We start from the raw sequence: 87,856 nt of genomic DNA, 5'->3' as shown, positions 1-87,856 counted from the left end.
ATACCTCTTCAATTCGGGCACTAGTTGCACAAACTAGTGACGCAAATCCACGATACCTCTTCAATTCGGGCACTAGTTGCACAAACTAGTGACGCAAATCCACGATACCTCTTCAATTCGGGCACTAGTTGCACAAACTAGTGACGCAAATCCACGATGCCTCTTCAATTTGGGCACTAGTTGCGCAAACTAATGACGCAAATCCACGATGCCTCTTCAATTTGGGCACTAGTTGCGCAAACTAGTGACGCAAATCCACGATGCCTCTTCAATTTGGTTACTAGTTACCCAAACTAAAGCATTAGCACCAAAACAGGCACCAGTTATCATACCGCGCCAAATCCTTCAAAGCTAAAAAGCCTTTTAGTCATGATCGGCATCTTCAATTACGTCGGCCAGCCGGCTGTTGAATTGCTCGGCGGCGTTGACGCCCATTCTTTTTAGACGATAGTTCATCGCGGCCACCTCGATAATGACAGCAAGGTTTCGTCCAGGACGGACAGGGATGGTCAGCTTCGTTAGCTCCACATCAATAATTTTCACTTTTTCCTCATCAAGCCCCAGTCTATCATATTGTTTTTCCTGATCCCAAAGCTCAAGATCCATAACAATAGATATTCTTTTATGAGGTCGAACCGCGCCCGCGCCAAACAAGGTCATGACGTTAATGATGCCTAGGCCGCGAATCTCCAATAAATGCTCAATCAATTCAGGGGAAGTACCGATAAGGGTCCCTTCATCCACCTGTCTGATTTCCACACAGTCATCCGCAACCAGGCGATGGCCGCGCTTAACAAGTTCTAACGCTGTTTCACTTTTACCGACACCGCTTTTACCCGTAATCAGTACGCCAATGCCGTATACATCAACTAGTACGCCATGTACAGCTGTGGACGGTGCAAGCTTGCTCTCAAGATAATTGGTTAACAAACCAGAGAAGCGAGTAGTCTTCAGATTTGTTCTTAAAACAGGAACAGCCTCCCGCTCGGAAACCTCAATTAATTCCTCTGGCACCTCTAGCCCTCTGGAGATAATAATCGCAGGGGTGATATCCGTGCACAAACGCTCAAATCGGTATTCCCTTTCATTGGAATTTAATCTTTCCGTAAAAGTAAGCTCGGTTTTACCAATTAATTGAATTCGCTCAGCCGGATAAAAATCAAAATATCCCGACACTTCAATTCCAGGCCTGGAGATATCGCTTGTTGAAATCGGGCGGTTAATTCCCTCTTCACCGCTAATCAGCTCCAGCCCGAATTTTTCAAGGATATCCTTTGTACGAACTTTAACCACTTCATTCTCCTCCTCATGCGGGATACGAATTTCTCAATTTCCTTTTATTTTAGCATTTTTTAATAAATATCCAAATGTAAATGGATAGCACAGATTGGAAAAATACTTTTATAGACAGCATTCTGTAAAAATCCTTATAATAAGGTTGTGGTATCCAGAACTGGTAATGAGATGTAAATCAAACACACAGCGTATAATAATTATAGAATCGTAATTTTATAAAATGAGAAAATCACAAGCAGGGGGAATCTAATGAAAATAATTAGAACAGCCAATTATGAGGAATTGAGCAAGCAGGCAGCAAAAATGATTATCACTCGGATTAAAAATAACCCTAATATAATTCTTGGCTTAGCGACAGGGAGCACACCTATCGGCACCTATCAGCTGCTGATTGATGACCACTTAAAGAATGGGACATCCTATGAAAATATCACAACTGTAAATCTAGACGAATATGCCGGTTTAAATCCTGCTGATCCAAACAGCTACCATTTCTTCATGCAGGACAAACTTTTCAAACATATCAATATCCCTGCATCCCATACCCACCTTCCTGAAGGAACGGCGGAAAATCTGTTGGAAGAATGCAGACAATATGAGGAACTAATCAAGAAAAAAGGCGGAATTGATCTTCAATTGCTAGGCATTGGCGGAAACGGCCATATTGGATTTAATGAACCAGGAACCTCATTTGACAGCCGGACTCATGTAGTTATCCTGGATGAACAAACACGTCAGGCAAATGCAAGATTTTTCAGATCCATAGAGGAAGTTCCAACGCACGCGCTCACAATGGGCATTGCCACCATTATGGAAAGTAAGGAAATTCTCCTGCTTGCTTCAGGGAAGTCAAAAGCAGAGGCAGTAAAACAGCTCATCCATGGAGATATCACAGAAGAACTGCCTGCATCCATTCTTAAAAATCATAAAAGCTTCACGCTGATTGCGGATGAAGAAGCTTTATCCTTAAGCTAAAAAAAGAGGCTGACACATAAAGCCGTTTTTTAACGTCTTTTGTATCAGCCTCTTGCTTTGCTTTTAATAACTATTGAATTTTTTCAATCTTAAAGCCTTTCTTTTCGAGCAGGTTAATGATGCTCATGTCACCAAAGTAGTGTCCTGCCCCTACGACAACAAAATAAGTTTCTTTTGTATTTCCTGTCAGGTATTTTGCAATCTTATCCGCCATGCCAATATTTCTATTATCCAGCAGTTCAGTCATATATTCTTTGTATTCTGGACTATTGTCTGGAACGTCGAATAGCAATTTTGCAATGGCGTCATCATCGCTAGTTTGCCAAGCCTTGATCATGGCTGCCAATTGACCGTCAGCGCTTTCTGATTTTAGCGTTTCCTCAAGCAGCTTTAACTGTACCGCTTCAGAGAAGCTATCCATCATATTGATTTGGAACTCTGCTCCCTCAAGCTCAATAATCTTCTTGTTTCCTGCCTTTGATAATAAATAATAGTCAATTCCTAATTCAGCTTTGTACTCAGGGCTAATTGATTTGATATTTTCAAGCAGCATTTGTAAATACCAAGGTTCGAATTGCTTAATCTGGTTAAAGTCCACACCGTAACTAGCAAAAGCTTCTTTTAATTTTGCAAGAATCTCCTCTGAAACGTGATCTTCAATAGATGAACCATCTGCATAGATTGCTTTTTCAGCGACTAGCTGCTGGAATGCAAGTACATTCATATTCACAATATCAGCTTCAACAACTAAATTCTTTGATTGATCAAACGCCTTCTGGATTTTTGAATTTAAAGGATAGAATTCTTCAATGCCTAAATGAATGGAACCTAGCATATAAACGGTGTTGCCATTTTTCTCCGCTTTCCAGAAAAATCCGCCTTCATTCTCTTTAACAGCCTGTCCCTTGTCACAGCCATTTTCCTTAACTAAAGCGAGCTTTCGCTTGGAAGGCGTCTCATATTTTATTAAACTATCCTTTTTTACATAGTATCCGCCGCCAACACCATAAACATCACCGCTGGCATGGTTTTTAAAAGTATAGACCCTATACTCGCCCTTTACAGGCAATGTTTTATGTACCTCTAGCTTGTTCTCTTTTAATGCGTAAAGTTTTGTTTCTTTTAGCACGGTCACCTTACCTAGCTGCCCGCTCTTAAGCTCAGTTTTCCCCCACATCACTTTCTTTGGAACACAATCTTTAGCGTTTTCCGATGCCGCAGATGCCGAGTTAGCTGAAACAGATGAAACCAGCAGCAAGGCAGCTAGGAATAGTCCTGTAAAACTCTTAAAAATCTTTTTCAACATCTCTTCCCCTCTCTTATAAAAATTCCAATTGCAAGGAAAATAGTAAACTATTTACAATTACTATCGTACCTGATACTCGCTAACCTCCACAAATATAATAAGTTGCTTTTTACAAAATTGTAACAAATGACCTATATCTATATGTCGAATATATTCAGGTCAATGCATTTTTCAAACATAAAAAAACTGCAGGCAAGCCCGGTTAGGCTTTACTGCAGTCTAATTTCTGTTAAACACTGTTTTCTATTTTTCCCGCGATTCGAAAACTGCTTTTTGAATAATGATGTTTGCCAACGACATAACAATAGCCATTAGAAGTGCCGTTCCGAAGCTTGCAATCTCAAAGGAGGACCCCATAATTTTGTCTGTCAGCACCAATGTAATCGCATTAATGACAAATAGGAAAAGACCTAAGGAAAATATAGTTACTGGCAGTGTAAAAATAATGAGAATGGGCCTCACAAAAATATTTAAAATAGATAGTATCACACTTGCTGCAACCGCTGCTCCAAAGCTTGATACATAAAAGGATTCATCTAAAAATCCGGCAATGCTTATAAACAGAACAGCATTTATTAGTATTCCAATGAACCATCTCATGACTGGTGCACCTCAATTTTAACTTAAAATGTTACTGATTTTGTTTTTCTAATATGGATGGATCCTGTCTTCGTTTCCGTTTCGAGCCTTAGCGTACCTCCAGGATGGTTTATTGACTCAAAACGAAGTACCTTTTGAATCACATCGCTCTTATCCTCAAGAATTTGAATTCCGTCAAGATTGACATGGAAGCTGCCTAAATTCGTTTTAAGATTTCCGTGAACGGCCGTCTGTGAAGGCAGTTCTAACTCAATTTTCCCAGTAACTGCTTTGGCTTCAATAAATTCACACGCCTCTTCATTTACTGTGCAGAGAATATCGCCATTAAAGGAATGGAGATCAAGCTTTTTAAAATAACCATCCATTTGAATGGCGCCATTGAGCGTTTCTGCTTCAACCTGGTCCACCTTGCTCTTTTGAATGAGAATTTGCCCGTTTCCAGTTTCCACTTCTGCAAAATGGCTATTGATGTTCTTCATAATAATTTTGCCATTAGCCGTTTTTGCTTTATAGCTTTGTGCATTGATGTTGCCGCCTTCTATCGAACCATTAAACAGTCTTATTCTAATTTTATCATACTCTGTTTGTGGGACATATATGACAGCCTCTAGCTTCATCCACTTAGACTGGGTGCCGAATCGAAGCTTTCCGCCATCTGCAGCAAATAGGACATTGCTGAGGAAGTTTGTTCTCGCTTCCTCCTGACTTTCTGCGCGATATACCTTCACTTTACATTCAATCCGCACGTCCTTTTGATTCCATGGAACCACTTCCACGTTGCCATTAGCAATGTCAATATCCATATTTGACAGCACGACATCGCTTTGCTGAAAAATATGGGTAAGTTCAACGGATTGCCCAAAGTTAAAATCAAGATCAAAGTCTTTAATTTTTTTAAAGGCCGTGTCAACAAAGTCGATAATTTTGTCCTTTGCGGATTGGAATTTATAGTTGATTGGATCTTCCTTTTTGGCTTCTTCAAACTTCACAGTTGTCGATAACTCCTGAACAAGTGATTCTTTTTTCTTCTCAGCAGTTTGACTAGTCTTTTCCAGCTCCTCCAAAAGAAATATGGCCTCGTCAACGGACAGCTTTCCATCCTCAACCATTTTTAAAATGCGCTTGCGTTCCTCTTGCATAATCGCATACCTCCTGCTGGTTTTTTCTAAAAATGTTCGCTTGTAAATACTTTTATCCCTTTAATTATATTCCATACTGTCACAATTAAAGATGTCAAAATAGTTAAAATGATACTGATTATAAATAGGACTGGGAATTCTGCATTGTTTGAGGCCTCTATAATAAATGTGACAAATGTTATACACACAGGAATGAGCACGATTAGGTGGGAAAGCAAAGCCTTCTTAGCATGTTCTTTAGCCCGTTTATCTTCAGCAACAAAGTAAACGATAAGCGGAAAAATAATTCCGGCAAAGAAAACACTCAAATAGCTTAAACCCGATAACACCTTACCTGTCTCCATCATCTTCAGCTCCTTTACCAATATTACGGTAAAAGCTAAAAAAGGTTTCATCAATTAAAAACAAAAACAGCACATTTTACATGGATACGGGAATGTACAGTCTTTCGCACTTTAAAGCACCGGGGGCCTGTCCCCCAGAGCTTTAAAGCGTTAATCCATGGGGGGCCTGTCCCCCAATGGAGCAGTGCGTTAAAGGGTTACGGCATTTACATTAATAATTTCGGACACACATGAAAAGGCAGCGCCTTGGGCGCTGCCTTCAAATTTAGTTGTTATGCATTTGTGACGCTGGCTTCTTTGTCTTCGATTTGCTGTTTCATTCGTTGGCGATCCCGCTCGAGGATTGGCTTTAGGTATTTTCCAGTATAAGATTCAGGCACTTCAGCGACTTGTTCAGGGGTACCAGTCGCAACGATAGTTCCGCCTTTGTCGCCGCCTTCTGGACCAAGGTCGATGAGATAATCGGCAGCCTTAATGACATCCAAATTATGCTCGATGACTAATACGGTGTCGCCATTTTCAACAAGACGCTGCAGAACGACCAGCAATCTTGAGATATCGTCTACATGAAGACCCGTTGTCGGCTCGTCCAATATATAGAGTGAACGGCCCGTGGATCGGCGATGAAGCTCTGAAGCTAATTTAACCCGCTGCGCTTCCCCTCCAGAAAGAGTGGTTGCCGGCTGGCCAAGCTTTACATAGCCTAATCCAACATCATATATCGTTTGCAGTTTCCGGTGAATTTTAGGAATATTTTCGAAAAACTTCACCGCATCCTCTACAGTCATATCAAGGACATCGGAAATATTCTTCCCTTTGTACTTCACTTCAAGGGTTTCCCGGTTATAGCGTTTCCCATGACAAACCTCACAAGGCACATAAACATCAGGAAGGAAGTGCATCTCGATTTTAATGATTCCGTCCCCGCGGCAGGCTTCGCAGCGGCCACCTTTAATATTAAAGCTGAATCTTCCCTTTTTATAACCGCGCACCTTTGCTTCATTTGTTGCAGCAAACACATCGCGAATATCATCAAACACACCTGTGTACGTTGCTGGGTTTGAACGGGGTGTTCTGCCAATCGGAGACTGGTCAATATCAATGACCTTATCCAGATGTTCAATCCCCTTGATTTCCTTATGCTCACCGGGCTTGGTTTTGGCACGGTTCAGCTTTTGCGCTAAGGATTTATGCAGAATTTCATTGACTAGTGTACTTTTTCCCGAGCCAGACACACCCGTAACAGACACAAACATCCCAAGTGGAATTTTCACATTAACATTCTGCAGGTTATTTTCTTTTGCGCCCTTGATTTCGAGGAATCGTCCATCACTTTTACGCCGTTCTAGCGGCAGTGTGATGAACCTTTTCCCTGACAGGTACTGTCCTGTCAATGAATCGGGGTCGGCCATGACCTCTTGCGGGGTTCCCGCAGATATCACTTCTCCACCGTGCACACCGGCACCTGGGCCGATATCTATTAGGTAATCTGCCGCAATCATCGTATCCTCATCATGCTCAACAACAATCAGCGTATTTCCGATGTCCCGCATGTTTTTCATTGTATCGATTAATTTATCATTATCCCGCTGGTGCAGACCGATCGACGGTTCATCAAGAATATAGAGCACACCAGTCAGACGGGAGCCGATCTGAGTAGCCAGGCGAATCCGCTGGGCCTCTCCCCCGGAAAGTGTCCCGGCAGCACGGCTTAATGTTAAATAATCAAGGCCAACGTTTACCAGGAATCCTAATCGCTCTTTAATCTCTCTAAAAATTAAATTAGCAATTTGCATTTCTTTTTCGGTCAGGGATAGCCCTTCAAAAAATTGATAAGCTTCCTCAATGGATAGCTCGGTTACCTTTCCGATATGCTGCCCATCAATAAGAACAGCGAGCGTTTCTTTTTTCAAACGATAACCCTTACAGGTAGGACAAGGCTGCTGGGCCATATACTTTTCCATTTGTTCACGAATGTAGTCGGAACTGGTTTCTTTAAAACGGCGTTCCACATTTCTTAAAACGCCCTCAAATTGAATAAAGCCCTCTCTTACCTGCCCAAAATCATTTTCATAATGGAAAAAGATCTCCTCACCATTCGATCCATTTAACACTTTTTCCATTAAATGCTCCGGAATATCCCTGACAGGGATGTCCATGTCAATGCCATAATGATGACAAACCGCCTCAAGCAGCTGCGGGTAATATTGCGAGCTCGTTGGCTCCCATGGGGCAATCGCATGCTGCTTTAAGGATAGATCGGGATTCGGTATCACCAGATCCACATCAACTTCAAGCTTCGATCCCAGCCCATCACAATCCGGACAGGCACCGAAAGGGCTGTTAAAAGAAAACATGCGCGGTTCAAGCTCACCAATGGAAAAACCGCAGTGTGGACAAGCATGATTTTCGCTAAAAAGAAGTTCTTCCTGCCCCATGATATCAACTAGCACTTTTCCGTTTCCGAGCTGCAGTGCTGATTCTAAAGAATCGCTCAAGCGAGCAGATATTCCATCTTTAACGACAATACGGTCAATAACAACCTCAATCGAATGCTTCTTATTTTTATCAAGCTCAATGTCTTCTCCAAGATCGAACATCTCGCCATCAATGCGGACACGGACATAGCCTTCTTTTTTGATTCCCTCAAGAACTTTGACATGCATACCCTTTTTCCCTGAAACTAGCGGAGCAAGCACCTGAATTTTTGTCCGCTCAGGAAATTCCATAATGCGGTCCACCATCTGCTCAATCGTTTGCGAAGAAATCTCGATATGATGATTTGGACAAGTAGGATGCCCGACTCTTGCATACAGCAAACGCAGATAGTCATAAATCTCCGTCACAGTTCCAACCGTTGAACGAGGGTTGCGGCTCGTGGTCTTTTGGTCAATCGAAATGGCCGGGGACAGGCCCTCAATGGAATCGACATCCGGCTTATCCATTTGACCTAAGAATTGGCGTGCATACGCAGACAATGATTCCACATACCTGCGCTGCCCTTCCGCATATATGGTATCGAAAGCAAGCGAGGACTTTCCGGAACCAGAAAGCCCTGTCAGCACAACAAGCTTATCTCTCGGAATGGTGACATCAATATTTTTTAAATTATTCGCTCTGGCGCCTTTGATTACCAGATTTTCCATCGCCATCTATACGTCATCCTTCCGCTTTCAACTCTAGTATTAAATCACGAAGCTCGGCAGCTCTTTCAAAATTAAGCGCTTTGGCTTCTTCCTTCATCTCTTTTTCCATTGTTGCAATCAGCTTTTCGCGTTCTTTCTTATTTAGCTTGCTAAGCTTGGTTTGCGGTTTATATTCCTCCTGCCCTTGGGCAGCATGCGTTGCACGGATGACATCACGGATTGCTTTTTGAATGGTCTTCGGTGTGATGCCATGCTTTGTATTATATTCTTCTTGTATGGAACGGCGGCGCTTCGTCTCACTGATTGCTAATTCCATTGAATTTGTGATACGGTCGGCATACATGATGACATGACCATGCTCATTACGTGCCGCACGGCCAATCGTCTGGATTAGCGAGCGTTCAGAACGAAGGAACCCTTCCTTATCTGCATCAAGAATAGCCACAAGCGACACTTCAGGGATATCCAATCCTTCCCTTAAAAGGTTAATTCCGACTAAAACATCATAAGTACCAAGGCGAAGCTCACGAATAATCTCAATCCGCTCAAGCGTTTTAATTTCAGAATGCAAATATTGCACCTTAATGCCGATTTCCTTTAAATAGTCGGTCAGGTCCTCGGACATTTTTTTCGTTAAAGTGGTAATAAGAACCCGTTCATTTCGCTTGACCCGCTCCTGGATTTCACCAATTAAGTCATCGATTTGCCCTTCAATTGGCCGCACATCTATCGTTGGATCGAGAAGCCCTGTCGGACGGATAATTTGCTCAATCATTTCAGGGGAATGCTCGTTTTCATATGGTCCTGGAGTAGCGGATACATAGACAATTTGATTAATATGCTTCTCAAATTCCTCAAATCGTAACGGCCTGTTATCAAGCGCCGACGGCAGACGGAACCCATGATTAATGAGAACTTCTTTTCTCGCCTTGTCGCCGTTATACATACCGCGGATCTGCGGCAATGTTACATGTGACTCGTCAATGACAATAAGGAAATCATCCGGAAAGAAGTCTAGGAGGGTGTACGGAGTTGAGCCCGCTTCCCTGAAAGTGATATGTCTGGAATAGTTCTCAATACCAGAACAAAAGCCCATTTCTCTCATCATTTCCAAATCATAGCGTGTGCGCTGTTCCAGACGCTGCGCTTCCAGGAGCTTATCATTTTCCCGCAATTCCTTAAGGGTCTCTTCTAATTCTTGCTCAATGCCCTGAATTGCAACCCTCAATTTCTCTTCGCGTGTAACGAAGTGGGTTCTTGGAAAAATGGCCACATGATCGCGGTCGCCAAGAATCTCGCCGGTTAAGGAGTCAACCTCGCGAATGCGGTCAATCTCATCACCGAAAAATTCCACACGGATGCATTTTTCATCCTTAGATGCTTGGATAATCTCAACAACATCGCCGCGCACCCGGAAGGTACCGCGCTGAAACTCAATATCATTGCGTTCAAACTGAATATCAACCAATTTGCGCAGCAGCTGATTTCTTTCTATTTCCATTCCTGTACGTAATGACAGAACATTTTCCTTATATTCCTCCGGAGAACCCAAGCCAAAGATACAGGAGACACTGGCAATAATAATGACATCTCTCCGTTCAAATAATGAAGAAGTCGCAGAGTGGCGGAGCTTATCAATCTCATCATTAATGCTGGCATCTTTTTCAATAAATGTATCTGTTTGCGGAACATAAGCTTCCGGCTGATAGTAATCGTAGTAACTGACAAAATACTCAACGGCATTGTCAGGGAAAAACTCCTTAAATTCACTGTAAAGCTGGCCGGCCAGTGTTTTATTATGGGCAATGATCAGCGTCGGGCGATTGACCTCTTTGATGACATTTGAAATCGTAAAGGTTTTCCCTGTACCTGTCGCCCCTAATAGCGTTTGATGTTTCTTGCCTTCACTAAGCCCTTCAACAAGCTTTCGAATGGCCCAAGGCTGATCCCCTTGAGGCGAATATTTTGACACTAGTTTAAACTGGTCCTTCATCAAAAAGCCCCCGTTCCATTTACTCTATCGTTCAAATCAGCTTATGAATGCAAAAACAGGACCGATGTATACTGATTTGTTTCCATTAGATTCTATAAAAACATTCTACCACAAACAAAGAAAAACAAACCACTAATATGCGAACGAATATTCGTCTCAAAGGCCGGTCTTGCCCTATCGCTTTACCGCACCACCTCATCGGGGGTCAGGCCCCCATTGCTTTAACGCTTCACTCCATCGGGGGGCAGGCCCCCAATGCTTTAACGCTTCACTCCATCGGGGGTCAGGCCCCCACCGCTTTAACGCATCACTCCATCGGGGGGCAGGCCCCCAATGCTTTAACGCAAAAAAGCCTGCTAATAATTCTATCAGCAGGTTTTTTCTTGATTACTCTTGGCTGTTTTGTTTTTGATAGTATAAATCGATAGCCATGGTTATGTTAATTTTGGCCAGGCGTGCGGCTTCTGCTTTGTCTTTCTTTTCGAATGCCTTCAGGATGGCCTCATGCTCATCACTAGATTTTGAGGTCAAAATGATGGAGTTATGAAAGTAAAGACGAAAGACGTGTGACTGAAGGGTTGAAACTGTGCTGGCAATATAGGAATTATCTGCAATCTCGACAATTTTCCGATGGAACGCCTCATCGAGCTTTAAACCCTTAAAGGAATTACCTGTCTTTACCGCATGAGCAAATTCCTGGTTCAGTTCGCGGAGCGAGTCAATCGTTTCCTGATCGATTTTTTCTGCAGCAATCTCTGTTGCCAAAGCCTGAAGCGCCCCGAGCGGCGGAAGAATTTCACAAACATCCTCTTCCTTAACAGATGTAACCAGTGTCCCAACACCAGGAAACATCTCGACAAATCCCTGAAAGCTCAGCATCTGCAGTGCTTCGCGAATTGGCGTCCGGCTTACACCTAACGCCTGGGCCAGATCGGCATCATTCAATTTTTCTTTGGGATGCAAAGTCCCGTCAATAATCCATTCTAATATTTGAGAATATGCCCGATTCTTTGCTGTCGTTCGTGTAGGAGCAGAAAAGTTGTTAGGTATCGGCATCATATCTCCCCCTCGCTTCTTATGATAACAGTTACATGTACTATAACTAATTAGGGCTGATACTCGTTCAAATACTGTTTTTATTATATTGAACTAATTGTAAAAATACAATATTTTGGATATCTGATGACAACACAACGTTAATAGAATAACAAATTAATATTTTTATATAATTTTATTTTCAGAAATATATTGCATACCTATTATTCATATGGTATATTTCGACTATAAGGTAATCAAGATTCTTTTTCTATTAATTGAATCTAAATAATACTAGGGACACTAAATAACTTTTTACGGATAGCTAACTTGTAACCAGAATAGTAAGAACATTATAACAATTTAGCCAAAAAGTTATTTAAATATAAAACAAATAGGAGGAAACATTATGTCTGGCAAAGGATCATCTACTTTCATCTTAGCGGTCGGCTTTATGCTATTCGCATTATTCTTTGGAGCAGGAAACCTGATTTTCCCAGTGCTTCTTGGGCAAATGGCAGGCGAGCATGTATGGGCAGCAAATGCAGGATTTGTCGTAACAGGGGTCGGACTTCCGCTATTAAGTATTTTAGCATTTGCATTCTCTGGCAAAAGTGACCTGCAAGCACTAGCAAGCCGCGTTAATCCAGTTTTCGGAGTAATCTTTACAGTTGCACTTTATTTATCAATCGGAGCCGCTTTTGCGATTCCTAGAACTGGCACCGTTTCTTTTGAAATAGGAATTAAGCCGTTCTTAGGTGATGGAAGCACGACTTTACCATTAATTATTTTTTCCATTATCTTTTTCGGGGTTACCTTATTTTTCTCTCTAAAATCTTCAAAGCTTGTTGATGTCGTCGGAAAAGTTTTAACGCCATTATTACTAATCTTTATCGCTATTCTTATCGTAACTGTTTTTGCAAACCCTATCGGTGACATTCAAGCACCAGCAGAAGCTTATCAGTCTAATGCATTCTTTAAAGGATTCCAAGAGGGTTATTTAACAATGGATGCTCTTGCAGCCTTTGTATTCGGAATTATCATTGTTAATACAATGAAGACCCGCGGAGCAAAAACAAAGAAAGAAATCATGATATCCACTGCAAAAGCAGCATTAATCGCTGCTGCTCTGCTAGCAATTATCTATTCTTCCCTTGCATATCTTGGTGCAACAAGTGTTGCAGGTGTCGGCCTTTTAGATAACGGCGGTGCTGTATTAGCAGCAGTTTCTGAATATTATTTTGGATCTTTCGGAAATGTGATTTTAGCTGTTATCGTTATTGCAGCATGTTTAACAACAAGCATCGGCCTAGTAACTGCTAATGCAGCCTATTTCAGCCAGTTAGTTCCAAGCATTTCATATACAAAATGGGCAGTTATTTTCACCATCATCAGTGCAGCTCTTGCAAACTTTGGCTTAACAACATTAATTTCAATCTCTGTTCCAGTGTTAGTAGCGCTTTATCCAATAGCTATTGTTTTAATGGCTTTAACATTCCTAAATCCTCTATTCAAAGGGAGAAAAGAAGTATACCAAGGAGCAATTGGATTAACAGTTATTATCAGCATTGTTGACGGACTAAACGCTGCTGGAATTCCAATCCAAGCGGTAAACGACCTATTTACAGCGATTCTTCCAGGGTTCTCAGTGGGTGTCGGCTTCGCCGTTCCTGCTATCATCGGAGGAATTATCGGATATGTCATCAGCTTAGGCAAAAAAGAAAGCATCCAAGCAGCTGATAAAGCAGCTTAAGAAATATAAAAAGCGTTCCTTCAATCAAGAGAAGGAACGCTTTTTTCATGTGCTAATTATTTAGATTAGGGCCACTTTCATCAGAATTTTTCCGCGCACGCTCTTTCATTCGGTTCGAATACCAAAACCCAGCTGTCAATGAAAACGCATCTACAACAATTAGCCATAATGAATCTGTATACCCTTTATAAACGGAAGCTGCAATTAAAGCTACTGTCAAAACAAGTGCGATTACTTGGTTATAAGCCACTCTTGTAAACAGCACAACCAGTAAACCTGGCAAAAACAGTGCTGATAAAAACTTCAATAACAATGATTACACCTTCTTTATTTTTTTGCCTAACACAAGGATAGCGATAAACCATTGATTACACAATATTTTTCACAAATAAATCCCGCTCCAGAGATGCAAACTAATTCTATAACAAGTTCTAATGGAGGCTGAATATATGGCTAGAAGAAAACGGCGCCCGCTGGTTCCAGAATCAAGAGGAGCACTTGATCAATTCAAAAATCAAGTCATGGCGAATAAAGGATATCAGACAGATGCCGAGAATCCTGACAGCGTAAAGTTTGAAGTCGCTGAAGAGGTTGGCGTACCGCTAAAAGAGGGCTACAATGGCCAGCTAACCTCTAAACAGGCCGGAAAGGTCGGCGGACAAATTGGCGGCAGCATGGTTAAAGAGATGATTCGCATGGCACAGGAACGTTTGAAAAAATAAAGGGAGACGGCTTGGCCGTCTCCCCTTTCTCCTTATGCTGGATAAAAAATTATCTTACAGTGAATAAAGCTTTTGACCAAAGAACTACTTGATCTAGCATTTGATTAACTGAATCCTCTTGCACTTCCTTTGGTTTAAAGTCAGTGCCGTTTTCGAAATCTGTGAATAGTGATAGTGCTGGATGAACACGAACATCAGCAACTAATAATTCTCCTAGGATGCCGCGTAGGTGTTCCGCTGCACGGGCACCGCCAACCGAACCGTAAGATACGATTCCGGCTGCCTTGTTGTTCCACTCTTCACGAAGGTAGTCTAAGGCATTCTTAAGTGCTCCTGTAATCGAGTGATTGTACTCTTGAACAATAAATACAAATCCATCTTGGGCTGCAATTGCTTCTGACCATGCCGCTGCACCTGATGCATCTCCACCTGCTTCACCTAATAGTGGCAGTTTGTAATCTGCAATATCAATGATTGTATAGTTAGCGTCACCGCGTTTGTCAGCTATCTCTTTTACCCACTCACCTACTTGCGGACTTACGCGCCCTTCACGGGTAGAACCTAAAATAATACCGATGTTTAATTTAGTCATTGTTTCTTCCTCCTCATGTTTTGCTCCAAATAGTTTAGTTAAAAATCCCATCAACTGAATTCACTTCCCTGAAATATTTTTTGGTAATATATTCAATTCAAATATCTCGAATTAAAGATTTATACCCAAAAAAATTAAATGCTTTTAGCTCTGCATCCAACACGTTTGACCAAGGCAATGGTCTGCTTAAGCTCCTCAGTACTTAAATCATCAAAAACTTCACTAATTTTCAATACATGCTGCGGGAAAATATTATCCATTAATTTTTTTCCCTCCTCTGTTAACACGGCATGTATAACACGCCGGTCTTCCGGACAGCCTTGACGCCTGACATAGTTTTTTTGCTCTAACTTATCAATGACATAAGTGATACTGCTGCTTGAAATTAGAACCATCTTCCCAATCATTTGAATAGGCTGATGACCTTTATGATACAACAGCTCTAAAACGGAGAATTCCGTAGAATTTAACCCATAATTGGCTGCATCTTTTCGAATGACTTCTTGAATGGCTTGGGAGGCACGGAGCATTACTGTTACGGCCTTCAACTCATCACTAGCCAGTTCCATTCATATCACTCCTTATCAAGAGGAGGATGATGCCGAAGTCAGCATCACCCTCGACTTCCTAACCTGCCTTATGCTGCTGGGTTTACTTCTAATTCAACTTTGATTTTGATATCTTTTCCTACAAGTACGCCGCCTGTTTCTAGTGCTGCGTTCCAAGTAAGACCAAATTCCTCACGGTTGATTTTTGCTTCTGCTTCGAAACCGTAAACTTCAACACCCCATGGGTTTGTTCCTTTACCGCCGAATTCAACATCAAATGTTACTGGTTTTGTTACCCCTTTAATTGTTAAGTCACCAGTTACTTTGTAGTCATCGCCATCTTTTATAATGCTTGTTGATTTAAAATCAATGGATGGGTTGTTTTCTACATCAAAGAAGTCTGCTGATCTTAAGTGATTATCGCGATCTTCACTGCGTGTGTTAATGCTTGCTACATCAAATTTGAATGCGATTGTAGCTGTTGTTAAATCTGTTAGATCTTCTGCTTCAACATCTGCAGTATAAGATTCAAATTGACCTTTTACTTTTGATACCATCATGTGTTTTACTTCAAAGCCTACTGCTGAGTGAGATTGATCTACTGTCCATTTTGCCATTTTCATTTCCCCCATATTCGTTATTATTATTTTCATCTCGAATTCGAGATATATTCTCAAAAAAAATGATAAGAGTGTTTCGATGTTTATTTCGAAATCAATTATCTCTAACCCGAGATAAATTTATCACATATTCAAGATGATTGTCAACACTTCCTAAGAAACTTTTTTTGTAAACAGCTTAATACATCCTATCTCTTATAAATTTGTCTAGTATAAATTAAATGTTTTATCAAGCAGCAAGCAAAAAAGTCTTTTTCACCAAAATGACTAAAATAAAAAGGAGCACTTATCGTTTCTGATATGCTCCCCTTAATGAAATAATTATAGTTAGTTCAAAACTTCATATTCATTCTAATTACGAGAAGCACCATCATACAGTCAACTAACTTCATTTTTTGGTTCACTTTTTTTTAGGATTTTCGTTCAAAATGGAACGTAATTCTCTAATATCTTCTTCCGACAAGGAATCTTCCTGGATGAATTGAACTAGCATCGACCTTAACGCTCCACCATAAATTCGCTTAATAAAAGACTGTGTTTCGGCGCGCTGACATTCATATTGAGAATAAAGCGGAAAAAAAGTATAGACCCTTTGATCTTTATTGACACCTACTACTTTTTTATGAACGAGACGATCCAAAAGAGTGCGTACGGTTTTCGGCTTCCAATCTGTTTGCTCCTGCAAGGAGGATATAACGTCATTGGCCGTTTGTGGAGACTTTTTCCAAAGAATATTCATAACTTCCCATTCTGATTCTGATATATTGGGGATTTCCTTCGTCAACCTAACTCCCCTCCTTCTTTTGGATGACGTGATAAATGCTTCAACTTATTTTCCTGTTTCCCTCATAAATTCCTTTATCTTTCAAAATGGATAACGTGATTTCCGCAGCCTTGCTTCCATAACTATTATCTTCATTTTGTATATTTGTTGCAAAGAAATAAGTATTATCCTTGGTCTCTACATATCCAATAAACCAACCGTTTATATTTCTGCCATTAACGTTGCCAGTACCCGTTTTCCCGGAGAGCCGGGAACCGTCGTATATCTCTAAAGCAAGGGAATCCTTTACAATTTGGATATTCTTGTCTTCGAATCCAAATTGATTGGTATAAAACGCTGATAGTAATTGAACCTGTTCAACTGGAGAAACCTTCAATGAAGATTCCAGCCAATAGTTTGCCCCACCAGAAAGATCATCATTTCCATAGTCCATCTGTTTCAGATAAGCTTTGATGGTGTCTTGAGGAATTCTTTGGTCTAATTTCTGAAAATACCAGGTTACTGAATTTTTCATGGCTGTTGACAGATTTTGATCCGTATTCCAAGATTCAAAAGGATATCTCGTTCCATTCCATTTCATAGTGGAATGGTCACTTGTTATTGCATCTGACTCTAATCCAATTAATGCGCTATAAATTTTGTAAGTAGAGTTCGGGGAAACTCTCTGCGTGCTTTTATCTTTATTATAAATGCTGTATTGACCAGCTTTCATATCATATAATACAAAGCTTCCATCGTAGCCAGCAAAATAATCGCTTAAATCCTCATAAATCGTACGTTCATTATTAAAATCGTAACGCTCATTATTCGTGGCCATTGCAGAAACAAATGGAACCTGACTTACTACAAATACACCTATAACGGCAAAGATTGAAATACTCTTCAACTTCATCCACTTCGACTCCATTGTAAAGGATGAAATTTTTTCAATTCGTTTTTTCATTTGCTCCTTGGGGCCGTTAAACTGATTGACCCAAGTAAACTCTTTTGAATTTGATGCTAGATCTGCGAAATTAATAATGGCATTTCCATAATCTGCATAACAATGCTCACCTAAAGATTTTAAAACAGCCATATCACAAGCTAGTTCACGATCCGTCCTCATTATTTTAAAAGCTATCCATACAAGCGGATTAAACCAATACAAAATTTGAAAAATGATCATGAGGTAATTCGTTACTATATCTTTATATTTATAGTGATGCAGTTCATGCAGAAAAATGTACTTGATATCGTTTATAGACATTGATTCCTCAAGATGTATTGGCAGCACAACATAGGTTTTAATCAGACCGAATGTCATTGGAGATTTGGCAAGCGGTGATTCTCCAACGATTAAAGGTTTCGATATATTAAGCTGATGTTTGCATTGTTCGAATACATGTAAAATGTCTTTGTTGTTCAAGTCTGTAGTCGTCTTTTTAATTTTATTTAATCTAAACCACGCATTCAGGAATAAATAAGCCATAACGAACATTCCTGCAATCCAAATACTAGTTATTGTGACATTCAAGAAATTCAGATTAAGATGATGGACAGATACCGCAAAGTCCTGCATCCAATTAACGTTATCAAGTCTAGAAACTTCTGCGGTGCTGAGTGACGAGCCACTAGCACTATTGATTTGATTTACATTGAATAAATTAATTTTATTTTCAAAATGAATTAACTGTTCCGGTATAAATGGTAGCGTCAATGCAATTAACAATAAAAACCATAGATTGTATTGCCATTTTGCTGAAAGCTGCTCAGAAAACAATCTCCTAATAAGCAAAATAACCATTATAGTAATAGAGGATACAATAAAACTTGTGACTATATGAGTGAAGAACATACTTCCTTACCTCCATTTTCCGAAGTATTTCTATCATACTTTACATACCGCGGATTCCTTTCAAGAAATTCCAACAACACTTTTTTTGGGATTTATTCCATATTAGTAATCATCAATTTATTTTCTATTTTTCCTAATGATTTATAGTTTTATAACATTTAACTTTAACACTTCATTATCAGTTTATCAATTTATCGAATTTTGTTAAAAAGAGATAAACAAATAGCATTATTGCATGATGGACTTTATGAGCTTTTCCTGAAAGAAAGAATGATAAATTTTCTAGGTTAAAGTGATTGACTTTTTATAGACTACGATTGTAATATTGGACTACGGTTGTAGTCTAATACTGAATAAAGGGGGAAAGATTGGGGATTACGTGGCTACATCGGTGAGTCTCTATTAATGCTTAAAATAAAGATACAGCAAACAGTGAATAATTAATCAGTAAAAACAGTACACGCTTCATCATTGCCAGGTTAAAGAAGCTAGTTATATTTTGAAAGGTTAAAACTAGAAAGAGGTTATACATTTGATAAAAACATATAAATACAAATTCAACATACATCATCTTACACTACTTATGTTATTGGCCACAGTGATGATACTCTCGGCATGTGCGGAAAAAGACAGTTCGATTAACGCTCTGTCTAAAGAGGAAAATGAACTGGAACAAAGGACAAATACAGATGAAAAATTCGCCAAACTTGAGAATCAGTTTGACGCTCGGATTGGTGTCTATGCTATTGATACAGGAACGAATCAGACGATCGAATATCGGCCAGAAGAGCGATTCGCTTTTGCATCAACTTACAAAGCTTTAGCCGCATCCACCTTGCTGCAGCAGAACTCATTGGAAGAGCTTAAGGAAGTTATTACCTACACTGAGGATGATTTAGTTCCCTATTCTCCGATTACAGAGAAACACACAGATACCGGAATGACCATGTTGGAATTAAGTGAGGCAGCAGTTCGGTTCAGTGACAACACCGCGGGAAACCTCCTATTTGAGGCATTGGGAGGTCCTGAAGGATTTAACCAAGCCTTAAATCAAATAGGTGATAACGTGACCCAGGCGGTTCGCTTTGAACCAGATTTAAATGCATTTACCCCAGGAGATACTCGAGACACTAGCACACCGAAAGCTCTGGCCACCAGCCTTAAGGCTTTCGCACTCAGCGACTTACTTTCGGATGACAAACGTGAATTGTTTATCGATTGGCTAAAAGGTAATGCTACAGGAGATACACTCATTCGTGCTGGCGCACCAGAAGGATGGGTGGTCGGTGATAAGAGTGGTGCTGCAAGTTACGGAACGAGAAATGATATTGCAGTTGTTTGGCCGCCAAATGAAGAACCCATTGTTATTGCCATTATGTCCCGCCATGATACAGAGGATGCCAAATATGACGATAAACTGATTGCCGAGGCTGCCAAGGTTGTTCTTAACGTTTTAAAGTGAAGATAGGATAAATTCTTTATTTAGGACATTAAGATCCTAGGAGTCTTTAACGAACGGGCGCTTAATATCCTTGAACCATGATATTAAGCGCTCTTTTTTTCGTTTAAAGTGCTTCGCCGAAGCTTATTGCTGGAAAGAACAGTGTGGGTTGAATTATTGTGGAGACGGATAGAAAAAAGGTAGAAGGGGGAATTGGAAAATGAAAAGAAAAAGAAAAAAGGCTTCCCGAAATAAACTGCGTATTTTTACGATTCTCCTTTTAATGTTTGCTTTAATCATTGGAGTTTATTATGCAATCAAAGGAAATAATAGCGAACAGGCACCAGTTAAAGAACGCCCAATTGCAACTAAGCCATCAGATACTAACCCTTCCGGTAAAAATACAGTGGATTCGAAGAACGAGCAGAAATTAGTAGAAGAAATATTTTCTTTATCTAAGGAAGGTAAGGTTCCAAACATTCCCTTTGTCTCCGGTAAAACAGAATGGAAGGAAGTAAACAAAGAGTGGGGAAATTCAAACAATATTTCGGAAACTGCTAAAGGCAGGTATGAGGATTACGAAACTCATCGTTCTACAATCGGCTATGCCGATCAGACTGTAAATGATATACGATCATATGACTCTGAACTACTAAATATTTCTTTAAATGAAATTAAGAGAACTGGCGGTGAACCCGACGCCATTCGATATTATAAAGATTCAATATATGACCAAATGATTCTTGTCTATCATGTAACCACTGCCACTGATTTATTATGGGTTTTGCCGATAACAACAGAGCAGGAACCAAATCCTAAAGTTGACCATATCTCACTCTATACACAGGTTGAAAAAGCACCGGATCAACAAGAAAATCAAACCATTTCAGAAGTAATTTTAAAAATGAGTTTAGAAGATAAAATAGGCCAGATGATTCTTGCTGGGGTATCCGGGACTTCAATGGACGCAAATGCAAATAAGTTAATAAACCAATTTCATGTCGGAGGAATTATTTTTTACAAATATAATTTTGAAACCCCTACACAAGTCATTCAACTTGTGAATCAACTGAAAGCCGGAAATAGTTCGAGTCTACCGCTTTTACTAGGTGTTGATCAAGAGGGTGGACGTGTGACAAGATTGCCGGGTGGACTTACTAACATTCCTCGAAATAAACAGATTGGACAGATTAATAATCCAGACTTCTCTTATAAAGTCGGGACACTTTTAGGCCGCGAATTAAAAGAATTTGGTTTAAATCTCGATTTTGCCCCTGTTCTCGATATTAACAGCAATCCAAATAACCCGGTAATCGGGGATCGATCGTTTGGGGACAATGCGGAAATTGTAAGTAAACTTGGAAATCAAACGATGAGAGGGATACAATCTCAAAACGTCATCACGACAATTAAACATTTTCCTGGTCATGGAGATACATCGGTTGATTCCCATCTGAACCTTCCGATTGTAAATAAAAGCCTTAAGCAACTTAAAGAACTAGAGTTAATACCGTTTGAACGTGCGATTAATCAAGGTGCAGATGTTATGATGGTCGCCCATATCTTATTGCCTCAATTAGATAAAACGAATCCAGGGACCATGTCAAAAGCTGTCATGACGGATCTTCTTAGAAAACAACTTGGTTTTACAGGAGTAATCATAACGGACGATATGAAAATGGGAGCCATAACAGAACATTTTGATATTGGTAAAGTAGCGGTAGAATCAGTTAAAGCAGGAAGCGATATTATTTTGGTAGGGCATGACTATAATAATGTTGTAAAGATTATCTCCTCTTTAAAAGTTGCTGTTCAAAATGGGGCAATTTCCGAACAAAGATTAAATGAAAGTATAGAAAGAATTATTCAACTAAAAAGGAAATACAGCATTAACGATACGAAAGTGGAAAATCCTAACATAAACGAAATAAATTACTCAATCAATAGTCTTCTGAATAATTATTTACATTAATTATTCATATAGGTATGGGGATAATTAATAGGATTACTTCTTTCACAATCGGGCCCGTATACGGAGATTCGAAAGTTTATGAAATCACATTGCTTAAGGATTTTAAACCTTGTTCTGCCATTTAAGGCAAGATGTAATATAGGGTTCTTTTTATAGGCGCCAATATCCTTCAAGGGAGTTGGCGTTTTTTTTGGCTTCATCCTTAGATATCCCAAGTTTTATAAGGTTTTCGTATTTTGTTTTAACCTTTTTCCGCTCTTTCCATCTGCAATTTGAGGAAGTTGTTTTGATAATTTTTGATTTAATTCTTTTATCTTCTTCTGATTATTTAAATGATTACTAACACAAAGTATGCATCGTTATCCCCTTAAAAAAATAGAGAAACGACTTCGTCGCTCCTCTTTGAATTTATTTAGTATAGACTATTCTGTTTTCATTTCTTATTCTTTATCATGAAAATTTACATCTAGAGGCATTAAGTGAATTCTCACCAATCACGAAAAAATTCTCACGAATTATGAAAAATCACCATATTATACGGCTTCATGCCCCTTTTTAACTCCATCCTGAATAAAAAGAATCCCAAGCTCGTGATGGTCACCTTCAAATAAAGCCCGCTGGGCAAATCTTATTTGCCCGTTCACATCAATGACTTCAAGCTTGCAGTGCGCGCGATTAATCAATAGCGCTTCATAGAGACTCTCCTTATCATGCACCGCCATTCCATTCACCTTGGTAATTAGCTCACCCACCTGCAAAGCCATATTGTTTGCCGGTGAACCCGGAATGATGCCAAGAACCATAACCCCTTTATTTCTTTTTGAAAAATAAAACGGTCGATTCTCATCCGACATTCTTTGTCTAACGGTAATAAGCTCCCGTCCGATAATCGCCAGTGCCGTTACAGCAATCGCAGCCAGCGGATACCAGTAGCCCGCTATCGATAAGATTCCGGTCAGAGTCCCTAAAGCGATAACCCGTTTCCCAAGAATTTTCACAGCCTCACTTGGCAGATTCCCTTGAACCTGCTGGAAAAAGCCAACAGCAAACGGAACAAGCATGAGGGAATAAGTGTGGCCAGCAAGCGAGAAGACGGGCCACCAATCAAAGGAATCTTGCAATCCTGCTCCTGGTACAACCAAACATACCGGTAGCATCCACAAACGCTTGACCTCATGAGCACCAATGCTTTGACCACGTTTGCTCTTAATCAGCTTTGGCGAGGTTCCCTTATGTCCATTTTTAAAAATAAGAATTCCCTCACCGATTATAAGCAGCGCCAGCAAAACTGCAACGGCCGGATAAACAGTCTGTTCCTGATCTGCCACAGAAGTCATGAAAGAGGGCAACGGCCATTTCTGTCCAATGGCAAAGATGGTGGAAAAAAATGCAAACCCCAACGTGTACGCGGGCGCCATCCAGCGCACCTTTGTCGTAAAGCTCCATAGGACAGTAAATGCCGCTGTGAACAAGATTGTTTCTATCGGGATCACAAGACCGACTGCAACGGCAACAACCGATAAGGCAAGTCCGATCAAAATCCCAAGAGGAAGCAGCTGCTTCAATTCAAAATAAGCATTCTCCGCCCGAACATGAAAGTTCCTTCTTTCCCGTTTCACCCGGGACACACCTAGTACAGCAGCTATAAAGAAAAGATAGTAGAAAACAGGATGAAGAAAAAGCTTCCCAATTCCTTTTAATAATTCAATTAGCCATTCCTGCATCAAAATAGCCACCAGCCTCTATCAATTTATTGCCATGAATTTGTACGAGTCACAAAAATATCTCTATTACTCTATATTCTACCAAATTGTCTGGATAAAACCTATTGCTATATTTCTCCAAAAAGAAAAGCATGGAGATTTCTCCATGCCAAGCTTTCCTATTCCATTATTGCCGTGCAAGATAACGCAGAGCCGTTTGCAGCTGCAGGTCGTTTTTCTCTTTCTTTATTTCTTTTAAAGCGGCCTGCTCAAGGGCAGAAGCCGTCTTTTTGTCAATCATTCCACTTACCTCGAGGTCGTTTTGCTGCTGGAATGCCCGGACAGCCACCTTTGTTGTCTCACTGAAATAGCCATCCATTCGTCCAGGCGCGTAGCCAATACCTTCTAAAATCTCCTGGGCATGTTTCACCTGTTCATTATTCATATCTTTCACCAAAGCCTCTTCGATCTGCAGCGGATGGGTACGGAAGATATCCGGCTGCTTTACCTCAAGGGTTGGCTCAATTCCCTTTTTATGAATCCAGTTACCATCTGGAGTCAGCCATTTAAAAAGAGTCAATTTAATATTGCTTCCATCACCCATTGGAATCGGCTGCTGAACCGTACCTTTTCCAAATGTATTCTCACCGATTATTGCATATCCTTGTGCCTCTTTTAATGCTCCGGCTAAGATCTCTGCTGCTGATGCACTTCCATCGTTAACTAGTACCGCAATCGGATATTCCTTCGGCTCCTTTAATGACGAAAAATACCTTTGCTTCTCGCCATTTCGCTTGGCTATTTGAATATAGGGCTTGTCATCTGTCACAAGTTCTTTCAAAATCTCCTCAACAGACACTAAATACCCGCCAGGATTACCGCGTACATCAATCACAAGGCCTTCCAGCCCTTTTTTCTCTAGCGCTTTTAACTGTTTTTTAAATTCACTAGCTGTATCCTCAGAGAAAGACGTAATTTCAATATAGCCAATTGACTTTCCGTCCTGCTTCTTCATGTCCGAATACACAGTGATTTGTGGAATTTCATCACGCTTTACCTCTATCTCCAGCGGCTTATTAACTCCCTTTCTAGCAATTAGAAGCTTCACCTTTGTTCCTTTTTCCCCGCGGATCTTTTTTGTAGCCTCATTTAAATCAAGTCCTTCTACACTTTCCCCATCTACCTTCAAAATTTGATCCCGCGGTTTCAGCCCAGCTTTTTCCGCTGGTGAATCCTTAAAAGGCGAAACAATGATGACCTTCCCATCCTCCATGCTGACTTCAGCACCGATTCCTTCAAAAGAGGAATCAAGCGTTTCATTAAACTGCCTGACCGTTTCCTTGTCCATATAGACAGAATACGGATCCTCCAAAGTAGCAAGCATACCCTGAATCGCTCCTTCTACGAGCTGGTCCTTATTCACTTCCTCTACATAGCTATTAAATATTAAACTATACGCCTGCTCTACCTTTCCTAAATCCTCCAAGCTAATGCTAGCCTGATTTTCTGAATCCTGCACATTGCTATATTTTTCTGAAGCACTCGGATCCAGCAGCTGCATTCCAGCATAGGTGCCCCCCGCGCCTGTCAGCAGCGAACCTGTCATCAAAAGTGCCATCCACTTTTTATTCATCCCCATCTTCCTTTCCTAAACTTATTCGCCATACCTGTTTTTGCGTTAGGGATGCCATATATTACTCCAATATATGAAAAAAATGGACGGGTTATGACAAGTCTAACGGACAAGGTGCCTGTGTCCTCTGGGACATGGGGACAGGCACCTTGTCCTTCCATGCAAAAAAAAGAAGAGGTCGCCGCCTCTTCTTTTTTTAATAGATTACACTTTAAGGAATTTTCGGATGGACATTAAGCTTCCCCAAATGCCGATGATGGCGCCCATGAGGATGAGAAGTCCTGAGACCTGGTAGATAAACGGGCTAAAATGCAGAATTTCTATGAAGTTTCCGCTCAGTTTTGGCTCCAAGAAATCATAAGCATAATAGTAGGAAGTGGAGATTAGCACGATTGGCACAATAGCACCCAGCAAGCCAAGCCATAACCCCTCAAGGAAGAATGGCCATCTGATAAAGGAATTGGTTGCTCCTACCAATCTCATAATCTCAATTTCCCGTTTTCTCGCAACGATTGTAATTTTGATTGTATTGGAAATGAGGAACATCGCTGTAAACAGCAAACCGACAATCAATACTAGTCCAACATTCCGGCTCATATTTATAAATGAGAAAAGTTTTTCGACCTTTCCCTGTCCATATTTAACTTTTGCTGCATAATCCATTTTTTCAATTTTCTTAGCGACCTTTGCCGTATCGCCTGGATTCTTTGTTTTGATAACAAATACATCGTTCAGCGGGTTATCCTGTTCAAAAAGCTTATAGGCTTCCCCTTCTTCACCAAAGCTGTCGATCAGATTTTCTAATTCCTCTTCTTTTGGTGAAAAACGAATGGATTTGATTTCAGGCATTTGTTCGATCTGCTTCTTTAACGCTGCCTGATCCTCCTGTGTGGCTGCCAAATCGATATGCACACGGATTTCGACCTGTTCCTCAAGGTCTGTTGCTACTTTATTAAGATTCATCATAATAACAAAAAATACGCCAACCAAAATCAGCGTCACTGTAACGGCACTGGCAGAGGCAAACGTCATCCAGCCATTTCTGGCCAAACTTTTTAGACTTTCCCGCAAATGACGATTTAGGGTCCTAGCTTTCATAGCCATAATCCCCCCTCTGCTGGTCGCGGACAATTTTCCCGCCATCTATCGCGATAACCCGGTGCTTAATCGTATTAACGATTTCCTTGTTATGGGTTGCCATGACCACTGTTGTTCCTCTAGTATTAATTTCATCAAATATGTCCATGATTTCCCAAGATGTTTCTGGGTCAAGGTTTCCTGTCGGCTCGTCAGCAATCACCACTTTTGGCGAAGTGACGATGGAACGGGCAATGGATACACGCTGCTGCTCTCCTCCAGAAAGTTCTGTCGGCAGCATCCGTGCCTTATGCTTTAAATTGACAAGGTCTAACGTTTCCATGACCTGTTTCTTAATATATTTCGGATTCTCTTCAGTTACTTCAAGCGCAAAAGCAACATTCTCATATACAGTAAGATTAGGAAGCAGCTTAAAGTCCTGGAAAACGACGCCGATATTGCGGCGAAGCAATGGCACCTTATTGGCCTTCAGCTTTCCCAGGTTCACCCCGTTAATCATGATTGTCCCGCTTGTCGGCTTTTCTTCACGATACATCATTTTGATGAAGGTTGACTTTCCTGCACCTGATGGCCCTACGACATATACAAACTCGCCAGCCTTAATTTTCACATCAATCCCGTTAACAGCCACTACGCCATTCGGGTACTTCTTGTACACATCTTCCATTTCTATCATTAACATCACCTAAATCCGTAGTTTAAAAAAGTTTAATTTCCCCAAATTCAGTTATGGCCTAATTTTCTATTAGCGCCTTTCGTCAAAAAACGACAGCAATCAAGCACAAAATATCTCAATTCATGTCACATCCCCCATTATAACATCATAATTTGTCTCAAAACCTTGAAAAAATATTACATTTTCTTTTCATATGAAATTTTTTTAATCTATTGCACAAAAAACGTCCTGCATAATGCAGAACGTTTTTTGTATGGTATCTATTATTTTTTAGCTGCTAGCCATTCAGCTACTTGTGCAGCTTCATCGCCTTGAAGTAGTCCTGGTGGCATTGCACCTTGTCCATTAGCGATAATTCCTTCGATGTCTTCCTTAGAGTACTTGCTGCCAACCTTAGTAAGGTTAGGTCCTACAGCACCTTCTAAGTTTGCACCGTGGCAGCTGGAACATTTTTGATCAAACAGCTTTTGTGCATCCCCCGCGCTAGCTGTTGAAGTATCCCCAGCATTCTCCTCTGTAGTTGTTGTACCAGTGTCTGTCTTGTCTGTGTTGTCAGCAGCTTCGTCTCCGCCGCCGCCACACGCAGCCAGTACTAGAGAAGTACCCATAAGTAATGCTAGAAGTTTCTTTTTCACTGCTATATCCCCCTTGGAAAAATTTACATACTAACAGTTATTATTATACCAATATTTACACCCTTTTGAAACCCCTGCCAAGTACCTCTGAGGCATCGGTAACGACGATGAACGCAGTCGGATCAATGGTTTTCACTAATTGTTTCAAATTTGTGAACTCCGTCGGATCTACTACGCACATCAATATTGGGCGTTCATAATCGGTATAACCACCGTATGCTTTTAGTTTTGTCACACCTCTATCAATTTTATGCAAAATTCCTTCTCTAACTTCATTTTGTTTTTCTGAAATAATTAGTGTCATCTTTGAACGTCCAAAACCTATTTGAACAATATCGATCATTTTGCTTGTGACATAGAGAGCAATTAGGGCGTACAGCCCTTGCTCAATATCAAATACAAAGGCTGCAGTCAGCACAATTAGCCCGTCAATAATGGCAACACAAGTGCCCAAGGTTAGACCGGTATATTTATTTATGATTTGTGCAGCCAAATCCGTACCGCCTGTCGAAGCCTTTCCCCTAAAGACAATACCAATACCGAGCCCGACTCCGATTCCGCCAAATATAGATGCCAGCAGTGGATCTGTCGTCCATGGAGCAAAATCCTTTGTTAGATATACAACAAACGGTAAAAAAACCGTGCCAAGCAAAGTCTTGATTCCAAACTGCTTTCCGAGAAAAATAACACCTGCAATAAAAAGCGGGATATTGAATGCCCACTGAACATAGGCAGGTTCCCAGCCGGCAACAGCGTCCAATATCGTACTAATTCCACTCACTCCGCCAGATGCTATCCGATTCGGCAGCAAAAAAACATTAAAAGTGAAAGCGACAATGGCCGCACCTAGAATTACATTAATGTATTCTTGAATTTTTTCTGCCCGCGAATCATATGTAAGATCTCTATTTCTTTTTCCCATATCCTTCTCCTTTTTTTAAAAAAATGCCGAATTTTATCACTTATTAAATTGGAAATTTCATCAATCATTTCCAAGGAAATTCAAAATTCGACATGAGTATAGCATGAGGATATTTTTTTGTGAATGGCATTAGACTGATGTATTAAAGCAGTAAAAGGCAGTTTTATGGTAAACGATTGTTCTATTAGGTTGCGAAAGATGGACGGTTTCTATGTCCTTTTATTAGAACAAAAAGGCCTTTACTGAAATCAGTAAAGGCCTTTTCAATATTAGCTTAGTTTAGAACGCAAATAGGCATCAATAAAAATATCAATATCTCCGTCCATCACAGATTGGGTATTCCCAACCTCTGTATTCGTTCTGTGATCTTTAACCATGGAGTACGGATGGAACACATAAGAGCGAATTTGGCTGCCCCAGCCGATTTCTTTTTGTTCGCCGCGGATATCAGCAAGCTGCTGTTCCTGTTCTTCAATTTTCTTTTGGTACAGCTTAGCTTTTAGCATCTTCATCGCATGTTCACGGTTTTGAATTTGCGAGCGCTCGGTTTGGCAGGACGCAACAATTCCCGTTGGAATGTGGGTAATCCTGACAGCTGAATCGGTTGTATTGACGTGCTGTCCGCCAGCGCCGCTGGAACGGTAAGTATCTATTCTTAAATCCTCAGTTCGGATTTCAATTTCAATTTCATCGTTAAACTCAGGCATCACATCACAGGACACAAACGAAGTATGACGGCGGCCTGATGAATCGAATGGTGAGATTCGAACAAGACGGTGTACGCCCTTTTCGGCCTTTAAATAGCCGTACGCATTATGGCCTTTGATACCAAGTGTAACGCTTTTTATTCCCGCTTCATCACCAGGGAGATAATCAAGTGTTTCCACTTTGAAGCCTCTTTTCTCTGCCCATCTTGTGTACATGCGCAAGAGCATCGATCCCCAGTCCTGGGATTCCGTTCCGCCCGCACCTGGGTGCAGCTCGAGAATGGCATTATTTTTATCATATGGCTCGCTCAGAAGCAGCTGAAGCTCAAACTCGTTAAGACGCTTTGTGATACCCTGCAATTCCGTCTCAAGTTCTTCCCGAAGCTCCGGATCGTCTTCCTCCTTAACAAGCTCGTAGGTGATCTCCAAATTTTCATATGTTTCATTTAAGTCGTGCAGCTCATTGACCTGATCCTTCAGCCCATTTAATTCGCCGATGACCGACTGTGCCTTTTGCTGGTCGTCCCAGAAGCCAGGCTGCAGCATCGTATCATCAAGCTCTGCAATACGCGCCTCTTTGTTATCTAAGTCAAAGAGACCCCCTAAAGTCCGCTAATCGCTTAGCTGTTTTTTCAAGTTCGTGCCGAATATCTGCTAATTCCATATTGTCACCTCTTCAATTTTTTCAAACTGTTATTTATTATACTGTTTCTAAAATAAATTTTCATTAAGGATAACCAAAAAAAGAAAGCCGGCATAAGCTTTTCCGGCCTTTCTTTTGCAGTTGTTGATTTCCGCTCCGGGTGCTTCGCTTTCCGCGGGCGGTCCGGGAGTCTTCGCACCCACCGCTTCAATCAACTTATTTTATATTCAAAATTAATTTTTATGATCCTAACAGTTACGCTCCACAGCAGTTTTTATATTTTTTACCGCTACCGCAGATGCATGGGTCGTTGCGGCCGACGTCAATGGCTTTGACAGCTGGCTTTTTCTTTACCTTTTCCCCATCTTCTTTCGGATTTACCGCTTGACCTTTTGCGACTTCCTCACGCTGCAGGTTGTTGCGGATCTCAGCTTTCATCATATATTTCGCTACATCGTCTTCAACAGCAATAATCATATTCTCGAACATCGCAAACCCTTCATGCTGGTATTCACGAAGAGGATCGTTTTGCCCGTAGGCACGAAGGTGAATTCCCTGGCGAAGCTGATCCATCGCATCAATATGGTCCATCCACTTCGAGTCAACGGCACGAAGCACAATAACCTTTTCAAATTCGCGCATTTGCTCTGATTGAAGCATTTCTTCTTTTTCGTTATATCTCTCTTTAACCTTGGCAAAAATTGTTTCAACCATTTCTTCTGAATCCTTGCCGCGCAGGTCATTGACTGTAATATCACCTTCAAATAGAAGGTTTCCATTAATATAGTCAAGCAGGCCAGTCAGGTTCCATTCTTCCTCGTCGCTCATGTTCGGCGCATATGCCTGCACATTTCGCTCAAGTGAAGTTAAAATCATTTTTTCAACGATATCTCGAAGATTTTCTGACTCTAATACTTCATTGCGCTGAGAATAGATGATTTCACGCTGCTGGCGGAGGACATCGTCATACGATAACAGCTGTTTACGGGCATCAAAGTTATTGCCCTCAACCCGCTTCTGAGCAGATTCAACGGCTTTTGAGACCATTTTGCTTTGAATTGGCTGGGTATCGTCCATGCCAAGTTTTTGCATCATGTTTTTCATGTTATCAGAGCCGAAACGGCGCATCAGTTCATCTTCCATTGAAAGATAGAACTGGGTAACCCCCGGATCCCCTTGACGGCCAGAACGTCCGCGGAGCTGGTTATCAATCCGGCGGCTTTCATGGCGTTCGGTGCCGATGACCGCTAATCCGCCTACTTCTTTGACGCCTTCGCCAAGCTTAATGTCTGTACCGCGTCCAGCCATGTTCGTTGCAATGGTAACAGATCCCGCTTTACCGGCATCAGCAATAATCTCCGCCTCGCGTCCATGATTTTTCGCGTTCAAGACATTATGCGGAACACCTTTTTTTGATAGGTAGTTAGAAATAATTTCAGATGTTTCAATCGCCACGGTCCCGACAAGCACCGGCTGCCCTTTTTTATGGCGCTCAGCAATATCCTCAACAACAGCGCGGAATTTCCCATCCATGGATGCATAGATCAAATCCGCCCGGTCATCACGGGCAATTGGCTTGTTTGTCGGAATAACGACTACGTTCATATTATAGATGTTGCGGAATTCCTCTTCCTCTGTTTTTGCCGTACCAGTCATACCCGCAAGCTTTTCATACATACGGAAATAGTTCTGGAAGGTGATCGTTGCAAGTGTCATGCTCTCGTTTTGAATCTCGAGGCCTTCCTTCGCTTCAATTGCCTGGTGCAACCCATCGCTGTAACGGCGGCCCTTCATCAGACGGCCAGTAAATTGGTCAACAATGACAATTTCGCCATCCTGTACAACGTAATCCACGTCAAGATGCATGCTGGCATGGGCTTTCAATGCCTGGGTAATATGGTGGTTCATAGCCACATGAGTAATATCGAATAGGTTCTCAATGCCAAAAGCACGCTCTGCTTTTGTCATCCCTTGTTCGGTCAGCTGCACACCTTTTGTTTTTTCATCATACGTATAGTCTTCATCTTTTTTCAAATTACGGACAAACGCATTAGCTTGAATATAGAGCTGTGCAGACTTTTGCGCTGTGCCGGAAATGATCAGCGGTGTCCGCGCTTCATCAATCAAAATCGAGTCAACCTCGTCAATGACGGCATAGAATAGCGGACGCTGAACCTTTTGTTCCTTATAAAGGACCATGTTATCGCGCAAATAGTCAAATCCGAGCTCATTGTTTGTACTGTATGTGATATCCGCGGCATAAGCAGCCTGTTTTTCTTCTTTTGAAAGACCGTTAAGATTCAAGCCGACAGTCAGTCCGAGAAACTCATAAAGCTGGCCCATCTCAGTGGCGTCACGGCTGGCCAGGTATTCATTGACTGTCACAACATGAACGCCTTTTCCTGCTAGGGCATTTAGATATACTGGCATCGTTGCCGTTAACGTTTTACCTTCACCGGTTTTCATCTCAGAGATGTTCCCCTCATGAAGAGAAGCACCACCCATGATCTGTACAGGATAAGGGAACATGCCAAGGACACGCTTGGCTCCTTCACGAACAACTGCAAATGCTTCAACAAGCAAATCATCCAGTGACTCACCCTTGGCAACGCGGTCTTTAAATTCCTGCGTTTTCCCGCGAAGCTGTTCATCGGTAAGCTTGGCTATATCAGAAGCAAGTGAATCCACCTGTTCAGCAACCCTTGTGAGCCTTTTTAGTTCGCGTTTATTCTGATCGAATACTTTATTTAAAATTCCAAGCATGTAAAAAACGCTCCTTTATCTTAAAATGGAGGATCTATTTTGCAGCATTTAATTAGCGCCATTTCACGAGTTCAAGGGGCGCAAACGTACATATTTCAGTAGAATAACGATTTTTTTATAAAAAAAGGATTCGCTTCCATATAGGCAGAATCCTCCCAAAAAGCTGATTTATACCTATTAATATTACCACTTTCATTATTGAGTGACAACTTTGGAGGGGGGGTGGGAGGGAGAGACTAAAAGCCATTCACTCCAGAATTTAGGCTTTTTTCCCCGGATAGCTTTGTTGGCATGTGCCCTAAGCGGAAAAAATCCAGCGGAGATAGGCTCCGCTAGATAGATTGATGTTTCATATATTCAAGAATGTCTAAATCGATCCTTCCGTCTCTCTGCTCACGCGCTTCAAAGTTCTCCGTGTGAATGTAGGCGGTCAGCGCTTCAAGAAGCTTCACATCATCATTTTGCGAATCAAGATACCTGAGCCGGATTAATTCTGATGTGAGCTCTTCTTTTACCCTGCCGTCAATTTCTGCGATATTTTCAGGCTTAGATGGAGCAAAGTAGAGCTGCTGAAGGCGGTAGATTCGAATGAGTTCTTTAATAGGTTCAGGGTGATCGTCCACGCGAAGATCAATATAGCGGTCATTAAATCCGCCATACCCGCCCTTATCTTTCACGACTAAAAGCGCAGCCGATTGCTGTCCGCGGCTGTCGCCTCCAGCTTCCTGTCCGGCATTCAATGCTGCAAGCAGCCTATCTGCCAAGGAGCCCTCCGCCATTTGAAAGGTTTCTGCCATGGCTTTCACTGTCTTTTCATCAACCAAAATATTCCCTTGTGCAGCAAAGTTTGTGCCGGTAATTCCTCCAGCCCAGCTGTAGCAGCCTTCTCCGGTAAAAGTGGCTCCATTTCCCAGTGCGTCTATAAGACCGACCTGACGAAGCCCCTTTTGCGGGTCATCTTTGGTTATGAGAGCCAGCGCTTCCTCAGCCGTTTTTCCTTCAGCCATCCATTCGAGCACCCTTGGACCATAGGAAGTGTTTGCAAAAGACTGGGTTGCCACTGCTCCAACCCCTGCTTTAGCAAAAGGAACAACTGCCCCTACAGCTAGGAACTTCGACTGAACAGCAATTCCCCATTCTTTTTCCTTTGGATCATACCCAACAATGGAAAATGTCATCGCGTAAGACCCTCCTTTTAAAAATGGTTAATACGCTGCAACAGATCCGTCCGTTCTTGGCTCTGTTCCGCCGAATAGAACTCCGGTTTCCGGATCACGCCAGATGATCTGTCCGCGACCAAATCCGGTTGAATCAAGGCTAACTTCAATCTCATGCCCTTTTCTAGCCAGTGCTTGGGCTAGGTGATTTGGAAAATTCGGCTCGACCTTGACCTTTTTATCATTCACCCACTGCCATCTTGGAGCATCCAAGGATGCCTGAGGATTCAAGCCAAAATCAATTGTATTCATGACCACTTGCACATGTCCCTGCGGCTGCATGTAAGCTCCCATCACACCAAATGGTCCAACAGGCTGGTCGCCCTTTGTTAAAAATCCAGGAATAATGGTATGATACGTCTTCTTCCCAGGCTTTAATGCGTTCTGGTGGGAAGGATCCATTGAAAAATCATGTCCCCTATTTTGCAATGCGATACCCGCTCCTGGAACTACAAGACCTGAACCAAATCCCATATAATTGCTTTGGATAAAGGAAACCATATTCCCTTCCCCATCAGCAGCAGCCAAATAAACCGTTCCACCAACTTTTTCTTTATATGGTTCTGGTACGATAGCGGTATCGCCAATCTCGGATCTTCTAGCAGCCCCGTACTCCTCAGATAGAAGCTCATCAACCCTCACTGTCATTTCTCTTGGATCAGTGATAAAAGTCTTTCCATCGGTAAAAGCAAGCTTCATGGCTTCAATTTGTTTATGCAAGGTATCAGCAGAGTCTCTGTTCGTAAATTCAAAGCCTTTGGCAATATTAAGCGCAAGCAACGCAACAAGGCCTTGTCCATTCGGCGGAATTTCCCAAACATCATACCCGCGGTAATTAACTTTAATTGGGTCGACCCACTCAGCCTTATATGCGGCCAAATCCTCTTTTGAAAGAAATGCGCCATATTGTTTCGCATAAGCATCAATTTTTTCAGCAATTTCCCCGCGATAGAAGCTTTCTGCATTTGTTTCAGCGATCGATCTTAACGATTCAGCATGACCCTTTGATTTCCAGACCTCGCCTGCCTTAGGCGCTCTGCCATCCGGAGCAAATGTATCAAACCAGCTTTGGAATTCCTCTCCCGTTAACACTTGTTTAAATTTCTTATAAGCGGCCTCCCAATACTTGGCCAAGGTTGGTGTTAAAGGATAGCCGTTTTCTGCGTAATCAATCGCCGGCTGAAGCACCTCTGTTAATGGAAGTTTGCCAAATCGTTTGGATAACTCCGCCCAGCCTGATGGAGCACCCGGGACTGTTACCGGCTCCCAGCCTAAAACAGGAATCTTTTCGTAACCTCTTTCTTTAAGTGCTTCAATGGAAATAGACTTTGGCGCTGGACCGCTGGCATTTAGTCCATAGAGGCTATTGTTTGTCCAAACAAGCGCAAAGGCATCGCCGCCGATTCCGTTAGAGGTAGGCTCTAGCACCGTTAAAGCAGCCGCAGTTGCAATCGCAGCATCAATGGCATTACCGCCCTTTTTTAAAATATCAAGCCCCGCCTGAGCAGCAAGCGGCTGTGAAGTGGCAACCATGCCATTCTTAGCCATGACCGTATTTCTTTGTGAAGGATATGGATGGTAGTGGAAATCAAGATTCATATGGATCACCCTTTGAGTTTATTTATTTCGATTATAGCAAATTATCGGAATACAGGGTGCAGAATATTTCTAGTTGCGAAATTTTTGGTGGGTTTTTGGGGAGAGGGGAGGCTGGTTAGTTCCCGAAAAATTGTTTGGGTGTTCATTTGGGAAGTAACTTGCTGTGTTAGTGACGCTAATTTTGTTTGGGCGGCTCGAACGGGCACTAACATACCATGTTAGTGACGGTAATTTTGATTGAGCTGCCTAAACGGGAACTAACCTGCCATGTTAGTGACGCTAATTTTGTTCGGGCGGCTCGAACGGGAACTAACTAGTGACGAAGAAACACATACCATTAGCAAAACGGGTACTAGTTAGGGCATCTGGTTACTAAAATATCAATAAGGAAGCACAAAAGGGAACTAGTTTGGCCAACTACTCACCAGGAAGTCGCGGCAATCCCAAAAATAGTCACTAGTCAATTACCCCATATATAAAAACCCCGCCAAATCCGGCGGGGTCTGCTAATCCATTCATTATTGAGCTTCAATTAAGCCATAGCGGCCATCTTTACGCTTGTACACAACATTGGTTTTGCTTGTGTCAGCATTTGTGAATACGTAGAAGTTGTGTCCGAGCATGTTCATTTGCAGGATCGCCTCTTCGCTGTCCATTGGCTTTAGGTCAAAGCTTTTCTTACGGACTAATTCAAGATCGTTATCATCCTCAGGAGTCTTTTCAGATTCAGGCAAAGTAACGAATACAGCATCGGCATTGCCTTTTTCACGGAATTTACGATTTACTTTTGTTTTATGTTTGCGGATTTGACGCTCTAATTTATCAGAAATTAAATCAATCGCTGCATACATATCATCATGAACTTCCTCTGCACGAAGCACTAGGTTCTGCATTGGGATCGTTACTTCCACTTTAGAAGATTTACCTTGGTATGTTTTCAAGTTGACATGAACTGTCGCATTTGGAGACTCAGTAAAGTACCGCTCCAATTTTGTAATTTTTTTCTCAACGTATTCTCTAATTGCTGGAGTTACCTCAATGTTCTCACCACGAATGTTAAAATTCATAGATGAACTCCTCCTTTTCATTGTACAAATGCTGTCGCGTCTTTTGGGGTAAACCCTTTCAAAAAAACGCTAAGTCTTTTATTTAAGACTATATGTTTACATTTCTATTTTACCCCATAAAACTCCTGCTAGTACGTGAAAAAACTTTGAGAATTTTGTCGGTTTTGTGAAAGATTCAACAATCGCCAAGGGCCTGTCATCCACTTCTTTTTACTTAATCATATGACATAAAAAAATAAGCATGACAATTAGCCACGCTTAATTTCTCTTATCATAGAACATCCCGTCTGTTTGAACAGATGCATAGGGATTAGTATATTTATTAGTTGACTCTTTTTTCTTGCTGAGCTCTTTCAGATCCTTTTGAATCTCGAGCTTTTCCTTTTTTAAAAGCTGGGAAAGAACAGGCTCAAGCTTCAGCAGCTGGGCCCCCATTTCATTTTCCGAGTCATTGTAAGGGGGCTTAATAGAATTCATCAGCACCTCACGCTGGTTGAGAAGCTCATCGGTTTGCTGAATTTTTTTATCACGGTCTGTCTCGTTTTGCAAAAGACGAATTAAATCTAAGGTGACTTGATAATAAGATTGCAGGGCACTCACTAGATGTGCCCGCCTCCTGCATACTGCTTTTGCCGGTTTAATTTAATGACTTCCTTCCATGTGTCGCGGAATTCGGTTACTAGTTCCTCCACCTCATCAAGGATAGACGAGTCATTTTTAATATTTGCTTCAATAAGACGGCGATTCATAAAATCGTAGAGAGACATCATGTTTTTTGAAACCTGCACATCCATATTTAACGTAACCATGAGCTCTTGGATAATGTTCTGCGCCTTCTGAATATTGGTATTTTTTGCTTCGATATTTTGATCCCCAATCGCTTTTTTCGCGAGATGAATAAACTTTATACATCCGTTGTACAGCATGAGCGTCAGTTCACCCGGTGATGCGGTGTTGACTGAGTTTTGCTGATAGGATTGGTATGGATTATTGATGGCCATCATTTACACTCCTTTGAAAAATTACATGCCGCCGCCAAACTGGTTCATAAGAAACCCCATTTGCTCGTTTGAACGCTGAATCGCTTTTTCCATAGCTGTGAATTGCCGCCAATAGCGGTCCTCTACCTTGATCATTTTATCCTCAAATCGGTCGATTTGTTTATTCACATTGTTCAAAAGCTTCCCGATATCGAAATTAGCATTGGTGGTATTGCTGTTCCCAGCCTTCTCTTTTAGCTGATCAAAGCTAGCACTGACCGTGTCGTACAGCCGCTGGACAATTCCTTTTTGACTGTCGGTTTCACCGCTGCCATTAAATAGCTTTTCGACAGATGATGGATCGGCTTCAATTGCCGCCTTTAGCTCGGCCTCATTAATTTCCAGCTTTCCGCCCTCCAAGTAATTGGCGGTGGTTTTGATTCCGATTGAGGCAAGCTGACTATAAATCGGGTTCACATCGTCGTTTTGCACGGGGTTAGAAAAATTAAGGCGCATTTTTGTTAAAACCGACGATAAAATCGGATCCCGTCTTAACAAGCCGCTCTTCGCCTTTTCTTCCCACTGTTCCTGCTGCTTATCGGACAGGCTCTCGCGCTGGTCATCAGTCAGCGGCTGATAGGAGCGATAGACTTCCTCGTTGACTTTCTTTTGGATTTTATCAATGAGTTCATTGTACTTTGTGACAAATTCTTTTATATTATCTACTACTTTTGATGAGTCATTGCTGATGGACAAGCTAACTGGCGCATCTTCGAAAGTTTGCTTTAATGTGAAAGTAACACCATTGATGTCGAAAGTGTTGCTGTTTCTTTCGGTTTCTAGGCCGTTGATTTCAAAAATAGCGTTTTCTCCCCCGGTTTCTTTGGCATCAGTGAATTTTAAAAGATTATTTAGAAAATCTCCGCCAGTAATAATTTCGCTATCTGCGGCATCACTATATGTATATTTATCATTACCAAACTCATCTTTTGTTGGAGTCGGATCATTCCCCCTAAAATTTCCAGTCTCTGTTCTTGTCATAGAGATTCGATCGGAAAAAGAATCATAGAACATGGATACACCTACATTAGAGCTATTTACCTTGTTAATAACCTGATTAAGCGAATCTGTTCCTTTGACCAGGAAATTTTCCTTGATTTCCCCTTTGGAAGTATGGGTTGTTAGGTTAAAGGTTGTGTAATGCTGTCTATAATTTACTTCCAATTTTGTACCCTTAGCCTGTTCGCTGTTAAAGATGATTTTACCGGTATCAAGATTGATTTTTCCAACGGAATTGGAATTATTTACATTGTCAACTAAAGTTACAAATCCATCGTTATCCGGAGTTTCCCCTTCTATTACCTTATAAATAGTTGAACTATTATCCGGATTTGTAAGCCTTAATGTGAAAGCATAATTATCATCTGGATTAGATGACTTTGACACAAGCGCACCATTCGCCAATTGCCATTCTTTAATGGGTGTTTCAACTTTTTTAGATTCTGTTTTTTCTTTAAGAACATAATCCACTTTTATGACGCTGTCCTTTTTAGGGGACAAATTAAATTTGATAGTACCATCAGATCCTAAATAAACTTGGTTATCCTGTTTTAGGTCTGTTTCTGCAAGGACAATATTATAGGAAGTTCCGTTAACTTTAACAGACATGTTTTCAATATCATTATTTAATGTAATCCCTGAACCAAGATTTAAAGGATCCACGCCAACCTTAATGGTCTTGCTTTCTACAACACCTTCAGACCAAGTAAAAGGGTCTAACTTTCCATTTACATTTTCATAGTACAAGCTTTTACTTGGATCAAATTTCTCTCCATTAACCTCTTTAGATATTTTTTCCGCATTTATCCTAGTAGCCGCAGAAGCCAGCTGCGTAACCTTCCCAATCGAATAAGACGACAACGAAGCCGCACTGCTGGCTGTAGCCGTCACCCGCTCATCATTGGTAGTCGAAACATTCCGCACACGGTATTTAGTCGTTAACTTCATTTGTGTCAAATCAGAACGGAAATCAAGGAGCAGAGTATTGATGGCACGATAATCGTCGCGCTGCCATTCTAATTTTTGCTTTTGCTGCTTGTATTTATCTAACGGAATCCGTTCTGCTTTCATTAAATCCTTAACCATGGTATCAATGTCCATACCGCTGGCTAAACCGCCAATCCTCATGATTGTACCTCGCTTTCTTAAATTTTGCGGTCAATCAATAAACCAATTCTTTCTGTCATTGCCGCGTAGAAATCAAGTAGCTTTCTTGGAGGAATCTCCCTGACTACTTCTTTCGTTTTATCATCAACTAATGTTACGTAATATTCGTTCAGCTTTTCATGAAACTCAAACTTCAAGGAAGTATGAGTCGGGTTAAGAAAATCATTCAGTCCTTGAACAATTTCTTGTAATGTTTTTTCAGCAAGGGTAAACTCTTGAACTTCTTCCTTTGGTTCAGGCTGCTTTTTTTCTTTAATTTCAATAGTCGTTTCCCTTCTAGGTGGTGTTCTAAGCTGCAGGGAAGGCTGATTCGATGAAACGCGCTCAATCATCTCTTAGTCCCCCAAACTTAAACGATTCTTCTAATAATATCGGATAGAATAAAAGAACTTTTAGAAAAAAAGAAAAAAAGACCTTACTCATCTAAATGAGTAAGGTCCCAACCAACATAAAAAGAAACACAGCGAATTCAAACGGGTGGTGATATCCCTATCAGGTATATATATTAATCAGCAGCCCTTCAATTTCCCCAACAAGGCTTAGGATAGAGAGGCCCTTGTGCTCTTTATCGAGGACGGTATCAGTAAGCTCGACTAGTTTTTTATCCACTTGCTTTACTAACGTATATACTTTAGTGGAGCCCCTCTGGCTGAAGCCTCTGTGCTGATCAAGCTGCAGACCATTTTTAATCGATTCATCCATGAAGTCTTTAATCATCTTTTTATATTTGCGTAAGTTTTCAACGGTTTGATTGTTTACGAGCTTTTTTCCTTGATCCTCAATTTCCTTCATTCTTTGATTAAGGCGGTCAAAGGTAATGCTTGTCCGCTGTTTTTTCATCATTTCCTGAAAGGCAATTGAATCCTTAGCTACCTCTTCTTTTGCCTGTAATTTATTCATAGAGGCCTTTCCGACACGTTGAACTTCCATTTTCACACCTCATTTTAAAAGCACCTAAGATACGACTATTCTATCAAATAAAGAAGGGAGAAGAAATTCTCCTCCCCCTAAAATTATTTTAGTAACTGCAGGACACCCTGCGGCAATTGGTTTGCCTGTGACAGCATAGCCTGAGCAGCTTGGTTTAGAATATTATTCTTCGTGAAGTTGGTCATCTCTAAAGCCATATCCAAATCGCGGATTCGTGATTCGGAGGAAGTTACATTTTCATTCATAATCTTCAAGTTATCAACTGTATGTTCTAAACGGTTTTGAATGGAACCAAGACGTGCTCTTTCAGAAGAAACTCGCTGAATCGTATCATCTAGGACAGTAATAGCTGCTTGTGCCTTTTCACTAGTTGAAACATCCAATGCATACAATGTCTCGTCATTAGATACCCCATCTGTTGCCCCTGGGATTTCCGTAAACCAAACTTTTTGAAAGCTTCCGTCAACCAAAGTTATAGTTGCTTCTCCGGCAGTATCTGAAGAGATGTTCAGTGCACTTCCGCGCATATCATTAATTTGCAGAGATACCATTTGGCCGGCATTAGCACCAATCTGCAGTTTTAAGGAATTATCCTGCAGTGAACCTTCCTGAAGTTCAAATTCAAATTCGCCTTCCTTTAGCCCGGTAAGACTATTTATTTCTAATCCAGGAATTCCATCAAACGCGAAAACAAATGGATCTTCCCCGCTGACTGCTTTTGTTCCAATATCAACTGGTTGGCCACCATCTAAGGACACCTGGTACTGATACAATGTTGCAGGTGTTGAAGTTGAGAAACTTACACTTTCCCCATCACTCAATGTTCCAGGAGCATCAACCAGGAACTGCAAACCATAATCATCAAAAGGCTGGCCTTCTTCAATGGCTGCTGTTTTTGTTCCATCAGCATTTGATAAAAGATATTTATTCGGAGTTGGCGGATTAATGGTAAAGGAGAATGAGCCTTCCTTCAGATCATCAGCATTTAATAATAACCCCTCAAATTCGGATACATTAGACAGAGTGACGGAATCGCCTTTTTTCACCCCAGGAATTTCGTAAGGCTGATTGTTAATAGAAACTGTATAATCTAAATATTCATCAGCAGCCTTAGTTGAGAAGGTTATACTGTCTCCTTCAGCCAGCGCTGTTGCGGTACTAAACTGAAAAGAGATGCCATGATTATTATCATACATATCCGCATAAGGTACCTGATCAATAATCGTATTAACTCCTGCTTCATCAACGAATTTTACTTGCCAGCCTGCAGCCAGCTTAGTGATAGTCCAATCCCCTGATTCCACATTACTATGCACAGTTATTGGTTTTTCAAACTCAACATTACCTGTGCCTTGAACAGTATAATTTTTCAGTGGATCTGCAATAATTTCTTCAGCAGATTGTCCAACATCAAACTGTATAGACTGACTTGAGCCTAACTTTTCTAAAGTGAAATTAAGACCATGCTTTTGATAGCTTTCGCCAAATTTATGTCTCTCACTTCTGATGGTGTCCCCACTGCTAGAAATTTCAAACTCCTCATCATTAATATACTTAATCGTGATGGTTTCAGAGGCAGGGTACGGTTCACCGCCTGGAGCAGAAAAATCGTAAGAAATGGTACCGCCGTTAAAGGAATAATCTCCTGAACCATTCACGGTTAGTTTCATTGGCTGGAGTGTATATTCTGTACTTCCGCCCTCGAAATATTTATCTGCTACAACGCTAGTAACCTCAACATTATAATCTCCAGGCAAAGCTTTTTCCTGATCAGTAATCTCGTAAGTCAATCCTGTTGAATTATCCGTTTGAATCATTGATCCATCTTGAAAGAGGACACCATCACCTTTTTCAAGAGTCAATGTCCATGCGTCTTCTGCAGCTTCACTAGTTACACCAATTTCACCTGATCGCGCATCGCCTGAAGCACCAAATACAGGTCCATTTTCAAGTGTCACATTTTCTGGATTGACTGATTCTGCTTCTATCTTGGAAATCTCAATTTTATGAGTACCAGTGGTTAGTTCATCTGGATTTGTAATCGTCATAGCCATTTGGTTTTGATCGTTAAATAATACCACGTTTCCATCTGGAAAACTTTTTCCGTCTTCTGTGAATTTAATTGTCCTGCTGCCATCTAATAGCTTAGCCGTATTAAATTCAGTTGAATTTCCAATACGGTTCACTTCAGAAGTAAGCTGATTAAGCTCTTTCTGAATTTCCGCGCGGTCAGTCTTTGTATAGGAGTCATTTGCCGCCTGGACGGATAGTTCCCTCATACGCTGAAGGATTTCATGAACAGATGAAAGCGCACCCTCGCCTGTTTGAATAAGGGAGATGCCATCTAGGGCATTTCTCTCTGCCATTTCAAGACCGCGAATCTGCGAGCGCATTTTTTCAGAAATTGCCAGGCCTGCTGCATCATCAGCCGCCTTATTAATTCGAAGACCAGAAGATAGTCTTTCTAAACTTTTAGCCGTATTCGCGTTATTTACTGATAGATTGCGGTAAGCATTTAATGCCGATATATTATGATTAATTCTCATTTACGTTCACCCCTGGTCTGAAATTAGTTATTTGTCCTCATAATGCTATTTTCATAGGCAGAAACTTTTCTGGACAAATTTGTTTGTAAAGAGGTGGGCTTCAATTTCATTGCATCATTCCAAGCCTTGGAAAGAACCTCTGTGATTTCTGCTGCCTTTTTTATAATCTCTATATCTTTCTTTATATTAGCCAAAATCAACTGATCAGCTAAAAAGTTATATAATGTGTCAAGTTGCTCAGCAATAGAACCCGCTTCATACTTAAGTCCAATTCCTAAGCGATGAAGAATATCATTTGCCCTTTGCAGCTTCTTATTTGCTGAAATGTAATCTTTTTGTTCGATATCAACTATGGAACCCTCCAGGTTTTCAAGCATTCCTTCATATAAAAGGGATGTCAACTCCTGCGGTGACTTCTGATAAAGAATTTCATTTGTTAGAGCTTCCATATGTACCTCCTGCAACTTTCTTCCTCATTTAATATCGGCAAAATTTTGTAGTTTTTTAGTACCTTTTGTCAACTTCCTCTAGTAAAACAAGGATTTCAGCAATAGCGGCATAAAGCTGAGGCGGGATTGAATCACCAAGGTCAATGTCCAGTAAATTACTTAGAAGAGTTGGATCTTCTTGAAGATGCACATGATTTTTCTTTGCAATATTAATGATCTTTTGCGCAACCTGGCCTGACCCTTGAGCAACAACGGTGGGCGTGCCACCCTGGTGCTCATTGTAGCGGATAACAGCTGCCGTTGGCCCATTTGTCTCTCTGCGTTTCTTTTGATTGATATAATATTGATTCATCAAATCGAAAAGTCATATCCTTTCTCTGTAAAAGCTGAAGTTTGTCCTAAAACAGCCGAGTCTTCATGTTTATTTTCAAAAGAGTCCTGATTTAATTTCTTAAATTGAACGCCCCCGACATTAAAACCGATTTCTTTAAACTTTTCCTTAGAAACTTCAGCTAACGGTTCCATTTTCTCTTGAAAATCGTCTTTATTGCTTTTAAAAGTTAACGAGAGATTTCGGTTCGCAGCAGTTAGCAGTATACCAATTTCGCCCATTTTTTTTGTTTCTAGGACAAAATATAAACTGCAATTCTCCCAATCAATTTTTTCGCCATTTTTCTTCGAATTGACAAAGACCTTGACATTCTCAACCTGCTTATTAAACATAAAGGGCAGCTGCAATAGCATGCTTTGCATTCCAGAGGCGTCAGGCTTACTTAACAGCTGCTGTCCGGTAAAGTTATTAATGGCCTGATCGATTTGAGAGGCCACTTTAGGCTGCTGTCCCTCTTCAGTTTGCAAGAATTTTAATAAAGATGCCTTGACATTTTCCGGCAGTTCTGACGCATTTCGATTAACCATAGCCTGGACGGTTTCCCTTTCATTCATAAAGCCAAGCCTTTTAACCGATTCAAATACATGACGCGCAGACAAATCGTCACGATTAAGGTTTTGCAGAACAGCTTCATATTGCTTAGCTACCTGCTTATCCGGCAGTAATTCTTTCAAACCTTGTTCACTGACAAAATGCTTCACTTTAACATCAGAAGGCTTGAAGATAATGCTATCTAAGGTTGCCTTGACTTCTTTAACAATTTTATTAGCATCGCTGATTTGCCCATTTTGCAAAAGTGTTTTCGCCTCAGCAAGACTGCTGCTTGCTTTCATTAAATTTTTTTCCATGGACATGTCTGTATAAAGCATGTAATCGCCTTTTAAAATGGCATTATCGAGCTTACGGATAGTAGTTTCAAGAAGTTGTGACATTTGCAGCCGATTGGCTGGGAGATTTAACTTATTTGTAAGATAATCAAGATTTTTCGTTATTCCTTGTTTTACCTGTTTGAAATCAATCGCCATTTGCGACAGCCTTTTGGAAATCATCGTAACGATAATGTCCTTTGTTTCGCCCCTCATCCCCTGAAGCACATTGGTTATCATCGCTTGTTCAGCATCAGAAAGAATCACTTCTGCATTTGGCTGAAGAACGCTGTTTTCCTGCTGAAGCTTGGTCAGGCCATTGGCCAATTCCTTTCTCGAAGCAAGTTCTCTGCCCTTTTCCTGAAGATGGACTGCCTTCTGATGGGCTTCTTTTAGTGATGACAAATTTATCTCGCTATGGCCTGCGGCTTCTGTTAAAAACGGCGGGATCTTCTCCAGCAAGGCAGGTAGAGAGGGTTCATGCTGAACAGCCTTCACTAGTTCCAGAAATGCCTTGGTTAAAGGACTTTGGCCCACTCCGGTTTCTTTTGGGAGGGCAGTCTCTGAACTTTGTGATGCAATTTGTATACTGTTTTCCAGCTTAGCAGCTCCCGTTTGTTCCTTTACAAATTTGGCCGGATCCAATTCATAGCCTATAGCTTTTAAGATTTTTTCCAAAGAGGCAGTTAACGGCTCGCCATGTAATGCGGAGTGCACGGCTTTTATATGTATAGGTGTTAATTCTATATTTTTATTCATTAATGCTTGGATGGAGTTTAACTTCTGCTCAATGGTCCCAGCTTCATTTTTCAAAAAGTGGCTTAAAACGGCTATCACTTCTTTTGTAAGTGAATATCCTTTTGCCTCCCACAGAGCTGCAGCTTGCCGCAAGTCTGGACTAGCAATATTCTTCAAAAGAGACTCAGCTGTTTGCCCCATTGCAGGTTTTATATTGTCCTGCTTGCTGATAGCCTTAACTACAATTTGATCGCTATTAGCGTTAGATACCTCAACCATTGCCCGATTCTGTGCAGGAACCTCCCCTTCAAACTTAACGGTCAGTTCCGTCCCCTTCATTAGCACGACCGCTTCGTTATTCGGTTTTCTTTCCTTGATAACAATAGAAGTAATATCATTCTTGTTAATTGATAAAGTAGAATCTGCTATTTTATTTTGCGGAAACATATTACCTCTAATTTCCATATTCACGTCCACCACACTCCAAATCAAATACCTATTGGTAATATCGGCTATATGCTAAGGAATTCAAGGCGTTGCAGGCAGGACAAATTTACCAATCTATGTATAAAAAAAGAGAAGTGATGGAACACCTCTCTGTTTATTATTTATCCAATTTTCACTGCTAAGCTTTCGCCTTTTTCTTCAAAATACTGATTCATAAGCAAATCTAATTTTATCGAAAGCGTAATATATTCAGTATTCCCGGGGCCCTTTGCCTTGTATATCTCTTTTAATTTTTTTCTAAGCTCCAGGATTTCGGCTAAAAGTTCGACATCTTCCAATTGTTCATGGTCCTTCAATTTCATCATACACACACCTTTAATTAATTTTTATTGAAAAATGATTGAGGAATGTAGAATGAATAATCATAATCCATGGTGTTAAACCTCGTATTTCCAAAACCTATAAGATACTATCACATGGTCATTACCCTTGAAAATACTAAATAGGATACTTGGAAAATTCTCAAAACTTCATTGAAATGCTAATATAATAATTTTGTCGAAAAACGTCGTGAAAACGCTTAATTGTTCATCTTTACAATGAAGTAAGATTTTTTTTAATATATTAAAATAAAACAAAGTAATAATTTTCTAACAATAGATTGGAGGACCAAATGGAGATTAGACTGTTAACACCCTCAGATGCGGATTATTATTTTCATATAAGATTAGAAGCCTTGAAAAATAACCCTGAGGCATTTGCCGTAAGCTACGAAGAGGAAAAAAGCCAGACAGCAAAAAAGTATAAAGAAAGATTTCAAGCAGAAGGTTCATTTACCTTTGGTGCTTATGAAAACAATCAGCTAGTTGGAACGATCACCTTGGTAAAAGAAACATTGTATAAACTTAGACACCGGGCAAATATTTTTGCCATGTATGTAGCACAGGATAGACGCGGATTAGGGATTGGAAAAAAACTTTTAGAAGCAGCAATTAATAAAGCCAGGGAACTAGACGGGGTTGAACAAATTTACCTTACTGTAGTAGCCACAAATCTGCCGGCCAAACGGCTGTATATCTCCTTTGGCTTTGAGGTCTTTAGTATGGAAAAGAGGGCAATGAAATTAGATGATGTGTATTTAGATGAAGAGCATATGGTTCTTTTTATAAAATAGGCAGTGGTCTTAATGGTGATTTAATGAATTAGTTGATTGGAGCGGAAATCAACGGCGATATCTAACCGACCCTTTTGGGTCATTAAATCTAAATTTTTCCTCAGTATGGGGTAAAATATAATTAATAAACTCAGGATCTACCCCAATATCTTTGCCGTGTTTTTAGGAGGAAAATTTAATGCCATCCATAAATGACGTTATCCTGCGCATTCAAAATATTAAATATTCATCAACTGCGATATATTCTGGCTTGGAAATTCTCCTTGTATTAGATGGGGAATTAGCGGTTGAAACGGATCGATCTGTCCACCAGTTGGGTGAGGACCATTTATTTGTCATTAATCGCAACCAGCCTTATGAAATTCGCGGCATCCGAAAAAACACGGTGCTGAAAATGAGTATTCCTGATTCTTTTCTGGCCCACTTTTATCCTGAATATCGCTTCCATACCTTCGATTTATTTTCTCCTGACATTGACAGAGGAAAGGAAAATACGATTACAGAATTGCGAAAGCTTCTTGCTGAAATGATGGTGATCCATTTCCGGCAAGAAGAAGGATATAAACTAGAGATGAGTGAACGGATTGCGAAAATTTTGCTTATCTTAATTCGGAGATTTAAAGCAGATGAAACAATTGAATCCGATGTCTATGTGGAAGATGACCGATTAAAGGGAATCCTAGCCTTCATTGAACAGCATTATACAGAGCCCCTTACATTAGATGAGGTCGCAGATAGATTTTATTTATCATCCAGCTATTTTTCGCGTTATTTTAAAAAGCAGTTAGGGACTGGATTTACCCGCTATATGATGAATATTCGCTTAAAACATAGCTTGAAGGATTTATTATACACAAAGGATTCCATCACAAATATCGCCTTAAAGCATGGATTCCCTAACGCTAAAGCATTTACGAATTTATTTAAAGAGGTCTATGGAGAAACGCCTGTCTCCTATCGTGAAAAAAATGCTAAAGAACCAGTAAATGCTGTGCAAAATTATGATATGGAAGATAAAGAAACGCTGCTAAACTCGCCTGAAATGATGATCAAACTAAGACTCTTAATTTCAGAAGGAGAAGATACAAAAACGATTAGTGATTTAGAAACCAATTTCGAATCGGTAACAATTGATATCGAATCTCCTTCAAAACAGAAGTTACATCATCCAGACAATCTATTGATGATTGGCGAACTGAAAGAATTGCAGAAAGAAAGTGTACGAAAGCAAGTGTTGTTAGCGAAAGATGGTTTGAAAATTAAATATGTCGGGATCCATAGGCTTTTAACAGGAAGGACGATTGCTCCTGAAGTAGAAACGGATGAATTAATTCCAACGACATCCCCTTATTACAATTCAGATGAGGCCATTGAGTTTTTAAAAGCCAATCAATTATCTTTATATATTCATGTCAAATATAACCGGATTGCATCCGAGCAGGAGGCTTATTTAGAAAAACTGCAAAGATTCTTTAAACATTGTGTCACATTGTTTGGAAACAGCTATGTTGAATCGTGGTGCATCATGATTACGGACGCTGCAGATCACCATCGAAATCAAAAAGAACTGGAAACCTTTTATATAAAAATTTACGGATTGCTAAAATCCATCATCCCTAATCTTAGAATCGGCGTTCTTTTACCCTTTTCCTATAACCAAGGTGTGATAGATCGGCATGATCAATGGGTTCTCCAGCAAAGTGAATATGTTGATTTTATTGCCTTCCAAGCAAATACACATGAAATCATTGATTATCAAAAACTAGATGATACCAATTTTGATTTGGCTAAAGACTTTATTAAAGAAAAAACGGAGAAATTAAAACGATATTTAAAACAATACGCGATTGAGAAACCGCTTCACTTAATAACTTGGAATACGATTTCGGGTAATACCCGCTATACCAATGGCACCTTTTTTCGCGGGGCTCTAGTTTTTAATAATGCGATCAGTGTTTCAGATAAGGTGGAAATACTCGGTTTCTGGATCAACACGGAGACGCATGAAAAAAGTTTGGATGTGAACAGTATTCCTTTAGAAGGCATGGAAATGTTCCATTATTTTAACGGCAAACGGCCAGTGTTTTTCGCGATGTCCTTTTTCAACCGATTACGCGGACATATCATCGCTAGAGGGCCATTATTTGTAATGACGGAAAATGAGCTGGGTTATCAGCTTGTTCTCATGAACTCGACGATCATTAATCCGTTTTTATCCATCGAGGATTCGTTTCTTCAGAAATTAATGAAGGAAATGCGAGTGACGATTAACGGGATTCCTAGCGGGAAGTACCAAATTCGCAAGTTTATTTTTGATAAAGATCATGGCGCCTTGTACAAGCTTTGGTGGGAAAATAACAGTGAGTTTGGGATTGACCATGAAATTATTGACTACATAACACGTTCCAGTCACCCATCACTAGAAGTATTTGATGAAACCATTGATGGGGAATGGACCATGTATTCCTACCTCACTGTCAATGCCATTCACTTTTTTGAAATACGAAAGGTCTTGTTCTAGGTAAAAAAAGTACCGTACATTTTCGTCCCATATTTGCTAGTGTTAATAATTTCACGCAGGAATAAAAAGAATACGACAAAAAAAGCCTCTTTTTAAAAGGGGCTTTTTTTTATAATAATCTACGAAAAGAAAAAACACCGGTAGTTTCACAATCTTTTCATGTTATAAAAGCTACTCGAAATTTGCAGCAGCACTACTTAGGAGGTAGTAAACATGGAAAATAGTTATAAAGGTACAAACAAATTACTTACAGGGATTGTCTTTGGGGTTCTCACCTTCTGGCTATTTGCTCAATCATTGGTCAATGTGGTCCCTGCCGTCCAAAAAGACTTGGGCGTTTCCCTTGGAACATTAAATATTGGTATTAGTTTAACAGCCTTATTCTCAGGTTTGTTTATTGTCGCCATGGGTGGTTTAGCGGATAAAATCGGCCGGAAGAAGATTACTAATATCGGACTGATTTTAAGCATTATTGGTTCACTTTGTTTAGTTTTTGCTAATGGACCTGTTCTTCTTGTGATCGGCCGGATTATTCAAGGCTTGTCCGCTGCCTGTATCATGCCTGCTACGATTGCTTTAGTTAAATCTTATTATGAAGGTGCCGAGCGTCAGCGTGCACTTAGCTACTGGTCTATCGGTTCTTGGGGTGGATCTGGTGTATGTTCATTTGCCGGCGGTTTAATTGCCACTTACTTAGGCTGGAGATGGATCTTCATTTTCTCCATTGTAATTGCCGCACTTGCTTTATTACTAATCAAAGATGCGCCTGAAAGCAAAACAGAAACTTCAGGAAAGTTCAAGTTCGATTTCGCTGGCTTAATGATCTTTATTGTTGTCATGCTTGCTTTAAACGTGTTGATTACCTTTGGTGCTGATTTAGGCTGGACAAGTCCTATGTCCTTGATCATGGCAGCAGTGACCATTGTTGGTGCGATTCTCTTCATAAAAGTAGAAAAAAGCAAAAAAGTCGTCCTTATTGACTTCAGCTTATTTAAAAACAAACCATATACAGGGGCAACATTCTCAAACTTTTTGTTAAATGCCATTGCCGGGACAATGGTTGTTGCCAATACGTATGTCCAAGTCGGCCGCGGTTTCAGCGCCTTCCAATCCGGTATGTTATCACTTGGTTACTTAGTGGCTGTGTTAGCGATGATTCGCGTCGGTGAGAAAATTTTACAAAGAGTTGGTGCTAAGAAGCCAATGCTTTGGGGTTCAGTGATTACAACAGCAGGTGTTGCGATTATGGGCTTAACCTTCTTGCCTGATTTAGCTTATACCGTTGTCGTATTTATTGGTTACGCCTTATTCGGTCTTGGCCTAGGGATCTATGCAACTCCATCAACAGATACTTCTGTATCCAACGCTCCATCGAATAAAGTCGGTGAAGCTGCAGGGATTTATAAAATGGCAAGCTCACTTGGAAGCTCTTTCGGGGTCGCGATTTCTGCCACTGTATATAGCGTCATGTCTGCTAGCAACCTGGAGGCAGGGGCAACTTGGGGCATTATTACGAACGTGATCTTTGGTGTATTAGCCCTTCTTTCCATCATCTTTATGGTGCCAAAAAATGCAGGTAAAGAAGATCAAGAGGCAAACGCAGGTCAGGCTGCCTAAAGAAAACTTATTTTGAGCGGAGGAACAGACAATGAAAAGTAAATTAATGACCATGCTTGAAGAACGCAAAGACGAAATCATTCAAATCCGCCGGACTTTGCATGAAAATCCTGAGCTTTCCTTCCAAGAGGAAAGAACCAGCCAGTTCATTGAGGATTTTTATAAAGGCAAAGATGTACATGTAGATACAAATGTTGGCGGAGGACATGGAGTCATTGTGACCATCAAAGGCGGAAAACCAGGTAAGACCATTGGGCTGAGAGCCGATTTTGACGCACTGCCAATCGAAGAGGAAACTGATGTGCCGTTTAAATCAAAAAATCCAGGTGTCATGCATGCCTGTGGCCATGATGGCCATACAGCTTACTTGCTTGTTCTGGCAGATTGCTTGATTCAATTAAAGGATGAAATCCCTGGTACAATCAAAATTATTCACCAGCCTGCAGAGGAAGTACCGCCAGGCGGTGCGATCGGCATGATTGAATCTGGTTTATTAGATGATCTAGACAATATCTTCGGCATTCATTTACTGCCGCTTGGCCCCTCTGGTTTAGTAGGGTATAACAGCGGATATGTATTCCCTGGCCGTGCGTACTTTAAATTGAAAGTCCAAGGTGTCGGCGGGCATGGATCTTCTCCACACTTGGCCAATGATTCAATTGTGGCCGGTGCCCATTTTGTCACAGCGATTCAAACAGTGGTTAGCCGCAGGTTAAATCCATTTGATATGGGGGTTGTCACCATCGGTTCATTTGATGGAAAAGGTACCTTTAATGTCATTAAAGATAGCGTGGAAATTGAAGGTGATGTTCGCGCTATGACGGAAGAAACGAGGGAAACAATCGAACGGGAAATTCGCCGCATCGCTAACGGAATCCAAGAGGAATTCAATGTGACTTGCGAATTAACCTATACACCAGACTATCCGCCGCTTTACAATGACCCGGAAGTGACGGAACTGGTTGCTTCTTACTTAAAAAATGCAAATGATAAAGACATTACAGAGGTTCAGGAATTTGCACCAATGGCTCCTTCTGAGGACTTTGCCCATTATGCAAAAAAATTCCCAGCCTGCTTCTTCTACATTTGCTGCACACCAAAAGGGGTTGAAAAGCCATACTTTAACCATCATCCTAAATTTGATATCGATGAAGATGCCCTTTTAGTAGCAGCAAAAGCAGTTGGAACAGTGGTTTGTGGGTATTACAATATGTAGTTGTGAAAAAATGAGGACGGTTTTCCTTATACAGGGGGACCGTCCCCATTTTTTAATTTGGACGTGAACAAGCACGAAAACTCTGTTCGATAATTTAAGAAAGCGTATTGACTTCCAATAGGTTAGCAGATATCATTATTATTAATTTCATAATTGTCAATCTTCTTATCAAGAGAGGTGGAGGGACTGACCCTGAGAAACCTCGGCAACCAGCATTCCTTTGCACGGTGCCAATTTCAGAGGAATATTTTTTTCCGAAGATGGGAAGGCGGAAACGGATCGCTCTTTATTAAGTTCCTCATCCCCTTCTGTCTTGATTCGCGGAAGGGGATTTTACTATTTGTAGCTTTGTTTTATCGCAGTTGTGTATTGGGCTTAGTTAGGGCATTGCGTAACTCACAAAGGAAAGGTAAGGGGGAACTTATAAATGTCGGCGATTCATATAGCCTTGTTAGGACACGGTACAGTTGGAAAAGGCGTCTATGCCACCATTCAATCTCATCAGGAAAAGCTTCAAGCCCTTTTTGGAAAAGAAGTAAAAATTGTTGGCGTACTAGTAAAGAACTTATATAAACATCACTTAGAGGATCCAAGTGTACTACTAACTGATGATTTTGAAAAAATCATCTCATTGGAAAAATTAGATGTAGTCATCGATGCCATTTCAGGGAAAGAACCATGTTATTCTTACTTGAAGCAGGCCATCCAGCGTGGCTGCCATGTTATCACAGCGAATAAAGAAATGTTTGCCCATCATGGGACTGATTTGAAGCAATTAGCGATCGAAAATAATGTATCATTGGGATTCGAAGCAACAGTTGCAGGCGGAATCCCTGTCATTCAAACACTTAGACAGCTGCTGAACGTCAATAACATTCAAAAAATCCAAGGCATTCTTAATGGAACCTCAAACTTTATTTTGACAAAAATGAGAGAAGAAAACCTCAGCTTTGAGTCTGCGCTCAAGCTAGCACAGGATAATGGATTTGCTGAAGCCGATCCAACCAATGATATCGAAGGCTTTGATGCTTTCTATAAAGCAATGATTTTAAGCGAAGTCGCATTTGGGAAATCGCCGGACTGGAAACAGGTCGTTCGCCAAGGGATTCGCAGAATATCCTATGAGCAAATTGAACTCTTTTCCTCATTAGGATTGCGATTTAAGCATGTCGCCTCCATCGAACAAACGGCCAATGGCATTCAATGCTCCGTTAAACCTGTCCTTGTCAATGAACAGCATCCTTTTTATCATGTAGAAGGCGTGCAAAATGCCGTTTCCATTGATGGGGATATTGTTGGGAATATCAGCCTTCAAGGTCCTGGTGCTGGAATGTTCCCTACTGCTAGTGCTATTGTTGAAGATTTAGTGCATATTGATAGAAAAATTACAGCCCCTTCACATTCAGAACAAAAATTTGCAAAAAGTGAGGCAGCTGTTGTATCTTATTGGGCAATCTGCGGGGATCTAAATACGTCCCTTCTGCCTCCCGCAACGGAAGTAATCGAAAGAGTTCGTCACAATGTATTCATTGTAAAATCATCTGAAGAGGACTTAAATGCTATTAAAATCCCACAAGTACAGATTTATCAAGTACTGGGTGAAGTAAACAAAGAAAAAGTCGTGGCAACTTATTAAATAATGGTGTTTCAAGTTGGGGGCATGCGATTAGCTAGAAGTATTGGCTGATCGCATGCCCTCTCTCTGTGCCTCGCCTGGCAAGTTCTTCAATTTTTTGGTAAACTATTACTCACTTTGAGGGAGTCTTGCAGATGACCCTTTTACCCAATGAGGTGAAGGAATGGAACAAACAGCATTGATTAGTATAACCGTCATTCTTGGCCTTGGGATCTTTTCACAATGGCTGGCCTGGCGGATCCAATGGCCGTCGATTGTCATTATGTCCATTGCTGGTTTGCTTATTGGACCTATTTTTGGATTCATTAATCCGAAAGAGGCATTGGATGAGCTTTATAGCCCGCTGATTTCTTTGGCGGTCGCGATTATTTTGTTTGAAGGAAGCTCAAGCCTGGATATTCGAGAAATCAAGGGCATTTCGAAATCTGTATTCCGAATTGTTACGGTGGGAGCTTTTCTAGCGTGGATCGGCGGTTCGCTTGCGGCGCATTTCATTGCTGGATTAAACCTGGAAATTTCGTTCATCATTGGCGGATTATTTGTTGTCACCGGGCCAACCGTCATCATTCCATTGCTAAGGCAAGCGAAACTAAAGCCGCGTACAGCTGCTGTTCTCAAATGGGAAGGCATTATAGTTGATCCTGCAGGTCCATTGCTGGCTCTGTTTGCCTACCAGGTGATCAAGGTGCTGACCAATGAAATGCTTCATTTCCCCTATTTGTGGAACTTCTTTTTAGGTGCCCTGCTTGCGATATTACTAGGATATGTCATTGGACTGGCTATCAGCATCATGGTCAGCAAGGGCTTTCTCCCGGAATATTTGAAGTCCCCCATCATCTTATCCTTTGTACTGATCTGCTTTACGATTGGCGAAGTGATTATGCATGAAACTGGGATGCTGGCAGTAACGGTCATGGGACTCACTTTAGGACGGACAAAGAAGTACGTATCGTCTCTTGGCAGTATCAGTCACTTTGTGGAAAACATCTCTGTTCTCTTAACATCGACGATTTTTATTTTGCTGACATCATCGCTAACAAGAGAAACAATTGCAGAAGTCTTCACACTGCCCATTATCGGATTCGTTCTTGTGATGCTATTCATTGTCCGTCCGTTATCTATTTGGCTCTCGACGATTCGGACAGAACTGACATTTGCTGAAAAAACGCTGATTGGCTGGATTGCTCCAAGGGGAATCGTTGCCTTAACCGTTTCCGGATATTTCGCAGCGATTCTGCTCGAGGATGGCTATCAAGGGGCTGGCATTCTTACAGCTTTGACCTTTGCACTTGTGTTTATCACGGTTTGTGCTCATGGGTTTACGATCGGTCCATTGGCGAAGAAACTGGGACTTGCCAGTACAGACCCGCCCGGCGTTCTAATCGTTGGCGCAAGCAGCTTTTCTGTTGCGTTTGCCAATCAATTAAAAGAAACGGGCATTCCGGTAATCATATTCGATTCCTCCGGTGACAGGCTGCGCCCAGCACAATTGAAAGGGATCGCTACACATCAAGGGGAAATTCTATCTGAACATACACAATACGAGGTTGACCTTACCCCTTATGAAACCATCCTGGCGATGACTGGCGATGCCGCTTATAATGCACTCGTTTGCCAGTCCCATATTCCGGAATTCGGTTATCAAAACACCTTTGCCCTGCCGGTGAAGCCAAATAACCATGCAGATCACAATGAATTGTCAACGGCTCTTAAGGCGCACTTACTTTTTGGAGAGGACGCCATCTTTACCGAACTGAACCGGAAAATCAATATTGGTTACACGTTAAAAACAATTGAAATGAATCAGAAAAATAAAATTCAAAAAGAGGATATTCCAGCTGGAGTTACCCCGCTCTTTATCATGAAAAAGAATCATACACTAACCTTTGTAACACTGAAAAAGAGATTTGTTTTAGATGAAGGCGACCAGCTTGTTGTATTGACGGAGGATAACAAAGAGGAGACTGTCTCGTAGATAAGACAGTCTCCCTTTTTTCATGAAACAAGAAAACCGAAGCGTGCCTGTGCAACGTTTCGAAAACTGCTCCAGTGTTTCAGGATTTATTACTATTTTTGTGTTTCGGCTTGAAATATAAGCCAAGTTCCTTTTTCTCTTTTGCTAATGAGCGATAAAGTGACAGCATCATTAATAAAAGAATGAATGAAAATGGGAATGCCGCAGCAATTAACGCATTTTGCAGCGCTTGTAATCCACCGCTATATAAAAGAATTAATGCGACAGCAGACTGCGCAATACCCCAAGATAGTTTTACAGAATTAGGCGGTGTGAGTGATCCATAGGTTGTTTGCATGCCAAGAACGAATGTTGCTGAGTCAGCAGAGGTGATAAAGAATGTACAAACAAGAGCGATCGCTACGATTGAAAGCAGCGTGGACCATGGGAATTCATTAAAGATGGCAAATAGGACTTCCTCATTGGCAAATTGCGTTAAATCAACATTCCCTGCATGCTGCACATCAATCCCCGATGTGCCAAACACGGCAAACCACATGAAGCTGACAAGGGATGGCAGCAAGAGAACGCCAATGATAAATTCACGAATGGTTCTGCCCTTTGATACACGAGCAATAAAGATACCAACGAATGGGGACCAGGAAATCCACCATGCCCAGTAAAAGATTGTCCAGCCATTAATCCATGAACGGTGTTCTTCATTAAGAGGAGCGATTCTAAAGCTCATGTGAACGATATTTTGAATGTATCCCCCAAGTGTGTCAGTAAACATGTTCAATATTAAAATGGTTGGACCCGCAATGAACATGAGTATAAATAAGGCAATCGCTAAAACCATATTGGTATTGCTTAAATATTTGATGCCTTTTCCTAATCCAGACCATGCCGATATGATAAATAGAACGGTAACAACAGCAACTATGATAATTTGAACGGTAAAATTATTTGGGATTCCAAATAAAAATGATAAGCCGCCATTAATTTGCGCTGCGCCAAACCCTAAAGTGGTCGCAACCCCAATCACAGTAGCAAACACGGCTAAAACATCAACAAGGATTCCTAATGGCCCTTCCATTCTTTTTCCTAAAACGGGTTTTAATGTAGCTGAAATGAGGCCTGGCTCATCTTTGCGGAATTGATAGTAGGCTAAGACTAGGGCGACGATAGCGTATATAGCCCATGCGTGTATACCCCAGTGGAAAAATGTGTATCTCATGGCCTCTTTCTGAGCAGCAGCTGTTCCACCCTCGGCTAATGGAGGATTAATAAAGTGCGATAGCGGTTCCGCAGCTCCCCAAAATACTAGACCAATCCCCATACCTGCGCTAAATAACATAGCAAACCATGAGACATTGGAGAACTCCGGCTTGTCACCGGGCTTACCCAGTCGAATCGCTCCAACGGGACTGAAAATGAGGAAAATACAAAAGACGACGATGATTGAAACTAAAATTAAATAATACCAGCCAAAGGCTGTTGTAAGAAATTCCTGCAGATTGCCTGTAGCTTCTTCAAAACTTTCCGGCGCCGTCACACCGAAAATAACAGCTGCAAGAACCATGGCAAGTGATATCCAAAAAACATTTGAAATTCTTCGCATCGAATGCTCCCTTCTTAATAAAATCAAACGAATGAATAGTCATACGACTGTGATTGTCACCTTTAAAAAAATCCCATAAAACCCATTCCACTCAAACAATTTCCTGCATTTTTCGACACACATACTATTTCAGTATAGTACAAATAGGAGGAGATATCTAACCATAGGGCTTATACGTCTTATTTAGGGGATATTGGGGTGTTGCTGTAGCGGTGGCTATATATTTGGGATTTACCTTATAATACCCGGGTTATAGTTGTTCAAAACCCCGGAGAAACCCTGGACGGGATTCCAGGGCATCTCCTGCCAGCAGTAAAGACACCCTCTTCATAAGGACAAGGTGCCTGTCCCTCTGTCCTTTTCGGCTGTCCCTTTAATAATAATTTTGTTCTTTATAATGAATTTTTGAATACCTTAAATTGAACATGATTTTTGGAGATGAGCAGTTAATGAACAGATCTTATAAGATGGTTATTTTTTGTTTGCTTGTTTTGGCTGTCTTTGGCTCAATTCTCTTTTTATCAAATGGTGAAAATAATGAGGTGATTCCCGAGTCTGAAAATGGCACTAATGCTCAAAACACCACTGGAAAAATAACGTCTGATAGTGATGGTGATGATGTTATGGATCATACTTCTGAATTTAAGGACTCTGATAAAGTTTCCATCTTTAACCACGACGGATGGGAATTGGTTTGGCATGATGAATTCGCAGACTCCTATTTAGATCTCACAAAATGGAATATTGAAGATTGGGCAGCACAGAAGAATAAGGAACTGCAATATTACTCTCCAAATAATGTAATCGTTAAAAATGGGTTTTTAAGATTAATAAGCAAGGCCGAGAAATACCAAGGGAAAAACTACACATCTGGGGCCGTTCATACAAAAAATAAGTTTGACTTTTTATATGGAAAAGCGGAAATGAGAGCTAAGCTTCCTGCAGGGCAAGGAATGTTCCCTGCCTTTTGGATGATGACAGATAAGGAACACACCTGGCTTCCTGAAATCGATATTATGGAAATGCTTGGCCATCTGCCTAATGAGGTTTGGATGGTTGCCCATTGGTTAGGTGAGGACGGAGCTTTAAAAAGTGAATCTGCTTCCTTTAGAGGTCCTGACTTCACCAGTGATTTCCATACCTTTAGTGTTGAGTGGACACCAGACTCTCTTACGTGGTTTATCGATGGTGTAGAAAGATTTAAAACAAACACATATATCCCTAGTGAAAAGATGTATTTATACCTAAATACAGCAGTTGGAGGAAACTGGCCAGGATCTCCTGACCATACTACTATTTTTCCAGCGATATTTGAAATTGATTATGTCAGGGTTTTTAAACAAGTAGACGAGTAAGTTACACAATAGGATTAAACCTTTAAAGGGATAATCCTATTCCGTATTTACTATTGTTTTATCGTTCTTTATATGGAACTAATTTACCATTTAAAGCAAACACCCTTGCTTGATCTTCATGTCTTCAACAGCCTTTTTAAAAATGGAGGAAACTTTATGTTACTAATAATCACCTTAGTCCTCTTTAGCTTTTTTGTTTTGTTCCAAACTCTTTACATTTTTATCCCCCTTTATACTAGCAGGTCAACAAACAGACTTTATCCGGAAAAGGAAAAAGGAATTAGCGTATTGATTCCTGCATACAACGAAACACTTGTCATTGAAAATTGTATAATGGGGATTTTGAATGTTCAGTACAGTAATTTTGAAGTTCTGTTTATTAATGATGGCTCCACTGATGACACAATGGAGACATTCCATAAACAGCTCATGTTAGCTGAAACCCCAAGATCGACACTAGGTGTTTTAACTCATGAAAAAGTTAAAGGGGTTTACCGTTCGCAAATATATCCTAATATCTGGGTGATTGATAAAGAAAATGGAGGAAAGGCGGATGCTCTTAACACTGGAATAGATTTTGCAGAGAAAGAAATCATTATTACATTAGATGCGGATAGTATTCTTGAGACAAATTCGTTAAATGAAATGAACCTGTCGTTTGAGGATGATTTTATTGTAGCTGCAGGCGGATTAGTGAATATTGTCCAAGGCTATCAAAATAACGGGAATAAGATTATACCTTGCTTCAAAATACCTGGCCTCATTCGGTTTCAAGTGATTCGATATTTAACAGGTTTTTATATGAACAAAATTACTCAATCAAAATTCTCTTCACTTACGGTGATAGCAGGTGCCTTTGGTGCCTTTCGACGGAGCGTTTTAATCCAGGCAAATGGTTACCGAAAGACAGTGGGAGAAGATATGGATATTACTCTGCGTATCCAAGAATTGATTGGAACCAGTTTGAAGGGAAAGCGAATTATTTTTGTCCCTGAAGCGGTTTGTTATACAGAATGTCCTGCAAGCCTGAAAAGTTTATATAGGCAGCGAATCCGATGGCAGAAGGCTTTTATTGATTGTGTGATTACCTTTCGTAAGTCGTTTTATCGAAAAATTAATTTTAAAGCGTCCACATTCTTGCTTATTGACTCTCTCTTACTTGGTACGTTATCAGCATACACCCTCCTATTCATTCCAATTATCATCCTTATCTCCATGAACCATTTAAAATTATTATTCTTCCTATTTACTATTTCAGCTGTTCTAGCCATTATGCTTAATATTGCAACATTACTAGTTTCAAGGAGGTTTGGTCACTTGTATAGTTTAAGAGACTATATTTCACTCATTTTATTCCTCCCGATTGAAGTCATGTTCTATAGGGTGACAGAAGTATTTTTTGTTACATTTGGGACGGTCTGCTACTTTTTTAATAAGGATGGGTGGAGCCGTTCAGAAAGAATTGGCAAGCAAATCATCATTGATACAGAAGTAAAAGTTAATGTTAGGAATACACTTGGGGGTTAAACATATGGGGAAGTATGCCATCACTAATATTTTATTTACGATAACTTTTTTAGCGTTTTTCACCCCTCTCTGCTATTTATTGTACGACTATGTTTCAGGTTATGGATTTTCACCCGCATCTGCCAAAGAATTACTAAGTGATTCTAACATCTCTCCCATTTCTGTTAATCGAGATTTCTCGCAAGCAGAAAAAGGGCACGCTAAAAACGTAACCGTTCTAATGTATCATCAGATTATTCCAGAGGACCAACTGAACGATTTATATGTCACAGAAGATGGCAAGCTTGTTGACACAGTCGTAACACTTGAAGAGTTTACCAAACAAATGGACTATTTAAAGGAACATAACTATACAGTTCTATCATTAAAGGAATTCGAGCTTTTTATGACCAGCGAGAAAAAGGTTCCAGTCAAAAGTGTTTTAATTACCATTGATGACGGATTTAAAAATGCTTTTGAATTTGCCTATCCTGTCTTAAAAGAACATGGATTTTATGCGGTCCATTTCATGATTACTGGAATGATTACAGACAAAACCGTTCCATATAACTCTTCCAAATTACAATATGCGAGTATAGAAGAATTGAAAAAAGCATCAGATGTCTTTGATTACGGAAACCATACACATTCCTTCCATCGAAGAGATCAGAACGAAGTTGCCTACTTAAGATCTTTTGGCAAAGATGAGGCAAAAAAGGATATTTCCAAAGCAAATGAATGGCTAGGACGCTCAGATGCCTTTGCAGCACCATATGGGGAGTACACCAACACTACATTAGATATTTTAAAAGAACTAAATGTCAAAATGGCCTTTACGGTTAAGCACGGCTATGCAGAACCGTCACAGCACATTTTGGAGGTTCCTAGGATTAGCATTCACCCAGCTTACACGATTGAGGATTTTAGATATATTTTAGAACAACAAGAAACTCTTCAAGAGAAAACTTCGACAACGGGTGATGCATTTGACAGGATTAGTTTGTATTAACCTCAAAGGACAAGGTGCCTGTCCCTCTGTCCTGCTGTGGACAGGCACCTTGTCCTGTTTATTTTCATACGATTTTTCGATATAATAATATCATTGGAAATTTTATAATAGTTTAGTAGTTAGGAGTGTAGTTGAGTATGACGAGTAATAGCGTAGAACAGAGAAATGGATATTTTGGAGAGTTTGGCGGAAGTTTTATTCCGGAACAGCTTCAAAAGGTAATGGATCGGATTGAAGAGCAATTTCTTAAAATCAAAGATGATCCTAAGTTTACTAATGAGTTGAACTATTATTTAAAAGAGTATATTGGCAGAGAGAACCCATTAACCTTTGCAGAGAATTTAACAAAGCGGGTTGGCGGGGCAAAAATTTATTTAAAACGTGAAGATTTAAATCATACGGGTGCCCATAAAATTAATAATGCCCTTGGTCAAATTCTATTAGCGAAACATATGGGAGCGAAACGAATTATTGCGGAAACAGGTGCGGGACAACATGGTGTAGCCACTGCAACCGCATGCGCAATGTTTGGTCTAGAATGTGTTATTTATATGGGGAAAGTGGATACCGAACGTCAAAAACTGAATGTATTCCGCATGGAACTGTTAGGTGCTAAGGTCGTTGCAGTCGATAAAGGTCAAGGCCGATTAAAAGATGCGGTGGATGAAGCGTTAACTGACTTGATGGAGAACTATGAAAATACGTTTTATTTAATCGGTTCGGCCGTTGGACCGCATCCATATCCAACAATTGTGAAGCACTTCCAAGCGATCATCAGTGCAGAATCAAAGAAACAAATTTTAGAAAAAGAAGGAAAACTGCCAACAGCGGTGGTCGCATGTACAGGTGGCGGAAGCAATGCAATTGGGGCTTTTGCTCATTATATTGATGAAAACTCCGTTCGCTTAATTGGAGTCGAGCCTACGGAAGCACCAACCATGTCGGAAGGCGTTCCTGCTGTATTGCATGGATTCAAAAGCTTTACACTATTAGACGAGAACGGAGAACCGCAGAAGGTGTTCTCGATTGCCGCTGGATTGGATTATCCCGGCGTTGGCCCTGAACACAGCTATTTAAAAGCTAGCGGCAGAGGCGAATATGTGGCCGTTACAGGGCAAGAAGCCTTAGAAGCTTTTCAGCTGCTATCTAAAGTAGAAGGAATTATTCCTGCACTAGAAAGTTCTCATGCTGTTGCTTATGGACTCAAATTAGCTAAAGAGCTTTCACAGGATGATACCATTATTATTAATTTATCTGGTCGCGGAGATAAAGATGTGGACCAGGTCTTCCATATGTTAAATAAATAAGAATAGAAAAATGAACTGACTCAAACTGTCATGAATGCGACTAGTTTGAGTCAGTTTTTTTATAAGATACCCAGCTTCCCTTTTACAGCGCCTCATCCATTGTAAAAAACATCTAATACTTTCCACTTATTCCCCTCCGCTCTATCACTACTTTTATCACAAATTTTATTCTTAATGATTCCTACCAATCTATCATTTTCCATCGATTTACATTTTATTTACGTAATCTACAAATTATCTAAATAATCGCAATCTACACTGATGGTGAACGACAAAGGAGGATGGAAAATGAGAGAATTTGACAAGAACCGGAGAAATTTTTTAAAAAACACTGGAAAAGGTGTAGGAATTGCCCTTGGTGCTGCTATTGCCAGTTCAGTCCCTTTTAACACGGCTTCTGCGGCAGAACCCAATCAACCTAGTCAGTCAAACAAACTTCAATATCCATTTACTTTAGGGATTGCTTCAGGAGACCCGCTACCTGACGGCGTGGTTCTATGGACAAGACTTGCCCCGGATCCATTAAATGGCGGCGGCATGGATAACCATCCTGTTCCCGTACAATGGGAGGTTTCTCTTGATGCTACTTTTCAAAATGTCGTCATGAGAGGAAATGAGATTTCCAAACCACAGCTTGGTCACTCTGTACATATTGAAGTGGAGGGATTAGAACCTTCTACTTGGTATCATTATCGTTTTAAGGCGCATGATCACATCAGCCCAACAGGTAAAACAAAAACCGCCCCTGCCTATAACAGTACGGTGGATCATCTCAACTTTGCTTTTGTTTCCTGCCAAAACTGGCCCGTAGGCTTTTACACGGCCTATCAACACTTAGCCAAGGATGATCTTGATTTAGTTGTTCATCTTGGTGACTATATTTACGAGGGAAAACACAGTTCAAAGGTTCGACCAACTGATTATTCTGCTCCGGAAACCTATACACTTGATGATTATCGTAACCGCTATGCTCTTTATAAATTAGATAGTGACCTGCAGGCAGCACATGCAAACTTCCCATGGATTGTTACATTTGATGATCATGAAGTGGATAACAACTACGCAGGAGACATTCCTCAAGATCCGCAGAAGCAATCAAAAGAGGATTTCTTAGCAAGAAGAGCTGTCGCTTACCAAGCCTACTACGAACATATGCCAATTCGCCGTACTTCCCTGCCAAATGGAAGTGACATACAATTGTACCGTCGTTTATCTTTTGGTAACTTAGTAGAATTCAATGTCCTGGATACACGTCAGTACAGAGATGATCAAGCCAATGGAGATGGCTGGAAAGTGCCTACTCCGGAATCAGAGGATCCAAACCGCACCCTATTAGGTGAGCAGCAAGAACAATGGCTGCTAAATGGACTGGCTGCGTCACAAACGAAATGGAAAGTACTAGCACAACAAGTATTTTTCGCTCACCGTGATGGTGATTTTGATCCAGGAGAAGAATATGTAAGTATGGATGCTTGGGATGGCTATCCAGCTGCCCGTCAGCGAATTACAGACTTTTTAGCAGAAAAGGATATTAAAAACACCGTCGTCCTTACTGGGGATGTTCATACGAACTGGGCAAATGAAATCAAAGTAGACTTCCATGACCCGAATTCAGAAACAGTAGCCGTAGAGTTTGTCGGGACTTCGATTACGTCTAATGGTGACGGATCGGATGTGAATAACAATACCGCACAATACTTAAAAGAAAACCCGCATATTAAGTTTTTCAATAACTATCGCGGCTATGTACGCTGTAAACTGACACAAAACACATGGCAAACCGATTATCAAGTCATTCCATATGTAACAAGACCGGGAGCCCCGATTAGTACACGTGCTTCGTTTGTGGTTGAAGACGGGAAACCAGCGTTGAAGCAACTAACCGCTACACCTTTATAAGGATAAAATTTAGAGAGTGATCAGCTGATCACTCTCTGCAATATTTTTGAAGATATCCCGGATAGGAATTTATAACCGATTTATACGATTGGGGATTTTCAAACAAATCTACAGGCTTTCGGACAAGGTGCCTGTCCCTGTGTCCTCTTACTTACACCCTTTTGTGCCATTTTCGTTTTTGCTTTGTTTGTGTTTAAATTTATGTTTATACATTTTTTTATCGGCTAATTTCGCTAATTCTTCCAGTCGTTTGCCATCATCCGGGTATACTGAGCGTCCAATAGATATAGAAAGATTAATGCTTTTTTACGTTGAAAAGTTTTCTAAATTCTTTTTAATTCTATTTAAAATCGCTTCGGTAGATATAACCTCTTTATTAGGAATGATTAGGAAGAACTCATCTCCTCCCCATCTGGCAACGATATCCATCTTTCTTGTATTTCTAGTAAGTGCTTTAGAAACAGCTTGAATAGCTAAATCCCCAGCTTCATGACCATAGGTATCATTAATTTCCTTAAAATCATCTATGTCTAGCAAGAAGATGTTTAATTTCTGGCCATTTAATTTTTGTGTTATTTCCGGAAAAGCACTATGGACGAATCTTCTATTATAAACCTTACTTAAGAAGTCCCTTTCTGTTAAAAATTTCAGTTTTTCAAAGTTTACCTTGATCAAATAGGTTAATACCAGCTGTAAAAAGATTGGAATAATTAAAAGTGTTATTCTTAACCAATTCTTTTTATAAGTTTCGTAGTTGATATAATCATAAACTACGAAAAGCAAACTAAAGAAAATAATCATAATAAGAAGAATAATAATTTTTCTGATAGAATGTCACCCTTACTATTAATGTCTAACAATAAAAAGAATAGAACATTTCACTTTAAAGTTGATAGGTATTTTATCACAATTTTACCCTTACAAACATGTAGAAAACAATCGAAAAATATCGAAATTTGTATTTTTTAGGTGAATAATCAATTAATATATGGTAGCATTTACCTAGACTATAATCCATGGAACCAAACTTATTCATATTTAAAAATATAAATTAGTTAAAGGCAAATTTATCGAAAGGTAAAGACGCAAAACTAAAGGGGCTTCGATCAATGTCAGATCATGCCAGCCAGTTACCGATAATAAGAAGAGACTAATCGGTTTTCGTTTAGTCTCTTCTTCATTATCCAGAATTTCTAAATACGGAAAATCGAGGATGGTGCAATATGGTAGTAAAGAAGGATCTTATAGGGGTAGATGAAGCAATTGATTATTTCATTAACCATGATGCATTGACGGGTTTATCCAACCGTCATCATTTTTTTAAGCATTTAAAGGAAGTCTTACAAAAAGAAACAACTAAGTCTGCAGCTGTATTGTTCTTTGACCTAGACAGGTTTATGGTCATTAATGACTCGTTAGGCCACGAGATTGGTGACTTGTTATTAAAAGAAGTTGCTCAACGGTTAATCAATTGTTTAGACCAAGCTGATACCTTGGCACGAAATGGTGGAGATGAATTTCTTGTATCCCTTATCAATCTGAATCATAAAGAAGTAATGGATACCATGGAAAGAATCCTTACTTGTTTTGACGAACCGTTCATTGTTGATTGCTATGAAATTTATTCTTCACCAAGTATTGGAGTTAGCTTCTATCCACATGATGGAAAAGATATTGACTCCCTAATTAAAAAAGCCGATGTAGCTATGTATCATGTAAAAAATAATGGCAAGAATAACTTTCAATTTTATCGTTCAAATCAAACAGATCACATACATAATAAATTAGAAATTGAAGTGAATCTGCATAAGGCAATAAATAATAATGAATTCTTTCTGCAATATCAGCCCAAAATGGATCTTTTCACTGGAAAAATGATGGGAATGGAAGCACTTATCCGTTGGGATCATCCGGAAAAAGGAATGGTTTCCCCAGGGGAGTTTATTCCGCTTGCAGAGGAGACTGGCCTCATTATCCCAATTGGGGAATGGGTATTACGAACAGCATGTAAACAGTATAGGGCCTGGCAGGATCAGGGACTTCCACCATTTATTATTTCCGTTAATTTATCTGGCCGGCAGCTCTATCAGCCTAACTTCGCTCAAATTGTTAAATCTGTTCTAGAAGAAACAGGGTTAGATGCAGAATACCTAGAACTTGAAATTACCGAAAGTACCTTAATGGATATCCCTCAAGGATTAAAAGTACTTAACGAATTAAAGACCCTTGGTGTAAAAATCAGTTTAGATGACTTTGGAACTGGTTATAGCTCTCTTAATTACCTAAGAATATTCCCGATTGATGTTTTAAAAATTGATCAATCGTTTGTAAGAAACTCAACCCAAGATTCCACTGATGCAGCCATTGTTAAAACCATTATTACCATGGCTCATCAGCTAGAAATGCAGGTGATTGCTGAGGGGGTGGAATCAAAAGACCAATTAGTCTTTCTTCAACGAAATCATTGTGATGGTGCTCAAGGCTATCTTTTCAGCAAGCCTCTGCCGCCAGAGGAGATTGCACAAAGACATAGGGAAATGGAAGAAATACTCCTTACTTCAGGTATTCAAAGAGAACTTTCCAATCATCAGCCGCTAGAAAATGTATTAGAATTAACTAGGCTAGAACTGGCAGAAAACTCAGAGCTTAAAAAATCTGATAATAGGGTGTGTAAAACTGAAAAGCCTAGCGGATTGAGTCAAATAGCCTCAGGGGTTGCCCATGGAATACGAAATCCTTTGTTATCTATCAAAAACACCCTCCAAATCATGCAAAAAGATCTTGGTAAAGCAAACGATATTGATAACATACTTGCGGAAATAGATAATATCGAAAAAATTATTAATGAGTTATTGTAAAAAATGCCAATATCTTGAGGACCTAAACAGTGAAAAAAAAGAAGCGCTCATTATTATTTGCTTAATGAGAGCTCCTTTTCCTATTTAATATTTAAATGTCGAAATTAATTCCTGCAATTCCTCAGCCATTGATGCTAATGCCTTGGATGAGGATGAGATTTCTTCCATCGTTGCGAGCTGCTCCTCTGTTGATGCGGCAACCTCTTCAGAAGTTGAGGCATTCCCTCTTGCAATACTAGCTAGTATATTTACACTTTCAGATACCTCTTGAATAGCCGATAACGTTTCCTGCGACGTAGCAGAGATCCCATCCATTTGCGGAGTAATTTCTTTAGTACTCTTAAGAATAAGATCAAATTTTTCTATAGCCTCATTAGAAACCCTAACGCCTGACTGCACATCATTAGTCACACGGGCCATCACCTGAACAGCACTTTCTGTATCCTGTTGAATCCCCTGAATGATGTTAAGAATTTCCTTTGCGGACTGTTGAGATTGTTCAGCAAGTTTTCTTACTTCATCTGCGACTACCGCAAATCCTTTCCCGTGTTCCCCAGCACGAGCTGCTTCAATGGCAGCATTAAGAGAGAGAAGGTTGGTTTGTTCGGAAATGCCCGAAATAACCGTTAAAATTTGACTGATCTCTTGTGAACGTTCATATAAAGACTGAATCATCACATTTGACTCTCTAACCGATTGATCAATAGAGGTCATTTGATTAACTGTATCCGTGACAGCCTGTCCGCCTATTTCTGCTTGTGCTGCTGTTTGTACAGCAAGTTCAGATACCCTTATCGTATTTTCAGCAATATGTGAGATCCCTTCAGAAACTTCACTTAGGACTTGGGCATTATGATCAACACCATTCATTTGTTTTTCCGCACTGCCAGCAACCTCTTGAATAGCCGCAGCCACTTGTTCGGTTGCACTGGTGGTTTGATCAACACTTGCTGATAGCTCCTCTGATGAAGCCGCCACTTGCTCTGCATTCTTTTCAACATTTTGAACAAGGTTTCTAAGACTTTCCTGCATGACAGTAAAGGCTTTGCCTAATTGGCCAATTTCATCCTTTGTTTGTACCTCGATATGCTCTGTTAAATCCCCTTTACTGATAGTAATGGCCTTATTTGTTAAATCCTTTATCGGATTAATAATTGATTTAATAATGAAAAATACAAAAATAGCCCCAATTATTAAAGCAATGAATATGACTGCTAATGTTTTCTGCAGGATCGGAGAGGCTGTTTGATCTATTTCAGATAAATACATATTCCCCCCGATTTTCCATCCAGTTGCTTCATTAGTTACATAACTCATTACTTTATCTTCACCGTTTAACTTATAGGTAAATACTCCAATATCTTTGACATACATTTGGTTATAAAATTTATCATCTGTTTGCAATCCTAATTCTTCCGACGGATGAGCAAGAAACTTTTTATCCTCGTCTAAAATTAGCGCATATCCATTCTTTCCAATCTTAATTTGGTCCGTTAACTGCTTAAGATAACTTAGAGAGATATCTATCCCTATCACGCCGCTTCCATCCTTTGTGGCTTGCGAAATAGCAATAACCATATCACCAGTACTTGATTTATATGGTTTTGATACAATAGGCTTGCCCGAGTTTTCCATTGAGGCTTTATACCAATCTCTTTCCCTCGGGTCAAATCCCTCCAGATCTGTCTTCTTAGGTTCTTCTATCAAAATCCCATCTTCTGTCCCAACGTAAACGGCAACTGCCTCTGGATGCATTTTAATATACTTATCTAACTCCCTGCGTAATTCGGGACTATCGACTCCATCAAATAATTCAGGAGAAATCTTCTCAGAAAAATAACCTGCGTCATGCATTTTAGCATCCAAATCTTTATTAATAGATGTATTTAGCAGATTAATATTTTCCCCTATTCCCGCAAGAATCTCTTCTTTAACGGCATCCTTAGCTGATAAAAAGGCTAAGGATCCTATACATATGGACGGAACAATTAATAAAAGAGCAAAGGCTGCTATCAGTTTTGTTTTTATATTTTTAAAAATGCTTGCCACAAAGAGGACCTTCTTTCAAAAAGTATATATATTAAATTTTTATTGATTTGGGGCTTCCTTATTAATGTATTGATCAGCTGCATTTATCCTGTGGAAACGATGTGAAACGCTATTTGGACTTCGATTAAGTTCTTTACCAATTTCTGAGAAGGTAAGGCCTTGACTGCGCAATTTTAAAAGCTTTTGATCTTCTCCAGTTGTCCAAGGGTTGTAACTTCTCTTCTTAATGATCTGCTGTTCCCTCTCAAGTCTCCTCTCAGTCTCGACCCAATCCGGCTCAGGCAGTAATACATTGGGATCAATGTTTAAAAACTGAACTTTTTCCTTATTAACTTTTGCCCAATTCCAAAAATCTTCTGTATTAATAAAGTAAAAGGACTTTGATTTTCTTGTTGCCCTTTTTATGTATGGTAGATCATGTCTCTTCATCCATTCCTTAATGATATTTCGATCTACTTTTAGAATCTTAGCCAATTCACCAATCGTGACAAAACCCGTCTGGAACTTTGTATTAGATAACCCCAACCGTTTGATTTTTACAGCAACGGACTCATAAGAACGGTCCAGTCTTTTTGCAATTGTTGCAATTTTATGGAACCCAATACACTCCTGAACATGATCGATTTCTTGCTTACTCCATTCCTTCCTCACTGACATCCCTTCTCCTTTACAGTTTCATCTTCAAAAAATAAAAATGGCCATTCATCAATACGTTGAATAGCCATAAAGGTATATAAGCATAATTTGATTCATCCTATTAACAAGCTGGTTTTGCTAAATCACTTGACTATATTCCTAGATAATAAGAGTAAACTCTCCTCTCATTACATTAATAATAGGATAAATTAACTAACAACGAATATTGTAAATAATAATTATTAGTAAATCAATATTATTCCAAAAAATTTACTTAGTATTTACAATCCTCAAATTTGAGTAACCTACCCTTTAAAATAGGGCTACAAAAAAGGGGAAGTCATCATTTTAGTATAAAAATTCACAAAATTGTAATATTCACAAAAAGGATTAGTGACCTTTGTCATAGGAGTTTTCACCCAATGAATGATACTATTTTCTAGTGGGATAACCTAGACTTTTTAGATAATTTTAGGAAACCAAAACTTAGGCAATTGCTTAGGTTTTTTTCATGTAAATAAAAAGGGGGGGAAACATTGCTAAAGACTAATATTACATACCTAATCGAGAAAGAGGCCTTTTCTCACAGCTATCAATATATTTATCAAGTTCATGGATTACAAGAAGTAGGAGCGGAGTTCCTTTTTCGTGCGTACGATAAAAATCCAGAAACCATTTTTTATCAGGCAAAAGAGGATCAATTACTTTTTGATCTTGATACAAAGTCGATTTATAAGGCTCTGTCATCATATTTATTATGTGGGCAATCCCTTAAGATTAATCAGCTGTTTTTCAATATTTATCCGTCCACCATTCTGCATAATAGGTTTCCGTGCTTTATCGAATCGCTTCTCAAGTATTGTAAAAATTCACCAAACACTATTGTACTTGAAATTATTGAGTCAGAGAAATGCGATAATTTTACCCTTCTAAAAGAAAGAGTTAGCTATTTAAGAGAGCTAGGGTTTCAAGTAGCCATAGATGATGTGGGTAAGGGCTGGTCGTCACTTAGTATGATTATTGAATTAGAACCCGATTACATCAAATTAGACCGGTATTTCTCAGAAGACCTTTCTCAATCACCACAAAAACAAAAGATGATCAAAATGCTATTAAATTATTTTTCTAATACAAAAACAAAAGTAATTCTTGAAGGCGTTGAAAAAAATAAAGATTTGAATACGGCTAATATGCTGGGCATTCAATTGTGCCAAGGATACTTGCTAAATAGGCCCCAACCGCTTATTCCGATTAAATAAAGTAAGGTGACCAGAAAATGAAATTTACAGTAGCAAGAAAAATGTATGCAGGATTTAGTTGTGTTTTGATTTTACTATTACTAATAGCTGTTTTTGGCTTTTTAATGGTAAAACAAACACAAGATACATATGAACATTTGCTTGATGACCGAGTGCAAAAGATTGATATGGCACGAGAAATGATTGAGGTATCGCAAGAAATTGAACTATCAAACCGAGGCTATCTGCTAATCGGAAATAAAGAATCACTTACTAATTACCAGGAGGCAAAAAGTAATTACAAAAACTTAAGTAAGGACCTTAGTGCGTTGCTTAATCAAAAAGAAGGAAAAAGCATACTGAATAAGATGAATGAGTACACAGATGAATACATCAAATTAGCTGACGCAACAATCTCATTAAAAGACAAGAACGATACAAGTTACATTGATTTGATTTCTAAAGAAGGTCCTCCACTTGTTAATGGATTTAAGGTTTCGGCGGAGGAAATGATAGTTTATCAGACTGGTCTGCTTGATAAAGTGCGAAACGAAACGAAAGCCAAGGTGAAAGAGATCCAACATAGTCTGATTATATTTAGTATCTTAGCCATCCTCATTGGCATTGTTGTTGCTTACTATATTAGCAGAATAATTTCTAAACCCGTGAAAGAAATGGCTGCTGCGGCAGGTAAAATTGCTGCCGGTGATTTAACGCAGGAAAAAATCAAAGTGAAAGCGAAAGATGAAATTGGTGATTTAGCCCATGCCTTTAATGAAATGGCAATTAACTTAAAAAAAGTCATCCAGCGGATTCAGTCGAGTGCTGAACAGGTAGCAGCTTCATCAGAGGAATTGCATGCAACGGTTGGACAGGCCACGGAAGCATCAGAACACATTTCCTCCTCGATTCAGGAAGTAGCCAGCGGGGCTGAAACACAAGTGACAAGCTCGCAGGAAAATGCACTGGCTATGGAAGAGATTTCTGTCGGCATTCAGCATATTGCCGAATCTTCTTCCAATGTAAAAGACTCCGTCCAAGAGGCAGCATCATTATCAGAGCAAGGTCATATTTCCTTAGAGAACGCTATCCGGCAAATGGATACCATTGAAAAGGTTGCTCAAAACACGTTACAAGCACTAACTCAGCTTAACCGCAGATCGAATGAGATTTCAAAGATTACTGAAGTCATTACTGGGATTGCGGAACAAACCAATTTATTAGCATTAAATGCTGCTATTGAAGCCGCAAGGGCGGGCGAACACGGAAGAGGCTTTGCTGTCGTTGCGGATGAGGTAAGAAAATTAGCCGAAGAATCACGCACTTCGGCGGAACAAATTGTTGCGCTCATTCAAGAGATTCAAAAAGATACAGAAACCGTCAATAACGATATGGAACAAAATACAAATGAAGTTTCAGTTGGAAAAACGGTTATTCATCAGACTGGAGAAGCCTTTAAACATATCTATGAAGCTATTGGGCTAGTGAATCAGCAAATCCAGGAAGTATCCGCCACATCAGAACAAATATCGGCCAATACTCAGCAAGTAGCCGCATCTGTAGAGCAACTCTCTGGTATTGCCCAACAGTCATCAGAAGAATCCCAGAGCGTCGCTGCTGCATCAGAAGAACAATTGGCTTCATTCGAAGAGATCAATGCATCTTCAGAGGCTTTGAGTTCTTTAGCTTTGGAACTCCAAGGAATTGTAGCGAAATTTAAATTATAAATATTAAAGGGGCCTCAGGAATTCCTGAAGCCCCTTTCTTTTGTAACCAATGAAGAAATACCTTCAAAGTTGACGTTGATAAAACACTTTCGCACATTTGCGAGAAAACGATCAAATTTTAAACTTGGCAATAAGATTTTGTAAATCTTCAGCCATCTTGGATAGTGATCCTGATGAAGCAGCAATTTCCTCCATAGATGCAAGCTGTTCCTCAGATGCTGCAGCAACACTTTGCGTATTTCCAGCTGAGGATTGCGCCCCAATTGCCATTTGTTCAATGGATGCATTCACTTGTTCTGCTCCAGCAGCAATTTCCTCCGACACAGCAGAAACTTCTTGAATCTGCGATGCTACTTTTTCAATTGAATATAATATCTTTTGGATGCCTTCACCTGTCTTCTGAACAATATCTTTCCCTACTTCTACTTCATGGCTGCCTTTATTCATAACATTCATTGCAACTGTTGTATCTTCTTGAATTTGTCCTATAAACTTCACTATTTTATCAGCTGATTCTTTAGATTGCTCTGCCAGTTTTCTTACCTCATCAGCTACTACAGCAAACCCTTTTCCATGTTCGCCAGCTCTGGCAGCCTCTATAGCAGCATTTAGCGCCAATAAATTGGTTTGGTCTGCTATAGCGGTTATAAACTCTGTAATTTTTCCAATTTCCGCCGAATGTTCTCCTAATCTTTTAACAACATTGGCTGAATCGTCAACCGTTTCATTAATAGTATTCATTTGCTGGATCACCTGCAGAAGTGATTCATTTCCAATTGAGGCTTCCTTACTTGTCTCTATGGCTGCTTCTGAAACAGAGGATGCAGCCTCGGCTACCTTTTGTACGTTGTTAGTCATCTCTTGAACAGCCTTCGAACTTTCGGCTGCACGCTCACCATTATTTTCCGCGCTTACAGATACTTCTTGAATAGAGGATGCTATTTGTTCCGTTGCACTAGTGGACTGTTCAGCTACTGCTGTTAATTCCTCAGAAGCCGAAGCCATTAGGTTAGAACTTAAACTAATTTGTTGAATCATAGACCGCAAATTTGCTAGCATTTTGTTGAAGGCTAAAGCTAAGTCTCCAATTTCATCTTTTGTTTTAACAGACAGCTCCTTCGTTAGATCCCCTTCACCATCCGCAATTTCATTTAGTTGCTTGTTAATATTTAGAATAGGACGGACAATTTTTTTACTTAATAAAATGCTTAAAACAATACCAATTAATCCAAAGATCATGGAAACACCAACGATGGATAAAACTAACAATAAAACCGTATGATTAACGGTCTTGATTTTTGCCCCCACCAACCACATACCAATAACTTCCCCATTTGCATCTTGTATGGGTTTGTAAATAGCTAAGTAATCTTCACCTAAGATATCTGCTTCTCCTATGTAAGGTTCACCCGTTTTCAAAACGACCTCTGTGACATCGGGGTCTGCCTTTGTGCCAACTCTTCGTTGGCCATTTTCATCCAAAATATTCGTCGCAACCCTTGTATCCCCTTGAAATACCGTGGCTGCTCCTCCAGTAATTTCACCTATACCATCGACCACTTCATTATTATCCGTGATTCGGATATTCCCTTTAAACAGATCCCCATTTTGGATAGACCAGCTCCCCGGATACCTTTCGTTTAGCCAGTTGTAACTTAACTCTGAAACAGTTTGGACACGTTCCGTAAAAACCTGCATCATTTCCTTTTGAATTAAAAACTTAGCTACAAGGCTTATAGTGATAACTAAGAAAAGAATAACCCCAATAACTAATAAATTGAATTTGGCTCCAATTTTGAGTTGCCTTCTAGTCGGAGCCCTTCCCCCTCGATTTAATTTTCTTATTGCCATACTTTAGTACCTTCCTTCTAGAAAAATTTCAAAAAAGCAAATCTAAAACTAGTTTATAATGAAACACTCGGCTTGTTTAACCAAAAAATCATACCATAGTCCTATGATTTTAGAAATAGTATTCTGTTTTTCTAAATACTCAAAGTAATAAGATTTATCGCACAATCCTGTTAAGCATTCCAAAGTGAAAATATTTATTATAAGATTAATGAAGATATATAGTCTATTAGTAATAGGAATATAGATGGATTAATTTGATTATATTTTAGGAGGTTACAGAGTGAATAAAACCTTTATATTTTTACTTAGCCTTTCACTTTGTTTGAGTGTTGGAATTATTTTAGGATTAAACTTTAAACAACCTACATTAGCAAAATCACTTGAAGATATTCCGGTAGATAAATTGGATCAGCATACGGTACGTACCGAAAGTATTACCGTGAACTTGCCAAACCACAAATATGGTTACTTCACTTTTGATTTTATTGTTGATACCAAAAAAGGTGCTGAAGAACTGAAAAAGAGAGAATTTCAAGTTAAAAATTTCGCCGTTTTGTATCTTTCCAATACAGAGGCATTAAAAAGTGAAGAAGGATCACAGGAACTTTTAGAGAACCTGAAAGAATATTTAAATGGTCTTTTAATAGATGGTGAGGTTTTAGAGATCTATTTCTCTGATAAATTAATTAGTTAAAAGCTCACTTTTGGAATAAACGTTTCCTTGGGCTTTTACCAATCATGAAAGAATCAAAATTAGATGGTACTGCCAGGGTAACCATATTACAAATAATCTGTGAAAAGTCAAATCAAGGGGGTTAAATGCAATGTCAAACAATAATATACGAACGGTCATAGAGAAGATAAACAAAACCTGTGATGATTTTGATTTTATCAATGCTAGAAAATTAATTGAATATAATATGAACGAACTATCAAAGGCATCCTATTACCGGCTATTAAACAGCAATGCCTGTGTATTGTTGAAACATCTGATAGAAACTAAAAATAGCCATCAATTTAATGGCGTTACACGCACTGACCTGTTAATCATTGATAATATTAATAAATGCTGCTCTAATTTTGATATCGCCACGCTTAAAAGGGCTATCAAGAATTCCTTTGAATTACTTCAAAGACCAGATATCTTTCCATTTCTCAATCAAGATGCAAAAATTATATTAACGGATATGGGAGCGATTTTGGGTTCGCCTGAAATTGTAAAAGAGGGATAGGCACAGTCTCATTGGACGGAATACGTGGAGATAAGGAAAAACCAATTTAAGGAAAGCAGTCTTGAATAAATGCCGTGTATTAAACCCCTCCCGTGATTGTAAGAAGGAATGTTTATTTTCTTTATCCTTCAGGCTTAAAAATAGTCCCTTCAACGTATTGTAGACTTTTTAGCAGAAAAGGATATGCTTCAATAAATTTTTTAATTTGGAGAAAAATTGTAGAGATTTAGCTATTCGATCACGGAGAGTTCTATAAAGCCGAAGACTGTTTTCCGTACTTTTGTTGTAAAGAAATCTCGTGAAACATTTTTGTGAAACAAGAAAAACCGGGGAGTGACAGGCACGCACCTCCAAACTTTATAATGCTAGGGTAACAAAAAGGATTCAAGTTAACTAGTGGCAACTTTCGTGGAACACTTTTGTTAGACAAGAAAAAAAGGGTTATTCTATCAACTATAACACCCTACTTTGTCAAGAACATTCGTTCGTCAAATATCGGGTGGTGACAGGCACGCACCTCAATTACTTCTATTATAGATATTGGCAAAGTATTTGTAGCTTTAAGCCATTCTATATCGTTGAGTGCTTGAATCAATTTCATTTTCTGTTCTCCTCTCCTACAACATTTCAACCGCATTCTGCTTCTCTTCTCTAGATGTTTGAATGTAGAATTTTGCAGTCATTTTTACAGTGCTATGTCCTGCTAATTTGCTAACAGTTGTTAGATCGACACCTTTTTTCAACAATCGAGTACAAAAGGTGTGTCTCAGTAGATGTGGATGCAATTTGAATCTTACATCCTTAGAAACATTTGCTAAACAATCTCTTACAGCATCCTTGTGTAACTTAGACTTAGAGGCTCTTTGACTTAGGAGAAGGTATTCGCTCTCTAAGAAATTTGAATTCATTCGTTCACCTTGAAGGTACTCCTTCAACAGTTCCACTACATCTTGTCGCAAACTGGTTTCACGAATCTTTTCCCCTTTTCCCCGAACCGTCAATGTGCTCGTTAGAAAAACGACATCTTTAGCTTTGATGTTCACTAGCTCGGTAACCCGAACACCTGTATAAAGAAGCAGATAGCCAATCAGTTTATTTCTAATCGCTACTTGTATCGGGTCCTCTAGGTAAAACAATAGCTGTTCAACCTCTTTGTCTGATAGGGCAGTCACCACGTGTTCACTGCCTGCCGCAACCTTAACTCGATCACGCTTTATCTCGTGCAAGATAGGTTGAAACAATTGGGTGGCAAAACTCTGCAAAATTTCTTGCGCAACTATGCACTTTTTTCTTTCAAAATACATTGGTTCATCATTTTTCCTCCTACAATAGAAATAGCCCTAACTCCTCAAAAGGAATTAGGGCTTAAAATAAGCTAATACATGATAATAATATATTTTTTTATTTTTACGTTCATTAAATAATTTAATCTTACATAAAAATTAGAAATAGGTTACTTCCTATTGGGCTTTCCAAAAGTCAACATTATTTATTCTCTAAAGGACAGTGTAACCCTACAAAACCAATTCTTTTTTATTTAACCCTCATCTTCCAAACCCAGAAATGTTATAGAAGCAGGAATACAAACTCCAGCTAATCCAATATACGCTAATGGAGTTTCCTCATAGTTCTTGCAATACTCTTCATAAATTATATCACTTAAATGGTCAGCTACGTCAAAGAAATTTGACGTTAACTCTGCCAGATAGGGTAATAAAGGAAGATCTTCTTTCTCCCCATTCAATCTCTCAATGGTAATATAGTATCCATCTTCTTTTGTCATAGGAGCATCCATTTGCTTACCATTATGCAGAATTCCATCTCTTATATTCTTTATATATTCGAAATTATCCATTGATACATGAACAAGATCCTCTACTTCCACTCGGAGTTTACCTCTTGTTTTCTCTTTTTCAATAGCCTTTAGCAGACTATTGAAGGATTCAAAATTGAGTTGACCTACATGTTTTGGTTCCGCAGTTAAACAGATTACTTTAGCTACATAGTCATACATTGATCTCAAATTTGCATAGTATTTTTCAATCAATTCCATTACATATAAGAAATCTTTATGTCGTGCTCCATAGCTTTTATTATGATATAACAAATTGATTAAATCGATAATAATTGCTAATCCATGTACGTCATGGTATAGAGCATTGTATGCCTCTCTAATAAGTCCCTTTTGTCTGTGATTCATCTCTACTTTCATTTCCGTATGATTTTCTTTTTCCCATGAGTCGATAATATAAAATAAAACACTTAAAAATTTAAAACCTAATACCTCATTGTTTTTCTTTAAATCTTCTAGATTGAGACCAATAATCTTTCCTTTATTTATAATCAAAATTACATGTCATCCCCTTGTAAAATCATAATTGGGTAAATAATCAACAATTCCCCCCAATATAGCCTATCTAAATATTATGCCTATTCATATAACTAACTTTTACCTTACGTAAACTTATTAGAAGTTTTGTTGGTTTATAAAGAACAAAAAAGAAAAAGACCCTAGCAAAACTAGAGCCTCTTTCAAGTATACTAAAATTAACGAAGAAGTTGTAAAACTCCTTGTGGTTGTTGGTTCGCTTGCTTTGCGACTGTATCTTTCGATTACAGAATAGACTATATCTTCATCCATGATATCATAGATCTGGGCACTTCGAACAGCTTTTGCTGCCCTACGGGATTCATAGTCATAGCTTTCGCCTTGGAGGGTCTATCCCAAGACTGAGTATAAATTAATCCTTGATCTTTTTTCTATAACAAAAATTTCCTAAGCACCCAGACAAAGTGCCTTCCGCTCATCCTGTTCAATCAAAATATGACACCTTCTTTTCTTATAGAACAAGTTTTTCCTACATGATACCTGTCACCAATTATCCATTACCGCCGGAATAGTAAGCGAAAGTAGTTTATTTCTGCATAACTATCTTCCTATCGACAGGCAGAGTCTACTTAATTCTGATTAATCAACACGTTCATTAACAGATAATATTTTTAGAATCTGTTTTATAAATGTTCTTTGCATATTAGAATAGTATTCAAGATAAACCTGCATACGATTTTGAATATCGGTATAATTATCCTCTATATATTCAATCTTTTGCAGGATTGATTTTGTATTTACTTCATCCGTAAAAATATTTAAGTCTACTAGCTCAACAGACTCACAAAAGTCATAGTTCTTTAACCCATATCCTAAAGATATAAAAGGTTTGTTCGCTGAAAACGATAGGATATTTGCATGTAATTTTAAATTAATACTAAACCTTGATTTCCTTATTAACGATATAATTCCAGATGCATCATATACTTTATCTATATTTATTATATTATTATTTTTGAATCTCTCTACAAAACGTCGACACGGTTCTATATCCTCTGTCCATATTGGATAAACAATTACTTTGTATCCTCTATTTAAAAGTATTTGTGAAGCGATAATCAGTTGTTCTTCTAAAGATTCCTCATCAGAACCTACAATATTATTATAAGATGTACCCCAGTTAATTAAGATAACATTTTTATCATTACCAATAAATTCATGAGTTTGTTTTATCTCAGGTAAATTCTTAATAAGTTTATCAAAAATAATCCCTGGATCCCCAATAACCGAACTATTATTATTATTCAATAAAAAATTGTCAACATTACCACGAACACCGCATAATATTGCATTATCTACCAAATACTTGGTTTTGTCACTAATATATTTTATTGGTTGTTCAGTCTTATATGAATGAATTATTTGACTTATTAATTTCCTCTCTCTTGCATCAATCCCTGTTCCCCAGACCACTACAGAAATATTATTACTTATTGCTTCTAGACAAATATCTTCCCAAAAATCTAAGGTTAGTAACGATCCACCACCCAATACTACCAAGTCATAATTATTCAAATTCATTTTGTAATCATTTATTGGATAGTAAACGTCTATATCAATAAAAATTTTATTCTCATAATTTTGTTCAAGTATCATCTGTTTAAATGTAGTATATAGAAGATCATCCCCTACATTCCCTTTACTTATCCAACCTAGATATAAAATTTTTTTAAGCATTTTTTTCTACACTTCCTAACATATCTAGTAAATAGCTACCATCTGTTAGACATTCAAAAACTTGTTGAACTTTCTGTTTAGATTCTTCATCAATTTTTGGATAACAAAAAATTAAATACTCGTATATTTCATTTTCACAAACTCCAAATTCAATTGAATTAACCAAGTATTCAACAGCATCTTTAAATTCTCCTTCATAATAATAACACAATCCTATTTTCTTAAATAACGAACCCCTCTTAGTATATTCTGTTTTATCAAGTGCGAGGTTAAAGAATTTAATTGCTTTTCTATAATGCTGATGTACATATAGCAATTCCCCAATTTGTAGATTAATATTAACAATAAAATTGTCTGCTATATTTAATAAGATTGACAAAACTTCAGATTCTTCAAACCTTATCAAGTAAGATAATAATTGCAGGTAATCTTCTATATCTTCAAAATATAACCTATCTTCAGTATTAATACTACTAAGAATTCTAGACAGTGTTGGAGACAATATATTCTTAATTTTGTTAATTTTTTTATCATCCTTTGATAGCAATGATGTAACTATCATTAAATTTGCAAGATCACGTCTATATGTTTCTTTATATGCTTCAAAACTCATCTGAAAAGCACTGTTGTATTCTTTATTTAAAATTAGACTTAATAATATTGCATTATTTCCTTGACCTGTTAGATCAGATAATTTTTTCTGATAGTAAGAAAGTAGTATTCCATTATTTATAGTAGATAAGGTTTCAATTAAAAACTCAATATCATTTTTTTCGTTTTTATATAATTGATTGAGAAACTGGATTATTTCCACAGGAGGAGCATTTTTCAACAATTTTATGAGTAGTTGTAATACATCTTTTTGTTTCTTATCTTCCTTCAGACTTTTAACATACATTGTAACAGCATCTACGTTTTTATATTGTAAGCTATAAATAAAACCGAGCATTCTATAAATATTAACACTAAAACTTTTCATGTAATCTACTGAGTAATAGTCATAATCTTGATTAAGCTCTTGTGCAAGTTGTAAATTTATTAAAGCATTATGAAACCTTTTATTATTAAATTCAATTAAACCTTTCAAATATCTAAATATGGGACTTTTAGGAAAAATTCTTATTACTTTATTTACCTCATAAAGAATTTTACTATTATCTATCTTTAGATTTAACATTGATTGAACTAAAAGAATATATGGTAGTTCATTAAAGCCCAATTGATTAATATTTCCTTTAGATATAGATTTTTTACAGTATTCATATTGTTTTTCATGGTCATCTACTAGCCCATAGGTATCTGCTATATAGTAATAAACAGTTGGATCATCTGGACTTTTATCTAACCTTTTTAATAACAACTTTAAATTTCTTTCGAATTTACCCTTAAATTTAATTTGTTCCTTTGTGTATCCAGTGTGAACAATTTTCATATACGAGGAACCATTGATGGAATTTAAAAACTTCCCTTTATTCCTTAAATCTTCATGAATAATTCCTTCAAACTTTATATGATTATTGTTCTTAAAAAAGCGGTTTCCGATATGAGAAGATTTGGGCTCATTACTTTCATCAACGTTTATTATTTCACATAATATAGAATCAAAATTTTTAGACTGTGAAGCTAACTCTAAATATAATTCTTTTCTATCATCTAATAAATATTCATCTGCATCTAAGAAAATAATCCATTCACCTTTTGCTTTGGTTATTGCAAAATTTTTCGCTGCAGAAAAATCATCACTCCATTTATATTTGTATATTTTAACCCCAATTTTTTTTGCGATTTCAATTGTTTGATCATTGGAACCAGTATCAACAAATATGACTTCGTCACAGACCCTTTTTAAACTCATTAAACACTTTTTTATAGAGTGTTCCTCATTTTTTGCTATAACACATCCTGAAATTTTCATAGATTAAGCACCTCAATACTATAGCTTTTCTAAAAAATAGCCGGAGATACTAAATATCTCCGGCTATAATAATTTAATTATCTTAAAAGTTGAAGTACACCTTGTGGTTGTTGATTTGCTTGAGCAAGCATTGCTTGCGCTGCTTGAGCTAGAATTGAATTTTTAGTTTGATTCATCATTTCCTTCGCCATATCAACGTCACGGACACGAGATTCAGCAGCTGTTAGATTCTCACTGGATGTATTTAGGTTATTAATAGTATGATCTAAACGATTTTGCCATGCACCTAATTGAGCACGTTGAGTAGAAACATCTTTAATAGCTTTATCTATTGCTTTAATATCGTTATCGAAAGTATTAGTTTTAACATTTACAGCGTTTAGACTAGCAGTCCCACCACTACCGGTACCAATATCTTGAGCTTTCATACTCTTGATGTTAATTGCAAGTGTAGTATCCTCATTAGCCCCAATTTGGAATTGAGCCTGTGTACCAGCTGTTTGAAGAGCTTTTGAACCCATGGTAGCTGTTGAAAGGTCTGAGGCGAAATCTAATTTTAATCCTAGCTTATCAAAGTTTAAAGCAGCACCAGCTGAGATTGTAGCTCCACCTGCACTTAGAGTTTGACTTACACCATCCACAGTAGCTGTTACAGAAGTTCCCGAAACTGCAAAACTAATTGTTTTACCACTACCAAGTCCGGATAAACTTGCTGTAACACCAGCACCTGTAAGTGCAGCTTCGTCTCCTCCACCTGCTTTGATTTTTGAACCTAAAGTTCCATCTAATAGATTTTTTGTATTAAACGTAGTTTTTGTTGCGATACGATCAACCTCAGTTTTTAACTGGTCAATCTCTTTTTGAATTGCATCCCTATCATCACCATTATTGGTGTCATTGTTTGCTTGTACTGTTAATTCTCTCATTCTTTGAAGCATATCATGGGTTTCATTAAGGGCTCCCTCAGCGGTCTGTAGCAAACTTACTCCATCTTGAGCATTCTTAGAAGCCATGTCCAATCCACGAATTTGCCCACGCATTTTCTCAGAAATTGCTAGTCCTGCCGCGTCGTCCTTTGCACCGTTAATACGAAGACCTGAAGATAATTTCTCCATTGAAGATTGTTGTGCACTATTAGCACTACCCAACTGACGATATGTGTTCAACGCCGCAATATTATGATTAATTCTCATTTCAATTTTCCTCCTTGATTATCCTATCCCACATCCATGTGGTTAATGTTTTGGCTAAAATGGTCAAAGTCGGCCGCCTCTGACATGTTTCAGCCTTACATTGGTTATATCGACCATTTGCGACAGGGTTTAATAGATTTTAGTAAATTTCTTACTTCTTTTTTTGTTGGAGGAAGGAACCTAGATTTTGCAAAATATCTGATTCGGTTTTTAATGCATCGCTATTTTCCTGTTGAATGGATAGGTAGATTTCTTTCCTATGTATATCAATATTTCTCGGTGCATTGATGCCAAGCTTAATTTGATCTCCTTCAATAGAGACAACAGTTATTTCGATATCGTCTCCAATCATGATTGATTCCTTTGGTTTTCTTGTTAGGACCAACATTATTTCGCAGCCCCCTGTTCTTGGGAAACGATCTTGTGCCTTGTTTGGTAGCTGGTATTATTTAGGATTAGCTGTTTTCCCAGCTTTTTATTTTGATTGATGATAACCGGTGCTTGGAGATTGGCGGTTGTTTCTTGGAATGGTTCTTTTACAGTTAGGATGACAAATGTCGTTACTTCCTTTTCAGACTGGATCTCTAAAGCTTCAATAAATTCTTGAGGTAAATCAAATTCATACTTAGGAAAAATTAAAAATGGATCTGTGACTATAAAAGCTACTTGCTGTGAGCGAATTGACTGCAACACATATAGGTCTGTTCCTTCAATTGGCAGAATGATAAATTCCTTTTCATCTAAAAATCCGGGAATCCCGCTGGTAAATTTGATCATTTCATCCTTGTTAATCTCTTGTTCCCCATGAAATTTCGTTTGAATATTCATATTTTCACCACCACTTTTTTATATTGTTATATCGACAAAATCAATTTTTAAACTGTTTTTTTCAAGGATTTCCGTTGTGACTTTTCCTGGTGTGTAATTGTGGATTGGTTTTTGTATCTCCACATCAATCCTTGGTTTTTGTGGTTCCGCTTCTATATGTACCTTTGCCGGCTCGTAATTTATTTTCACGCTGAAGTGTGATGGAACCCAACCAATATTGAATTGTTTTTCCGGTCCTTCGCTGTTTTGTTTTGCCTGATAGGCAAGAGGGTTGCCGCCGTTTTCTATTTCCATAAGCTGTCTTCCTTGGTAGGCTCTTCTTTCTAATCCGTTCAGCCAATCCTGGTAGCCATTTTGGGCAGCCTCTTCAATTCGTCTTCTCGCACTTTTTAGATCGACATCTTCCCTGGCTTTTGTTTGGTCAATGGTTAGTTTGCCAGGAATGGTATCAATTTCTAGCTTGGCCTTTGGCTGTTGAATCGACTGGATGGCTTTTGGCTGTTGGATTTCCTGTACTGGTTTTTGTATGTTCAATCCTAAACGGATAAAGTTTGATTCCAAGCGAATTTGCGGGATATTCACTGCTTTTACCCCCTAAAAAATTCAATCAAATGATTGATTAACACTATTTTTCCTCAATCAAACGATTAATTAATAAAAGATTGATACTTTTTTCCTAATCAAATGTTTGATTAATAAATATTCCTCTTAATCAAACGTTTGATTAACCTTTAATCTAGCAAAAAAGCTATCTTCTCCAGATAGCTTTTCCATTTTCTTATCTTAAAAAGTCCACCAAAGTCGGCTGTATGATTCTTGAGCCAGCACTTAAGGTTGCACGGAGCACGGATTCTTGTGAAGTCAATTGGACAATAACCTTTTCTACGTCCACGTCTTCGTTGTCAGAAAGAATTCTTGTGGAGAATACCTCCTGCTGGGATAGTCTGTCCTCCATAAGCTCGACGCGGTTTTGTCTGGCACCGATGGAAGCCCGCTCTGACAGGAAGTTATCGATATTTTTATCAACGACCTCAAGCATGGCGCCGATATTTGCACTATCACCCTCAAGGGAGCTGATTAACTGATCTATATCGCCACCCTCTTTAAGCATATCCTTAAAAAGAGTAGCCCCTTCAGTATTAGCCTGAAGCTTGATGGCAGAGAACACTTCGATGTCAATTTTTCCTTCTGGATAGTCTGATTCTGACGGCCGAACATTTGTCTGATCTCCGCCAAAGATATATTTACCGCCAACCTGAGTATCACCAATGTCAATCAGGTGTTCCTTCAACTGCTTAATCTCTTCCGCAATTGCTTCACGCTGGCTTTTTTCAAGGGTCCCGTTGCTTGCCTGAACGGTCAGCTCACGGATACGCTGGAGCGCCAGACCGCCTTTATCTAGCGCATCGTCGGTACTGTCAATCCAGTTTTTCACTTCGCCAATGTTCCGTGTATATTGCTGGATGCGATTTAGGTCCGTACGGTAGCCAATCCCCATCATTGCCGCAACGGGATCATCTGATGGCTTGGTGAATTTTTTCTGTGTATATAGCTGATCCTGCAGCTTGCCAAGCTTATCATAGCTATTGCTCAAGTTTCTCATCATATTATTGGATAGCATTGATTGTGTTACACGCATTTATCTCACCGCCTATCTTCCAACTGTACCCATGCCGTTAATGATTTTATCAAGCATTTCGTCAATCACGGTAATTTGTCTTGCCGCTGCATTGTAGGCATGCTGGAATTTGATCATATTGGTCATTTCTTCATCTAAAGAAACGCCGCTGACTGATAATCTATTTTTTTCAACGGAGTCTGCCAAAATCGTTGAATTCATTAAATCCTTTTTTGCACTCTGTGAATCAACGCCAAGACGGCCAATGATACCAGCGTAATAAGTATCAAAATTCCCTTGCAACTTCTGTGATTCGGAATCCTTATAGTCAGAGAATTTCTTCGTTCTTAGATCCGCTAGAAGCTGAGCGTTCTTGTTGTCCCCTGAAGAACCGCTTTCGAGTCCTGCTGCGATTTTCCCAGGATTGTTCATGATTTCATCCCGCACCTTTAATGATTGAGCTGGATTATCTGCGTCAAACTCAAAAAATTCGACACCCGTTACTCCCTCTTCTCCGGGTTTACTTAGCGTATAGCCGGCCTTATGAATTTCATTAAACTCCTGAGCAAACGCTTTGGCCATGCCATTGATTTTGTCGAGCATGTCCGGGTAGTCAGCAGCGAAACTCTTGATCAGACCAGCCACTTCACCGTAGAGCTGATCAGCGTTCGCTTTGCCTTCACCAACCTTAATTCCGCTCTCACCGTCAAGCTCAAGCTTATTCGTTCCCTCTATCCCGTTTTCTTTTGTCACCGTAATTAGTTTCATCGGAGGGTCAAACGACTTTCCATCCTTCTGAACAATTTCAATATTATACAAACCTTCAGCAACTGGGTTTGGTTTTCCATATGTATCCGGAGTGACACTCGACACTTTCACATTCACGAGCTTTGACAGCTGATCCACCAATAAATCCCGCTCGTCATAAAGGTCATTCGGCAAATAGCCATGCGGCTCAACATTCGCAATCCGGTCATTCAGATTAGCAATTTTTTCGACGATTGCATTGACCTCATCCACTTTGACATTAAGCTGGCTGCCGATATCCTCCTGCACCCTTGATAGAGAATTGTAGTAGTAGTTAAAGGTTTCAGAGACCATTTGCCCAGTTGCGGCAACAACGTCCCTCGCCCCAGAGTTTTCCGTGTGGCTCGCTAAATCCTGAAGCGAATTCCAAAACTTTTCGAGTGTGCTGTGGAGCCCGCTCTCTGATGGCTCATTCATTATTTCTTCCATCTTTGTCAGTGATTCGCTTAAGGCACCATAATAACCGATCTTGGAATTTTCTGTGCGGAATTGCAAGTCTAGATAGCCTTCGCGAACACGCTGGATCGCTCCAGCCTCAACACCTGTACCCATTTGCCCAGGAAGCTGCGGGCGGTTAAGGCCGACACTAGGATAAGGATCTGTTGTTGTAAAATTGACGCGCTGGCGTGAATAGCCTTGCGTGTTCACGTTCGAGATATTATGTCCTGTTGTATATAATCCGCTTTG

The 87,856-nt window shown here is 39.5% G+C and carries 71 protein-coding genes, 1 pseudogene and 2 riboswitches (1 of these 74 running past the window's edge); of the genes and pseudogenes, 21 read left to right on the top strand and 51 right to left on the bottom strand.

The window, feature by feature from the left end:
- Positions 1 to 363 precede the first annotated feature (363 nt).
- Complete coding sequence (gene hprK, locus AC1Q59_RS12710; protein WP_492366207.1) at positions 364 to 1,293, bottom strand: HPr(Ser) kinase/phosphatase; 930 nt, start codon at positions 1,291 to 1,293, stop codon at positions 364 to 366.
- A 252-nt stretch (positions 1,294 to 1,545) separates the two neighbouring features.
- On the opposite strand from hprK, the gene nagB reads away from it, so the two are divergent.
- A complete protein-coding gene (gene nagB / locus AC1Q59_RS12705) occupies positions 1,546 to 2,271 on the top strand; it encodes a glucosamine-6-phosphate deaminase (protein ID WP_492366206.1) in 726 nt (241 codons plus the stop codon).
- 70 nt (positions 2,272 to 2,341) lie between these two features.
- Here nagB and AC1Q59_RS12700 read toward each other — a convergent pair whose 3' ends face one another.
- The 7 genes from AC1Q59_RS12700 to AC1Q59_RS12670 form a co-directional block, all read right to left on the bottom strand.
- Positions 2,342 to 3,577 (bottom strand): TraB/GumN family protein, encoded by a 1,236-nt coding sequence (locus AC1Q59_RS12700; RefSeq protein WP_492366205.1) that lies wholly within the window; start codon positions 3,575 to 3,577, stop codon positions 2,342 to 2,344.
- Between the two features lie 243 nt (positions 3,578 to 3,820).
- Positions 3,821 to 4,177 (bottom strand): phage holin family protein, encoded by a 357-nt coding sequence (locus AC1Q59_RS12695; RefSeq protein ID WP_492366204.1) that lies wholly within the window; start codon positions 4,175 to 4,177, stop codon positions 3,821 to 3,823.
- Between the two features lie 23 nt (positions 4,178 to 4,200).
- Positions 4,201 to 5,316, bottom strand: coding sequence for a DUF4097 family beta strand repeat-containing protein (locus tag AC1Q59_RS12690; protein ID WP_492366203.1), 1,116 nt, complete (start codon positions 5,314 to 5,316; stop codon positions 4,201 to 4,203).
- A gap of 26 nt (positions 5,317 to 5,342) precedes the next feature.
- The gene (locus tag AC1Q59_RS12685) at positions 5,343 to 5,663 is read right to left on the bottom strand and encodes a magnetosome magnetite crystal formation protein family (protein WP_492366202.1); all 321 of its coding nucleotides are present in this window, start codon (positions 5,661 to 5,663) and stop codon (positions 5,343 to 5,345) included.
- Positions 5,664 to 5,932: 269 nt separating this feature from the next.
- Positions 5,933 to 8,812 carry an excinuclease ABC subunit UvrA gene (gene uvrA / locus AC1Q59_RS12680; RefSeq protein WP_492366201.1) on the bottom strand — a complete coding sequence of 960 codons (2,880 nt, stop codon included), beginning with the start codon at positions 8,810 to 8,812 and terminating at the stop codon, positions 5,933 to 5,935.
- 7 nt (positions 8,813 to 8,819) lie between these two features.
- On the bottom strand, positions 8,820 to 10,799 hold the full coding sequence (gene uvrB, locus AC1Q59_RS12675; RefSeq protein WP_492366200.1) for an excinuclease ABC subunit UvrB: 1,980 nt from the start codon (positions 10,797 to 10,799) through the stop codon (positions 8,820 to 8,822).
- Between the two features lie 387 nt (positions 10,800 to 11,186).
- Positions 11,187 to 11,858 carry a GntR family transcriptional regulator gene (locus AC1Q59_RS12670; protein WP_492366199.1) on the bottom strand — a complete coding sequence of 224 codons (672 nt, stop codon included), beginning with the start codon at positions 11,856 to 11,858 and terminating at the stop codon, positions 11,187 to 11,189.
- Between the two features lie 385 nt (positions 11,859 to 12,243).
- Here AC1Q59_RS12670 and brnQ point away from each other — a divergent pair, with 385 nt between their 5' ends.
- Positions 12,244 to 13,587: a branched-chain amino acid transport system II carrier protein gene (gene brnQ, locus AC1Q59_RS12665; RefSeq protein WP_492366198.1), complete on the top strand. Its 1,344-nt coding sequence runs from the start codon at positions 12,244 to 12,246 to the stop codon at positions 13,585 to 13,587.
- A 52-nt stretch (positions 13,588 to 13,639) separates the two neighbouring features.
- On the opposite strand, the gene AC1Q59_RS12660 is transcribed toward brnQ, so the two are convergent.
- The gene (locus AC1Q59_RS12660) at positions 13,640 to 13,900 is read right to left on the bottom strand and encodes a CsbA family protein (RefSeq protein ID WP_492366197.1); all 261 of its coding nucleotides are present in this window, start codon (positions 13,898 to 13,900) and stop codon (positions 13,640 to 13,642) included.
- A gap of 136 nt (positions 13,901 to 14,036) precedes the next feature.
- Between AC1Q59_RS12660 and AC1Q59_RS12655 the strand changes: the two genes are divergently transcribed.
- Positions 14,037 to 14,309, top strand: a complete 273-nt coding sequence (locus tag AC1Q59_RS12655; protein WP_492366196.1) for an alpha/beta-type small acid-soluble spore protein — start codon at positions 14,037 to 14,039, stop codon at positions 14,307 to 14,309.
- A 49-nt stretch (positions 14,310 to 14,358) separates the two neighbouring features.
- Here the strand turns inward: AC1Q59_RS12655 and AC1Q59_RS12650 are convergent, their stop codons facing one another.
- From AC1Q59_RS12650 to AC1Q59_RS12630, 5 genes are all read right to left on the bottom strand, one after another.
- A complete protein-coding gene (locus AC1Q59_RS12650) occupies positions 14,359 to 14,952 on the bottom strand; it encodes an NADPH-dependent FMN reductase (RefSeq protein WP_492366418.1) in 594 nt (197 codons plus the stop codon).
- An 83-nt stretch (positions 14,953 to 15,035) separates the two neighbouring features.
- On the bottom strand, positions 15,036 to 15,470 hold the full coding sequence (locus AC1Q59_RS12645) for a MarR family winged helix-turn-helix transcriptional regulator (RefSeq protein WP_492366195.1): 435 nt from the start codon (positions 15,468 to 15,470) through the stop codon (positions 15,036 to 15,038).
- Between the two features lie 68 nt (positions 15,471 to 15,538).
- The gene (locus AC1Q59_RS12640) at positions 15,539 to 16,066 is read right to left on the bottom strand and encodes a YceI family protein (protein ID WP_492366194.1); all 528 of its coding nucleotides are present in this window, start codon (positions 16,064 to 16,066) and stop codon (positions 15,539 to 15,541) included.
- Positions 16,067 to 16,469: 403 nt separating this feature from the next.
- Positions 16,470 to 16,853 (bottom strand): penicillinase repressor BlaI, encoded by a 384-nt coding sequence (gene blaI, locus AC1Q59_RS12635; protein ID WP_492366193.1) that lies wholly within the window; start codon positions 16,851 to 16,853, stop codon positions 16,470 to 16,472.
- Between the two features lie 40 nt (positions 16,854 to 16,893).
- Positions 16,894 to 18,687, bottom strand: a complete 1,794-nt coding sequence (locus AC1Q59_RS12630; protein ID WP_492366192.1) for a BlaR1 family beta-lactam sensor/signal transducer — start codon at positions 18,685 to 18,687, stop codon at positions 16,894 to 16,896.
- A gap of 532 nt (positions 18,688 to 19,219) precedes the next feature.
- Here AC1Q59_RS12630 and bla point away from each other — a divergent pair.
- Together bla and nagZ are read left to right on the top strand one after the other, a co-directional pair.
- Entirely contained in the window at positions 19,220 to 20,149 is a 930-nt protein-coding gene (gene bla, locus AC1Q59_RS12625) for a class A beta-lactamase (protein WP_492366191.1), read from the top strand.
- Positions 20,150 to 20,348: 199 nt separating this feature from the next.
- The gene (gene nagZ / locus AC1Q59_RS12620) at positions 20,349 to 22,100 is read left to right on the top strand and encodes a beta-N-acetylhexosaminidase (RefSeq protein WP_492366190.1); all 1,752 of its coding nucleotides are present in this window, start codon (positions 20,349 to 20,351) and stop codon (positions 22,098 to 22,100) included.
- Positions 22,101 to 22,633: 533 nt separating this feature from the next.
- On the opposite strand, the gene AC1Q59_RS12615 is transcribed toward nagZ, so the two are convergent.
- The 21 genes from AC1Q59_RS12615 to AC1Q59_RS12515 form a co-directional block, all read right to left on the bottom strand.
- Positions 22,634 to 23,827, bottom strand: coding sequence for a PDZ domain-containing protein (locus AC1Q59_RS12615; RefSeq protein WP_492366189.1), 1,194 nt, complete (start codon positions 23,825 to 23,827; stop codon positions 22,634 to 22,636).
- 163 nt (positions 23,828 to 23,990) lie between these two features.
- Positions 23,991 to 25,436 carry a S41 family peptidase gene (locus AC1Q59_RS12610; RefSeq protein WP_492366188.1) on the bottom strand — a complete coding sequence of 482 codons (1,446 nt, stop codon included), beginning with the start codon at positions 25,434 to 25,436 and terminating at the stop codon, positions 23,991 to 23,993.
- A gap of 204 nt (positions 25,437 to 25,640) precedes the next feature.
- Entirely contained in the window at positions 25,641 to 26,534 is an 894-nt protein-coding gene (ftsX, locus tag AC1Q59_RS12605; protein WP_492366187.1) for a permease-like cell division protein FtsX, read from the bottom strand.
- On the bottom strand, positions 26,524 to 27,210 hold the full coding sequence (ftsE, locus tag AC1Q59_RS12600; RefSeq protein WP_492366186.1) for a cell division ATP-binding protein FtsE: 687 nt from the start codon (positions 27,208 to 27,210) through the stop codon (positions 26,524 to 26,526). Before ftsE ends, ftsX begins: the two co-directional genes overlap by 11 nt.
- A gap of 263 nt (positions 27,211 to 27,473) precedes the next feature.
- Positions 27,474 to 27,845 (bottom strand): cytochrome c551, encoded by a 372-nt coding sequence (gene cccB / locus AC1Q59_RS12595; protein WP_492366185.1) that lies wholly within the window; start codon positions 27,843 to 27,845, stop codon positions 27,474 to 27,476.
- 55 nt (positions 27,846 to 27,900) lie between these two features.
- Positions 27,901 to 28,767: a YitT family protein gene (locus AC1Q59_RS12590; protein WP_492366184.1), complete on the bottom strand. Its 867-nt coding sequence runs from the start codon at positions 28,765 to 28,767 to the stop codon at positions 27,901 to 27,903.
- Positions 28,768 to 29,036: 269 nt separating this feature from the next.
- Positions 29,037 to 30,138 (bottom strand): peptide chain release factor 2 gene (gene prfB, locus AC1Q59_RS12585; protein ID WP_492366183.1). Its coding sequence is split into 2 segments (ribosomal slippage): positions 29,037 to 30,065 and positions 30,067 to 30,138, totalling 1,101 coding nucleotides; the frame shifts between segments, so codons are not numbered across the junction.
- A 234-nt stretch (positions 30,139 to 30,372) separates the two neighbouring features.
- Positions 30,373 to 32,880, bottom strand: coding sequence for a preprotein translocase subunit SecA (secA, locus tag AC1Q59_RS12580; RefSeq protein WP_492366182.1), 2,508 nt, complete (start codon positions 32,878 to 32,880; stop codon positions 30,373 to 30,375).
- A 332-nt stretch (positions 32,881 to 33,212) separates the two neighbouring features.
- Positions 33,213 to 34,058, bottom strand: coding sequence for a DUF1028 domain-containing protein (locus tag AC1Q59_RS12575; protein WP_492366181.1), 846 nt, complete (start codon positions 34,056 to 34,058; stop codon positions 33,213 to 33,215).
- Between the two features lie 27 nt (positions 34,059 to 34,085).
- Entirely contained in the window at positions 34,086 to 35,696 is a 1,611-nt protein-coding gene (locus AC1Q59_RS12570) for a gamma-glutamyltransferase family protein (RefSeq protein ID WP_492366180.1), read from the bottom strand.
- Between the two features lie 518 nt (positions 35,697 to 36,214).
- A complete protein-coding gene (hpf, locus tag AC1Q59_RS12565) occupies positions 36,215 to 36,763 on the bottom strand; it encodes a ribosome hibernation-promoting factor, HPF/YfiA family (protein WP_492366179.1) in 549 nt (182 codons plus the stop codon).
- Positions 36,764 to 37,021: 258 nt separating this feature from the next.
- Positions 37,022 to 37,363 carry a flagellar protein FliT gene (gene fliT / locus AC1Q59_RS12560; protein WP_492366178.1) on the bottom strand — a complete coding sequence of 114 codons (342 nt, stop codon included), beginning with the start codon at positions 37,361 to 37,363 and terminating at the stop codon, positions 37,022 to 37,024.
- On the bottom strand, positions 37,363 to 37,764 hold the full coding sequence (gene fliS, locus AC1Q59_RS12555; RefSeq protein WP_492366417.1) for a flagellar export chaperone FliS: 402 nt from the start codon (positions 37,762 to 37,764) through the stop codon (positions 37,363 to 37,365). The genes fliT and fliS (AC1Q59_RS12555) overlap by 1 nt, the downstream gene beginning before the upstream one ends.
- Positions 37,765 to 37,785: 21 nt before the next feature.
- Complete coding sequence (gene fliD, locus AC1Q59_RS12550; RefSeq protein ID WP_492366177.1) at positions 37,786 to 39,930, bottom strand: flagellar filament capping protein FliD; 2,145 nt, start codon at positions 39,928 to 39,930, stop codon at positions 37,786 to 37,788.
- Positions 39,931 to 39,947: 17 nt separating this feature from the next.
- Positions 39,948 to 40,301 (bottom strand): flagellar protein FlaG, encoded by a 354-nt coding sequence (flaG, locus tag AC1Q59_RS12545; RefSeq protein ID WP_492366176.1) that lies wholly within the window; start codon positions 40,299 to 40,301, stop codon positions 39,948 to 39,950.
- Positions 40,302 to 40,461: 160 nt separating this feature from the next.
- On the bottom strand, positions 40,462 to 40,899 hold the full coding sequence (locus AC1Q59_RS12540) for a YaaR family protein (protein WP_492366175.1): 438 nt from the start codon (positions 40,897 to 40,899) through the stop codon (positions 40,462 to 40,464).
- 83 nt (positions 40,900 to 40,982) lie between these two features.
- Entirely contained in the window at positions 40,983 to 43,445 is a 2,463-nt protein-coding gene (locus AC1Q59_RS12535) for a flagellin N-terminal helical domain-containing protein (RefSeq protein WP_492366174.1), read from the bottom strand.
- Between the two features lie 23 nt (positions 43,446 to 43,468).
- The gene (gene fliS, locus AC1Q59_RS12530) at positions 43,469 to 43,894 is read right to left on the bottom strand and encodes a flagellar export chaperone FliS (RefSeq protein WP_492366173.1); all 426 of its coding nucleotides are present in this window, start codon (positions 43,892 to 43,894) and stop codon (positions 43,469 to 43,471) included.
- 55 nt (positions 43,895 to 43,949) lie between these two features.
- Positions 43,950 to 44,246, bottom strand: coding sequence for an EscU/YscU/HrcU family type III secretion system export apparatus switch protein (locus AC1Q59_RS12525; protein WP_492366416.1), 297 nt, complete (start codon positions 44,244 to 44,246; stop codon positions 43,950 to 43,952).
- Positions 44,246 to 46,354, bottom strand: coding sequence for a hypothetical protein (locus tag AC1Q59_RS12520; protein ID WP_492366172.1), 2,109 nt, complete (start codon positions 46,352 to 46,354; stop codon positions 44,246 to 44,248). The genes AC1Q59_RS12525 and AC1Q59_RS12520 overlap by 1 nt, the downstream gene beginning before the upstream one ends.
- Positions 46,355 to 46,497: 143 nt before the next feature.
- Positions 46,498 to 46,701 carry an aspartyl-phosphate phosphatase Spo0E family protein gene (locus tag AC1Q59_RS12515; RefSeq protein ID WP_492366171.1) on the bottom strand — a complete coding sequence of 68 codons (204 nt, stop codon included), beginning with the start codon at positions 46,699 to 46,701 and terminating at the stop codon, positions 46,498 to 46,500.
- A gap of 308 nt (positions 46,702 to 47,009) precedes the next feature.
- Between AC1Q59_RS12515 and AC1Q59_RS12510 the strand changes: the two genes are divergently transcribed.
- The 6 genes from AC1Q59_RS12510 (at position 47,010) to AC1Q59_RS12485 (ending at position 56,475) form a co-directional block, all read left to right on the top strand.
- Positions 47,010 to 47,510 carry a GNAT family N-acetyltransferase gene (locus tag AC1Q59_RS12510; RefSeq protein ID WP_492366170.1) on the top strand — a complete coding sequence of 167 codons (501 nt, stop codon included), beginning with the start codon at positions 47,010 to 47,012 and terminating at the stop codon, positions 47,508 to 47,510.
- Between the two features lie 178 nt (positions 47,511 to 47,688).
- Positions 47,689 to 50,031: a helix-turn-helix domain-containing protein gene (locus AC1Q59_RS12505; protein ID WP_492366169.1), complete on the top strand. Its 2,343-nt coding sequence runs from the start codon at positions 47,689 to 47,691 to the stop codon at positions 50,029 to 50,031.
- A gap of 213 nt (positions 50,032 to 50,244) precedes the next feature.
- On the top strand, positions 50,245 to 51,648 hold the full coding sequence (locus AC1Q59_RS12500) for an MFS transporter (protein ID WP_492366168.1): 1,404 nt from the start codon (positions 50,245 to 50,247) through the stop codon (positions 51,646 to 51,648).
- 31 nt (positions 51,649 to 51,679) lie between these two features.
- A complete protein-coding gene (locus tag AC1Q59_RS12495; protein WP_492366167.1) occupies positions 51,680 to 52,864 on the top strand; it encodes an amidohydrolase in 1,185 nt (394 codons plus the stop codon).
- A 162-nt stretch (positions 52,865 to 53,026) separates the two neighbouring features.
- A riboswitch (SAM riboswitch) is annotated at positions 53,027 to 53,131 on the top strand.
- A gap of 160 nt (positions 53,132 to 53,291) precedes the next feature.
- Entirely contained in the window at positions 53,292 to 54,500 is a 1,209-nt protein-coding gene (locus tag AC1Q59_RS12490; protein WP_492366166.1) for a homoserine dehydrogenase, read from the top strand.
- A gap of 163 nt (positions 54,501 to 54,663) precedes the next feature.
- A complete protein-coding gene (locus tag AC1Q59_RS12485; RefSeq protein ID WP_492366165.1) occupies positions 54,664 to 56,475 on the top strand; it encodes a cation:proton antiporter in 1,812 nt (603 codons plus the stop codon).
- Between the two features lie 79 nt (positions 56,476 to 56,554).
- On the opposite strand, the gene AC1Q59_RS12480 is transcribed toward AC1Q59_RS12485, so the two are convergent.
- On the bottom strand, positions 56,555 to 58,075 hold the full coding sequence (locus AC1Q59_RS12480) for a glycine betaine uptake BCCT transporter (protein WP_492366164.1): 1,521 nt from the start codon (positions 58,073 to 58,075) through the stop codon (positions 56,555 to 56,557).
- Positions 58,076 to 58,524: 449 nt separating this feature from the next.
- Here AC1Q59_RS12480 and AC1Q59_RS12475 point away from each other — a divergent pair, with 449 nt between their 5' ends.
- From AC1Q59_RS12475 to AC1Q59_RS12455, 5 genes are all read left to right on the top strand, one after another.
- A complete protein-coding gene (locus AC1Q59_RS12475) occupies positions 58,525 to 59,430 on the top strand; it encodes a glycoside hydrolase family 16 protein (RefSeq protein WP_492366163.1) in 906 nt (301 codons plus the stop codon).
- A 156-nt stretch (positions 59,431 to 59,586) separates the two neighbouring features.
- On the top strand, positions 59,587 to 60,957 hold the full coding sequence (locus AC1Q59_RS12470; protein WP_492366162.1) for a glycosyltransferase family 2 protein: 1,371 nt from the start codon (positions 59,587 to 59,589) through the stop codon (positions 60,955 to 60,957).
- Between the two features lie 4 nt (positions 60,958 to 60,961).
- Complete coding sequence (locus AC1Q59_RS12465) at positions 60,962 to 61,945, top strand: polysaccharide deacetylase family protein (RefSeq protein ID WP_492366161.1); 984 nt, start codon at positions 60,962 to 60,964, stop codon at positions 61,943 to 61,945.
- Between the two features lie 137 nt (positions 61,946 to 62,082).
- Positions 62,083 to 63,252, top strand: a complete 1,170-nt coding sequence (gene trpB, locus AC1Q59_RS12460) for a tryptophan synthase subunit beta (protein WP_492366160.1) — start codon at positions 62,083 to 62,085, stop codon at positions 63,250 to 63,252.
- Positions 63,253 to 63,540: 288 nt separating this feature from the next.
- Positions 63,541 to 65,151: an alkaline phosphatase D family protein gene (locus tag AC1Q59_RS12455; protein WP_492366159.1), complete on the top strand. Its 1,611-nt coding sequence runs from the start codon at positions 63,541 to 63,543 to the stop codon at positions 65,149 to 65,151.
- 147 nt (positions 65,152 to 65,298) lie between these two features.
- Here AC1Q59_RS12455 and AC1Q59_RS12450 read toward each other — a convergent pair.
- Positions 65,299 to 65,826: pseudogene (locus AC1Q59_RS12450) on the bottom strand (GGDEF domain-containing protein).
- A 375-nt stretch (positions 65,827 to 66,201) separates the two neighbouring features.
- Positions 66,202 to 66,289: riboswitch (cyclic di-GMP riboswitch) on the top strand.
- 85 nt (positions 66,290 to 66,374) lie between these two features.
- Between AC1Q59_RS12450 and AC1Q59_RS12445 the strand changes: the two are divergent.
- Positions 66,375 to 68,009, top strand: coding sequence for a putative bifunctional diguanylate cyclase/phosphodiesterase (locus AC1Q59_RS12445; RefSeq protein WP_492366158.1), 1,635 nt, complete (start codon positions 66,375 to 66,377; stop codon positions 68,007 to 68,009).
- A gap of 84 nt (positions 68,010 to 68,093) precedes the next feature.
- Here the strand turns inward: AC1Q59_RS12445 and AC1Q59_RS12440 are convergent, their stop codons facing one another.
- Both AC1Q59_RS12440 and AC1Q59_RS12435 read right to left on the bottom strand, forming a co-directional pair.
- Positions 68,094 to 70,058: a methyl-accepting chemotaxis protein gene (locus tag AC1Q59_RS12440; RefSeq protein WP_492366157.1), complete on the bottom strand. Its 1,965-nt coding sequence runs from the start codon at positions 70,056 to 70,058 to the stop codon at positions 68,094 to 68,096.
- A gap of 39 nt (positions 70,059 to 70,097) precedes the next feature.
- Positions 70,098 to 70,715 (bottom strand): DNA-binding protein, encoded by a 618-nt coding sequence (locus AC1Q59_RS12435; RefSeq protein ID WP_492366156.1) that lies wholly within the window; start codon positions 70,713 to 70,715, stop codon positions 70,098 to 70,100.
- Between the two features lie 515 nt (positions 70,716 to 71,230).
- Between AC1Q59_RS12435 and AC1Q59_RS12430 the strand changes: the two genes are divergently transcribed.
- Together AC1Q59_RS12430 and AC1Q59_RS12425 are read left to right on the top strand one after the other, a co-directional pair.
- Positions 71,231 to 71,953: an EAL domain-containing protein gene (locus tag AC1Q59_RS12430; protein WP_492366155.1), complete on the top strand. Its 723-nt coding sequence runs from the start codon at positions 71,231 to 71,233 to the stop codon at positions 71,951 to 71,953.
- Between the two features lie 17 nt (positions 71,954 to 71,970).
- A complete protein-coding gene (locus AC1Q59_RS12425) occupies positions 71,971 to 73,659 on the top strand; it encodes a methyl-accepting chemotaxis protein (RefSeq protein WP_492366154.1) in 1,689 nt (562 codons plus the stop codon).
- Positions 73,660 to 73,770: 111 nt separating this feature from the next.
- Here the strand turns inward: AC1Q59_RS12425 and AC1Q59_RS12420 are convergent, their stop codons facing one another.
- A complete protein-coding gene (locus AC1Q59_RS12420; RefSeq protein ID WP_492366153.1) occupies positions 73,771 to 75,510 on the bottom strand; it encodes a methyl-accepting chemotaxis protein in 1,740 nt (579 codons plus the stop codon).
- A gap of 280 nt (positions 75,511 to 75,790) precedes the next feature.
- Here AC1Q59_RS12420 and AC1Q59_RS12415 point away from each other — a divergent pair, with 280 nt between their 5' ends.
- Both AC1Q59_RS12415 and AC1Q59_RS12410 read left to right on the top strand, forming a co-directional pair.
- Positions 75,791 to 76,204 (top strand): flagellar basal body-associated FliL family protein, encoded by a 414-nt coding sequence (locus AC1Q59_RS12415; RefSeq protein ID WP_492366152.1) that lies wholly within the window; start codon positions 75,791 to 75,793, stop codon positions 76,202 to 76,204.
- A gap of 130 nt (positions 76,205 to 76,334) precedes the next feature.
- Positions 76,335 to 76,742, top strand: coding sequence for a hypothetical protein (locus tag AC1Q59_RS12410; RefSeq protein ID WP_492366151.1), 408 nt, complete (start codon positions 76,335 to 76,337; stop codon positions 76,740 to 76,742).
- A gap of 463 nt (positions 76,743 to 77,205) precedes the next feature.
- Here AC1Q59_RS12410 and AC1Q59_RS12405 read toward each other — a convergent pair whose 3' ends face one another.
- The 11 genes from AC1Q59_RS12405 to flgK all read right to left on the bottom strand — a co-directional run.
- Positions 77,206 to 77,343, bottom strand: a complete 138-nt coding sequence (locus AC1Q59_RS12405) for a hypothetical protein (RefSeq protein ID WP_492366150.1) — start codon at positions 77,341 to 77,343, stop codon at positions 77,206 to 77,208.
- A gap of 16 nt (positions 77,344 to 77,359) precedes the next feature.
- Positions 77,360 to 78,046, bottom strand: coding sequence for a tyrosine-type recombinase/integrase (locus AC1Q59_RS12400; RefSeq protein ID WP_492366149.1), 687 nt, complete (start codon positions 78,044 to 78,046; stop codon positions 77,360 to 77,362).
- A gap of 233 nt (positions 78,047 to 78,279) precedes the next feature.
- A complete protein-coding gene (locus AC1Q59_RS12395; protein ID WP_492366148.1) occupies positions 78,280 to 79,089 on the bottom strand; it encodes a hypothetical protein in 810 nt (269 codons plus the stop codon).
- A 621-nt stretch (positions 79,090 to 79,710) separates the two neighbouring features.
- Positions 79,711 to 80,808 (bottom strand): polysaccharide pyruvyl transferase family protein, encoded by a 1,098-nt coding sequence (locus tag AC1Q59_RS12390; RefSeq protein ID WP_492366147.1) that lies wholly within the window; start codon positions 80,806 to 80,808, stop codon positions 79,711 to 79,713.
- Entirely contained in the window at positions 80,801 to 82,723 is a 1,923-nt protein-coding gene (locus AC1Q59_RS12385) for a glycosyltransferase (RefSeq protein ID WP_492366146.1), read from the bottom strand. The genes AC1Q59_RS12390 and AC1Q59_RS12385 overlap by 8 nt, the downstream gene beginning before the upstream one ends.
- A gap of 77 nt (positions 82,724 to 82,800) precedes the next feature.
- Positions 82,801 to 83,916, bottom strand: a complete 1,116-nt coding sequence (locus AC1Q59_RS12380) for a flagellin N-terminal helical domain-containing protein (protein ID WP_492366145.1) — start codon at positions 83,914 to 83,916, stop codon at positions 82,801 to 82,803.
- Between the two features lie 151 nt (positions 83,917 to 84,067).
- Complete coding sequence (gene csrA / locus AC1Q59_RS12375; protein ID WP_492366144.1) at positions 84,068 to 84,304, bottom strand: carbon storage regulator CsrA; 237 nt, start codon at positions 84,302 to 84,304, stop codon at positions 84,068 to 84,070.
- Positions 84,304 to 84,744, bottom strand: coding sequence for a flagellar assembly protein FliW (gene fliW / locus AC1Q59_RS12370; RefSeq protein WP_492366143.1), 441 nt, complete (start codon positions 84,742 to 84,744; stop codon positions 84,304 to 84,306). The genes csrA and fliW overlap by 1 nt, the downstream gene beginning before the upstream one ends.
- Before the next feature lie 18 nt (positions 84,745 to 84,762).
- Positions 84,763 to 85,326 carry a DUF6470 family protein gene (locus AC1Q59_RS12365; protein WP_492366142.1) on the bottom strand — a complete coding sequence of 188 codons (564 nt, stop codon included), beginning with the start codon at positions 85,324 to 85,326 and terminating at the stop codon, positions 84,763 to 84,765.
- A 196-nt stretch (positions 85,327 to 85,522) separates the two neighbouring features.
- Complete coding sequence (gene flgL / locus AC1Q59_RS12360; protein WP_492366141.1) at positions 85,523 to 86,383, bottom strand: flagellar hook-associated protein FlgL; 861 nt, start codon at positions 86,381 to 86,383, stop codon at positions 85,523 to 85,525.
- Positions 86,384 to 86,395: 12 nt separating this feature from the next.
- On the bottom strand, positions 86,396 to 87,856 hold the 3' portion of the coding sequence (gene flgK, locus AC1Q59_RS12355) for a flagellar hook-associated protein FlgK (protein ID WP_492366140.1). It continues 54 nt past the right edge of the window; only the last 1,461 of its 1,515 coding nucleotides appear in the window; the start codon falls outside the window, past its right edge; the stop codon is at positions 86,396 to 86,398.

The organism is Cytobacillus sp. MT66 (assembly GCF_058792595.1).
Note: the sequence above shows the minus strand (reverse complement) of the source record. Positions and strands in the feature narration are given on the sequence as shown.

Coding starts and splice junctions, on each gene's coding strand:
- nagB (WP_492366206.1), top strand. CDS start 1,546: ATGAAAATAATTAGAACAGCCAATTATGAGGAATTGAGCAAGCAGGCA.
- AC1Q59_RS12700 (WP_492366205.1), bottom strand. CDS start 3,577: ATGTTGAAAAAGATTTTTAAGAGTTTTACAGGACTATTCCTAGCTGCC.
- AC1Q59_RS12695 (WP_492366204.1), bottom strand. CDS start 4,177: ATGAGATGGTTCATTGGAATACTAATAAATGCTGTTCTGTTTATAAGC.
- AC1Q59_RS12690 (WP_492366203.1), bottom strand. CDS start 5,316: ATGCAAGAGGAACGCAAGCGCATTTTAAAAATGGTTGAGGATGGAAAG.
- AC1Q59_RS12685 (WP_492366202.1), bottom strand. CDS start 5,663: ATGATGGAGACAGGTAAGGTGTTATCGGGTTTAAGCTATTTGAGTGTT.
- uvrA (WP_492366201.1), bottom strand. CDS start 8,812: ATGGCGATGGAAAATCTGGTAATCAAAGGCGCCAGAGCGAATAATTTA.
- uvrB (WP_492366200.1), bottom strand. CDS start 10,799: ATGAAGGACCAGTTTAAACTAGTGTCAAAATATTCGCCTCAAGGGGAT.
- AC1Q59_RS12670 (WP_492366199.1), bottom strand. CDS start 11,858: ATGATGCCGATACCTAACAACTTTTCTGCTCCTACACGAACGACAGCA.
- brnQ (WP_492366198.1), top strand. CDS start 12,244: ATGTCTGGCAAAGGATCATCTACTTTCATCTTAGCGGTCGGCTTTATG.
- AC1Q59_RS12655 (WP_492366196.1), top strand. CDS start 14,037: ATGGCTAGAAGAAAACGGCGCCCGCTGGTTCCAGAATCAAGAGGAGCA.
- AC1Q59_RS12650 (WP_492366418.1), bottom strand. CDS start 14,952: ATGGGATTTTTAACTAAACTATTTGGAGCAAAACATGAGGAGGAAGAA.
- AC1Q59_RS12645 (WP_492366195.1), bottom strand. CDS start 15,470: ATGGAACTGGCTAGTGATGAGTTGAAGGCCGTAACAGTAATGCTCCGT.
- AC1Q59_RS12640 (WP_492366194.1), bottom strand. CDS start 16,066: ATGGCAAAATGGACAGTAGATCAATCTCACTCAGCAGTAGGCTTTGAA.
- AC1Q59_RS12630 (WP_492366192.1), bottom strand. CDS start 18,687: ATGTTCTTCACTCATATAGTCACAAGTTTTATTGTATCCTCTATTACT.
- nagZ (WP_492366190.1), top strand. CDS start 20,349: ATGAAAAGAAAAAGAAAAAAGGCTTCCCGAAATAAACTGCGTATTTTT.
- AC1Q59_RS12610 (WP_492366188.1), bottom strand. CDS start 25,436: ATGAATAAAAAGTGGATGGCACTTTTGATGACAGGTTCGCTGCTGACA.
- ftsX (WP_492366187.1), bottom strand. CDS start 26,534: ATGAAAGCTAGGACCCTAAATCGTCATTTGCGGGAAAGTCTAAAAAGT.
- ftsE (WP_492366186.1), bottom strand. CDS start 27,210: ATGATAGAAATGGAAGATGTGTACAAGAAGTACCCGAATGGCGTAGTG.
- AC1Q59_RS12590 (WP_492366184.1), bottom strand. CDS start 28,767: ATGGGAAAAAGAAATAGAGATCTTACATATGATTCGCGGGCAGAAAAA.
- secA (WP_492366182.1), bottom strand. CDS start 32,880: ATGCTTGGAATTTTAAATAAAGTATTCGATCAGAATAAACGCGAACTA.
- AC1Q59_RS12575 (WP_492366181.1), bottom strand. CDS start 34,058: ATGACATTTTCCATTGTTGGGTATGATCCAAAGGAAAAAGAATGGGGA.
- AC1Q59_RS12570 (WP_492366180.1), bottom strand. CDS start 35,696: ATGAATCTTGATTTCCACTACCATCCATATCCTTCACAAAGAAATACG.
- hpf (WP_492366179.1), bottom strand. CDS start 36,763: ATGAATTTTAACATTCGTGGTGAGAACATTGAGGTAACTCCAGCAATT.
- fliS (WP_492366417.1), bottom strand. CDS start 37,764: ATGGCCATCAATAATCCATACCAATCCTATCAGCAAAACTCAGTCAAC.
- fliD (WP_492366177.1), bottom strand. CDS start 39,930: ATGAGGATTGGCGGTTTAGCCAGCGGTATGGACATTGATACCATGGTT.
- flaG (WP_492366176.1), bottom strand. CDS start 40,301: ATGATTGAGCGCGTTTCATCGAATCAGCCTTCCCTGCAGCTTAGAACA.
- AC1Q59_RS12540 (WP_492366175.1), bottom strand. CDS start 40,899: ATGGAAGTTCAACGTGTCGGAAAGGCCTCTATGAATAAATTACAGGCA.
- AC1Q59_RS12535 (WP_492366174.1), bottom strand. CDS start 43,445: ATGAGAATTAATCATAATATATCGGCATTAAATGCTTACCGCAATCTA.
- fliS (WP_492366173.1), bottom strand. CDS start 43,894: ATGGAAGCTCTAACAAATGAAATTCTTTATCAGAAGTCACCGCAGGAG.
- AC1Q59_RS12525 (WP_492366416.1), bottom strand. CDS start 44,246: ATGAATCAATATTATATCAATCAAAAGAAACGCAGAGAGACAAATGGG.
- AC1Q59_RS12520 (WP_492366172.1), bottom strand. CDS start 46,354: ATGGAAATTAGAGGTAATATGTTTCCGCAAAATAAAATAGCAGATTCT.
- AC1Q59_RS12515 (WP_492366171.1), bottom strand. CDS start 46,701: ATGATGAAATTGAAGGACCATGAACAATTGGAAGATGTCGAACTTTTA.
- AC1Q59_RS12510 (WP_492366170.1), top strand. CDS start 47,010: ATGGAGATTAGACTGTTAACACCCTCAGATGCGGATTATTATTTTCAT.
- AC1Q59_RS12505 (WP_492366169.1), top strand. CDS start 47,689: ATGCCATCCATAAATGACGTTATCCTGCGCATTCAAAATATTAAATAT.
- AC1Q59_RS12500 (WP_492366168.1), top strand. CDS start 50,245: ATGGAAAATAGTTATAAAGGTACAAACAAATTACTTACAGGGATTGTC.
- AC1Q59_RS12495 (WP_492366167.1), top strand. CDS start 51,680: ATGAAAAGTAAATTAATGACCATGCTTGAAGAACGCAAAGACGAAATC.
- AC1Q59_RS12490 (WP_492366166.1), top strand. CDS start 53,292: ATGTCGGCGATTCATATAGCCTTGTTAGGACACGGTACAGTTGGAAAA.
- AC1Q59_RS12485 (WP_492366165.1), top strand. CDS start 54,664: ATGGAACAAACAGCATTGATTAGTATAACCGTCATTCTTGGCCTTGGG.
- AC1Q59_RS12480 (WP_492366164.1), bottom strand. CDS start 58,075: ATGCGAAGAATTTCAAATGTTTTTTGGATATCACTTGCCATGGTTCTT.
- AC1Q59_RS12475 (WP_492366163.1), top strand. CDS start 58,525: ATGAACAGATCTTATAAGATGGTTATTTTTTGTTTGCTTGTTTTGGCT.
- AC1Q59_RS12470 (WP_492366162.1), top strand. CDS start 59,587: ATGTTACTAATAATCACCTTAGTCCTCTTTAGCTTTTTTGTTTTGTTC.
- AC1Q59_RS12465 (WP_492366161.1), top strand. CDS start 60,962: ATGGGGAAGTATGCCATCACTAATATTTTATTTACGATAACTTTTTTA.
- trpB (WP_492366160.1), top strand. CDS start 62,083: ATGACGAGTAATAGCGTAGAACAGAGAAATGGATATTTTGGAGAGTTT.
- AC1Q59_RS12455 (WP_492366159.1), top strand. CDS start 63,541: ATGAGAGAATTTGACAAGAACCGGAGAAATTTTTTAAAAAACACTGGA.
- AC1Q59_RS12445 (WP_492366158.1), top strand. CDS start 66,375: ATGGTAGTAAAGAAGGATCTTATAGGGGTAGATGAAGCAATTGATTAT.
- AC1Q59_RS12435 (WP_492366156.1), bottom strand. CDS start 70,715: ATGTCAGTGAGGAAGGAATGGAGTAAGCAAGAAATCGATCATGTTCAG.
- AC1Q59_RS12425 (WP_492366154.1), top strand. CDS start 71,971: ATGAAATTTACAGTAGCAAGAAAAATGTATGCAGGATTTAGTTGTGTT.
- AC1Q59_RS12420 (WP_492366153.1), bottom strand. CDS start 75,510: ATGGCAATAAGAAAATTAAATCGAGGGGGAAGGGCTCCGACTAGAAGG.
- AC1Q59_RS12410 (WP_492366151.1), top strand. CDS start 76,335: ATGTCAAACAATAATATACGAACGGTCATAGAGAAGATAAACAAAACC.
- AC1Q59_RS12405 (WP_492366150.1), bottom strand. CDS start 77,343: ATGAAATTGATTCAAGCACTCAACGATATAGAATGGCTTAAAGCTACA.
- AC1Q59_RS12400 (WP_492366149.1), bottom strand. CDS start 78,046: ATGTATTTTGAAAGAAAAAAGTGCATAGTTGCGCAAGAAATTTTGCAG.
- AC1Q59_RS12390 (WP_492366147.1), bottom strand. CDS start 80,808: ATGCTTAAAAAAATTTTATATCTAGGTTGGATAAGTAAAGGGAATGTA.
- AC1Q59_RS12385 (WP_492366146.1), bottom strand. CDS start 82,723: ATGAAAATTTCAGGATGTGTTATAGCAAAAAATGAGGAACACTCTATA.
- AC1Q59_RS12380 (WP_492366145.1), bottom strand. CDS start 83,916: ATGAGAATTAATCATAATATTGCGGCGTTGAACACATATCGTCAGTTG.
- csrA (WP_492366144.1), bottom strand. CDS start 84,304: ATGTTGGTCCTAACAAGAAAACCAAAGGAATCAATCATGATTGGAGAC.
- fliW (WP_492366143.1), bottom strand. CDS start 84,744: ATGAATATTCAAACGAAATTTCATGGGGAACAAGAGATTAACAAGGAT.
- flgL (WP_492366141.1), bottom strand. CDS start 86,383: ATGCGTGTAACACAATCAATGCTATCCAATAATATGATGAGAAACTTG.